Genomic DNA, 112,677 nt, shown 5'->3' with positions numbered 1-112,677 from the left:
GCGTAATGGATTTGCGTCGCCGGTTCTACCGCGCGATTCCGTCTGATTTCGTCTGATTTCGTCTGATTCCGTCTTTCTAGCACCGCTTTACGGCCATCTCTCACGGCCTTCTCATAGCGTGCGCATCGCTCGGACTCCGGGCAGCCCCTCGCTTGACGCCCAACGACGGAAGGCTTACGCTGTTCTTATAGCGAATATTTGTTCGCTATAAGAACATTGTGAACCAGACGATGCCGCCGCACAAGACGTCATCGCCCGGAGACAGCCGCCGGAAAGGCACATGTAAGCGTGTTCATCCGGTTGGAATGCGGATTTGCGAATTGACGGAAATGCCCAGGAGGCACGTGTGATCAACAAGATTTACGACTCGCTCGCCAGCGCGGTCGCGGACGTCCACGACGGCGCGACGATCATGATTGGCGGCTTCGGCAACGCCGGGATGCCCTCGGCACTCATCGACGCCCTGATCGAACAAGGCGCTCGCGACCTGACCATCGTCAACAACAATGCCGGTAACGGCGAGACGGGCCTCGCCGCCCTGCTGGGAGCCGGACGCGTGCGCAAGATCATTTGCTCGTTCCCGCGTCAGACCGACTCGCAGGTGTTCGACGGTCTGTACCGCGCCGGCAAAATCGAGCTGGAACTGGTGCCGCAAGGCAACCTCGCCGAGCGCATTCGCGCCGCTGGTGCGGGCATTGGCGGGTTCTTCACGCCGACCGGCTACGGCACGCTGCTCGCCGAAGGCAAGGAAACGCGCGTGATCGACGGCAAGTCGTATGTGCTGGAATCGCCGATCCACGCCGATTTCGCGCTCATCAAGGCGCTCAAGGGCGACCGTTGGGGCAACCTCGTGTATCGCAAAACCGCCCGCAACTTCGGCCCGATCATGGCCACGGCGGCGAAGTGCGCCATCGTTCAGGTGAGCGAAGTCGTCGAACTCGGCGAACTCGATCCGGAAGCCGTGGTGACGCCCGGCATCTTCGTGCAGCGCGTGGTGGCCGTGCCGCCCGCCGCCTGATCCCCATCTGAACCGGAGCAAGACATGAACCGACTGACCCGCGACCAGATGGCCGCCCGCGTCGCCGAGGATATCCCCGACGGCGCTTATGTGAACCTCGGCATCGGCCTGCCCACGGCGGTGGCCAACCATCTGCCCGCCGAGAAGGAAATCATTCTCCAGAGCGAGAACGGCGTGATCGGCATGGGCCCGGCCCCTGCCAAGGGCGAAGAGGACGAAGACCTCATCAACGCCGGCAAGCAACCCGTCACACTCAAACCGGGCGGTGCGTACTTCCACCACGCCGACTCGTTCGCGATGATGCGTGGCGGCCACCTCGACTTCTGCGTGCTGGGCGCGTTCCAGGTCTCGAAGACCGGCGACCTCGCCAACTGGCACACGGGCGCACCCGATGCGATTCCGGCCGTGGGCGGCGCGATGGACCTCGCGAGCGGCGCGAAGCAGGTGTTCGTAATGATGGAACACCAGACCAAGCAGGGTGAGAGCAAGATCGTCGAGCAGTGCACGTATCCACTCACCGGCGTGGGTTGCGTCACGCGCATCTACACCGACCTCGCGGTGATCGACGTCACGCCTGAAGGATTGCGCGTCGTCGATATGGTCGACGGCCTTTCGTTTGACGAACTACAACGTCTGACCGGTGTGACGCTGCTGGCCTCACCGGCCGTCGCCTGATACGACGCAAGACACCCTCGCCGGGACATCGCCTCGATGCCACCGGCGATTTTTTTGATGCGCGAGATTCCTGCGCGAATCTGCGCACCACCTTTTGGTGAGGTAGACAAATGAGTGAAGTCTTTATCTGCGACGCGATTCGCACGCCCATCGGCCGCTACGGCGGTGCACTGTCGTCGGTACGTGCCGACGATCTCGGTGCGATCCCCCTCAAGGCGCTCATGGCGCGCAACGCGAACGTCGACTGGACGCAAGTCGCCGACGTGATCTACGGCTGCGCCAATCAGGCGGGCGAAGACAACCGCAACGTGGCACGCATGTCGTCGCTGCTCGCGGGCCTGCCGCAGGACGTGCCGGGTGCCACGATCAACCGTCTGTGCGGCTCGGGCATGGACGCCATCGGCACCGCCGCGCGCGCCATCAAGGCGGGCGAAGCGGGTCTGATGATTGCGGGCGGCGTGGAAAGCATGAGCCGTGCGCCGTTCGTGATGGGCAAGGCAGCCAGCGCGTTTTCGCGTCAGGCAGAGATGTACGACACGACCATCGGCTGGCGTTTCGTCAATCCGCTGATGAAGGCGCAGTACGGGGTGGATTCGATGCCCGAGACGGGCGAGAACGTGGCGACCGATTTCGGCATCAGCCGTGAAGATCAGGATCGCTTTGCGGTGCGCTCGCAGGAGAAGGCGGCACGCGCTCAGGCAAACGGCACGCTGGCCGAGGAAATCACGCCGGTGTCCATCGCCCAGAAGAAAGGCGAAGCGATCATTGTGGATCGCGACGAACACCCGCGTGCGACGAGCATGGAAGCGCTCGCCAGACTTAAGGGCGTGGTACGCCCTGATGGCACCGTGACCGCCGGTAACGCTTCTGGCGTCAACGACGGCGCCTGCGCTCTGCTGCTGGCAGACGAGGCGAGTGCGGCGCGCTATGGCCTGACGCCGCGTGCCCGTGTGTTGGGCATGGCGACGGCAGGGGTGGCACCGCGCATCATGGGCATCGGTCCGGCTCCCGCAACGCAAAAACTGCTCGCGCGGCTCGGTATGTCGCTCGATCAGTTCGACGTCATCGAACTCAACGAAGCGTTTGCGAGCCAGGGCCTGGCCGTGTTGCGACAACTCGGCGTGGCCGACGACGATCTGCGCGTCAATCCGAACGGTGGCGCCATTGCACTGGGCCATCCGCTCGGCATGAGCGGCGCACGTCTGGTCACGACGGCGATGTATCAACTCAAGCGTACGGGTGGTCGCTTTGCGCTGTGTACGATGTGCATTGGGGTCGGCCAAGGCATCGCTATCGCCATCGAAGCGGTGTAATACGGCAACACCGCCGATGTTGTCGGGCCGGGAGTGCGTGCGGTGACCGGTAAGTTCCGCCACGTCGCTCCCGATGTCCCGCCCGCACGATCAGTGCGGGGCGGGACGCTTCTGCCCAATGTCTCCTTCAGTCCTTCCTGTCATTCCTTAGCGTTCGCGGCTCAGACAGCCTTCGCTACGTCGCGCATCACGGCGTCGAAGAACTTGCCCTGCGCGTCGGCATCGCTGCGTGCATAGGCACGGTTGATGCCGCTGATGACCGCACGGATCGAGGCCGTCGTCAGATTCGCGTCGATACCCACACCGAACGCGCTGCCCACAATCGTTTCGCCCGCCATTTCCGCGATGGCGATGGCACGCGCGTCTGCGCCTTGCGTCAGTGCGCGCTCTTCGTAGTGCTGCACGCGAACCGGGGTACGCATGGCGTTCATCAACGCGTCGAGCGGACCATTGCCGGCACCTGAGACCGTCGTGCGCTGACCATGCACGTCGATCGTCACGGCGATGTGTTGACGGCCGTCGCGCTCGGAGAGCGTGTGGGCGACGTACGCCACCGGATCCGTCGACGCCACGTATTCCTTCTGGAACAGTTGCCAGATCTGCGAGGCGGTGACTTCCGCACCCGTCTCGTCGGTGTAGCGCTGCACGGCCGAGCTGAAATCGACTTGCAGGCGACGCGGCATCTGCACGCCGTACGTCTGCTCAAGCAAGTAGGCGATGCCGCCCTTGCCCGACTGGCTGTTCACGCGAATGATCGAGTCGTACGTGCGGCCGAGATCGTTCGGATCGATGGGGAGATACGGCACTTCCCAGATCGCGTCCGGCTTCTGGGCAGTGAGGCCCTTCTTGATGGCGTCCTGGTGCGAGCCGGAGAACGCGGTGAACACGAGATCGCCGACATACGGGTGACGCGGGTGCACCGGCAACTGCGTGCATTCTTCCGACGTGCGGGCGATTTCGTTGATGTTCGAGAAGTCGAGGCCCGGATCGACACCCTGCGTGTACAGGTTCAGACCGAGCGTGACGAGGTCGACGTTACCCGTGCGCTCGCCGTTGCCGAAGAGGCAGCCTTCGATGCGATCGGCACCGGCCATCACGGCCAGCTCAGCAGCGGCGACAGCCGTGCCACGGTCGTTGTGCGGGTGAACGGAGAGGATCAGCGAGTCACGACGCGCGAGGTTGCGGTGCATCCACTCGATCTGGTCGGCGTAGTAGTTCGGCGTGCCGATTTCGACGGTCGCCGGCAAGTTGACGATGCACTTGCGCTCAGGCGTCGGCTGCCATACGTCGAAGACGGCGTCGCAAACTTCCTTGGCGAAATCGAGTTCGGTGCCGGTGAACGTCTCCGGGCTGTATTGCAACGTCCATTGCGTTTCCGGGGCGGCATCGGCGCAACGCTTGATCGTCTTGGCCGCCGACACGGCGAGCGCCTTCACGCCCGGCTGATCGAGATTGAAAACGATGCGACGGAATTCGGGAGCCGTGGCGTTGTAGAGGTGAACGATGGCGCGCGGTGCGCCCTTGAGCGAGGCGAAGGTGCGTTCGATGAGGTCGTCGCGGGCTTGCGTGAGCACTTCGATGGTGACGTCGTCGGGAATGTGACCGCCTTCGATCAGTTCGCGCACAAAGTTGAAATCGGTGTCGGAGGCCGACGGGAACGCCACTTCGATTTCCTTGAAGCCGATGGCGACGAGCGTCTTGAACATGCGCATCTTGCGCTGGGCGTCCATCGGCTCGAAGAGTGCCTGATTGCCGTCGCGCAGATCGGTGCTCATCCAGATCGGGGCACGCGTGATGGTGCGGCTCGGCCACTGTCGGTCGGGGATGTTGACCGGGGTGAACGGACGGTACTTCGTAGCGGGGTTCTTCAACATGGCGGGTCTCGATTGTCAGCAAAAGTGTCAACCGGACGACGCACAGACGCAGATAAGCTACGACCTCCGGTTGGATGAACCGGGGCTCAGGTCGGCGTAACTGGGGAAAATCAGCGGTGCTTCAGTGAGGAATTCAGACGATGCACGCGCGCAGCAACGGACCAAGCCCGGTGGAGCGGGCTAGTAGTCGTAGCGAGAGGGAGAATTGCGCGGTGATCATGTCGCACATGAAATCACAGATTTTCGGACGCTGTCAACCATGATGTGTCGCCTCGTGAGTTTCCCATGATGTGGGATGAGCGCCCTCGCGCACCGTCGCCGACCGGGACGCATTGCCGCACGGGCTTGTCCATCGGCGGCGTCTCCGATATCGTGTGGACTCATGGGATAACCAAGGGCCAGTCCCGAAACCCGACGGATCGACATGCTCAGCCGTCGGCGCCAATCCCGGTGTCGCGCGGCACATGTCTCGACATCGGAGACCACCTTGGCCCGCACCCCGCCTGCTTCATCTTCGCCCGCTTCATCCGCGACGTCCCAAACGCTCACCGCAACACGTTCGCCGTCGACGGATAGCGCCGCCGTGAGCGCACGTCCACGCACGGCCAAAGTCTGGCTGCTCGCGCTGACGGTGTTTCTCGTCGGCATCGACGAGAACATCTGCACCGGCATTCTTCCCGCCATCTCGAACGGCCTGAACGTGTCGATGGCCTCCGCCGGGCAGTTGACGACCGTCTTTTCGGCGGTGTTCGCGCTGTGGGCCTTCACGATGGCCGCGTGGCTTTCCCGGCATGCGCGACGACGCGCACTCATCGTCGCGCTTGTCGTCTTCACGCTGAGCAATCTGGTGGCAGCCGTCGCGCCGGGCTATGCCGCGCTGTTTGCTGCGCGCATTGCGATGGGCGCGAGTTGCGCCACCATCGTGCTGCTGTGCTCGCGACTCGCCACCGAAATCACACCGCCCGACTATCACGGACGCGCCGTCGGCATCATCTTCATGGGCATCAGCGCGTCGCTGGTACTCGGCGTGCCATTGGGCATGACGCTCGAACACTGGGCCGGGTGGCGCGCCGTTTTCGCTGCCATCGCGCTGGCGAGCGCCCCGCTCGTCTTCGTGCTGTGGCGCGCGTTGCCGTCGGGCACGCCGCCCGCTGCGCTGACTCTGCGCGCCTACGTTCGCGCACTCGCACAGCCTCGACGTCTCGCAGCACAGGGCGTGACGATTGCGATGCTCGGTGGTCACTTCACCCTCTTCGCTTATCTCGTGCCGTACCTTCAATCGCTGCTCGCGCCCTCACCCGACACGATGAGCCTGCTGTTTCTCGCGTTCGGTGTCGCGGGCGTGGCGGGCGCATGGCTCGGCGGATGGGCCGCAGATCGGGCCGGGCCGGTCGCCTCGCTACTCGGCTGTCCGTCGCTGTTTCTCGTGGCGATGGCGAGCGTGCCGCTGGCGGCGATGGCGTATCAAGGCGACGCCTGGCAAGTCGCCCTCTTTCTCGTCGCAATGATGATTTGGGGCGCGCTGTCGTGGTCGATCTCCCCGGTGGTGCAGAACTATCTGATTCGCACCGCACCGCAGGACGCTGAGGCGAACGTCGGCGTGAACGTCGCGGCCATGCATGTGGGGGTCGCGCTCGGCGCGGGGACTGGCGGCGCACTGGTCGACGCGAACGCCCTCGGGCTCACACCGTGGGTCGGTTGCGGGCTGGTCGCGCTATCCGTCATGTGCGCGTGGATGGCGACGCGCACAACGCGTCTTGCGCTGTGACGAAAACCCTCGCGGCCATCAAAGCGGCACGGCTGACGTGCACTTGATTTCGTCGAGACAGACGCTCGACTTCACGGCGCTCACGCCCGGAATACGCATCAGCGTATCGAGCAGAAACTCGGACAGCGCCTTCAGATCGCGCGCTACGACCTTGAGCACGTAGTCGATGTCGCCCGTCACGGAAAAGCACTCCTGAATCTGCGCGAGTTCCGCGACCAGTCCCTTGAAGTTCGACAGGTCGCGGATATGGCCGCGCTCCATCGTCACGTGGACGAATGCGACCACGCTGAAGCCGAGCCGTTGCGCATCGAGCCGCGTGTCGTAGCCCTTGATCACCCCCATTTCTTCGAGACGGCGGTGACGCCGCAGCGTCTGCGCGGGCGAAAGCTTGATCGCTTCGGCCAGTTCGAGATTCGAAATCCGTCCGTGGCTTTGCAATATCCCCAACAAGCGTACGTCAATCCGATCAATCTCAATGTCATGCATTTTTATTTCTCATCACGATCAATTTTGGAAATATTAATGCATAACCTAGGGTTTCCCTAGCGCATTTACGAAATCCTATTTTGCGCCGGCGCACTTACACTGCCCCTCATGAAATGACGCAAATTTGCGCGAAACACTTGCAATGGCAAGGATTTCGCCGATCGGAACGAGCGGATTGTGATATCCCGACCCATGGGTCAAGAGCGCACAATTTTGTTGCACGATCCGATGTCGTCTGTATTGACCGGAACGTAACCTCCGGCCGGTGCATGCGTCCAATGAATCTGTCATCCCTGCAAAATCACTTCACCCAGCCGAGACGATCATGGCCGACCTGTTTGAAAATCCGATGCAATTGATGGGCTTCGAATTCGTGGAATTCGCTTCGCCTACCCCGAACGTCCTCGAACCCATTTTCGAACAGATGGGCTTCACGCTCGTGGCGCGTCACCGCTCGAAAGACGTGGTGCTGTACCGTCAGGGCGAGGTCAACTTCATCGTGAACCGCGAGCCGAACAGCGAAGCGGCTTACTTCGCCGCCGAGCACGGCCCGAGCGCCTGCGGCATGGCCTTCCGCGTGAAGGATTCGCACAAAGCCTACGCCCGCGCGCTGGAACTCGGCGCACAGCCGGTCGAGATTGAAACCGGTCCGATGGAACTGCGTCTGCCCGCGATCAAGGGCATTGGCGGCGCACCGCTGTATCTGATCGACCGTTTCGAAGAAGGCAAGTCGATCTATGACATCGACTTCGAGTACATCGAAGGCGTCGACCGTCACCCGGTCGGTCACGGCCTGCGCCTGATCGATCACCTGACGCACAACGTCTATCGCGGCCGCATGGCTTACTGGGCCAACTTCTACGAGAAGCTGTTCAACTTCCGCGAGATCCGCTACTTCGACATTTCCGGCGAGTACACCGGCCTGACCTCGAAGGCAATGACCGCCCCCGATGGTAAAATCCGCATTCCCCTGAACGAGGAATCGGCCAAGGGCAGCGGCCAGATCGAGGAATTCCTGATGGCCTTCAACGGTGAAGGCATTCAGCACATTGCCTTCCTCACCGACAACCTGCTTCAGGTCATCGACAACCTGCAAATGGCAGGCGTCGATCTCATGACCGCACCGAACGACTTCTACTACGATGCGCTCGAGACCCGTCTGCCGGGTCATGGTCAGCCGGTGGGCGAACTGAAGGCGCGCGGCATTCTGCTCGACGGTACGACCGAGAACGGCAAGCCGCGTCTGCTGTTGCAGATCTTCTCGAAGACGCTGCTCGGCCCGGTGTTCTTCGAGTTCATCCAGCGCGAAGGCGACGACGGCTTCGGCGAAGGCAACTTCAAGGCGCTGTTCGAATCGCTCGAGCGCGACCAGATCGAGCGCGGCACGCTCAAGGTCTGAGTTCCGGGGAGACACGATCGTCCGCTCGCACGGACGATCCCAAAGGACACGGTGACGGCGTCATAAGCGCCGCACCGTGGCGACTCAACGCTTCCGGTTCGTGCTCACCGCATGAAAACAGAGAAGCGCGTCGCGTGAATACGAAGGTAGGGTAAGGAACAGACATGTCCGCCAACGCAGCAAAAGATGGCTCGCTCCACCGCGGCCTGAAGAATCGTCACATCCAATTGATCGCGCTCGGCGGCGCGATCGGCACCGGCCTCTTTCTCGGCATCGCCCAAACGATCAAAACCGCGGGTCCCTCAGTCTTGCTGGGCTACGCCATTGCGGGCGTCGTCGCGTTTTTCATCATGCGCCAGCTCGGTGAAATGGTCGTGGACGAGCCCGTCGCCGGGTCGTTCAGCTACTTCGCCAACAAGTATTGCGGTCAGTTCGCGGGCTTCGTCTCCGGCTGGAATTACTGGGTGCTTTACGTGCTCGTCTCGATGGCCGAACTCTCCGCCGTCGGCATCTACGTTCAGTACTGGTGGCCGAGCATTCCCACGTGGGTCTCGGCGCTCGTGTGCTTCGGCGTCATCAACGCCATCAACCTCTCCAGCGTGAAGTCGTATGGCGAGATGGAGTTCTGGTTCTCCATCGTCAAAGTCGCGGCCATCGTCGGCATGATCGGCTTCGGCGGTTATCTGCTCGTCTCCGGCAACGCCGGCCCGCAAGCGAGCGTCGCCAACCTGTGGCAACACGGCGGCTTCTTCCCGAACGGCGTATCCGGCCTCGTCATGGCGATGGCGGTCATCATGTTCTCGTTCGGCGGGCTGGAGCTGGTCGGCATTACGGCGGCGGAAGCGGACGACCCGTCGCGCACCATCCCGCGCGCGACCAATCAGGTCATCTACCGCATTCTGATTTTCTACGTCGGCGCACTCGGCGTGCTGCTCTCGCTGTATCCGTGGGAAAAGGTCGTGACCGGCGGCAGCCCGTTCGTGCTGATCTTCCATGAACTGAACAGCAACTTCGTCGCGCACGTGCTCAACGCCGTGGTGCTGACCGCTGCGCTGTCCGTCTACAACAGCTGCGTGTATTGCAACAGCCGCATGCTCTACGGTCTGGCCGGTCAGGGCAACGCGCCACGCGCCCTGCTCAAGGTCAACTCGCGCGGCATTCCGCTGACCGCCCTCGGCGTCTCGGCGGCAGCCACGGCCGTGTGTGTGGTGATCAACTACTTCATGCCGGGCAAGGCGTTCGAACTGCTGATGGGGTTGGTCGTGTCGGCCCTGATCATCAACTGGGCGATGATCAGCGTGATCCACCTGGCCTTCCGTCGTGCCAAGGCACGCGCCGGTGAGACCACGTTCTTCAAAAGCCTCGGCTACCCGCTCACGAACTACCTGTGTCTGGCGTTCCTCGCCGGCATTCTGGTGGTGATGTATCTGATCCCGGATCTGCGCATCTCCGTGTATCTGATCCCGGTGTGGCTGGTCGTGCTGGCCGTCGGCTACCGTCTGCGTCAGAAAAGCGCGGCCGCGCCGGTGCCGGTCAGCGCAACGCGTTAAATAAGTCAACGACGCACGCCGGGCTTTCGACGCCCGGCGTACACCCGGCAGTGCCGCACTAGCGGTATCATCGGAAGTTACCCCATCGTTATTCCATCGCTATTCTAGGAACTGCCATGTTCGAACACATCGATGCCTATCCCGGTGACCCGATCCTCTCGCTCAACGAGAATTTCGCGAAAGATCCGCGTACCAACAAGGTCAACCTGAGCATCGGCATCTATTACGACGACGCAGGCCGTCTGCCGGTCATGAACGCAGTTCGTCAGGCCGAAGCGCTGCTGCTGGCGGAAGTCGGCCCGAAGCCGTATCTGCCGATGGCCGGCTTTGCCAACTATCGCGACGCCGTGCAGGGTCTCGTGTTCGGCGAAGACTCGCCCGCGCGCAAGAACGGCAGCATCGCCACCGTGCAGACGCTCGGCGGTTCCGGTGCCCTGAAGGTCGGCGCAGACTTCATCAAGCGTTACTTCCCCGGCTCGCAAGTCTGGGTGAGCGACCCGACCTGGGATAACCACCGCTTCATCTTCGAGCGCGCCGGTTTCACGGTGAATACGTATCCGTATTACGACGAAGCGACCGGTGGCCTGCAATTCGAAGCGATGGTCGACGCCATCGACAAGCTGCCTGCACGTAGCGTCGTGCTGCTGCACGCCTGCTGCCACAACCCGACCGGCGTCGATCTGAACGACGCCCAATGGGTGCAACTGATCGAAGTGCTCAAGAAGCGCGAACTGCTGCCCTTCGTCGACATGGCGTATCAAGGCTTCGGCTCGGGCATCGAGGCCGATGCTTTCGTGATTCGCGAACTGGCGCGTCAGGGCCTGCCGGCGTTTGTCGCCAACTCGTTCTCGAAGAACTTCTCGCTGTACGGCGAGCGTTGCGGCGGTCTGTCGGTGATCTGCGAATCGTCGGAAGCGGCCGATCGCGTGCTGGGTCAGCTGACGAGCGCCGTGCGCTCGAACTACAGCAACCCGCCGACGCACGGCGCGAAGATCGTCGCCAAGGTGCTGAGCACGCCGGAGCTGCGCAAGTCGTGGGAAGAAGAACTCTCGGCCATGTGCCAGCGCATTACGCGCATGCGCGGCGCGATTCACGACGGTCTGCGCGGCCACGTGCCGGACACCATGCTCTCGCGTTATCTGGAGCAGCGCGGCATGTTCACGTACACGGGTCTGACGGCCGAACAGGTCGACGTGCTGCGTGAAGCCCACGGCGTCTATCTGATCCGCTCGGGCCGCATGTGCGTGGCCGGGCTGAACGAGAGCAACGTTGCCGTAGTGGCCGACAGCATCGCCAAGGTGCTGAACGGCTGAGCTGGCGCTCGCTGAAGTAAAAAAGGGACGGCGATTGCCGTCCCTTTTTCATTGGCGCGACAAAAGTCTTACGACGCCTTCTTCAGGAATTCCAGAAGATCGGCGTTCACCTTATCCGCCTCGACCGTGCACATGCCGTGCGCGCCGCCCGGATAGATCTTCAGCGTCGCGTTCTTGACGATCTGCGCGGTGAGCTTGCCCGAATCGTCGATCGGCACGATCTGGTCGTCGTCGCCATGCAGCACAAGCGTCGGGATATCGATCTTCTTCAGGTCTTCGGTGTAATCCACCTCCGAGAACTCCTTCACGCACAGGTACTGACCGAGGTGCGAACCCCACATACCCTGCGCCCAGAAGGCGTCGATCACGCCCTGCGACGGCTTGGCGTTCGGACGGTTGTAGCCATAGAACGGCACCGCCAGATCCTGGTAGAACTGCGAACGATTTGCGGCGACATTCGCGCGAATTTCGTCGAATACACCGATGGGCAGACCGCCCGGGTTCTTGTCAGACTTGAGCATGACGGGCGGCACAGCACCGATGAGCACCGCCTGCGCAGCGCGCTTCGTGCCATGACGGCCAAGGTAATGCGCGACTTCACCACCGCCAGTCGAATGGCCGACAAACGTGGCGTTGTGCAGGTCGAGATGCTCGACGAGTGCGGCGAGGTCGTCGGCGTAGGTGTCCATGTCGTTACCGGTGCCGGGCTGTTCCGAGCGGCCGTGGCCACGACGGTCGTGCGCGATCACACGATAGCCGTGCTGCACCAGAAACAGCATTTGTGCATCCCAGGCGTCGGCGCTAAGCGGCCAGCCGTGAGAGAACACGACCGGGCGGCCCGTGCCCCAGTCCTTGTAAAAAATCGACGTGCCATCCTTCGTCTTGAACGTGCTCATAGTGTCATCCTTTGAGAGGAAAGTTCGTGCACCAACAGAAGGGCCGGTGCGAGCGAGGGGTTTTAATTTAAGGCGTCGATGAGCGCCGTTGCAAGGTGAGTTTTTTTGATGAGCGCGTGAGGGACATTCACGAAACCTGTCCTATGGCTGTCATGAAGTACGGGCCGTTCGGTGTCCGGCACTACTGCGGTGCACGCCACGACGTCGATGGTGCACGCGCCAGCACGTCCGCACACTTGGCGTTATATTGGGCGTCCCGCGGCGCTGTTGGCCGCTCATCCCGAATGCGTCGATCCCCATGTCCGATCAATCCGCCGAGTTGTCCCAGTTTCCGATCACGCGCAAGTGGCCTGCCGCGCACCCGGAACGCCTGCAACTGTATTCGCTGCCTACGCCCAATGGGGTGAAGGTGTCGATCATGCTCGAAGAAATCGGGCTGCCGTACGAAGTGCATCTGGTGAACTTCCAGACCAACGATCAGCTCACGCCGGAATTCCTCTCGCTCAACCCGAACAACAAGATTCCCGCGATCCTCGATCCGAACGGTCCCGGCGGCAAGCCGCTGCCGCTGTTCGAGTCGGGCGCGATCCTCTGGTACCTCGCCGAGAAGACCGGCAAGCTGCTGCCCGTCGATCCGGCCGCGCGTTATGAGACGCTGCAATGGGTGATGTTCCAGATGGGCGGCATCGGTCCGATGTTCGGCCAATTGGGCTTCTTCAACAAGTTTGCAGGCAAGGACTACGAGGACAAGCGTCCGCGCGACCGTTACGTCGCCGAGTCGAAGCGTCTGCTCGCGGTACTCGATGCGCGTCTGGCGGACCATCAATGGTTGATGGGCGACGAATACACCATCGCCGATATCGCCACGTTCCCGTGGGTTCGTAACCTGGTCGGCTTCTACGAGGCGGGCGATCTCGTCGGCTTCGATCAGTTCAAGAACGTGCAGCGCGCGCTGGGCGCATTCGTGGCGCGTCCTGCGGTGATTCGCGGGCTGGAGATTCCGAAGCGCCCTGCCTGAGCATGAGGTGACGTGCGACCCGTGATGTCATAAAAAAAGACCGGTGCACCTGGACGACGCACCGGTTTGAGATCGCGATGTTGCACGAGGAGGTACTACCCCGCTGGGCGTCGGACCGACGACCCGGCGGGTACAGCCAGGAACTGCAAAAGAACTTCCGGAACAACGTTACTGCGGTGAATCAGCAAGACTGATGCTCACGCATGAAGGGCATCAGGCCGACTTCTTGAAGCGAGCGGCTTCTTCCGAACCGCCCGTAGCATTGCCTGCGCTGTACGAGTGCGCGCCCACACCGGCGAGCTTGCCGTTCTGCACGATCAGGTACTCGTTGCGGATCGGACGGTTCTCGAAGTAGCACTCCAGAATTTCTCGCGTACCGGCGGCGTAACGCGTCTGCGCCGACAGGCTCGTGCCCGAAATGTGCGGGGTCATGCCGTGGTGCGGCATGCGGCGCCACGGGTGATCGGCCGGTGCCGGTTGCGGGAACCAGACGTCGCCGCCGTAGCCCGCGAGCTGGCCGCTTTCGAGCGCTGCCGCAACGGCGTCGCGATCGCACAGCTTGCCGCGTGCCGTGTTGATCAGGTACGCGCCGCGCTTGAAGTGCTTCAGGCTGTCGGCGTTGATCATGTGCTCCGTTTCCGGGTGCAGCGGGCAGTTCAGTGTGACCACGTCGCACACCTTGGCGAGGCTTTCGAGGCTCGTGTGGTGCGTGAGGTTGAGTTCCTTCTCGACCGATTCCGGCAGACGGTGACGATCGAGGTAGTGCAGATGCGTGCCGAACGGCTTCATCAGACGCAGCACGCGCAGGCCGATACGCCCAGCCGCCACCGTGCCCACATGCATGCCTTCCAGATCGTACGAACGCTCGACGCAGTCGGCGATGTTCCAGCCCCCCTTGAGCACCCATTGGTACGACGGCAGGTAGTTTCGCACCAGCGCCAGCGTCGTCATCATCACGTGTTCGGCCACGCTGTTGCTGTTGCAGTACGTCACTTCCGCAACGGTGATGCCGTGTTCCATCGCGGCTTGCAGATCGGTGTGGTCCGAGCCGATACCGGCGGTCACGATCATCTTCAGCTTCTTCGCACGCTTGATGCGCTCGGCCGTCATGTAGGCGGGCCAGAACGGTTGCGAGATCACGATTTCGGCGTCCGCCAGTTCGCGGTCGAGCACGCTGTTGTCGCCGTCTTTGCTCGACGTCACGACGAGTTCGTGGCCGTTCGATTCGAGGTACTTGCGCAGGCCCAGTTCGCCCGACACGCTACCGAGCAATGCGCCCGGCTGGAAGTCGATGGCACGCGGCGTGGGCAGCGTCTGGCCGTCGGGGTAGCACTCGATCTTCGGCAGATCGTCGCGGGCGTAGGTCTTCGGGTAGCCGGTAACGGGGTCGTCGTACAGTACACAAACAATCTTGGCCATGGTGTCTCACTCCTGAATGGTTATCTGCAAGATGTCTGCTTGGCGACGCTGGCGTCGTTGACGTCGTTGGTGTCGCTGCATTGAGGCCAATGATCGGTGTATGCGTTTCGTCTGGAAAATCGTTCCGGTCGATCGGTTGATCGGTGAGACCTATCAAAGCGATGTGCCTGAAGTGCGATGACGTCAGACGTCGCCGGACGGTGCGCGCGCCGACAGGTGCCAGCACGCCGAGGTGAAGCGCACCTCGCCCTGCGCGACGAATGGCGCGTAGGCCTCGACGATGGCGTCTACGATGCGCTCCCGCTTTTCCGGATCGAGACCTGCCAGCGCCAGTCCCACCGGCCCGAGCCGCGACGCGTAATCGCGCAAGTCGGCCTGCGCGAATGAGCAATCGAAGTGCACAGACTCAAGCCGAACGTCCTCCCACCCTGCCGAAGACAAGATGCTCGCGACGCGCTCCCGATCCGCGAAGCCGAACTGCCCTGGCGCGCCAGGCTGTCGGGGCGGCAAGTTTGACAACAGCGGCGCGGCGGCGCGCTCGGCCACGGTCATGAACGGATTTTCCGACGGCCCTCGCCACACAAGCGTGTGGAGCGCCGCCCCCGGGCGGGCCGACGCGCGCAGATTGGCGAACGCGGCAACCGGGTCGTCGAAGAACATGACGCCGAGTCGGGAGACGATGAGATCGAAGTGAGCTTGCGGAAATACGTGCGTCTGCACGTCGGCGCAAAGAAATTCGACCGGTGCGCGAGCGTTCGCCGCGCGCGTGCGTGCCGTCTCGATCATCGGTGCGGAGATGTCGCCCCCCGTGAGTTGCCAGGGATGGCCCAGCGCGGTGGACATGGCGAGCGTGGTGCCACCGGTGCCGCATCCGACGTCAAGCAAGCGCCCCGAAGGCGTGTGTCGCGCGACGTCGCGCGCGCGGTCGATGAGAAACCTCGCGAGCGGCACGAACATCTGGTCGAGTGCGGCACGGTTGTCTACCCATGCACTGCCCGAACGGCCGTTCCATAGTTCGGACTGATCGTGATTGGCGTTTCCGGTCATTGGCATCCCTCATGTCGACACGATGGAGGCGCATGCCAACCGGACGTCAGTCGATCCCCACGATGTCCCGAACGTCACCCGGCATGGCGCATGTCATGCAGTGTGGCAATTCAAGTCGACTTTAGGTCAAGGGATTTTTGCGCAATCACGTGCCGGTGCGCGCGTAAGAAGGCTCAGGCGGTGGCGTTGAACGCGTCGTGGTACGCGACCGTGCCGCTCGGCAGCGGGCCGTCGAAATGCGTCATCTGAAAATACTCGGCGGGCACGCCTGGCAAACACAGCGACGGGTCTGCGCGGAAACCGAACCGACCGTAATAGGACGGCTCACCCAGCACGACGCAACCGGCTGCATCGAGTCGACGAAGCGCGTCGAGCGCCGCGTGCATGAGCTGGCTGCCAATGCCCTCGCCCTGACGCTCAGGAGCGACGGAGATCGGCCCGAGGCCGTACCAACCTCGGGCACCATCGCTGATCGTGACAGGAGAAATCGCCACGTGACCCACAATGACGCCTCGATCCTCTGCGACGAGCGATACGCTCAGTTGTCCGGCGCGACGCAACGCTGCGACGATGAACTGTTCGGTATGGGCGGTGTGCGGGGCATATTGAAAGGCGGCGACGGTCAACGCTTCGATGGCGTCGACGTCGACAGCGGTTTCGTTTCGGAGCTGTAGGGTCATGGCGGCATTGTATGCCGCGCAGGCGGGGTGGGATGGGCCGACGCGAGCCGTGCGGGCAGTGCTAGGCAGGCAGCAACGCATCCAGTCGGGTTTGCAGATCCACAGAACGGAAAGCGGCGATGGCGGCGTCCAGCAGTGGCGGACGAGGTAACCGCTCGCGCAGAATGAGACCGATCTCGCGATGCAGCGCCGGTTGCAGCGGCACGGCGTGCAACTCGTCGCGCATCTCCGCCAGACACAGCACGCTGTGCGGCACGATGCTGAAAAGCCCCGCGCAGCGCACGTGCGCGTACAGCGCCATGAGCGAATCCGTCTCCACACGCGGCGACGCCGACGTGCCCGCGCGCGCCAGCGCTGCATCGATCCCCTGACGGCACTGCATATTGCCGGTGAGCAGACACAACGGCAGCTTCGCCGCCTCGTGCCACGACAGCGACGTGCTGCCCGAGAGCGCTGACTCGTCGCGCGCGATCAGCACGTAGCGCTCGCGGAACAGGGAGATGGTTTCGAATTCGCGCAGACGGGGATCGTCGAGATAACTCAGGCCGACGTCCAGATCGAGTTCGGAGAGTTGACGCAACGCTTGCGTCGCAGAGAGCGTGTAGACCTCATGCCGCATGCCGGGGAACTCGCGCAGACACGCGTCGGTGAGCAGCGGGACAAGCGGCAACGCGGTGGGGATTGCGCCGATACGCAGACATCCGGTGACTTCGCGGCGGCTCGCACTGGCCTCCTGACGCAAGCCCTCGCAGTCCGCCAGCACCTGACGCGCCCACGCTAACACCCGTTCGCCCTCCGGCGTGAAGCCCTCGAAACGGCGTCCGCGTCGCACGATCGGCAGGCCGAACTCTTCCTCGATGCTACGGATCGCGCCGGAGAGTGTCGGTTGCGACACGTTGCACAGCTCCGCCGCGCGACGAAAGTGCTGCGCCTGCGACAGCGCCACGAGATAGCTCAGTTGCCGGATGAACATGGCTTGCGTCCCCTCCTCTTGTCATCGGCACCAGAGGTGATGCCGATGCTGCGGGCGACACCTGCCGTCACCGCTATATTGTTATGAATATAGCGCAAGCCATGACGCGCCAGTCATGAGAAAGTCGCATAACTGTTATGGGAAATTGGCCCGGCGGACACCGAGCCTATGAGGCAGGAGACGGTTGGCTGAGAGAGGGTCGGATGGACTCGTCCTGCGGACTTGCCCATCCAATGTCGACGTTACTGTGCTGGGGTAGACGGCGGCGGGCTTTGTGGTGCGGGCGACGGGGACAGCATGATCCCGCCAGGCGTCGTTGAGGGGCCGGACGGCACCGACGGCGTGACTGGCACCGATGCCCCGCCTGACCCCGTCCCAGACGAACCGCCCGGGCCGTTCCACTCGCCGGGCACGCCCGGGATGGTCGTGCCTTGTGAGGCGCTTGCGGGTTGCGCGGCGGGTTGCGTGTATTGCGGCTGAGCGAGCACGGCCGATGCGACCGGCACCGGCAGCGGGCCGCTGTCGCTCGCCGCATCCGGCGTCGAGACCGACGGCGCAGGGGCCGGTGCGGGCGACGGTGCCTGACGCTTCACCGGCGCTTTGGGTTTGGGCTCCGGCTTACTGGCGAAGAGACCCGTCACCCAGTCCGAGGCGCGCGTCCACCAGTCGCTGTACCAGTGATGATTGTCCGGCGCTTCGAACTTCGCACTGCCGTCGATGACCTTCGCGCGCAACGCACGCGAGAAGACATCCCCGACAATCGGCAATGCACTGTGTGCGCCCTGCCCCCAGTAATCGCTTCGCAACGTGATGCGGCTGTCGTTGAAACCGACCCATGCGCCTGCCACTAGTTGCGGCTGCATCAAAATGAACCAGCCGTCTGCATTGTCCTGCGTCGTACCGGTCTTGCCCGCGACATCGGCCCGAATACCGAAGCGCGTGCGAATCGCATTGCCTGTGCCGCGATTGATGACACCGCGCATGGTGTCGAGCAGCGTGTAATCGTCGTTCTCCGAGAGTGCGCGTTCGGGCCGCGCGGGCGAGAACGTCGCCAGCACTTCGCCTTCGCTGTTCGTGATCTCCGTGACCATCGTCGGCTCGCGATACTCGCCGCCGTCTGCGATCGTGCCGTAGGCCGCCACCATCTCCTTGAGCGAGACGGGGCTTGTGCCCAGTGCCAGCGACGGCACCGCATCGAGCTTGCTCTCGCGCACACCCATTGCGCGTGCGAGCCCGACCACACGCGACGGCCCGACGTCCTGCATCAACTGCGCCGTGACGGTGTTGCGCGATTGTGCCAGCGCGTCGGCGAGCTTCATCGGCTTGTTGGTCGGCGCGGTGTCGTCGCTGGGTCGCCAGATTTCGCCGCCCGCGAGCGGAATCTCCACCACCTGGTCGACGATGGTGTCATCCGGCTTGCGCCCCTTGACGAAGGCCGCCCCGTACACGAACGGCTTGAACGTCGAACCCGGCTGACGCCGCGCCTGCTGCACGTGATCGAACGGATCGGTCGTGAAGTCGCGGCTGCCGACCCACGCACGGATTTCGCCGGTACGCGGATCGATGGCGAGGAACCCGGCTTGAACGCGGGTCTTCGTCGTGCGCAGGTTCTGCATGAACGCCTTGTCGGCGAACAGACGCTTCATCGCCGCTTCAGGCGCTTCGCCCCCGGCCACGGCATTGCGGTATTCCGCCGTCTCGCGCACGAAAGACTGGACGAGTGCCGTGCTGTCGCGCCAACCGCCGCGTGCCGACCAGTTCGCGTCGGCAATGCCCTGCAACTGATTCGCCTGACGCGTGAGCGCTTGCGTGGCCATCGACTGCAAGCGTGCGTCGATGGTGGTGTGCACCACCAGACCGTCCGAGTAAATGTTGTAGTCGTTGCGATCCGCCCAGCCGATCAGCCACTTGCGCAATTGCTGTGCGAAGTGCGGTGCGGGCCCCGGTTCTTCCGTCTGACGTTCGAAGTCGACGCGCAACGGACGCTTTTGCAGCGCCGCGAGCTTCGACGCGTCGAGGTCGCCGAACTTCACCATCTGTGCGAGCACCGTGTTACGGCGTTGCAGTGCCCGCTCGGGATTGATCACCGGGTTGTAATAGCTGTTGCCCTTGAGCATGCCGACGAGCGTGGCGGCTTCGACAACGTCCAACTGGTCGGCCGACTTGTCGAAGTACGTGCGCGCCGCCATTTCGATGCCATACGCGTTGTACAGGAAGGGCACCGTGTTCAGGTACGTCTCGAGAATCTCGGGCTTCGTGTAAAGCGCCTCGATCTTCAGCGCGGTGATTGCTTCCTTGAGTTTGCGCGTGAGCGTCGGAGCGCGGCCGATGTCGTCCGGGTACAGATTGCGGGCGAGCTGCTGTGTGATCGTCGAGCCGCCCTGACGGTCGCCGGAGAACGTGCGCAGCGCAGCGCCCGCCGTGCGCGTCAGATCGATGCCGTGGTGCTCGTAAAAGCGATGGTCTTCCGTGGACACCAGTGCCTTGACGACGTTGGGCGAGATGTCCTTCAACGCCACCCACTCGCGATTCGACGGCCGGAACTCGGCCAGCAGCTTCCCGTCGGCGGACAACACCTGCGCGGGCTGGTCGACCTTTGCTCGGCGGATGTCGCGAATACTTGGCGTGAACGGAATCAGGATCAGCGTGTAAGCGACAAGCAGGCAAGGCAGCGCCGCCACGGCGATCAGCACACCACGACGCGTGGGATGGCGCAGATGATGCCAGGCGCGCGCCGCATAGGGGGACAGCGGTTGCAAGAGGCGAAGACCCCGCCGGCCCGCTTGGGCAACGGCATGCAACAGCGAAGAAAACAGCGACGAAATCGGGCGCTTCACGATGGGGGAATGCGTGGCAAAGTCCGCATCCTACCAAAACCGTGGCGCGCGACAGTTTGTCGCATCACGCGTGCACGCTGTCCCTCGCTTGACGCGCATCAAGTTCCGCGGCGCATCGTGCTTCTACCATCGGTCGTGCTCACTCACGACTTTGGACAACATCATGAAGCACTCCCTCGGCGCCACGGCTCTCGCCGCCGCACTGGCTACCGGTGCCGCCCTCTTCAGCGCATCTGCATTCGCACAAAGCGCAGCGCCGGCCGCCGACAACGCGGCCCCCGCTAAGACCTTCGGTTTCATCAAGGACAGTTCGCAGGGCATCTATGCTGGCGACATCCTCGCGCGCGTACGCGCCATCGGCATCCTGCCGGACTCGCATGCGAGCGGCAGTGTGCTGCCGACGCTCGGCGTCACCGTCAACAACGCCATCGTGCCGGAACTCGACTTCACGTACATGATTCTCGACAACGTGGGTGTCGAACTCATTCTCGGCATGTCGCGCCATCAACTCACATCGAGCCTCGGGCATCTTGGCGGCGTGAACGTGCTGCCGCCGACGCTCCTGCTGCAATACCACTTCAATCACGCGGGCAAGGTGCGTCCTTATGTTGGCGCGGGCATCAACTACACGCGCTTCTGGAACAGCAACCTGAATGCCGGCGGCACGCCCATCTCGATCAAGAACCACAGTGTCGGACCGGCGCTGCAAGCGGGTGTGGACATTCAGATGACGAAAAACCTCTTCTTCAACATCGACATCAAGAAGATCTGGATGAAGACCGATACGTCGCTCGCGGGTGCTGATCTCGGCACGTTGCACATCGATCCGCTGATCGTCGGCGTCGGCGTTGGCATGAAGTTCTGATATCCGGTGTGGGGCGCCACGTGCCGGGGGGCCGTGGCGCTCCTTTTTTGGTTCCATCGGGCGATGCGGCAAATTGTCGCGTCGTCCCTACATGAGAACGCAAAGCATTTACGCCCCTCGACAAGACCCCCTACAATGCCTGCTTTCCCGAGAGCCGCCTTGCCCGCGTCTTTGTCTGCGCGGTGAGCTGATTACGTAATGAGCTTATGACGTAATCACAGGACGCTCTCGCGGGCCGATCCGCTCGATCGCCCGGCGATTCCCATATTTTTCGTCCATTCGATTAGTCGGACCTAATCCGCCTAATCCGCTTAATTCGCTTAATCCGGCCCAGCATGCGCAAGCTTCGTCAGCATCGCGTCGCAATCGGGATCGCCCTGCTGGCGATCCTGTTGGCTGCGCTCATGCCCGCGATTGCGCAATGGCGTGCGGCGATGCAGGCAGACCCGTTCGCGGTCTATTGCACGGTACAGGGCACGCAGGCCTCGCTGGGCACGAACACCACCCCGCGCGCCGATGCCCAACGCGAGCCTACGCACGACGGCCACACCGGCCATGACGACGCGCAGGCACCGCCCGCTGACTTCTCTCATCCCACGCATCCTGCTCAGGCGCAGCCCGCCGGACTGCACAGCGAGCACGGCAACGCCGGCCACTCGCTCGACTCGGCCGATCACTGGGAGAAGTGCGGTTATTGCGCGTTGTGGACGCATCAGCCGCTCGTCACCACCGCCTTCCATCTCCCCCCGCCCGCCGCGCCGGCCGGTATCGTTGCCACCCCCCGGGCTCCGGTACCGCATTTCCCGCGCGCCCGTTTCTCCGACGCCTTAGCGCGCGCACCACCGTCCCTCGCTGTCTGATCCTTCCGACTTCCGGCCATTGCCTGTCAATGCCGGTGGCTCCTGTCGAACCCGTTTTGCGTTGCCCGCCTCCCGGCTTGCCCTGACGTTCGCGCTCGTCTCGCGAACACGTGGCTTGCCGCGCGCGCCTGGCCGGCAACGGACACGTTCGGCACTCACGATCATCAGGCGGCCGTCACACGGTCGCGAGAGAGACATTCATGTCACGTTTCATGACGCAGAAGCCGTTGCAAGCGGCCATCGCGCTCGCCTTCGCCTCGCTGGGCAGCGCAGCACACGCCCTCACCTCGAATCCCACAGCATCGATTGCCTCCGCGGGCACCGCTGCCGTGAATCCTGTGGCCTCCGTGTCCCCCATGCTCCTGGCGGCAGACACGTCCCCGGTCACGCCTGTTACCCAAACGGTCGCACCGACCGCCACGCTGCCGGCGACCAACGTGACCGCCCCGGCAGAGTCGCTCACGTCCCCCAGCGTGGAAGAGCAGAAGGCCAACCTTTTCCAGACAGCAGGCTCCGTCGGCTTCGTTGACGCCGACAGCTACCAGAACACCTACGCGTTCAACCTGCGCGACGTGCTCAAAGACAGCCCCGGTGTCTACGTCCAGAACCGGTACGGACAGGAGTTGCGCGTGTCGATTCGCGGCTCGGGCATCGCACGCGGCTATCACGTGCGTGGCCTCGAAATCCTGCAGGACGGGATTCCGACCAACTCGGCCGACGGCAGCGGCGACTACTACCAGATCGACCCGATGGGTCTGCGCTCTACCGAGGTCTACAAGGGTGGCAACGGCCTCACCTACGGTTCGACCACACTGGGCGGTGCGCTGAACTTCGTCACCCCCACGGCCTACACGGCAGAGGCCCCCAATCAGTTCCGGCTCGAAGGCGGCAGCTTCGGCACCGTCCGCGCGAGCGGACAGATGTCGCGCATCTTCGGGCCACTCGATGCACTCGCGACCGTAACGCTCAACCGGTCCGACGGTTATCGCGATCACGCGAAAGGCAACTACGCGCAGATCAACGCGAACATCGGCTACAAATTCTCGCCGCGCGTCGAAACGCGTTTCTTCTTCGGCGCTTACATCGTCGACCAGAAGCTGCCCGGCACGTTGTCGTTGTTCGACGCGCTCAACAACCCCACCAAGGCGGCGGCTTCCGCTGTCTCCGGCGATCAGGCGCGCAACACCCGCACCGAGCGACTGGGCAACCTGACCACGATTCGCTTTGATGTCGGCCAGCTCGATATCGCGTCGTGGGTCATTCACAAGAGCCTGTATCACCCGATCTTCCAGGTCATCGATCAGGATGGCTGGACGTATGGCGTAGCCCCCCGCTACACGGCGAACCTGACGCTTGCCGGCATGCGTAACGACCTGATCGTGGGCGCACGCTTCTTCGGTGGCAATACGAAGGCCGATCAATACGTCAACGTGAACGGCAATCGCGGCGCACAGACGCTCGACTCCCGTCAAAGCGCTTACAACTACGAGGCGTATTTCGAGAACCGTCTGTTCTTCCTGCCGACGCTCGGCCTCATGGTCGGCGCCAAGGCCTACCGCGACGTTCGTCAGTACATCGACTACGGCGGTATGCCGGGCGACGCCAACTATCGCTCCACCAGCGCCGCCTACTCCGGCGTGAATCCCAAGATCGGACTGCTCTGGGAGCCGCGTAAGGATGTCCAGGCATTCATCGACATCACCCGCAGCGCAGACGTGCCTGACTTCACCGATCTGTCGCAGACGTTCGGGGCGACGTCACGATTCGTGCCGCTGGCGTCGCAACACGCGTGGACGCTAGAAGTCGGCACACGCGGCAAACTCGATCGCGTGGCATGGGACGTCACGGCCTACCGCTCGATCGTGCGCGACCAACTGCTTCAGTACACGACGTCTCCGGACGTTCCGGCATCGACCTTCAATGCGAACAAGACCGTGCTGCAGGGTCTTGAAGTCGGCGCATCCGTCGACCTGTTCAAGAACGTGGCGGCCACCGGCGACCGCGTGACGTTGACGCAAATCTGGAACTACAGCGACTTCCGCTTCCGTGACGATCCGCAATACGGCAACAACCGCATCGCTGGCGTGCCGACCAATGTGCTGCGTACGACACTCGGCTACGCGCTGTCGAATCGGTTCCAGATCTCGGCGTCGCTCGACTGGGTGCCCACTGGCGCGTGGGTCGACTACGCCAACACGATGCGCGTGCCCAGCTACACGCTGATCGGCTTGCAGGCGTCGTATCTGATCCAGCGAGGCGTGACGTTCTACGTCGATGCGCGCAATCTGACCGACAAGCGTTATGTGTCGGACTTCAGCACCGTCACCGACGCGCGCACGGCCAACACCGCCGTGTTCTACCCGGGCGACGGTCGCAGCGTATTTGCCGGAGTTCGCTTCGCGTTCTGATCGAACCTAGTCAAACCTTTCACGCGTTCGGAGAGTCTCCGGGCGCGCGATCCCTTCGCGTCGCACTCGAATGCTCGTATCGAACCCTCACAGCATGCGACGCAGCGTGTCGTCACGACGGAAATAGTGATGCCACAACGCTGCTAGCGCATGCAATCCGATCACCCAGTAAAACGCGCTTCCCAGCGTTTCGTGAATCTCCTTGATGGAGCGACGCAGTTCGTCGTCTTTGCCGATGAACTGCGGCAGCGCGATATCCAGCCCGGGAATCGTCAGCACGTGCCCGCCTGCGTTCAACGTCAGATAGCCCAACACCGGCTGCGCGAAGATGAACAGATACAGCAACAGATGCACGAGCGACGAGCCCGTGCGTACCAGCCATCCCTGACCGGGCAACGGCCCCGGCGATCCCTTGATCAGCCGCCAGAGCAAACGCGGTACGGCGACGACCAGCACGGCGATTCCGGCCCACTCGTGGATCGTCATGCTCAGCGCACGCGGCGCACTGCCTTTCGGCAGATATCCCTTCGTGATCACGGCGGCATACGCAATCACCATCAGCAGCGCCACCAGCCAGTGAAAAAAGATCGCAGGCGGTGCGTAACGCTTGACGGAAGCGAGCGGTGAGTCGAGTGAGTGGAACTTGATCGCCTTGGCCATCTCGGGGGGACTCCTCTGCTGTTTTAAGGGAGCCCCATTATCGCGCCCGCCTCTCGGCCCGAACAGGCTGCAAATCGTCACATTTTGTTACGCGAAAATTCTCCTCCACATTCGGATTCCTCCTTCCCATCGATGGACCGACTCTGCCGACAATATCCCCTCGGCACACAGACTCGCTGCGGTGCCACATCGATGAACCTCCTTGGCCGGCGCACGCCCGGCCGGCCTTTAAAGCCCCGTTCGCGGGGCTTTCTTTTTTCTCCTTTCGTCTCACTTCGTTCAACAAGGCCCGACACACATCGCTGGAGCCATCACCGAGCCGTCTCGCTGCGGAGCAACATTCGCAATGTGCATCGGTGAGATCAGCCTATCGCGACACGGCGATGAAAGGCTTGTGAACTATCCGAGAGAATGGGTGCACGAATGCAGAAGCGGCAATGTCTGCACCGTGTCTAGGACGAATCCGATCCAAAAGATAGGACCACACCTTGAAGTGTTGCGTGAAGCCCTCACGGCACTGGTCACGGCTCGACTTGCAGGCAGATAATGTTCATCAAAATTCAGGAGGACAGATCATGCGAAACATCACTTTCCCCCAAGGCGACACCGTGCCGGTGCTCGGGCAGGGCACATGGATGATGGGTGAGAAGCCCGAGCGCCGTCGCGACGAGATCGCCGCGTTGCGTCTGGGCGTCTCGCTTGGTATGACGCTGGTCGATACCGCCGAGATGTATGGCGAAGGCGCGACGGAGAGTCTCGTCGGCGAAGCGCTCGACGGCATGCGCGACGAGGTTTTTCTCGTGAGCAAGGTGTATCCTCACAACGCTTCGCAACGCGGCGTAGTTGCGGCGTGCGAGCGCAGCCTCAAGCGTCTGCGCACCGACCGCATCGATCTGTACCTCTTGCATTGGCGTGGCGATGTTCCGCTTGAAGACACGATTGCCGGCTTCGAGGCGCTGATCGAAGCGGGCAAGATCCGCCAATGGGGCGTCAGCAATTTCGATGCGGACGACATGGACGAGTTGTTCGACGCACCGGGCGGCACCGCGTGCGCGACGGATCAGGTGCTGCTCAATCTTTCACGACGCGGCCCAGAGTTCGATCTGATGCCTTGGCTTGCGACGAATCGGCTGCCGATGATGGCCTATTCGCCGATCGAACAGGGGCGCTTGCCGACGAATGGCGTCCTTAGCGAGATCGCACGCAAGCGTCATGTCGAGCCACTTCAGATTGCGCTGGCCTGGGTGCTGAGCCGCCCCGGCGTCATCGCCATTCCGAAGGCCGGATCAGAGGCCCATGTGCGTGCGAACCGTGCCGCACACGACATCAAGCTCAGCGACGAGGAACTGAATCTGCTCGATCACCACTTCGAAGCGCCGTCACGCAAACGTCCGCTGGAAATGATCTGAGCCCGAAGCGGGAAATAGATCGAGGAATGCACGGGAATTTTGAGGGCGCTCGGTCGCGCAGGCCCGACGCAGTACACTAGGCGTTTTCGAATTTCCGCAGGACGGCTTCATGAGCGATTCACGTCCCGTCGTCGTGATCGGGGGCGGTTTGGTCGGCGTATGTACCGCCGCGTATCTTCAGCGTGCAGGGCATTCCGTGACACTCGTCGACCGGCAGTCGGCGCGTCAGGCGGCGTCGCTGGGCAATGCCGGTTGTATCAACGGCTCGTCGGTCGTCCCTATCGCCATGCCGGGTGTGCTCTGGCAAGTGCCGGGATGGCTGATGCAACCGGATGGCCCGCTGGTGCTTCGTTGGCGTTATTTGCCGCGTATGGTGCCGTGGTTGATGCGCTTTATCGCGGCGAGTCAGCCCGCACGAGTCGCACAGCAGGCACGCGCGTTGCGCGCCCTGCTCGGCCCGGCCCTCGACGCCTATCAACCCTTGCTTGACGATGCCAACGCCAACGACCTTGTGACCCGTCGCGGGTATCTCATTGCCTATTCCAGTGAGAAGGGCATGACAGGCGACGAGGGCGGCATGGCTTTGCGCCGCGACAACGGCGTGCAGATCGACACGATGGACGCCGGGGCGCTTCGCGAGTTCGAGCCCACGCTCTCGAACGATTTCGTCGGCGCGCGGTATATCAGCGAGACGGGGCACACGTCGGACCCGGGCGCGTTGCTGGCACGTCTGACCGCTCAGGTCGTGGCGCGAGGCGGACGCCTCGTCGATGCCGCTGCAACGGCCATCGAGACCAACGGCGCGCAGGCCGTGGCCGTGCACACGGACAAGGGGCGCGAAGCTGCAAGCGCCGTCGTCGTCGCGGCAGGCGCGTGGTCCGCGCCGTTCGTGCAGCAATTGGGCGACAGCATCGTCTTCGACACCGAGCGCGGCTACCACGTGGAGATTCCGACGCCGCACGAGATGCCGTCGCGGCCCGTGATGTGGGCGGAAGGGAAGTTGTTTGCGACACCGATGAACGGCCGCCTTCGCGGGGCGGGCACGGTCGAGCTGGCAGGACTGCAAGCGCCGCCGAACTGGCGACGTGCCGATCTGCTGCTGGGCCAGCTTCACAAGATGTTCCCCGGCGCGGTGCAGGGGGTGAAGTCGACGCAATCGGTCGATGGCGCGCGCTGGCAGGGTTTTCGCCCGAGCACGCCGGATTCGCTACCCGTGCTGGGGGCGGCGTCGAAAGTGCCGAATGCCTTCTACGCCTTCGGACACGGCCATGTGGGACTGACAGCGGCGGCCTCCACCGGACGCACGATCGCCGGGCTGGTGTGCGGCGAGCGGCCGTCGATCGACCTCTCGCCGTTCTCCATCGGGCGCTTCCGCTAGCGTCTCCGTCGCATCCCGCACCGTCTGCGGCACAACCGCTACGCTGAACTCGCGCTCAACCCTTGCAGACCGATGCGACGATGTCGCACGAACGCAGGCGAAGCGCCGGATCGTAGATATCGGTCACGAGCATCAGTTCGTCGGCTTGCGTGCGTTCGACGAGGTCGGACAGGCCGGATTTGATTCGCTCCGGCCCGCCGACGACGGCCACGCCGAGGAACGCCTCCACCGAGTGCTGCTCCGCCGGATCCCAGCGTTCGTCCATGTCGTTCACCGGCGGCTGCAACTTCAGGCTCTGCCCGCGCATCAGCGCCAGGATCTTTTGCTGCGACGACGTTGCGAGGAATTTCGCCTCCTCGTCCGTCGGTGCGGCGACGACCGGCGCACCAACCATCACGTAAGGCTTATCCAGCACAGCCGACGGGCGGAACATCTCACGATAGATGCGAATCGCATCGAACAGGAAACGCGGCGCGAAGTGCGATGCGAAGGCGTACGGCAGCCCCAGATGTGCCGCGAGTTGTGCCGAGTACAGCGACGACCCCAGCAGCCACACCGGAATGTCGCTGCCCGCGCCCGGCGTCGCGATCAGTCGTTGCCCCGGTTGCGCCGGTGCAAGCAGCGCCCGCAACTCCGCCACTTGTTCCGGGAAATCGTCGCCGTTGCCGAGACGGTCGCGTCGCAATGCGCGCATCGTCGCCTGATCGGCACCCGGTGCACGTCCGAGACCCAGATCGATACGCCCCGGGTACAACGCGGCGAGCGTGCCGAAGTTCTCGGCGACGACCAGCGGCGGGTGATTCGGCAGCATCACGCCGCCTGAGCCGACGCGAATGCGCGACGTCTTGTCGGCAATATGCCCGATCAGCAACGCGGTGGCGGAACTGGCAATGCCATCCATGTTGTGGTGCTCAGCAAGCCAGAAGCGCGTGAAGCCCAGACGCTCGACGTGCTGGGCCAGTTCCGTGGACTGCTTCAGGGCTTCAGCCACCGTGCCGCCGGCGCGCACCGGCACCAGATCCAGCATCGAGATGGCCGTTTTCGACAAACTGCTCATGGGGTTCTCCGTTAGCTTGCGCGCGTCGCAACCCGGTTTGCCGATGCTTGGCTGACTAACCGACGCACTCCAGGTGACGCGCACTATCGTGCCAAAGTATAGTGACGAAGGGTCAAAATCCCCAGTAGGCACCTTTTAGTTGAATAGTCACCATTTAGTTACCATGAGCAAACCCGAACCCTTCGTTTTCGAGGAAACCTGCGTGCCGCGTCGCGTGCTGGAGCTCTTCAGCGTGAAGTGGACGAGCATGGTGCTCTACGCGTTGCAGTGCGGCACGACCCGGACAGGTGAACTCCAGCGCCGTCTGCCGGGCATTTCGAAGAAGATGCTCACGCAGACGCTGCGCGAGCTGGAGCGCGACGGCCTGATTCACCGCGAGGTGTATCCCGTGGTACCGCCCAAGGTCGAATACTCGCTGACGCCGCTCGGCGAGCTTTTCATCGAGCCGATCGAGATGCTGTACCGCTGGGGTAACCAGCATGCAGACGTGCTCGCGCAGCTGAGTCTGCGCCGCGGCAAACCGTCGCAGGACCTGACCGACGCTGGCACCGAGGGCGAGGTTGCCCATTTCACGGTTATCTGAGACAGTGGTTATGTTGCAGCGCAAACTGCGTACCTGCTGCAACCGTACTCTCGTAACGACCCCCGCGGCTGACGCCCACCGGCGCGACGCCGCATCGCCGAGGGATCATGCCACGCTCAGAATCCACCTCGCGGGTGCCGCCGTCGCGCCCCGCTTCCGCCAAGCCCGCCGCACGATCTGGCCGGACCGCTAGCGCCACACGCGCACCGTCCGGCGCACGCACCACCACCCGCGGCCCACTCCCCGTCGATCTCGCCCTGCAAGGCGGCGGTGCACATGGCGCATTCACCTGGGGCGTGCTGGACCGCCTGCTCGAAGCCGTTTCGCACGACACCGACAACGCTCCCTTCCGCATCGAGGGCATTTCCGGCACATCCGCAGGTGCGATGAATGCTGCGGTGCTCGCGACCGGTTACGCACGCGGTGGCCCCGACGCCGCACGCGGTGCACTGGAGCAGTTCTGGCGAGACGTCGCCCATGCAGGGCGCTTCAGCCCGCTGCGTCGCACGCCGCTCGACATCGTGCTCGGGCGCTGGTCGCTCGATAACTCACCGTTCTTCATGTTCTTCGATCTCGCGGCCCGCGTCGTGTCCCCCTACGATCTCGCGCCGCTCGAATTCAACCCGCTGCGCCGCCTGCTGTCCGATCACATCGACTTCGACGGCATTTCCAAAAGCGCCGACGCCAACCCGATCCAGCTCTTCATCACGGCAACCAACGTCCATACCGGACGGGGTCGTGTCTTCCGCAACGCCGAGATCACCCCGGACGTTCTGCTCGCTTCGGCCTGCCTGCCCATGCTGTATCGCGCCGTCGAAATCGATGGCGAGCCCTACTGGGACGGTGGCTACGCAGGCAATCCGTCGATCACGCCGCTGGTGCGCGAGACCGCGTCGTGCGACACCATCCTTGTGCAGGTCAATCCGGTCGAGCGCAATGAAGTGCCGCGTTCGGCGCGCGAAATTCTGAACCGCGTCAACGAAGTCTCGTTCAACGCCACGCTGCTCAAAGAGTTGCGAATGATCGCGGTGCTGCGAAAGGTCGTGGATGCCGGGAGCGACGAAGGCAAGCGCTGGGCGCAGATGCGCATGCACCGGATCGCGAGCGACATGATGACGACGCTCGGCTACTCATCGAAACTCTCGGCAGAGTGGGACTTCCTCGTGATGTTGCGCGACGAGGGCCGCCGCTGCGCCGACGCCTTCCTGCACGAACACGGTGCCGATCTCGGCAAACGCTCCTCGCTCGATCTCGATCCGCTGCAGGAGACCCTCTGAATGGAGCTAGCCGGCATTCTTATCGGCCTGGCGCTGCTCGTCTGGCTGGCCTATCGTGGCTGGAGCGTGCTGCTGCTGGCACCTGCCGCCGCCATGCTCGCTGCGGCGCTCTCGGGCGAACCCATCCTCGCACACTGGACGCAGACGTTCATGCAGAACGCCGCGCGTTTCATCGCGCAGTTTTTCCCGCTGTTCCTGCTCGGCGCCTTGTTCGGCAAGTTGATGGAGGACAGCGGGGCCGTGCGCGCCATTGCCGCGTTTCTCACGGACAAGCTGGGTTCGCGCCGCGCGATGTTCGCGGTGGTGCTCGGCGGCGCGCTCGTCACTTACGGCGGCGTGAGTCTTTTCGTGGCGTTCTTCGTCCTCGCACCGATGGCGCACGCGCTGTTCCGCGAAGCCAACATTCCCGTACGACTGATGCCCGCCGCGATTGCGTTGGGGACGTCCACCTTCACGATGTCCGCGATGCCGGGTACGCCCGCCATCCAGAACGCGATCCCGATGCCCTTCTTCGGCACCACGCCCTTCGCCGCACCCGGGCTGGGACTGATGGCCTCGGCCATCATGCTCGCCGTGGGCCTTTGGTGGCTCTCGTGGCGCGAGGGGCAAGCGCGTCGTGCGGGCCACGGCTATGCGGAAAACGAAGTGTGGGACAAGAAGGCGGACCCGACGGTCGTGCGAGAGCGCGCCAGCGTGGCGCGCGAATTCGATCCGGCGGAAATCGAAGCCGGTCATCGCAACGACGCACTCCCGGGCATCCTGACGGCCGCATTGCCGCTGCTGGTGGTGATCGGCGGCAACTTCGTGATGAACGTGATCGTCTTCCCGCGCCTGAACGCGAGCTTTCTCGCGGAGCCGCGCTGGGGCGGCATCACGCTGCAAAGCGTGGCGGGTGTGTGGGGCGTGTGCATCGCACTCGCAAGCGCGATCCTCGTGCTCGTGATCCTGCAATGGCGACGCCTGCCTGCGCTGCGCAAGACGATGGACGCCGGTGCAAACGCATCAGTGCTGCCGATCATGTGTACGGCGAGTCTGGTGGGCTACGGCGGGGTGATTGCTGCGCTCCCCGGCTTCGAGCTGGTGCGCGACTGGGTGCTGTCCATCGACGGCGGTCCGCTCGTCTCGCTGGCGCTCTCCGCGAACTTGCTCGCCGCGATCACCGGCTCCGCCTCGGGCGGCCTCACGATTGCCCTCGACGCGCTCGGTCCCGCCTACGTCAGCCTCGCGGCACAGCACGGCATCGATCCCGCGCTGATGCACCATGTGGCCGTGATGGCATCCGGCACGCTCGACAGCCTGCCGCACAACGGCGCGGTCGTCACGTTGCTGGCGGTGTGTGGCAGCACACACCGCGAAAGTTACTTCGACATCGTCATGACGAGCATCGTCAGTGCACTCATTGCACTCGTCGCGGTGATCGTCGTCGGCTCGCTCGTCGGGACGTTCTGAACGTTTCGGACGTTCTGATGCCAACGAAAAAGGGCCGAGGTAATCCTCGGCCCTTTCGGTATTGCTTAGCGACGCACGTCCGTCTTAGCGATCCAGCAAACGTCCCAGACGCATCATCGTGACGTTCACCCCGAGGTGACGCATCGACGGCTGCACGATCACACAGTTGTCGTACGGCGTGACGATCACTTCATCGCCATCGCGCGCGATTTCGGTACCGGCCTTCTCGATCACTTCCAGCCCCGTGAACGGTTGCGAGAAGCGGAAGTCCATCGAACGTGCCACGACCGGCTGCGTGATTTCCACAAACTTCTGACGTGCAGGCGTTTGCGTGAGGAACGGGGCGACGTCGGCCTCGGCCACAACGCCTGCGTGCAGCAGGAAGCGGGCAGCGCTGTCGAGGGCCACATCGCGCGCGCTCTTGGCGAAGTGCTGTCCCGTCTCGATGAGCAGCGCGTTCTTCGGGCTGGCCGGGTCGCCGAAGCCACCGTAATCGCGCATGCGCGTGCCGTTGGCGTGGCCCTTGTCGATGATGACGTGCTCGGGCGTGCCGAGTTCGGCGGCCAGCGCAATCGCCTTTTCCAGCGGACCGGTCATCATCAGCGGTGCCGACGCTTCGTGCATCGAGTGGATGTCGAGCAACAGATCCACCGTATCGATGAACGGACGCATCGCACGGGCGCGCGTCAGTTCACGGCTCTGACGTTCGCCGTCGAGCGTCGAAGCCGTCCACACGCGGTTCATGTCTTCATCCAGAAAGCGCGTGGCGTCTGCGTTCTCTGCGCTGAACTGTTCGTACGCACCGATGTTGCCGAAGCCCAGCGACAGACGGCCCGACGACGGACGCAGTCCCGATGCGAGCAGCGCGTCGACGGCGATGGCACCGCTCACTTCGTTGCCGTGCGTGAGCGCGAGAATCATCACGTGCTTGCCGGGTTTGCCGCTATCGAACGTGTGCAGATAGTCGATACCGGTGTTGCCTTCGCGCCAGCGGGCGATATCGGGGAACGAGACTTCGATGGGGTACGCCGGCAGGGCGGCGCGAATCGCTTCGAGCGTGGTCATGGGTAAAGCTCCGCTAGGGTGCCGCAAAAAAAGAGACGACGTCGCCTAGGGGATTGGCGGACGTCGTCGTTGCGGCTCAAATCAGTACATCGGATGTCGGATTACGTTATCGAACGCCATTGAACCTTAAGCCTTGGTCGCACGCGGCGAAGCGTGCGGCTGGCTCGTCAGCCCGGCGATCTTGCCGGCGCGCACACGGCGGGCCAGCGCCGTCACAGCCGTCACGCTGAGCACTGCCGTCGCCATCACGTAGAAGCTCGGTGCGAGCTTGTTCTGCGTGGCGTCGATCAGCCAGGTCACGATCAGCGGGGCGAAGCCGCCAAACAGCGTGACCGAGAAGTTGTACGACAGCGCCAGACCGGTGCCACGGGTGCTCGTCGGGAAGATGTCCGCCAGCAGCGCGGGCAGCGGTGCGAGACTCACGGCGATCAGCAGACCGACCAGCGCCTGCACCAGCAGCAGCGTCTGGAACGTCGGATAACGGTTGAGCAGCACGAACAGCGGATAGGTCGTTACGCCCACGGCGATCAGCGCGTAAAGCATCACGCGAATACGGCCGAAGCGATCCGACAGATGGCCGACGACGGGCGCGGCGATCATGAGCATCACGCCGGTCACAACGGCCCCGATGAACGACGACGTCGCCGGAATGTGCAGTTGCTTGACGGCATACGTCGGCATGTACAGCTTGTGGACGTAGTTGAACGCAGTGGCCGCTGCCACAACGCCTGCGCCGAGCAGCATGTTGGCGCGGTCACGCCCGAAGACTTCGCGCAGCGGCGACTTCTCGCGTTGTTTTTCGCCGAGCTTCTTGAAGTCGGCGGTCTCGTCGATGTTGCGACGAATGTAGAGACCGACCGGGCCGATGAGCAGACCGACGGCGAAGGCGATACGCCAGCCCCATGCGCTCAGTTGGTCGGCGGTGAGCAGCAGGCTCAGCAGCGCCGAGACGCCGGCGGCGAGCACCGTTGCGAGACCCTGCGTGGACATCTGCCAGCTGGCGAAGAAGCCACGACGCTTGGCGTCGGCGTGTTCGACCATGAAGGCCGTCGCAGCACCGAACTCACCGCCGGTCGAGAAGCCTTGCAGCATGCGGGCGACGATGATCATGAGCGGCGAGAAGATGCCGATCTGCGCATACGTTGGCGCAAACGCGATCATGGCGGTGCCGACCATCATGAGGCCGATCGACACCGTGAGCGACGCCTTGCGACCGGCGCGGTCGGCGTAGCTGCCGAGGATGATCGAGCCCAGCGGGCGCGTGACGAACGAAATACCGAACGTGCCCACGGAGAGCAGCAGCGAGGTCGTTGCGTCGTGAGCGGGGAAGAACAACTGGCCGATCACGATGGCGAAGTAGCCATAGATCAGCAGATCGTAGAACTCTAGTGCATTACCGATACTCGCCGCGCAGATCTCGCGCCACGGGTTGTGGGGTTTGGTGTTACCGGTCATTCCTGCTCCTCGGGATCGCTGGCGTTGGAAGTCGATGTTTGGACGCCCCGCAAACGCCCGTTGCATAGCGTGCAACGAGGACGAGCCGGGGCCATCTGCCAGTCTCAGGAAGCGGAGTGTAGGTGGCGGAAAAACCAACTCCGTGCCGATTCGGCACGCAAAGGTGCTGATTGAGGGCGAGGCCCGCCGGTAGAATTGGCGCACGTTTCCTTCCCCATCCCCCCGTATACCCCTGGATACCCCGATGACCCTGACCTCGTCGACCTCATCCATGCAGGCGCACCGCCTCCTGGCCGCCGCCCTGCTCTGCCTGCCGCTGCTCGCCCATGCCGACTGCAAGGATCGTCTGAACGACTGGGCGAAGACGCTGCAACCGGGGCGCACCGTCGATGCCGACTTCGCCGCCTGCAAGGTCTGGCCCGCGAACCCGGCACAGACGCTCGCCGTCCTGCCGATGGCGCAACCGGGCGGCACCGACGACGACAAGGTCTACGACGTGGAAGTCGTCGTCGCCGACAGCCAGAGCGGCAAGATCCTCGCGCACCGCTTCGAGAAGGCTGCGATTACGTCGGACGCCATCATGCTGCGCGGCATTGCCCTCGACACCGCACCTTGGCGTCTGACGCCGCAAACGGTAGCGTTCGGTGTGCGTTTGAGCTTCGAAGGGTCGTCGCGCGTGAATCCGTTCTCACAGACCTCGCTCAGCCTTTACGTCATCGACGGCACGACGCTGCGCAAGGTCGTCGATAACCTCGCCACGCAAAAGAGCGGCGGCGAATGGGACGGCAACTGTGCCGGTAGCTTCGACGACACATCGCGTGCCGTGTCCGTCGGCCCCGAAGGCAAAAACGGCTACGCGAAACTCGTCGTCAGCGAGAAAACCACGACCACGACCAACAAGCCGACGCGCAACGATTGCGCCAGCAAGGAACGCACGGCCAAGGGCGCCAACGTCACGCTCGAATACGACGGGTCGCGCTACGTCGTGCCGAAGGCGCTCACCGGCGCATGAAGTAACGCTCTCTGCATGTCACCTTTCACGTTTCCTTTCCTCTTACGAGTCCATCATGACGCCTGACCGTACTCTGCTCGAAGCGTTTGCACCGACTGGCGTGCTGCGTGCCTGCATCAACCTCGGCAACCCGATTCTCGCGGGCGTCGATGCGCAATCCCGCCCCGTCGGTATCTCGGTCGATCTCGCGGGTGCGCTGGCGAAGCGACTCGGCGTCGAGCTGGAACTGGTGGTGGTCGACGCTGCCGGAAAATCGGTGGAGACAGTCACGAACGAGCAGGCCGACGTGGGCTTCTTCGCTATCGATCCTCGCCGGGCAGCGACAATCGGCTTCACGTCGCCGTATGTCCTCATCGAAGGCTATTACCTCGTGCGCAACGCGTCCCCCGTCAAGACCAATGCCGACGTCGATCATGCAGGCACCCGCGTGGTCGTCGGTCAGGGTAGCGCCTACGATCTGTTCCTGACGCGCGAACTCAAGCACGCCGAAATCGTACGTGCGCCGACGTCGCCGACGGTGATCAAGACGTTCATCGACACCGGCTGTGAAGTGGCCGCCGGCGTCAAACAGCAATTGGAACAGGACGTGGCGAACCTCACCGGCTATCGCCTGCTGGACGAACGCTTCATGGTCATTCGTCAGGCGATGGGCGTGCCGATCACGCGCGGCGAAGCGGCGCTGGCTTACCTCAAGACGTTTGTAGAAAACGTGAAGCGCGAGGGCTTCGTGGCCGACGCCATGCAGCGGCACGGCATCACGGGCGTGAGCGTCGCACCGGCGGAGTGAGCGTCGACACTTCCGTACGACGTCGGGCGCGCACGCGGCACAGGATCTTGCGTTAGGCGCGCGCGTTCCCGACGTATTTCCCCGGCGTCACGCCGAACACCGAGCGAAACATCGCGATGAAATTGCTGGGGCTAGCGTAACCCAACGCATCGGCAATCGCAGACACCGACTCACCGTCCGACAGCATCTCGACGGCGCTCATGAGCCTCGCCTGCTGACGCCACGCCGACAATGTCATGCCGACCGACGCCGCGAACAGGCGTCGTGCCGTGCGCGTCGACAGTCCAGCCATCGACGACAACGTCTCAAGCGAATGCTCGCGCCCCGGCTCGCTGAGCACCAGCGCCGTCATCTTGAGCAGGCGCTTGTCACTGGGCATCGGCAAATGCAGCGGCTCATGCCGTGCCGCACGAATTTCGTCGATCAGCACCGCCATGACGCGTGCCTCCTCCGGCGACGCGGCAAAGTCCGTGCGCCATCCGGCCACGCGATGAATCAGCGCTTCGAACAATGGCCCGACCGAAAGCACTTGCGGACGGTCAGGCAACGTCTCGCAATACACCGGCGCAAGCAGGATGTTCGCGCCGGTCTTCACCCCCTTCAACTCGCCCCAGTGCATCAGATCCGGCGGAATCCACACGGCACGCTGCGGCGGCAACAGCCACGCGCCGAAGTCGGTGCGGATATGAAAGTGCCCCGCGCCGATGTAGATCAATTGGCCCTGTGCATGCCGGTGCCATTGATTCAGGCGGCGAATGCTTTCGGGACGTGTGCCGTCAACACCGAAACCTGACAGCGTTTCGTGTCCCTGAGCGACTTTCCTGAGATTGCGCGGCATAAAGGTGAAATCCGGGGTTGGCCGATTTTCAGCATATTTTGACCTTATGCGGATAACGGAGCAATCGCAGCCACCGATAGAGTGCGTCGTGAACGCTATGTCGGCGTCGTGCTCAGGAGAAAGAAATGTCGCAGAAACCCGTCATCGTGATCGCCGGGGCCGGACCGGCCGGACTTGTCGCCGCCAATATGCTGTGTCGCGATGGCTTCGACGTGACGGTCTTCGAGGGTGATACGAGCGCCACCTCGCGCGATCAGGGCGGCATGCTCGACCTCCATGTGCCGGACGGTCAGCTTGCCCTCAGGAAAGCCGGATTACTCGACGTCTACATGGCGACGGCCCGTCATGACGATCAGGAGCTTCGCGACATCGACTGGGCGACGGGCGAAACCCTACTCGAAGACATTCCCGCCCCCGGCACCGGCGACAGTCCCGAGATCGACCGCCTCGTGCTGCGCGAGCTTCTGCTCGAACCGTTACCCACCGGCACCGTGGTGTGGGGAACGCGCGTCGTTGGCATTGGCACAACCCCGGCCGGCCGCCGCGTCGTGCATTTGCAAGACGGACGCACCCACGAATGCGATCTTGTCATCGGTGCCGACGGTGCCGGGTCTGCCGTCAGAGCCGCGCTCACCGAGGTTCGCCCGGTGTACACAGGCGTGACGTTCGTCGAACTCTGGTTTTCCGATGTCGAGCGTCAGCACCCCGGCGTCGCGGCACTGGTCGGCCATGGAACACTCATGTCGGTGGGCAACGGCCCCGGCTCAGGCACCGCGCTCTTTGCACAGCGCAATGGCAACGACGTCATAAGGTCCTATGCGGCGTTCAGAACGCATGCCGACGATACCGACCGTCCGGAGAAAGCGCTCGCTGACATCACACGGCAGGATTTGCTCGCACGTTTTCCCGGCTGGTCGCCCCGTCTGTTGACGTTGATCGAGGACGCCGAGCGCATCGTCGCCATACGCCCGATCGTCGGCTTACCGACGGGTACGCGATGGCCCGCAACGCCGGGTCTCACGCTCATCGGCGACGCCGCGCACGTGATGCCGCCGATGGGTGTCGGCGTCAATCTCGCCATGCTCGATGCCGCGGAACTCGCCGAGGCCATCGCGGGCGCGTCCGACTGGCAGGCCGCCGTGCACGCGCAGGAAGCCGTCATGCTCGACCGGTCCGGCCCCATCGGCGAACAATGCGCGCACGCATTCTCCGAGTGGTTCGGTCGAAGCGAGCGTCACGCGCGCCCGTCCGTTCCCCCCCACACGATTCACGAGCAACGTCGTTAGGCGCAGCGCGCCGTCGCCGCCAGCCCTTCTGCCCCAAGCGCGCGCTGCACGGCAGGGCGCGCCAGCACGCGGCGATACCAGCGCTGCAAATGGGTCAGGTCGTCAAAGTGGATGTTCGCCTTGTAGACCGACTGAAGCCACGACGCCTGCCCCCATTGGGTGAGCGTGAACAGGTAGGCATCGGCGACGGTAAAGTCGTCGCCCATCAGATACGCCCGCTCCGCCAGTTGCTCGTCGATCCATTTGAAGCGAGCTTCCAGCTTCGGCTTCGCCGATTCCGTGCCGTACTTCCCCGCGAGCACCGCATAGAGCAGCGGAATGAACCCCTTGTGAATTTCGGTGCTGAGGAAGTTCAGCCACTCCTGAAGACGGTAGCGATCTAACGATCCATTCGCGGGCGCGAGCGCCAGCTCAGGCTTGCGGTCCGCCAGGTACTGCACGATGGCAGGCCCTTCGCGCAGTCGCGTGCCGTCTGCCAATTCCAGCAGCGGAACGTAGCCGAAGGGACTGAGCGAGTGGAAGTCCCGGCCATCTTCTGTCGTATGCGTTTTGTAATCGACCCTCACCAGCGCAAAATCGGCCTCCAGTTCGTTAAGCACGATATGAGGCGACAGCGAGCAAGCGCCCGGCACGTAATAAAGCTTCATGAGGAATCCTTGAATGATGTTGTGGGGGGTCATTCTAGGGATTCGGTATAAAAAATAAAGAAGGCACTAAAATGTCATATAAGTACAAAAAATATACCGACTTTTAAAAATGTGAGTGCCCGATGAAAGAGAATCTGTCCGGCTGTTCGGTGGAAGAATCGATGCGTGTCCTCGGCGGGAGATGGCGACTGCTGCTCGTGTCGTATCTGCTCGACGGTCCCAAACGATTCAACGATCTGCGGCGTGACGTGCCCGGCATTTCGCAACGCATGCTCACGCTCGACCTTCGCGCGCTCGAAGAGGCGGGTCTGATCACGCGCACCGTGCACCCGACCTCGCCTGTCAAAGTCGAATATGCGTTGTCGGCCGACGGCGAACGGTTGCGTCCCGTGGTCGACGTGATGAAGGAGTTCGGGCTTTGGCTGAAGGCTCGCGACGAGCAGGTTTGACGCTGCGAAGTGTCGGGATATACCCGGAGCCATTCCGGCGACGAATGCATCAAGGTCTTGTCCGGCGGGCCTGAGCCCCTGCGCTAATCGCAATGCAGCATGAACCGGGTGCAAATTGGGGTAGCGCGATGCAAATGACTGACTACACTTCCTAAGTGCATACGGCACGCTGAGAAACCGCTCAAGACGGTTCGTAATACAAAGTTTGCGAAGTAAAGAAGCACGCCGTACGAAGGTAAAAATGGGGCCAGTGAATTAGCGTTTCCATTCCTTCACGGGAGGCATGTCCATGACGTGCCTGAATAAATGGATGATCGGCACTTGTCTTGCCATGCTCAGCGGCGTGGCGATGTCGCAAGGTGTCGGCACGGGTTCATCCGAACAGATGATGATGGCCAACCTCGGTCCGTCACCACTACCCGTACGTGTCCCGCCTCCGCCTGCCCCCATCTCCGTCGCAGTGGTTCCGGCCGTCCCCGTCACGCTCTATCCGTTCGGTCGAGAAGGCCCTGAGTCGCCCGAGCGCGTCGACCGGATGACACAGGCAGACACCAACGCCTTTCTCTACACGAGGATCGAAGCGATCAACAGCGCAGCACCGTCCGCCGAACACCGGACTGCCGACTGGATCGAGACGCCCTCGGCCGCCGATGCGGCCGACGCCGCGAAAGCGACGCGAAATTATCTGAGCATCGGGCCGAACCGCTCGCCGCAATTGTCCCTTGTTCAGTGGAACAATACCGACGACAAGCTGGGTTCCGATCCCAAGCGCGGGCTTTCGCTGAAGACCGAAGACTGGACGGTTTCCGCAAGCGCCAAGATCCCGATTCTCCGTCAGAAGGATCTCGGCGCGACCGTGTACGTCAAGCGCCGCTTCTGAATCACCGACAGCTTCTTCACGGCCGATGTATCGATACGTCGATGCATCGCCCGTGACGTTTTGCGTCCCTCGATTCGACTACACGAGGTCAAGCGGTCGACTTCACCGCCGTCACATCGATTTCCACCAACCACTCAGGACGCGCCAGCGCCTGCACCACGATGCCCGTCGAGACGGGGAACACGCCCTTGAGCCAGCGGCCCATGACGTTGTACACAGCCTCGCGATAACGCGGATCGACGATATAGACCGTCACCTTGCAGATATCCGCGAGTTGACTGCCGCATTCGTCCAGCAGCATCTTCACGTTGGCCATGGCGCGTTCGGTCTGTGCCGTCACGTCGCCAATGCCTACCGACTCACGCGTGTCGAGGTCCTGACCGATCTGCCCGCGCAGATAGATCGTGTTCCCTGCGATCACCGCCTGGCACAGATCGTTGTCGAGCTTCTGTTCCGGATAGGTCTCGCGGGTGTTGAACTTGCGAATGCGGGTGTGCGTCATGTTGTCTCGTCTTTCTATATGGGTCGGCGGCGCAGTCAGTGCGCCAGAATCTTGGAGAGGAAGCGCTTCGCGGCGGGACTCGCCGCTTCATTGAAGAACACGTCGGTCGGGCTGTCTTCGATGATCGCGCCGTCCTCCATGAACACCACGCGATGCGCCACACGTCGCGCAAAGCCCATCTCATGGGTGACGACCATCATCGTCATGCCCTCGCGGGCGAGTTCGACCATCACGTCGAGCACTTCGTTGACCATTTCCGGATCGAGCGCCGACGTGGGTTCGTCGAACAGCATCGCCATCGGGTCCATCGACAACGCTCGCGCGATCGCCACGCGTTGCTGCTGACCGCCGGACAGTTGCCCCGGATACTTGTGCGCGTGCGCCGACAGTCCCACACGATCAAGCAACGCCCGCGCTTTGGTGCGCGCAGAATCGGCGTCACGCCCGAGCACGATCTGCTGTGCAAGCGTGAGATTGCGTGTCAGATCCAGATGCGGGAACAGCTCGAAATGCTGGAAGACCATGCCGACCTTGCTACGCAGCTTCGGCAGATTGGTCGACTTCGCGGTGAGCGACGTGCCTGCCACCACAACGTCGCCCTTCTGGAACGGCTCCAGCGCGTTGACAGTCTTGATCAGCGTCGACTTGCCCGAGCCGGACGGCCCGCACACCACCACGATCTCGCCCTTGCCGACATGCGTCGAGCATTGCTTGAGCACGTGGTGCGCGCCGTACCACTTGTCGACGTCGCGAATCTCGATGATGGGTTGTGCGGTGCTCATTTGTCGTAGTGTCCTGCGCGAATCGACGCGCCGATCAGGTTGAGGATCAGACGGCCGGCCGTCACACACGAAATCAGGTTTGCGTCGTCCTTCTCCGGCTGAATTTCAACGATGTCCATGCCGACCACGCGCCCCTTGCGCACCAGACCGTGAATCAGCTTGCGCGCCTGCACGAAGGTCACGCCACCCGGTGCCGGGCCAGCCACGGCGGGCATGGTCGACGGATCGAGCCCGTCGGCATCGATGGTGAGGTAGTAGTTGCTGCCGTCGGGAATGCGATCGAGCACGGCGTCCATGCCGATGTCGTGCAGCTCATACGCCGTCACCAGTTCCGCACCGTACTCGCGGGCCGCCGCGAGGTCCGCCGGACGGCCGCTGCCCTGCGCACGCAAACCGATCTGGATGATGCGATCCACGTGCGCCATTTCCGACGCGCGACGAATCGGGCTCGATAGACCTTCACGCACACCGTTCACTTCGTCGCGCCAGTCCAGGTGCGCGTCGATGTGCACGAGCGTGATCGGTCCCTTCTGATCGAGACCGCGCAGCACGGGTGTGGTGATGCCATGGTCGCCGCCCAGCACGATGGGCATCGCACCGCCCGCTGCGATGCGACGCACCGCCGCTTCGGCGCGGGCATAGTGCTCGCCCGGCTTAGACAGGTCGGGCACGATGTCGCCGCAATCGACGAACCGGATGTCCTTGCGCCCTTGCAGCAGCGGGCCGTCGATATCGAAGTCGTAATGCTCGGGACGGCGCACCACGCGGTCCGTCGCCTGACGAATCGCGGACGGTGCGTTCGTCTGATCGTTGCTGAAGTCGGACGCAGCGTAAGGCGCACCGTATGGCATGCCGAGCACGGCGATGTCCGCCTTCAGGTTGTCGATGTCGAGATCAAGCTCCGAGTACAGCAGGGTCGGATGGCCTGTGCGCGGGGCAACGGTGTAAGTCGTCATGAGAGTTGTCCTTTTCCTTTGGCGGGGAGTGTCGAGAAAGCGACGGCGTCGGGTGTGCGGGTACGTCGCCCGACCACGGTTTCCAGACGCCGCCCCACACCGGCCAGCAAGACGCTGCTGAGCCAGTAGATCAATGCCGTCGTGCCGAGCACTTCGACGTAAGCGAACGTGTTTGCGGTGAGCAGATTGCTCTGATAGGTCATCTCCGGCAGGCTCATCACCGAGAAGATGGCCGAGTCCTTGAACATCATGATTACGAGGCTCGTCGTCGGCGGAATCAGAAAGCCGAACAACTGCGGCGCGATGATGTGACGCTGCGTCTGCCAGTAAGTCATGCCCAGCGAGAGCGCTGCGTGCGTCTGGCCGAGCGCCACGCTGCGCAGGGCTGCACGCAGGATTTCGCAGAAGTAGCCACCGGTGTAGAACGCCGTGCACCCGACTGCGACCGTCATGGCCGACGCGCTCACACCAAGCTTCGGCAAGCCGAAGAACGACAGATAGACGAGGATCAGATACGGGATGTTGCGCACCAGCTCGACGTAACCGAGCGCTATCGGGCGCAGCAACGTGCGCGACTGCGCGGCGTAGGCGGCAGCGATGCCGATCACGATGCCGATGGGGATACCGGCAAGGCTCACGAGCGCAGTGACGCGCAGGCCTTCGAGCAGGACAGGAATCGCTTCGCGGACGATGGAGAAATCAATGGCCATGGGGCAACATCCTCGATACGCGGCGCTCGCACACACGCGACGCGGCCGAAATGCAGAACAGCAACACGAAGTACACGGCCGCTGTGATCGCGAAGACCTGCAACGGCAGATCCGTCTGCAAAGTGGCGTTGCGTGCGACCGTCGCGAGTTCCGGCACGGCGATGATCGACATCAGCGACGACGCCTTGAGCAGAATCGTGAACTCGCTGGTCAGCGGCGGAATGGAGCGGTAGATGACCTGCGGCAGCAGCACATGCCGCCACACCTGCGTCGCTCGCATGCCCATCGCATAACCGGCGGCGCGTTGTCCGTACGAGATCGTGCCGAGTGCGCCGCGCAGAATTTCGACGATGTAAGCGCTCGTGTTGCAGGCGAGTGCCGCCACGCCCGCAGTGACGGGTGAGATCGACAGATCGAACATCGCCGGCACCATGTAGTACGCGATCAGCATGTGGATCAGCGCCGGTGTGCCGCGAATCAGACTCACCCACAGCACCACCAGCGAGCGCAACGGTGCGAACGGCGAGATGCGCATGAGCAGCAGCACGATCCCGAGCGCCAGCCCGATCACGAAGGCTCCGGCCGATGCGGCCAGGGTGATCGCCGTCCCTGAGACCACGCCCTCGAGAAACGGTTGAATCACACCGGCCATACCCCCCATGCTGCCGAGACCGTCGACCATGGCGGCGGAGGTCAAATCGCCCCCTGCGGCAGGTAGTTCTCGCGCGGCGTATCCATCGGGCCGCCGAACCACTTCTTCTGCAACGCAGCGAGCTTGCCGTTGGCGCGGAATTCGTCGAGCGAGTCGTTGATGAACTTGCGAATCTCGAGATCGTTCGGATTCGCCACCCAGGCCAGCAGCTTCGGCTGACCGATGGTGCCGGCGATGCGGAACGCGTTCGGCTGCTTGCGCATCTGCACAGCGGCGATGTTGGATGGCATTAGCGCGACGTCGATGGTCTTGTTGGCGAGCGCGTTGGAGACGTCCGGATACGCCTGAAACAAACGCGTGCCCGCATAGCCCTTGCCTGTCTTCTCTTTGAGTTCCTTCTCGAACTCGTCCGCCACCGGTTGCGACGACGAGCCCATCTGCGTGCCGATGGTCTTGCCTCCGATATCCATGCCGCTCTTGATGGCGGTCTCGTCGACACGCACCATCAACACCGAGCGCACGACGCCGACCGGCTGGCTGAACGCGAAGCGCTTGGCGCGCTCGGGCGTGATGCCGACGCTCGTCGCCACAAAGTCGAACTTGTGCGACATCAGGCCCGGCAACAAGCCCTGGAACGGCAGATTCATCTGTTCGAGCTTGACGCCGAGCTTCGCGGCCATCAGTTCGAGGACATCGTGCCCATACCCGACTACTTGTCCGTTTTCGACATATTCGAACGGCTCGTAAGCCGCTTCGGTGCCGACCGTCAGCTTGCCACGCTTCTTGATGTCGGCAAGCGTGCCGCCTTCGGCAAAGGCCAGCGTCGGCACGACTGGGAGCGCCAATGCGGCGCTCGATGCAAGCGTCGCCTTTACAAAGGATCGTCTGGACCAGGTCTTCATAGCTTGCCTCGCGTCATGTGGGTTAGGGCTTGATGGGGCGCGTCCGGTGATGTCGGTGCTAGCGGTGTAATTGCGTCTGTGGCCGGAGGAAGTTCGCGCCTCTGCAATTCAATGTATGCGGGCAAAAAGATCATGAAAAATGATTTTTTTATTGGTATGGTTTCGAAAAACGAAACCTTTTGAAACTCACCGCCCGCTGCGGCTTGTGCAGGTTTTCAGGGGTAAACCCAAGCGCAACAGATGGGAGCAGACAGTGGCGAATCGGGACTTCAGTGAGCGCGATCTGCGCTCGTTGCGCATCTTCTGCGCGGTGGCACAGGCCAGTGGCTTTGCTGCGGCGGAGAAGCAGTTGAACATGTCGAAGGCGTCGATCAGCCGACATATCCGCGAGGTCGAGGAGACGCTGGGTACGCGGCTGTGCGAGCGTGGGCCGTCAGGTTTCGTTTTGACGCACGCGGGCAAGGTCGCCCTGGAGCTGGCGCGCGACGCGTTGAAGTCGCTGGAGCGCATCCGTCCGGAGATCGATGCCGTGCGAGGGGTGCTCTCGGGCACGCTCTCCATCGGCATGGTCGAACACATTCTGTCGGACGTCGGCTGCCACATTCCGGAGGCGCTGGACGCACTCAAGACGCAGGCCCCCGACGTGAAAGTCGAGTTGACGGTGATGACCTTCAACGAGTTGGATCTGGCATTACGCGAGCGTCGCGTGCAGATCGCGATTCGGGGGATGTACCGGCGCGAAGCGGGGTTTCATTACCAGCCGCTGTTTATCGAACGTCACCAGTTGTATGTGGCACGACACCGGATGAAGGACGCGTCGACATTGCCACTGGTGTATCGAACACAACCGTTCGTGCATGAAGCGCTGAACTCACTGGGTTTGACGCGCGGGCCGACGGCGTCCGGCTTGGAAGCCGTGGCGATGCTGGTGCTCTCGGGACACTACGTGGGGCTGCTGCCGCAGTATTACGCGGCGTCGTTTGCGAAGCGACATGCACTGGCGCGCGTGCCCTCGGGGCCGGAGTACGAGAATGCGATCAGCGCGATCACGGAAGCGTCGCGGCCGCGCACGCGCGCACTGGATCTGTTCCTCGATTTGCTCGCTCAGTTTCATCCGGTAGAGTGAGGCGCACGCTCGCGACGTTCGCCATTGTCATTGCGGTTGATCGAACAGTGCATAGGACGTCACAGCGGCCGTCTGCGTAATCTGAGCGATGAGTTTCGAGACGGCTAGCGATGGCTCGAAGCTGCGGAAGACCGCCGAGATTTCCGAGTGAATCGGCGGCCCCGCCAGCGGCTTGAAGACGACGCCGGGTATCGCCGTCGCACCGACGAGGACGTCCGGCACGATAGCCACGCCCTCGCCCAGCGCTACGGCTGTCAGCACAGCGATCAGCGAGCCGGGCGCGGAGCCGATCACTGGCGTGAAGCCCCCGCGACGCGCCACCTCGAACGTTCCCAACGTCTGTTCCGGATTGATGAAACGCTCGCCGTCGAGCGACTCGGGATCGATCGCACCCGACTGCTTCACCAGCGGATTGCCCGCCGGGAGCGCCACGCAGAAGCTGTCCCGAAACAGCACGTGCGCACGATGCCGGTTGTGAAGATTGACCGGCATCCGAACCAGTGCGATATCGATGCGATTGTCCACGAGCATCGCGGGTGACTCGTGTTGCGAGACCTCGCGCGCCGTGACGATCACCCCCGGCCACGCCTGACGGAACGCCGCCAGTTGCGATTGCAAAACGCCCGAGTACACCGCCGAGCCGACGTAACTGATCTCGACTCGCCCCGTCTCGCCACGCCCGGCACGCTGCCCTGCCAGCACGGCGCGTTCGGCTTGCGCAAGTACCTGCTTCGCTTCGAGCAGGAACATCTCCCCGGCGGGTGTCAGACGCACATCGCGACGACTGCGTGCGAAGAGCTGCACGCCCAGCATGCGTTCGATGTCCTGAATCTGCACGGTGAGCGTCGGGGCAGCGATATCCAGCGCTTGCGCGGCACGTCCGAAGTGCAGCGTCTGCGCCAGCGTCACGAAGTAGCGAAAGTGCCGAAGTTCCACGAAATCCTCTCGGTTTGTTATGCGTGCTCGGCCATGCTACCGCGCGGCAAAGCGGGCGTCATCGTCGATTTCATTAGGTTTTACCTAATAACTTCGCCGACGCTCGGCAATGACTCGGCGGCCCCCTGCATGGTCGAATACTCCCACCCAAATCGCTGTCGTCCGACGTGAGATTTCGACGTAATTTCCGGCAGCGATCCTTCACTCAGTACGGGAGTTTTTGACGATGACTAACCGCGTTTCCGATGCCCTGCGCCGTGCCCCGCGACACGTCGCCCAGATTTGCGCCATGACGATCGCCCTTTGCGCTGGCGCGGCCCCACTGCTGTCGCATGCCGCCGAGTTGCCCACACGCCCTGTCCTCACGCTGGACGCTGCGCAAAACGTCATTCGCGCCGCACAGACGAAAGCCGCCTCGGAAGGCTGGCCGTGCGTCATCTCGGTGGTCGACGCCGCCGGTCTGCCCATCGCACTGGTACGCATGGACAACGCCGCCGTCCCCGCGGGCGTAGACCTCGCACCGGGCAAAGCACGCACTGCCGCGCTGTTCCGCCGCCCGAGCGGTGTACTGGAAGACGCGGTGAACGGCGCACGCCGTGCCGTCGGCACTGCGCAAGGCTACGTCCTCATGCGTGGGGGCCTGCCGCTCGTCGTGAACGGCACGGTCGTCGGTGCCATCGGCGTGTCGGCCGATACCCCGCAACATGACGAAGAAATCGCCAAGGCCGGGCTCGACGGTCTGATCCAAGCGGACACCCAGCATGGCAACGCAAAGCTCCAATAACGCCTCAACCGCGAGCGCCGCCCCGTCGTCGACGGGCAGCCTCGCGCTGTTGCTCACCGCATCCACCGGCTGCGCGATGACGGTGCTCGACACCAACGTCGTCGGCGTCGTTTTGCCGACCATCTCGGCGCAACTGCATGCGAGCTTCGCACAAGTGCAGTGGGTGATCGGCGCATACGTGCTGTGCTTCGCGGCGCTGCTGCTGCCCGCGGGGTCCATCGCCGACCGGTTCGGGCGTCGTCGCGTGTTTCTCTGCGGGATCACCGGCTTCGCGGCGGCATCGCTCGCGTGCGGTCTGTCGCCCACGGCGCAATGGCTCTACATCGCGCGTGCGGCGCAGGGCGTTGGCGCAGCGTTTCTGCTGGCCCCGGCGCTCGCCATCATCGGCCACGGCTTCCACGAAAAAGAAGCGCGCGCTCGGGCATGGGGACTTTGGGGCATGGTGATGGGCCTGACGATGGTGCTCTCGCCGCTCATCGGCGGTGTGATCGGCGACACGCTCGGCTGGCGCTGGGCATTTCACGTCAACGTGCCGATCTGCGCCGCGCTCGCGCTGGCCGTGGTACGCATCGTTCCCGAGTCGAAAGCGGAGGGCCAGCGCGGTGTCGACATCTCCGGCATCGCGCTGTTCGCGAGCGCCATGTTTTGTGTGACGTGGGCGCTGATCGCAGCACCTGCCGCTGGCTGGACCAGCCCGGGCATTCTGACGCGCTTCGCCGCCGGTGCCGTGCTCTTCGCGATCTTCGCAGGCGTGGAGCGTTCGCGTGCGCAACCGATGCTCGATCTGTCGCTGTTCCGCTCATGGCCATTCGCCGGGGCCACGCTCGCCATGTTCTCGTACGCCGCCTGCGCGCAAGTGATGGCCTCGCTGCTACCGCAGTTTCTTCAGAACGCGCGCGGTGAATCGGTGCTCGGCGCGGGCATCGCCATGCTGCCGTTCGCCATCGCGATGTTGCTGCTTCCGCAGATCGGAAAGCGGTTGTCGGCGCATCTGCCGTCGCACCGGATTCTTGTCATCGGCCTCGCCTTGACCGGGTTGGGCAATGCCGCCATGGCGTATGTGTCGACGCAAAGCCTCGCGCATTCGGCACTGTCGCTGACCGTCGCGATGTTCGTGCTCGGCAGCGGCGGCGGGTTACTCAACGGCGAGACGCAGAAAGCCATCATGGGGACGATTGCGCGGGATCGCGCGGGGATGGCGTCGGGCATCAGCACGACGTTCCGCTTCTCCGGCATTCTGCTCGGCTACACGGCGCTCGGTGCTGTGCTGAGTGCCGGGGTGCATCGCAGCGTCGCCGCGCATGTGCCTGCACTGGTCGGCAGCGCGCAGAGCGATCTCGCCACACGCCTCGACTTCGCGGATGCGATCTCCGCCGGTGACTTCGCCCAGGCATTGCATCTCTATCCCGACTCGGTCGGCCACGCGTTGCTCGACGCGGGTCGCAGCGCGTATGCCAGCGGCTTCAGCGGTGCATTCCTCGCCGCCGGGGTATTCGCTGCACTGTGCGCGTTGGCAGTGCATCTGAGCATGGGTCGCGTGGCAGCTGAAGAAGCCGGCGTTGCACCGGCGTCGCGCGCGTCGTAGGTCGTTGTAGGTCGTCGCGTATTACGCCGTTGCGACACCCAGCGTCTCGCCGACCGTCACCGCGAGAAAGTCGGCCAGCGCACGACGCGACGCCGACGCCGGACCGCCGCCGTCCACCAGCGCAATCTCCGACGGTGGCGGTGGCGGCAACGTGTCACACACGGCGTGGTCGGGCAACAGCACCGTCTCCGGCAGCACCGACACCCCAAGCCCCGACGACACCGCCGCCTGAATGCCCGTGAGGCTGTGGCTGCCGAACGCCATACGCCACGGACGTTGGGCGGCGTCGAGGCTGCGAATCGCGCGCTGACGGTAAATACAGCCCTGTGGGAACAGCGCCAACGGCACCGGCGCGTGCGCCAGGCTGTCGGTCTCTCGCGCCGCTTCCGTCTCTGCCGAGCGCACCGCCATCGCCCACACCAGCGTCTCGGGCCACGCCATCAGACAGTCGCCCTGCCCCGGTTCGCGTTTGACGAGCGCCAGCTCCAGGTCGCCCGCGCTCAACCGCTCCCGCAAGTCGGTACTCATGCCGGCCACAATCTCCAGACGGATATCACCGTGCGCCTGCACGAAGCGCGAGAGCATGTCCGCCATGCGACGCGCGTCGATGTCCTCGGGCAATCCCACGCGCACGGTTGAGACACGGCTGTCGTTCTCCATCGCGTCGACCGCTTCCATCGACAACGCGAGCAGCTTGCGTGCGTACTGCGCGAGGAGCTCGCCGTGAAGCGTCGGCGTGACGTTCACCCCGGAGCGGTCGCGCATGAGCAATTGCCGCCCAAGCTCGTCTTCCAGACGCCGGATCTGCTGGCTCACAGTCGACTGCGTGCGATGCACCCGCTCCGCCGCACGCGTGAAGCTGCCTTCGTCGACGACCGCAACGAGTGTCTTGAGTAAGCCGAGATCCAGCATGGCAGCACCATATTTACGAATTCGATAAGTTACGTATTTTAATTTAATTTCAGAATATGGAGTGAAGCGACTACGCTGACGTCATCCCGCCATCGTCAAGGAGATTCGTCATGCCCCAACCATCCCAACCGTCCGCCTCGCTGAGCCATAGCCCACGCCCGCAATGGCTTACCTTCGATTGCTACGGCACGCTCATTCAATGGGACGAAGGGCTGCGCGATGCGGTCACGCGCATTCTGCAAAGCAAGCCTGGCCACAACATCGGCACGTCCGATCTGATCGCCACGTTCGACCATCACGAGCACGCGTTGGAGCAGACGCCGCCGCACCGCGCGTTTCGCGAGGTCGCGGGCGAGGGCCTTCGTCTCGCGTTGCAGGATCTCGGATTGCAGGCGTCGCCGCAGGACATCGGCGTACTGACGGACAACATCTCGGCCATGCCGCCGTTCCCCGAAGTCGTGCCGACGCTGGCCGCCCTCAAGGCGCGCGGCTATCGGCTGTGCATCGTCTCCAATACGGACGATGACATCATCGCGGGCAATGTCGCGCAACTCGGTGGCCACATCGATCGTGTGATCACCGCGCAGCAAGCCGGGGCGTACAAGCCGAACCGCCGTCTGTTCGATTACGCGCACGAACAACTCGGCGTGACGAAGGACGACGTCGTCCACATCTGCGCCAGCCCGCATCTGGACCACGCGGCAGCGCGCGATATCGGCTTCCGGTGCGTGTGGGTGGATCGCGGCACTGGGCGTCGGCCGCTGCCCGATTACACGCCGGACGCGACCATCGCCGCGCTCGACGCCGTGGTACCGTTGTTCGACGGATTCGGCTGGTAATTCGTCGCCCCCCCGATCACGAGGAGACCGACATGGCGCACACCCTCTCGCTGAACGCTGACGACGCGTCGCTGCGCGTCGACGACGTGGATCTCGATACCCCTGCCGTGCGTACCGCGCGCGAAGAACTCGCGGCCTGCTTCCGGCTGGCTGCGATGCACGGCTTCGAGGAAGGCATCTGCAATCACTTCTCGGCGATGCTGCCGGGCAGCGACCGATGGTTTCTGGTGAACCCGTTCGGGCTGGCTTTCGAGGAGATCACCGCGTCGAGCCTGCTCGTCTGCGATATCGACGGTCATGTCGTGGCGGGCGACGGCGTGCCCGAAGCCACCGCGTTCTACATCCACGCTCGGCTGCACAAAGCAAACCCGCGCGTGCGGGCGGCCTTTCACACTCACATGCCCTGGGCGACAGCGTTGGCGATGAGCGAAGGCGAGCCGCTCGTCTGGGCGGGACAAACGGCGCTCAAGTTCTATGGGCGGACGGTGCTCGACACCGACTACAACGGTCTCGCGCTCGGCAACGAGGAAGGCGACCGCATTGCGGCCGCGATGGGCGACGCCGACATCGTCTTCATGAAGCATCACGGTGTGATGGTCGCGGGGCCGAACATCGCCGAAGCGTGGGACGACCTCTACTACCTCGAACGCGCCTGCGAAGTGCAGTGCAAGGCGATGAGCACCGGGCGCGAACTTCGGCCGGTGTCCGAGGCCATCGCGCGACGCACTGCCGCCGAGATGCGCGCCGGCGACCCGCACAGCGCCCGCGCCCACCTGGACAGCGCCATGCGACGTCTGCGGGCCGCCGGGGTGCCGTTCGACCAGTAAGACCGGCAAGACGTCATTGCGCCAACGACGCCACCCTTACAGACCGACGATTTCCTGCCGGAACGTCTCGCACACCTCGCGCACGGCCTGCGGGTCGTGCGGCACGGGCAGCGCCGCCATAGCGCGGAAGAACGCATCGTGACGCGCCGGCGTCGACACCAGCAGCATGCGCGCCAACATGCCTTGCTCATTGACGAAGCCATGCACGTCGCCCTTCGCCACGTTCACAATATCGCCCGCAACGACGTCGCGCGTCGTATCGCCCACGGTGAAACGCAACCGCCCGTGCGTCATCACGAACGTCTTCTCCTCGTCGAGCGAACGGTGCATCGGCGCGCCGCCTTGCGAGTTCACAGTCATGTCCATGAGCGTGAGATCCCGCTCGTCGTGATCGTGCACACCGGCGATCAGCCTTACATCCATGTTGGCAAACGACACGACATCGGCGGACGGGTTGAATTCGGACTTCATGAGACGTGAAACTCCTTCGTGCGATTGAGATCAGGGGGAATGTCGTCATTCTGGCGATGTCCGACTTGCGCGAAAAGACGTCTAAAATTGGCAGGACTTGCCAATGGAATGGACAATGGATCTCAATGGAACGCTGGCATTCGTGACCGTCGTCGAACGCGGTTCGTTCTCGGCCGCCGCGCGCACGCTGGAAATTCCGCGCTCGACGGTCAGTGCGCGTGTCGCCGCGCTCGAAGCGCATCTGGGTGTGTTGCTGCTTCGACGCACCACGCGGCGCATTGCGCTCACGGACGATGGCCGCGATTACTTCGACCGTGCCGCGCCAGCCATCAGAACGCTTCGCGACGCCGAACAATTCGATGAAGCCGATGCCGCCGGACGCCGTCCCCTGAGCGGTTCGATACGCCTCGGTGTGCCGTTCGACTTCCCGTTCGATGTGCTCAGTCAGGCCATCGCGACGTTCCGCGCCGCGCATCCACGCGTTCGCTTCGACGTGCTGGTGGACGACAGCGTGAGCGATTTCGTGGACGACAATCTCGACATGGCGATTCGCGGCGGTCAACCGGGGGGCGATCACGTCGTTGCGCGTCGCATCGCCACGTTCGGCTTCGCGCGCGTTTCGAGCCCCGTCTTCGGTGGGAGACGAGGCAAGCGAGTGCCGCAGGACATTCCCGCGCTCGTCTTCAAACCACGCGAAGCACCCGCGACGTCCTCCCGTTCGGCCGCACTCATCTCGACGCAAGCGGACTACGCGGTCTCCACCAACAGCTTCGGCCTGCTCAAGCAGTTAGCGCTGCACGGCGCCGGGGCAGCGGTACTTCCCGAACACATCTGCGACGCCGAAGTCGCGAACGGCAAGCTCATCGATCTGCCGTTCAGCGATGACGATACGCGCGTGGGCCTCTATTTGGTCTATGCTTCACGACGGGCCCTGACGCCCAAGGTCAAGGCGTTCTCCGATCACCTTCTCGAAGTGATCGAAACGTCAGCGGAACCGGCCCAAACCGCGGCGTCTCAACCCATGAGAAAGCCCACCAGAAAAGGCTGAGCGGCCCATCGGGGCGACGCCGACCTCGTGAGGCCCCCACGAATGCACGCCACGCGCTAAGCAAAGCAAAAAGCATCAGTTGGGCTGCGACCGACACGCTTCTAGAATGGACAGGTCGTCCATTTTCTGTCGGGAGCTGTCGTGTCCAGTCGTAATGTCCCGGGGGGACGTTTGTCCGCCTTCGTCCACTCCGCCTCCTTCGCTTCGTTCCCTCATCAACGCATCGGAGGTCAGGCATGAGCCAGATTCCCGCACCGGTTCTCGATCACGTCGTCATCAACGTCAAGGGCGAGCTTGAAGCGTCCGTCGACACCTACCGCCGTCTGGGTTTCGCACTGACCGAGCGCGGTCATCACTCGCTCGGCACCAGCAACCACCTGGCAATCTTCGGTGAAAACTATCTTGAGCTGCTCGGCTTCGAGGCGGGCAAATCGACCGCACGCCCCGATGTGACGCAAGCCCCGCTCGGGCTGACCGGCCTCGTCTTCAAGACACAGGACTCGCACGGCCTCTTCAAAGCATTGCAGGAACGCGGCATCGGCGTCGAGACACCGGCCGAGTTCTTCCGTCCGGTGCGACTGCCCGACGGCACGACACAAGACGCGCGCTTTCGCACCGTGCGACTTGCCAGCGAACTCGTTCGCAACGGCCGCACGTTCTTCTGCCATCACTTCACGCCGGAGCATGTCTGGCGCGACGAATGGCGCGATCATCCGAATGGCGTGACGGACATCGTCGGTTACGTCGTTTCAACGCCGAATCCTGCGGTCACCGCTGCCCTTTACGACCGTGTCTTCGGCCCGGGCATCCTGAGTGCAACCGGTGACAAGGGATACACCTTCACCGCCGGCCGCGCCCGCGTCCACTTCGTCACCCCCGCTGAAGCTGCGCAACGCTTCGGCAACGTCGAGACGACGGAAGACGGCAGCGAGCGCAGCGTCGCACTGATCCTTCGCACTCGCTCCCTCGCCCAGACCCAGGCCACACTGCGCGAGAACCAGGTGCCCTGGACGACGCTCGACGACGGGTCCGTGCTCGTGGCCGCCGCCGACGGCTTCCATGTCGCGCTCCAGTTCGTCGAAGGGGACGCCGCATGAGCACGCAGCCCACCTGGTGGCAAGCGTTCGGCGTCGACTACGCAGACGCCCGCCAGCGCTTTCGTACCGCCGCCGACCACGCAGGCGCAAGCCTGACCTCATATGTCCACCCCGATGCGAAAGCGCCGGACGGCAGCGAACTGAGCGTCGATGTCGCCCGGCTCGGCCCGGCGCACGCGCCGCATCAACTGCTCGCCATCAGCGGGACTCACGGACTGGAAGGTGGCGCGGGATCGGCCGTGCAAACGGCGTGGCTGACACATGCGGCGCAGACGTTGCCGCCCGACGTCGCCGTGACCTTCGTGCACGCCATCAATCCCTACGGCTTCGCACACGCCACGCGCACGACCGAACACAACGTCGATCTGAATCGCAACTTCATCGATCACGACAAGCCACATCCGGTCAATGCGCATTACGCGTCGCTACATGACCATCTGATTCCGGCGGAGTGGACGTCCGAGGGGCTGGCGCAAAGTGCGCGCGCCATCGACGCCTTTCGCACGGAACATGGCCCCGACGCGCTTTTCAACACGCTCGCCAGCGGTCAGTACACGCACGCCGATGGCCTGATCTACGGGGGGCGCTCGCGCGAATGGTCGAACGTCACGTTGCAGACCATCGTCGAGCGCGAGCTGTCGCAAGCGCAACGCATCGGCCTGATCGACTGGCATACGGGCATCGGCGAATACGGTGAACCGTTCTTCTTGTGCTTCAACGCGGAAGGTGGCGACGAGCAACGCGAGGCTGCGCGCTGGTGGAGCGCCGAGCGTGTGCTGAATCAACGCCCGCACGGCCTGCAACGCCCCGACTATCAGGGGCTCGTGTTCCGTGGCGTCGAGCAATTCGCGAAGGGACGTCCGGTGATCGGCGCTGTCGTCGAATTCGGCACACGCGGCTCAAATGCAAGCGTGGCCAACCGCCTCGATCAGTGGCTGCGCTCACGCGCACAGGCCCATCCGGACGCGGCGCGTGACCGTCTGCTGCGCGCCGACGTTCTGGACGCCTTCGTTCCGGTCTCGTCCGTGTGGCGCAACAGCGTGCTCACGCATGGGCTGCAGATCACCGCGCAGGCGCTGCAAGGCCTCGCGACGTCCGGTTAAGCCAACGGGCGCTGAGCGTATGAACGCGTAAGCCCCCGAAGCCACTCACCTCTTTCCATTTATCAACAAGGATCGGCGCAGCCCGAGGGGTTCGCTCATCCTGAAATCGACCCAAGACCAGGTATGAAAGCCATCGTATTGCGTGAGCACGGCGACAACAGTGCACTCAAACTCGAAACCGACTTCCCGGACCCCATCGCAGGTGAAGGCGAAGTCGTGCTGCGCGTGCGCGCGTCGTCGCTGAACTACCACGACGTGTTCACGCGTCGCGGCATGCCCGGGATCAAGCTGCCGTTTCCCGTCATCATCGGCCTGGATGTTGCAGGCGAGATCGCGAGCGTCGGCCCCGGTGTGCAGGGCTGGTCCGTCGGCGACCGCGTGCTGGTCGATCCGATCAATCGGGTGACGGGCGGCCTCGTCGGCGAGACAACGCATGGCGGGTTGGCCGAACTGTGCCGCGTTCCCGAGCATCAACTCGTGCGTCTGCCCGACGGGGTGTCGTTCGACGATGCCGCCGCCCTGCCGGTCGCCTATGGCACGGCGCTGCGCATGATGCAGCGCATCGGTCAGGTGAAAGCCGGTGAGCGTGTGCTGATTCTCGGCGCAAGCGGCGGCGTGGGGGTGTGCGCCGTGCAACTGGCAAAGCTCGCGGGGGCCGAAGTCATCGCTTGCGCCGGGTCGCGCGAGAAAGGCGAACGCCTGCGTGAGCTGGGTGCGGACGACATCATCTATTACACCGAGGAAGACTTTGTCGAAGTTGTGCGTGCGCGCTACGGTAAAGCAGCACGTCGTCGCGGTGCCGCCAACAACGGCGGCGTCGATGTCGTCGTGAACTTCACCGGCGGCGACACGTGGACGCGCTCGCTGCGCACCCTGCGTCAGGGTGGGCGCGTACTGACGTGCGGCGCGACGGCGGGCTTCGATCCGAAGGAAGACCTGCGCTTCATCTGGACCTTCGAGTTGCAGATTCGTGGCTCGAACGGCTGGGATCGCGAAGACCTCCACGAACTGCTCGAACTGGTCGCCAGCGGCAAGCTGCGCGTGCTGGTCGACAAGAAGTGGCCGCTGGAAGATGGCGCGAAGGCGCTCGCGTCGCTCGAAAACCGCCAGATCGTCGGCAAGGTCCTGGTGGGCGCATGAGCACGACGACCCGCACCCTGTCCGTCGAACAGGTCCAGCAAGCCTTCGACAACTCGACGTTCATCGCCTGGCTCGGAATGCGCGTCACGTCGCTCGACCACGATGCGCAGACCATCGAAGTCGACATCCCGTTTCAGAACGCGTTCGAGCGTGGCGCGGGCACGCGTCAGTGGCACGGTGGCCCGCTGGCTGCCGTAATCGACACGGTCGGTGACTTCGCCGTCGGCATGCTCGTCGGCCGCGGCCTGCCGACGGTCAACTTCCGCGTCGACTACCTGCGCCCGGCCATCGACACCGATCTGCGCGCCATCGCGCGGGTGCGACGACTCGGCAAAAGCATCGGCGTGGCCGACGTCGATCTGGTCAACGCACAAGGGGCGCTCGTCGCCATCGGGCGGGCGAGTTATGCCACGTTGCCGCCCGCGTAAGCGGTCGGCATCGCATCGGTCACAAGTCATCACTGCCTAACAGATTGACGACGTCGGCGAGATCGCGCCGGCGTCGCGTTTTTCGGAGTTCATCATGCGCAAGTTCCGGGGCTCGTCCCATTCCCGTTCGCGTCGTCAGTTTCTGTATCGCAGTGCCGGCAGCGCTCTGGCCGCCACCTCTGCCGCGCTTGCGGGGACGACCGGCTGGCTCGTTTCACCGACACGTGCTTTCGCGGCCGATGCATCCAGTGCCGCCAACGCGGCACCGCGTCGCGGCGGCACCCTCGTCGCCAGCTGGGGTGGACTGGAACCGCAGGCGCTGTTCGTGCCGGGCGGCGGTGGCTCCAGCCCGTTCATGACGTCGACCAAGATCCTCGAGCGTCTGCTCAAGATCGACGAGAAGCTCGCGTTTCAGCCCGTGCTCGCGACCGACGTCAAGGCCTCGGCCGACTTCAGGACATACACCGTCGCCCTGCGCAAGAACGTGCTCTGGCACGACGGCAAGCCGTTCACCGCAGACGATGTCGTCTACAACGTGCAGGAGCACTGGAAGCCCATCTCTGCGGGTGTCGCGCTCAAGGCACTCAAACGCGTGAGCGCGACCGATGCGCACACCGTCAAACTCGAATTCTCCACGCCGGTGCCGGAGTTCTTCTTCAAGTCGATCCTGGCCGGCCAGTATCAGGTGGTCGTGCCGAAGCATCTTTACGCAGGCAAGGACATCATCACCAACCCGCTCAACAATGCGCCCGTGGGCACCGGCCCGTGGAAGTACGGCCAGTGGGTGCGCGGCAGCTACGTCTCGTACGCGCGCAACGAGCAGTACTGGAACGCTGCGCAACCGTACCCCGACAAGCTCATCGTTCGCTGGTGGGGCGATCCCGCGTCGCGCTCGGCCGCATTGGAGACGGGTGAGCTTGGCGTCGCCTTCTCGAACCCGGTGCCGGCACGCGATATCGACCGCCTCGTCAAGACGGGCAAGATCGCCGTCGACACGCGCGGCTACGAAAACGCCGCGTGGACGGTGACCGTCGAGTTCAACCAGCGACGCGATCACGTCAAGCGCCGGGAAGTGCGTCAGGCGATCCTGCATGCCATCGATCGCAAGTTCATCATCGACACGATCTACTTCGGGCGCGGCAAGCCTGCCGTCTCCCCGATCTTCCGCACCAATGCACTGTTCTTCACGGACGACGTCCCGAAGTACCCGTTCGATCCTGCCAAGGCCAATGCGTTGCTCGATGCCGCCGGCCTGCCGCGCAAGAACGGCACGCGCTTCTCGATCAATCTCGTTGCTGCGGCGTGGTTCGAGGAGAACGCGAAGCTCGGGCAGTACCTCAAGCAGGCGTTGCAGGATGTGGGGATTGCCGTGAAGCTCGACTCGCTCGACCGCGCCACGTCGCTCAAGCGCATTTACAGCGATTACGACTACGACATCGCCATCTCGAATTTCACTGCACCGCTGGAGCTCGTCCCCGTGGTCACGCAGTTCTTCACGACGGACGGCATCGTCAAGGGCGCGGCCTTCCGCAACGCGACAGGCTATTCGAACCCGGCAATGGACGCGCTCGTCGACCGCCTGACCGTGGAGACCGACAACGCGAAGCGTCAGAAGCTCGCGCACGACTTCGCCCGGCTGGCCGCGACCGAGGTACCGCTCGTGCCGCTCGTCGAGATGGAATCGTTCACGCTCTCGCGCACCAACGTGCGCAATGCGACGACCAGCGCCAACGTGCAGGGCGACGCGCTGGCCGACGTCTGGCTCGCCTCGTGATCGGGTAAGGAGACGGCTGCCATGGTGACGCGTCTATTGTTACGCCGGGTCCTTCAGGCCATTCCGCTGCTGCTTGGCGTAATCGTCATGAACTTCTGTCTGATTCAATCGGTGCCCGGTACGTTGCTCGACGTGATGACTGCCGAACAGCAAGTCACCGACCCCGCGCTCATCGAACGTCTGCGGGTGACGTATGGCATGGACAAGCCGCTGTGGCAGCAGTTGCTTCACTACATCAACTCGGTGGTGCACCTCGATCTCGGCTATTCCTACCGGCACAACATGCCCGTGTTCGACGTCATCATGGCGCACCTTCCCGCCACGCTCGTGCTGATGCTGGCGAGCCTGCTGATTGCGGTGATCGTGGGCGTGGCTGCTGGCGTGATCGCCGCCGTGAACGTGAACACGTGGCGCGACACGCTCGTCTCGGTCGCGGCCGTCGTGTGCTTCGCTGCGCCCAGTTTCTGGCTCGGGATCATGCTCATCATCCTGTTCTCCGTGAAGCTGGGATGGTTCCCCGTGGGCGGCATGACCACCATCGGGATGGACTACGGCACCGGTCTTGCCAGCGCCTGGCATGGCTCGCTGGACGTGCTTCACCACCTCACGCTGCCCGCGCTCACGCTCGGCCTGTTCTACGCCGCGACGTATGCACGCGTGATGCGGGCGTCGATGCTTGAGGTCGCGCGTCAGGATCACGTGCGCACCGCGCAGGCGAAAGGGCTCACGCGCAGCGCAGTGATTACCCGTCACATGGTGCGCAACGCCATGCTGCCGGTCGTCACGCTGCTCGGCCTGCAAATCGGCACCGTCCTCGGCGGGAGCATCGTTGTGGAAGCGGTCTTCAGTTGGCCGGGCATCGGCGGCGTGCTGTTCGACAGTGTGATGAGCCGCAACTATCCCGTCGTACTGGGACTGCTCGTACTCAGCTCCGCGCTGGTCATCGTCGCGAATATTGCCGTCGATCTCATCTACACGCGCCTCGATCCTCGTATCCGCACACACGCCTCGTGAGCTTTCGTCTCGCTTTACCGCAATGAACTGGTCTGCAACATGACGTCTTCCGCCGAATCCGCTCTTCCGACTCCTGACGCGCTCGATGCAAGCGCGCCCTCCTCCCTTGCCCGCCCGGCACGCCGGGGATCGCGCACGTGGCAGCAATTCGCCCGTCATGGCGGGGCCGTCGCCGGTGCGGCGCTGCTCACGCTGATCGTAATCGTCGCCGTATGCGCGGGCTGGTGGTATCCCGGAGACCCGCTGCGCATCGTCGCCACGCCCGAGATCTGGCCGTTGGAGCAATGGCAATACCCGCTCGGCACCGACGCGCTGGGACGTGACATCGCCGCCATGCTCGCGCACGGCGCACGCGCAACGCTGGCCATCGGTCTGGTCGCAAGCGTTGCCGCGACGGTCATCGGCGTATCGATCGGTGCCGTTGCCGCGTGGTGGGGCGGATGGATCGATGAAGTCCTGATGCGTTTCACCGAGCTGTTCCAGATCGTGCCGAACGTCGTGTTCGTACTGACGGTCGTCGCGATCCTCGGGCCGCGCATCGAGAACACGGTGATCGCCGTGGCGCTCGTGTCGTGGCCGGCGATTGCCCGGCTCACGCGCGCCGAATGTCTCTCGTTCAAGTCCCGGGAATTCGTACAGGCATGTCGAACGGTGGGCCTGTCGTCGTGGCGCATCGCGCTGCGCGAGGTGCTGCCGAACGCCCTGCCACCGGTGCTCGTGATGGGCACGCTGGTTGTCGCGGGGGCCATCCTCTACGAGTCGGTCGTGTCCTTCCTCGGGCTCGGCGATCCGAACATCGCTAGTTGGGGACGCCAGATCGGTGAAGGCCGCACGCTGATCCGCTCGTCCTGGTACCTGTGCGCCGAGCCAGGCATCGCCATCATGCTCGCCGTGCTCGCGCTCAACCTCGTGGGTGACGGTCTGAACGACGCGCTCAATCCGACGCTTCGCAAGCGCTGATCGCTGAAGTCATCCATCGAACACTCAAGCCCCCTTTTTGTTTCGCTAAACATCATGACGCACCGTTGGCATAACCTCGGCGACCTCGCCGACCGATCTCTCAGTCTCGACACGACGGCCATCGTCGACTTGCGCGACGGCAACCTTCCGCGTACCTACACGCACGCCGACATCGATCGTCTCGCGAGCGGTGTGGCGACGGCGCTGCGCGCGCGCGGCCTGCCGAGCGGTGCGCATGTCGCGATCGCATCGCTCAACCGTGCCGAGTATCTGATCGCCTACTTCGGGATCATGCGCGGGGGCTACGTCGCGGTGCCCATCAACATCAAGCAGTCGCGCGAGATCCTCGATTACGTGATCGACGATGCGGGCATCGCGCTGGCGTTCGTCGACGGCGCACGTCGCGACACCCTGAGTGCACGCGTGCCGGTCATCGACTTCGATGACAAGGGCGCCGATGGCTTCGCCGCACAGATTCGGCCTACGGACTTCGATGTCGTGCGTCCTGCTCACGACGACGTCGCGCAAATGCTCTACACCTCGGGCTCGACGGGCAAACCGAAGGGCGTGCCGCTCACGCACGCTGGTCAACTATGGGCGCTTGGCGCGACGTACGTCCAGCCAGTCCATCCGTCGACCGAGCGCTTCCTGCTCGCGCAGCCGCTGTTCCATATGAACGGGCTCTTCATGGCCAAACGCGCGTTCTCCGTGAACGGCACACTGGTGATCCTGCCGTCGTTCGATGTGTCGACCTATGTCGACGCGCTGGAGCGTTATCGCATCACCGTGCTGGCCGCCGTTCCAACGATGTTCGCGCGCCTTGTGAAAGATCCGCAGACGCTCGCCGGTCGCGACGTCTCGTCGCTCGCCCGCCTCATGCTCGGCTCCGCGCCGATGAGCACCGCCTTGCTCGCCCGCATTCAGGCCGCGTTTCCCACCACGCACATTCACCATGGTTACGGCACGACGGAAGCGGGGCCGAGCATCTTTGGCCCGCATCCGGACGGCATTCCCCTGCCGCCGCTTGCGCTCGGCTATCCGCTCTTCCCCGATACGGTGAAGCTCGTCGACGGTCCCGACGCCAACGAGGGCGTGCTGTGCATGCACAACCCGGCGGTCATGCGCGGGTATCACCGTCTGCCGGAGAAATCGGCGCAAGTGTTGCGTGACGGCTGGTACTACAGCGGCGACGTCATGCGACGCGATGCCAACGGCTTCTTCTACTTCGTCGGACGCGCCGACGACATGTTCGTCTGCGCGGGCGAGAACATCTATCCGGTGGAAGTCGAGAAAGTGCTCGAAGCGCACCCGGAAGTCCGTCAGGCGAGCGTCGTGCCGCTCCCCGACGAGGAGCGCGCCGCCGTGCCGGTCGCCTTCGTGGTGCGTCAGCCCGGCAGCGCCCTGAGCGTCGAAGCGCTCAGGCAGCACGCGCTAGCGAACGGCCCCGCTTATCAGCATCCGCGTCGTGTGGCGTTCGTCACCGAACTGCCGTGGGCGGGGACCAACAAGGTCGACCGTCATTCGCTGCTTCAGCAGGCGCGAGCCCTCGAAGCGACGCAAGGATGGAGCGATCAACGTCAGACTCCAGCCTCTCTTACCGGAACCCTCGCATCATGACCCAACTGTCCGACCTTCAGGACCCGATTCGTCTCGACGGCAAAGTCGCGCTCGTCACGGGGGCGAGCCGTGGCATCGGCCGCGCTATCGCCACCGCGCTGGCCGCACGCGGCGCGACGGTGGCGGTGCACTACAACGCTGCCTCTGCCGATGCCGACGCCCTCGTCTTCCAACTGCTGGCGAGCGGTGCCCGGGCGTTTGCGGTGCAAGCCGACCTGTCGTCTCCGGACGGCGCACGCGCACTGATCGAACGCTTCGTCGGCGCGCTCGCCGCGCATGATCTGCCGCCGCAGTTGGACATTCTCGTGAACAACGCCGGCGTGGGGCTCCGGGCGCGCATCGACGCCGTGACGCCGGAAGACTTCGACCGGGTGTTGCAAGTCAACCTCAAGTCGCCGTTCTTCCTGATTCAGCATGCGCTGAAGCATCTGAGGGACGGCGCACGCATCGTCAATGTCTCATCCATCGGCACACGTGCGGCGTATCCGGAAATGAGCGTCTATGCACCGGCCAAGGCCGGGCTCGAAGCGCTGACGCTGTCGCTGGCCGCCGATCTCGGGGCGCGAGGCATCACCGTCAACACCGTGTTGCCGGGCGCGACGGCGACCGACCTGAACCAGCGCGCGAGCGATCCCGTTGCCAGTCAGGACATCGCCCGCACAGTCGCCCTGGGGCGTGTGGGACAGCCCCGCGACATCGCGGACATCGTGGCGTTCCTCGCCAGCGACGCCGCCCGATGGATCACGGGGCAAGCCATCGATGCCAGCGGCGGTCAGCGTCTTTGACCGGCCACACCCCTCCTGCCCTGATGCCCTGACGCCCACTCCCTGGACCCACCCAATGACGACCCTGCTCGACGTCGAACATCTCACGCTCGATCTGCCGCCCAATGCCGATCGCGCGCATGCGCTTCATGACGTCTCGTTCTCGCTCGCGCGTGGCGAGATCCTGTGTATGGTCGGGGAAAGCGGCTCCGGCAAATCGATGACCGCCAGCACACTGCTCGGTCTGTTGCCGCCCGGCGTGCAGGTGAGTGCGGGACGCATTGCATGGGAAGGCGCAGGCAACCTGCTGACGCTGCCCGACGCCGAGCGCCGCCGCTGGCGCGGTTCGCGCATCGGCATGATCTTTCAGGAGCCGATGACCGCGCTCAATCCGCTGCGCACCATCGGCGATCAGATCGGCGAGGTGTACCGCACGCACACGCGCCTCACCGGCAGCGCGATTCGTGCCCGCACGCTGGAATGGCTCGACGCTGTACAGATTCCGTCGCCGAACGAAACGGCAAAGCGCTATCCGCACGAGTTGTCGGGCGGGCAGCGACAGCGCGCCATGATCGCGATGGCGCTCGCGCTGGAGCCCGAATTGCTGATCGCCGACGAACCGACAACGGCGCTCGACGTGACGACACAGGCGCAGATCCTCACGCTCATTCGCGACTTACAGCGGCGCAAAGGGACCGGTGTACTGTTCATCACGCACGACTTCGGCGTGGTGGCGGAAATCGCGGATCGCGTGGCTGTGATGCGTCATGGGGAGATCGTTGAACAGGGCGCAGCGCAGACGATCCTGACGCGGCCGTCGCACGAGTACACGCGCGCGCTGATCGCGGCGGTACCGTCATTACCCTCGGCAGCATCGGCAACATCGGCAACACCGAACACGTCGCGCGCGAGTGCGACGTTGCCGGTGTCCATCGATGCCACGCCGCCCGTGTTACGCATTGAGCAAGTTCAGAAGACGTACGCGAAACGTAGCTGGATCAACAAGAAGACGCACGCTCACACGGCGGCGTTGCGCGACGTCAGCCTGGATGTCGGCAGCGGCAAGACGCTAGGGATCGTCGGAGAAAGCGGCTCCGGCAAATCGACGCTCGCGCGCGCGATCCTTCGGCTGATGACGCCCGATGCCGGACGCATTCTCTATCGCGGCATCGACCTCGCCACCGGGACACTCGATGCACAGGCACGTCGCGACGCGCTCGACATTCAGATGGTATTTCAGGACCCGTTTAGCTCGTTGAACCCGCGTCGTCGCGTCGGAGACATCGTCACACAAGGACCGATTGCCCGAGGCGAATCACCGCGTGAGGCGCACGCGCATGCGCTCGAACTGTTCGAACTCGTCGGCCTGAGTGCCGACGCGCTCGACCGCTTTCCTCATGAGTTCTCCGGCGGACAACGTCAGCGCATCGGGCTCGCGCGGGCGCTCGCGATGCGTCCGAAGATTCTGGTCGCGGACGAGCCGGTATCGGCGCTCGACGTCTCCGTGCAGGCGCAGGTACTGCGGTTGCTCTCGCGATTGAAGGCCGAACTGGGTCTGTCGATGATTTTCATTACGCACGATCTGCGCATTGCCGCACAACTTTGCGACACGCTCGCCGTCATGAAATCGGGCAGCGTGGTCGAGTACGGCGATACGGCGGCGATCTTCCGTTCGCCCTCACACCCGTACACGCGTGCGCTGCTCGACGCAATTCCCGGGATTTCCGGGCGCAGTCGCGACCGCCTCAATGACGCACAGGCTGACGCACAAGCCCTCTCTGCCGCCTGACGAGCGGCCCCGCGGGCTCCGAGCTACTTGCGCAGATCGGCAATGGACAGATAGGGCAACCAGGTGCCCGACGCCGACAGGCTCGCGAACACGTGCGCCTTGGTCTGCTGGAGAAAGGTGTCGATGTGCTGCCGCGCGAGCGCTTCCGCGCGCGGCGCGTTGCCCGTCACGAGTGCGGCAATGATGCTCTCGTGATCGTGTTCGATACGTGGCCGGATGCCCTGCACTCCGAAGCCAAGCGAAACAAGACGTGCCATGTCGTCCATGAGACCGGCCAGCGTGCGGTAAAGACGTGCGTTACCGCTCGCAGCAGCAATCGTCAGATGAAATTTTCGGTTCGTGTGCAGGAACCATTCGATCTGATGGTCGATGGATTCATGTGCAAAAGGCACTTCGCACGCTTCGTTGAGGCGTTGCAGCAGTTCGGTGTCGACGTTGCCGCACGCCAGACGCGCGGCCATCGGTTCGAGTTGCCCGCGCAAGTTGAAAATTTCCTCGACGTCCGCCAGCGTGACGGGCGAGATCCGATACCCCTGTCGCGGGATGGCGCGCGCGAATCCCTCATGGACCAGCCGCACCAGCGCCACTCGGCAACTCGTACGCGCGATGTCGTAGCGACGCATCAGCTCCGCCTCGGTAATGATGGCGCCCGGCATGATGACGCACGTCAGCACATCGTGCCGGATACGTTCGTAGGCGTCGTCGCCGCGCGCAAGCGCAACGGTATCCTCGGTATCACGGGAGGCGGAAACCATGGTGTTCAGTACCCTCTTGCGGCGTCATAGACGAACGGCAACGGTGCGCCGCGAAGATGTGCGCCGAGCACGTCGGCCACCTGACGCGCCCTCGCTGCATAAGACACCGTCGATGCGATGTGCGGCGTGACGAGGACCTTCGGGTGGCCGCGCAGTGCGTCGTCCGGCGGCAACGGCTCGATGTCGAAGACGTCGACAACCGCCGAGCGCAGACGACCGCTGTCGAGCGCATCGAGCAGCGCCTGCCGGTCGAGATGCACCCCGCGTCCGACCTGAATCAGACTGGCCCCGGCCGGAAGTTGCGCAAACAGCTTGCGCCCGAGAATGCCCCGCGTGGCGTGGGTGTCGGGCAGCAAATTCACGAGAATGTCGGTCTCAGTGAGCAACGCGTCGAGCTGCGCTTCGCCCGCAAAGACGTTCACGTCCGACAGCAATCGCGGCGTCCTTGCCCAGCCGTTCACCTGAAAACCGTTCGCACGCAGACGCATTGCGACCGCACTTCCCAATTCGCCGAGTCCAAGCACACTCACACGCGTGTCGCGTGCGAGACGTCCGGTCAGATCGTTGGCCCAGCGTCCGTCGCGCTGCGCCGTGACGAGCGCCGGCATGTCCCGCACGATCGCCAGCGCGGCGAATGTCACGAAGTCGCTCATGCGCTCGCGCGTTTCCTCCGTCACCATGCGCACGATGGGTACGTCGGTCGGCAGGGCCGGATCGGCCAGAATGTGATCCACACCCGCGGCTGCACTCAGGATCAGCCGCAGTCGAGGGTAGTGGGCAAGGCGTCCGTGATCGGGCTGATAGACGAGCGCGTACTTGACGTTGCGTGCATCGACGAACGGATCGTCCCAGCCGTACACACGCAGGCCCGGCATCAACCGCGCGAAGTGGTGTTGCCATTCGGTCAGCGCGGCAGCGCCGCCCGACTTGATCAATAACGTGTCGCCTTGCATGACTTCGGGAAGGGTGCCCCGCGTCGGGAGATCGGACGCCGGGGCTTCAGGAGAGAGCGGCAGCTCATCCTACCGGGCGCGTCGCGCGCGACTAAGCATTTGTTATCGAATAGCTTATGACGGCCTGAGTGAAAAATATTTCTCGGATTTTCGAGGGTATCGTCCCGTCTGCCGAAACGCCCGACGCGCTGCGCAAACGTCCGCCCGGCGGGCATCATCACCATGCTGCGACGCAACAATTCGTTGAATTGTTTCTATATTCACAATAATGAATCCGTCATCCGGGCATTGTCTGTTCCCGCCGTCACCCGCTATAGTTGGCCCGCCCCCGCGACGCGAGAGGCTCGTTCCTTCGTATATGAAGTGTCATCGAGGCGAACGAGCGGATCTGCGTCATGTTGTAAACGTAGTTATCAATGCGATGCCCCCATCGTCAGTAGAAATGAGAGACACAGCTACCTCCAACGCCGGAATCGACAACAAGCCGCCTACCCCCGAAGAAGTCCGCAAGCGCGTGTTCGCGATTGTCGCGGCCTCGTCCGGGAATCTGGTCGAGTGGTTCGACTTTTACATCTATGCCTTCTGCGCGATCTACTTCGCGCCTGCGTTCTTCCCCAGTTCGGACCCGACCGCCCAGTTGCTCAACACAGCAGGCGTGTTCGCGGCCGGCTTCCTGATGCGCCCCATCGGCGGCTGGATCTTCGGCCGTATTGCCGACCGTAATGGCCGGAAGAACTCCATGGTCATCTCCGTGATGATGATGTGCCTGGGCTCGCTGCTGATCGCCGCGCTGCCGACGTACGCCAGCATCGGTAACTGGGCACCGGCGCTGCTGCTGTTCGCGCGTTTGCTGCAAGGCCTGTCGGTCGGTGGCGAATACGGCACGACGGCAACGTACATGAGTGAAGTGGCGCTCAAGGGCCGTCGCGGCTTCTTCTCGTCGTTCCAGTACGTGACGCTCATCGGCGGTCAGTTGCTCGCGGTGCTCGTGGTCGTGATTCTTCAGCAGTTGCTCAGCGAAGCCGAACTCAAGGCGTGGGGCTGGCGTATTCCGTTCGTGGTCGGTGCGATCACGGCGGTGGTGGCGCTGATGCTGCGTCGTACGCTGCACGAGACGTCGACGAGCGCGAGCCGTAACAACCGCGATGCGGGTTCGATCGCAGGGCTCTTCCGTCATCACAAGGCAGCGTTCTTCACCGTGCTGGGTTACACGGCCGGCGGTTCGCTGATCTTCTACACGTTCACCACCTACATGCAGAAGTATCTGGTGAACACGGCGGGTATGCCGATCAAGACGGCGAGCTACATCATGACCGCCTGCCTGTTCGTCTACATGTGCATGCAGCCGATCTTCGGCATGCTCTCGGACAAGATTGGCCGCCGTAACAACATGCTGCTGTTCGGTGCACTCGGCGCGATTGCCACGGTGCCGATCCTGACGGCGCTCAAGACGGTGCAAAGCCCCATCGCTGCGGGTGTGCTGATCTGCCTGGCGCTCGCCATCGTGAGCTTCTATACGTCGATCAGCGGCATCGTGAAGGCCGAGATGTTCCCGATCGAAGTGCGCGCGCTGGGTGTGGGTCTGGCCTACGCCGTCGCGAACGCGATCTTCGGCGGCTCGGCAGAGTATGTGGCGCTGGGTCTGAAGAAGGCCGGCATGGAGCCGACGTTCTACTGGTACGTCACCGGCATGATGGTGCTGGCATTCGTGGTGAGCTTGCGCCTGCCGCGTCAGGCGAAGTATCTGCATCACGAGCATTGATCGCGTGCTGATACCGCAGTAATACGAAGGAGGCGCAATATTGCGCCTCCTTTGCTTTCAGGCCAGCGCTTTGCGGAAGACCCGCAACGTCTTGAATTCTCCGACTTCCGTGAAGTCCGTGAATTCCGCCTTTTCGGCCCATGCCTGAATCACCAATCTGGCACGGCTGTACGCCGAAGATCCCTTATAGAAAAGCACGTGACCGCCGGGTGCGGTGTGGCGTGCGAAAAGATCGAGAACTTCTTCGTCCGTCTTTGCACCGTAGAGGCTATTCGCTTCGGTACGGAATTCGCACAGATGGAAGAGCGTGACGACATCGAAGACGGGCAGCAACTTCGTGTTGCTCGTGTAGATGTCGCCAAAGTACGCGAGATAGTTTTTGCTGATCTCGGGGCGACGCGTCACCAGATCGACATACGACTTGTACTCCTTGGGCGACGCAGTAATCCCGAACACCGTGTTGTCCAGCGACGGCCGGGCGCACTACTCGCCGACCACGTGATGACCTCCCGTGCCGAAGTGATAGATGCGCTTGCCGGTGAGCTTCATGGCCTCCAGCCAGTCCACGAAATGCACGTCGCAAGGGCACTCCTGCGTGCGCAAACCCCAGTACTGCTTCCAGACATTCATCATGCGTTTCGGCTCTCAGAAGGATCTCAAAAGGATGTCCGGCAAATGTTAGCCACGCACCGCGCCGTCGAGTGACGACAAGTGTTGAGATTTGTGCCGGTTTGTCCTGATGAAACAAATCACATCGATGAGCGCGAATCATCCCGCTTAAAATCGCTTGACCCTCACGTTGCGTGAGGCTTCAGCCTTGTCACACGCCAGAAGATCACGGGAGTTTCCATGCGGCTCAAAGTCGGTGAATTAGCCAAACGTAGCGGCCTGACGGTGCGCGCGCTTCACCACTACGACACGCTCGGCCTGCTCTCGCCTTCGGCACGCTCCGATGCCGGTTATCGACTCTATGACCTGAGCGACATCGCCCGTCTGCACGAGATTCAGGCGCTGCGTCGTTTCGGTATGTCGCTCGCCGACATCGGCCAATGGCTGGCAAGCCGGGATGCATCGAATAGCAGCAACGACACGCAAAGCGCCTACGATGGTCTGGAGGCGCTTATCGCACGGCAGATCGACATGCTCACGCATCAGATCGACGACGCGAGCCGCCTGCGCGAACGCCTTGTCCGACTGCAATCGCAGTTGGCATCGGGCGAAGCCCCGGAACTTGCCGAATGGTTGTCGACGCTGGAGCTGATGAACATGTACGACAAATACTTCTCGCAAGACGAACTCGCCCGCTTCCCGCTGTACCAGAACAAACAGGCGCACGGATCCGACTGGCCGGCCATCGTGGCCGAGGTGAGGGATCTGATAGCACGGGGGGAGCCCTCGACGGGAGAAACGGCGCAGGCAGTCGCTCGTCGCTGGATGGCCATGATCAAGCGCGATACGAACGCAGACGCGCGTCTGCTCGCCAAGCTCAATCTGATGCATCTGAGCGAGCCGTCGATGCAATCGCAGACGGGGATTACGGGCGATGTGATGCAGTACATCAAGGAAGCTTTCGGGCAGACCAAGCTGCGAATCTACCGAAAGTATCTCGACGACGCCGAATACCGCGTCCTCGCGGACAATTACCTCAACCACACCGACGAGTGGCCGGTCCTCATCGGCGCATTGCGTGACCAGCTGGAAGCCGGTGCACCGCCCGAAGCGCCTGAAGTGCAGACGCTCATCCGCCAATGGCTGACGTACTTCCGTTCATACGCGGGCGATAACCCCGCCACGCACATGAAGATCCGTGAGGCACATCGTCTCGAACCCGAACTGATGGAAGGGTCCTTCATCGACATGCCCCTGCTGGAGTATGTGAAGCAGGGTGTTGCGGTGGCGATGGGCGCGAGGTAAGCCTGACGCTCAGGCGTCTTCGCCCGCAGCAAGGCGAGCGCTCTGCCAGATAGCGTCGAGCACGTGGTGCGGCTGGTGGCGACGCCGGTAGAGCGCGATGTCGAAGCCGATCTGCCAGTCTTTCCCGCCAACGATGGCGAGCGTGCCACGCGCGACGTCGTCGGCCACCAGACGCTGCGGCAACCAGGCGATGCCTGCACCGCGTCGCGCCATGGCGAGAATCGCTTCGTACGAATCGGCCTGATAAACCGGCTTGAGCGTTGGACGGTTCGGCATCTCCGCGAGATGTCGGGCAAGCACCGCGCGCAGCGTCAGCGTGCGCGTGAATGCCAGCCATGGGATGGGCGACGGCCCGGCTGCGAGCCGATACTTCGCCCGCCCCTTCGCATCGAGCGCACTGACCGGCACCAGCACCTCACGCGCCACACTCAGCCAGTCGAAACGGTCCTGATCGATGAGCAGCCGCGTGTGTGCGCTGGAATAGACGATCAGCAGATCGACCTCACCGGCCGCGAGCCGGAGGATGGCCTCTTCTGCCCCGCCAGTGGACAGCGTTGCCGTGAAGAAGCCGATGCGCGAGACGGTTTCGTCGTACCAATCCGGGAAGAACGTCGCGGCCAGCGTGCGGCCGGTGGCGATCTTCAGGTTGTTTTCGAGCGTGGGGGCAGCGTCCTGCAACTGTGTGCGGGCGCTGTGAAGAATGTCGAGCGCGTTGGTGGCGGCGTCGAGAAACACGGTGCCGGCGGCGGTGAGTTCGAGCGGTTTGCTCCGCTCGACGAGACGCGTGCCCACCCATTCTTCGAGCGCGCGGATGCGTCGGCCGAATGCCGGATGCGTGACGAATCGGTTCTCCGCCGCCCGCGTGAAGCTGCGCGTGCGTGCCAGTTCGACGAAGTCTTCAAGCCATCGCAGTTGCATGCCGCCTCCTCACTCCCTCTTTAGTCGCGCTTCGCCACGCCTAGTCACGCCTGGTCACGCTTAGCCACACCCAGCCGCTTGCTTGCGGTCGACGGATAACGGTCGGCCGCTGCGCTCTCGTCCATACGGCCCGCTCAGGCCTTCGACAGCGACTTGAGCGCGTGCTTGATACCGTCCGACACGCTCGTGCCGTCGGGCACGGATTTGACTGCCGCGAGCGCTTCCTTGTCGGAGTAGCCCAGCGCGAGCAGTGCGTTGACGACGTCGCTCTTGTGGTCGTGCGGGGCGGCTGCACCAGCGACGGTACCGAGTTGCGCGCCGAGCTTGCCCTTGAGTTCGAGCAGCAGACGCTCGGCCGTCTTCTTGCCGATGCCCGGGATCTTCGTCAGACGTCCGGATTCCTGCAACGTGACCGCCTGCGCAATGTCGGCCACGCTCATGCCCGAGAGGATCGCGAGTGCGGTGCGTGCACCGACGCCCGAAATCTTGAGCAGTTCGCGGAAGGTGTTGCGCTCGTCAGGAGAGCCGAAACCGAAGAGCAGTTGCGCGTCTTCGCGCACGATGAACTGCGTGAGCAACGTCACGCGCTCACCGACGTTCGGCAGGTTGAAGAAAGTGCTCATCGGCACCGAGATTTCATAACCCACACCCTGGCAATCGACCAGGATGTGCGGCGGATTCTTTTCCAGCAGCGTGCCGGAGATGCGGCCAATCATTGACGCCCCGAGAGAGTGACTTCGACAGGCGGCAAGTTTAGCAAACCGTTCGGGTGGCTTTGGGGTTTGGAGTGCAGGTTTTCATCGATGCCGCGCGGGGCATGGGGAAGTTCGGATAAGTGCGCGGCGAAGCCCACCGTAAGCCTTTGATCGCAATGAGGTTTCGTTTCGACGGCTTCTTCTCGAGTGTCAGCGGGGTGCGGGAATCCTTGTAAGACTCGTGGTCCTGCTCTCACATTTGGAATCGCTGTGTTTCATCTTCAATCCCGCACGCCCCACCTGCTGCCCAATCCGGCAGTCTTCGCCGGACCCGATACCGCTCACTCGACGGAACAAAAAATGGCAAAACGGCTTGTCCTTTTTAACTACCCAGGCGACGTGAACAACACCACGTCGATTTACGAACTCGGATGGCTGATGGCGGAGAAGCATCGCGTCCTGCTGGTTGACGCAGATCCGACGTGCAATTTGACGAGTCTGATACTGCGTGACGGATTTGACGAGTACTACGCTAGCGAGAACACAGGTCGCCAAAACTTGAAGGATGCAACAAGTGCCGCATTCAAGCTGGACACGTTGCCCATAAAGCTCATCGAATGCCCATCCGTGCAACAGGCGCCGAACCTTCATCTGCTTCCAGGTCATCCCAATCTGGCCGAGTGGGACTTCTACCTCATGCTCGCACAAGATGCGGATGAGAAATATGGCTCGCTTAAAAGCACGCCCGGCGCTTTCAATAATCTAATCGCGTCGTGCGAGAGCAAGTACAACATCGACTTCACGCTAATCAACCTCGGCCCCGGGATCGGTGGGATCAATCAAAATCTCTTCATTCACAGCGATGTCTTCGTCGTGCCGACAATGCCATCACCGGGCTCCGTCAAAGCGCTCGAGCCACTCAAATATGTGACGGCGCGTTGGGTCCGATGGAAAAACGAATCGATCGAAACACTGGAAGACGCGGTTTACCCTTTGCGTCCCGGGACACCAAAGTTTGGCGGCATGCTGATTCAGCGATTCAGTTATAGGAACGGCCGGACGATGAGCCCCCATCGTCAGAATGCGGCGGATATTAAGTCAGCGATCTCGAATGACGTCTTCCCGCACCTGCTGAATCAGGACATGTGCTTCCTGCCGGATCAATACCCTGCCGCTATCCGAGACGATGGTTACTGCCTGCAGGAAATGGACGACTTCAGTGCACTTCGCAACAAGGCAATCGAGGTTGGCATCCCGGCCTTCGCACTTTCAGATGCTCACGCGGGAGAGATCGGGCCTTTATCGATGGAAGAAGTGCGACAGCGCGATCACCTTCGTGCGCAACTTGATCGTATAAACGCTGGACTCACTTCGCTTTTCAAACATGTTTGATTCACTACGTGCCTTCCGTTCCAACATGGACGACGTCGACGCGATGACCGTCATTCATGACTATTTGGCGGAGAACAAGCTTCGGGCGAGGAGTCTGGACGACGTGCTACGGTCGAAGGTTGTGTCGTCGGTTAGCGCGTTTGATCGACTTCTACACGACGTCATTCATACCGGCATGGTCGACATTTATGCAGGCCAACGCGCATCGACCCCAAAGTATCTTGGCGAGACGATTCCGATTGGCATCGTCGTCCGACTAAAGGTCGCTGGCGATTCGCCTAACGACAACGTCTTTTCCAGAACGATACAAAACAAGCTACGTGCCTTGTCCTTTCAGAGTCCCGATAAAGTTGCCGACGGGCTCAGCTACATCTGGGCTGAGAACCGGAAATGGCAGAAGATTGCTGCCGTGATGGGCGAAGACGAAACCTACGTCCGCGCGACATTGGAAACAATTGTGCGTAGACGAAACTCCATCGCCCACGAAGCCGATATGGACGCGGAATACAAGTTCAAACGATCCATCGATCTCCAGTTGACCACTGACTTTGCCCGCTTCATCAGAAAGCTAGGCGAAACAATCCATGGGTTAGTTCACTAATCGCATGCTGCCGCCTCGCCCGCGAGGCGGCCTCATCGTTAGCCATTCCCCTCAACCCCTTCCACCAAATCCCCCGTCGAGCGCTTTGCTGCCGAGCGCAGGCATTCAAGCGCTTCGACGACCGCCGCGCGGTTCGCACCATCATCCCGCCAGTACATCGAGACACCACCGAACCCGGCGAGACGTAAAGGCACAATGCGCAGCGCCCCGAGAGCCTGCAAGCGGCTCGCCGTGCGGTGCGACGCCAGACCGATCATGTCGCTGTTGTTGAGCAGTGTGAGATTGAGAATCGTCGAGTTCGATTCGACGGTGTCGTTCGGAAGCGAATACCCCGCTTCGGCCAGCGCCGACTCCAGCGCGTTGCGGATCGGTGTGCCGCGCGGCCAGACGACCCAGCGGTAACGCTGAATATCGGCCCAATCCACCGCCGGCAACGAGAACACCGGATGCCGCGTTCTTGCGACGAAGTGCAGCGGCTCCAGATACAGCGCCTCCGTGCGCACGTTCCGGTCTTGCAACTCAGGGGCCGAGCGTCCAACAACGATATCGATCTCGCTGTGGGCCAGCTGATTCATCAACCGGTCCATCGTGTTTTCGACGACGCGCGCCTGCACCCGGGGCATGCGTTGCAGCAGCAGCAATACCGCGAGCGGCACCGTATCCGCCGACGACGCCCCCGACGTCCCGATCGCCACCAACCCGCTCCCGCCTTCGCGCATGGCGTCGAGATCGTCTCGCGCCGTGTCGAGCTGCGCTTCGATGCGTCTCGCATGCTGAATCAGCGCCTCGCCGTACGACGTCGGCCGCAGTCCGCGCGCCTGACGCTCAAACAGCGGCAAGCCGATGTCGTCCTCCAGATCCTTGAGCCACTTCGACAACCCGGGCTGTGTCGTGTTGAGCAGCGCGGCGGACTGGCTCATGTTGCCCGTCTCCGCGAGGGTCAGCAGCATCTGCAAGTTGCGCAGACGCAGTCGTTGAGTCCAATCCATGCGCTGTCTCCCGGCACCTCGACGGTGCCGCCCAAATCACTCGACCCATACATTTTTTCGTATGGATCCGATGATTTTTTCATTTCAAAGAATATGTCTCGCCGAGTATAACGCTATCCATAGACCCGAAAACCACCACGTACGCCGTCGGCAATACCCGCCAGACGAGCTAACCGGGCCCCCTTCCAACATGGAGACAAGCATGTCCGACCGCGCCCCCAGCGCCGAACGCGCTGCCTATTACGAACACATCGGTCACAACCACATGGCCCCGCTGTGGGAATCGCTGCACAGTCTGGTGCCGCCCCAGCCGCGCCCGCGCGTTGTACCCGCCATCTGGAAATACAACGAAGTGCGCCCGCTCGTGATGGAAGCGGGCCGCGTCATCAGCGCCGAAGAAGCCGTGCGTCGTGTGCTGATTCTGCAGAACCCCGGCACGCCGGGCTCGTCGAGCATCACCGGTTCGCTCTATGCCGGTCTGCAACTGATCCTGCCGGGCGAAATCGCGCCGAGCCATCGTCACACGCAATCGGCGCTGCGCTTCATCGTGGAAGGCAGCGGCGCATGGACGGCCGTCAACGGCGAGCGCACCACGATGCATCCGGGCGACTTCATCATCACGCCGTCGTGGACGTGGCACGACCACGGCAATCCGGCCGATGGCGAGCCGGTCGTGTGGCTCGACGGCCTCGACATCCCGCTCGTGCAGTACTTCGACGCCGGTTTCGCCGAGAACTACCCCGAATCGCAGCAACCCGTGCAGCGCCCCGAGGGCGACAGCTTCGCGCGCTACGGTTTCAACATGCTGCCGGTGCACCATAAGGTGAGCGACCCGACGTCGCCGATCTTCAGCTACCCGTACGCCCGCTCGCGCGAAGCGCTCGACACGCTGTACCGCAACGGTGAACTCGATCCGTGGGACGGCATCAAGCTGCGCTACGTCAATCCGGCGACCGGTGGCTGGCCCATGCCGACGATGGCAACGTTCATGCAATACCTGCCGGCCGGCTTCCAGGGCAAGACCTATCGCAGCACCGATGCAACGGTCTTCTCGGTCGTCGAAGGCCGCGGCACGGTACGCATCGGCGACGACGTGTTCCAGTTCGAGCCGCGCGATCACTTCGTGGTGCCATCGTGGGCACCGGTGCAACTCGCCGCGCTCGACGACGCCGTGCTGTTCAGCTACTCCGACCGCCCGGTGCTCACCGCGCTGAATTTGCTGCGCGAGTCGCGCACCTGAGCGAGATCCGACGATTTGACGACCTCACGCGTGCGCCACGCCTGCGTGGCACGCGCGAGGTCATCGCCCTTCCCCTTAATTCGCTGAGTCAATCACCATGTCCTACGTCTTCACCCCGCCCGCCGTCGTCGGCATTCCCGTTGTCGGCAGCAACGACCAGTTCGCCGTGCGTCGCGTGTACTGCGTCGGCCGCAACTACGCCGCCCATGCCCGTGAAATGGGCTTCGATCCGGACCGCGAACCGCCGTTCTTCTTCTGCAAGCCGGCCGACGCCGTGCTGCCGGTCGCGTACGGCGACACGCTGGAACTGAAGTACCCGGCGCAGACGAGCAACTACCACTACGAAGCCGAACTGGTCGCCGTGATCGGCAAGGCCGGCTCCGACATTCCGCTCGATCAGGCACTGGAACACGTCTGGGGTTACGCCGTCGGTCTGGACATGACGCGTCGCGATCTGCAAATGAAGATGCGCGAGATGGGCCGCCCGTGGGAAATCGGCAAGGCCTTCGATGCATCGGCACCGATCGGCCCGATCCATCCGGTCTCTAGCGTCGGTCACGTCGAAAAGGCCGCGATCTCGCTGACCGTGGACGGCGTGCAAAAGCAAAAGAGCGACGTCACGCATCTGATCTGGTCGGTCGCCGAGACGGTCTCGTACCTGTCGCAATTCTTCCGTCTGGAACCGGGCGACCTGATCTACACGGGCACCCCGGAAGGCGTCGGCCCGGTCAAGGCAGGCGAGACGATGGTCACGGCCGTCGAAGGTCTCGGCGAGATCACGGTGCGCGTGGTCTGAGGCAACGGTCATGCAGCTCTACAGCTTTTTCAACAGTTCGACGTCGTACCGCGTGCGTATCGCGCTCGCGCTCAAGGGACTCGCGTTCGACACCATTCCGGTGAACATCCGTGTCGGCGAGCATCGCGCACAACCCTATGTCGACGAAGTGAACGCCTCGGCCACCGTGCCCGCGCTGGTCGATGGCGACGTATCGCTCGGCCAGTCGCTCGCGATCATCGACTATCTCGACGCGAAGTATCCGCAGTCGCGTCTGGTGCCGCAGGACATCGAAGCGCGCGCCCGCGTGCTCGAACTGTCAATGCTCATCAGTTGTGACATCCACCCGGTGAACAACCTACGCATTCTGAAGTATCTGCAAGGGCCGCTCGCTTTGTCGGCCGAGCAGAAAGATGCGTGGTATCGCCACTGGGTCGCAGAAGGCATGGCCGGAGTGGAGCGTCTGCTGGTGAAGTACGGACACGGCGCGTGGTGCTTCGGCGACACGCCCACGCTGGCCGACGTCTGCCTGATCCCGCAGATCGCCAACGCCCAGCGCATGGGTTGCGATCTGTCGGCGTATCCACGGGCTATGGCGGTGTTCGCGCAGGCGGAAACGCACCCGGCGTTTCTTGCAGCGGCACCCAACCGTCAACCGGATTACTCGGTGTGACGCACGCGCAGCCGGGGTGCTGACACGCCCCCGGCCGCACGTGCCGGAAGTGAATGAAAAAGCAGGAGGGCAGGCACTGCCCGAGGAGACAAGCATGACGCAACCCCATCAACCCAAAGCGCTGGTCGTCGGCGGCGGCATCGGCGGACTCGCCGCTGCACTCGCACTCGCCAATCAGGGCGTGCAGATCGAACTGCTGGAACAGGCCGAGACCATCGGCGAAATCGGTGCAGGCATCCAGTTGGCGGCCAACGCCTTCGCTGCACTCGATGCCCTTGGCGTCGGCGAGGCCGCGCGCGGACGCTCGGTCTTCACCGATCACATCACGCTGCGCGACGCCATCGATCGCAGCATCATCGCGGAAGTCGACGTCGGCACGCCGTATCGCGAGCGCTTCGGCAATCCGTACGCCGTGATCCATCGCGCAGACATTCATCTGTCGATCCTCGAAGCCGTACAACGCAATCCGCGAATCCAGTTCCGCACGGCAACGCGCGTTGTGTCGCTGGAGCAGGATGCGAACGGCGTCACCGTCATCGATCAGCACGGCGAGCGTCACACGGCCGACGCCGTGATCGGATGCGACGGCGTGAAGTCCGCCGTGCGTGCCGCACTGATCGGCGACGAGCCGCGCGTGACGGGCCATGTGGTCTACCGCGCAGTGGTCGACGTCGAGAACATGCCGCAGGACTTGCAGGTCAACGCGCCGGTCGTATGGGCCGGCCCGAACTGTCACCTCGTGCACTACCCGCTGCGTGGCGGCAAGCAATACAACCTCGTCGTGACCTTCCATAGCCGTGAACAGGAAGTATGGGGCGTGCGCGACGGCAGTAAAGAAGAAGTGCTGTCGTACTTCGAAGGCATCGACGCGCTGCCGCACCAGATGCTCGACCGTCCGACGTCGTGGCGTCGCTGGGCCACCGCCGACCGTGACCCGGTCGCGCAGTGGAGCTTCGGCCGCGCGACCATCCTCGGCGACGCGGCGCACCCGATGACGCAGTACATCGCGCAAGGCGCGTGTCAGGCCCTCGAAGACGCCGTCACCCTCGGTGCCGCCTATACGGCTGCGAACGGCGACTTCACCGAAGCCTTCCGTCGCTACGAACACGCCCGCATTCCGCGCACCGCACGCGTGCTGTACGGCGCGCGCGACATGGGTCGCGTCTATCACGCCAAGGGCGTGGATCGCTGGGTGCGCAACTCGCTGTGGAAGGGCCGCACGCAGACGCAGTTCTACGACGCGCTGCAATGGCTGCACGGCTGGCGTGCCGAGAACTGCCTGTCGCAAACCCCGTGGCTGGCCGACGCATGATCGGCTGAGCGCAATACCCCACGCGGAACAAAAAAATTCCACCGCGTGGACCCGTCGCGCGACGCTTGCCTGTTGCCGCGCGACTTCTGGCACCCTAGAGGAGACACCCCATGCCAGCGAATCCCATCAACGTGACGGCGTTCATCGACCGGCATCGCATCTCGCCGTTTCAGATGATGATCGTCGTTCTGTGCTTCCTGATCGTCGCCATCGACGGTTTCGATACCGCCGCCATCGGTTTCATCGCCCCCGCGATTCGTGCCGAATGGTCGCTCACGCCCGCGCATCTCGCCCCGTTGTTCGGTGCGGGACTTGCCGGTCTCATGGCCGGTGCGTTCCTGTTCGGCCCGCTCGCCGACAAGCTCGGACGCAAGACCATCCTGATCTTCTCGGTCCTCTTCTTCGGTGTCGCGAGTCTCGCCTCGGCCTGGTCGATGGATCTGTGGCACCTCATCGCGCTGCGCTTTCTGACGGGCCTCGGCCTCGGCGGTGCCATGCCGAACGCGATCACGCTGACGTCGGAGTACTGCCCCGACTCGCGCCGTTCGTTCCTCGTGACGACCATGTTCTGCGGCTTCACCCTCGGCTCGGCCCTCGGTGGCCTCGCCTCGGCAGGCCTGATCGAAGCTTTCGGCTGGCGTTCGGTGCTGATCGTCGGCGGCATCATGCCCATCGTGCTCGGCGTGATCCTGATCCGTGCACTGCCCGAGTCGGTGCGCTATCTGGTGATGGCGGGCAAGTCGCCGGAGCGCGTGGCCGCGTCGCTGCAACGCATTGCGCCGCATGAGGATCTGCGCGGTGCAACGTTCAATGTGGCGATGAAGCCGTCGACCACGTCGCCGGTGCGCCATCTCTTCACGCCCGAGTTGCTGCGTGGCACGTTGCTCTTCTGGGTGACGTTCTTCATGAGCCTGCTGGTGATCTATCTGCTCTCGAGCTGGCTGCCGACGTTGCTTCGCACCAATGGCCTTACGCTGCGTAACGCGGCCATCGTCACCGCGATGTTCCAGGTGGGTGGCACGCTCGGGGCCATCGTGCTCGGCTGGTTGATGGACCGTTTCAATCCGCATTACGTGCTCGCGGCCGCCTACGTACTGGCTGGCGTATGCGTGGCCGCCGTCGGCCCGCTGGCCAGTTCGCCGGTGCTCGCGTCGGTGGCCGTGTTCTGGGCCGGGTTCTGCGTCTCGGGCGGACAGGTCGGCGCGAACGCGCTCTCCGCCGAGTTCTATCCGACGGATTGCCGTGCGACCGGTGTGAGCTGGGCGAACGGTGTCGGGCGTTTGGGGTCGGTGGTCGGCTCGGTCGGCGGCGCATCGATGCTCGCCATGGGCTGGTCGATGCCCGCGCTGTTCGCCGCCATCGGCGTGCCTGCGGTGCTGGCTGGCTTCACGATGCTGACGCTCGGGCGCATTCGCCATCGTCAGGCCGTGCTGGCCGTGGAAGCCGCTGCATAACACTGCAAACGCTGCATAAGCTTGTGCGGATCCAGCGCGCAATCCGTCGCGGATAGGGATAGAGTGTCGACTGACGGCGAATCGAGGTGCCTGCACACCCGTCGCCGTCGGTCCAAATTCCTCTGACGGAGATTGAAGGTGTCGCTGCCCCCCTTGCTGGTCATCATCCCGATGCATCCCGAGCAGTTGTCCGAACTGCAAACCCGTTTCGAAGTGATTTACCGCCCGAGCCACCATCCGACGCCGGAAGGCTGGGGACCTGACGGGGAGCGCGTGCGTTTCGTGCTCACCAACGGTTCACGCGGCATGAGCGCCGCCGAGCTGACACACCTGCCCAACGTCGAGCTGGTCAGCGCACTGGGGGCCGGTTACGAGAATCTGGACATTGCGGCGATGCGCGCGCGCGACATCGTGGTGGTGCATGGCGCAGGTGCCAACGCACCGACCGTGGCGGATCAGGGCTTCGCCCTGTTGCTCGCCGCGATTCGCCGTATTCCGGAATATGACGCGGCGTGCCGCAAGGGCATCTGGCGCGACGCGCTGCCGATGCAGCCGGGTGTGGCCGGTAAGAAACTCGGAATCGTTGGTCTGGGCGCGGTCGGCCGTCAGTTCGCCAAACGCGGCGAAGGTTTCGACATGCAGATCGGCTACCGAAACCGCAACCGTCGCGACGATCTCCCGTCGCACTATCAATACTTCGACAGCGTGACGGCACTGGCCGAATGGGCCGACATTCTGGTGGTGACGGCACCGGGCGGCGCAGAGTCCCATCACATGATCAACGCCGACGTGTTGCGCGCGCTCGGCAAAGACGGCTTTCTCGTCAACCTGGGACGTGGCAGCGTCGTCGATACCGCAGCGCTTGCCGACGCACTTCGCAACGGCGTGATAGCTGGCGCAGGGCTGGACGTCTACGAAGGCGAGCCGTCGCCGCCCGCAGCACTCATCGACTTGCAGAACATCGTGCTGAGCCCGCACGTGGCAGGCCGCTCGCCGGAAGCGGAAGCCGCCACGCTCTCGATGTTCATGGAGAACACCCGCCGCTATCAGGCGGGCGAACCGGTGATGACGCCGCTGTGAGCCGCTGACCCAAGCGCCATGATTCAGTGATTATCGAGCCCGTCGATGCTTCGCACGGGAGACGGCGAGAGCGTCTCGCCGTCATTGACGGGCTCGAACTCGATGCTGCTCTTGGCGCTGCCCGTCGCGAAAACGGTATCGCAAGTCGGGCACTTCACTTCGGCATCCGAATGGAGATAGTCGTGGAGCGCCTGTACGGTCGGCTCACTGGCCGCCACGGCGAATCGGGACTTGCAGGTCGGGCAAACGACGAAACCGGTATGGATCGACAGCATTGTCAGCCTCCTGAACGGTCATCATGGAACGCAGTCGATTCTACAGCCAGTCGGTACGTCGGGGTCTCACGCGGGTTGCGTCGTCGCGAGCGTCTCGGTCATCGCGTTCGTTGGCCGCCACACCAATCGTCGGCTCGGCATGCGGTTCACGTTCACCCGCTTGCACATCTTGCGCATGATGCGCATGCTGCACCGGGTCGAAGTCGCGCCATTCGCCGCCTTCCCACACACCATTCGCCTGTTCGATCTCTGCGACGCCTGCATCGCGCAGCACGGCAATCGCCGTATCCGCCGTGGATTCGCTGACGTGCGTGGCCAGCATCACCCCGGCATCGCGCATACCTGCTTGCTTTGACGACACGCGCTCACGACTTTGCATGCGGCGCAAAGCGCCGAGAAATGCGCCCAGATAGGCCCCGGCCATCATGCCGACGACAGGCACGAGCCAGAAGCGCCAGATCGCGACGTAGAGCAACGCCCCCAGCGCAAGCCCGAACGCGCCACCGGCGATGATGCCCTGTGCCGCCCCCCGGCTCGCCGGGCGCGCCGCAGCATCGGCGTCGACATCGCCGCCCATCGGAAACTTCGCGTGCTGGCCAGTGGGATTCAGAAAGAACACCGACACGTCTGACGGCCGAAACGACCGGTCGTACAACCGGCTCGCCACCAGATTCGCCTGATCGAACGTCGTGAATCGCCCTGCCACGATCATCGCCATCGCCTATCTCCCTTTGCTGATGTCATGCATCGATTCCAATGGGATAAGCGTCAGGCCGCTTCGTTTCATCAAGGAATCCTTATGGCATGGCCGTCGGCATTGAGAAAATCAATGCATGGGAACCCGGCCTGCCCTGCAAGAATCGCAACATTACCCCCTCATTGGGAGCATCTATGGCTCGCGCAATCTGGAAGGGTGCCATCAGCTTCGGACTGGTCAACGTGCCCGTCACGCTGTTTCCTGCGTCGACGACACACAAGCTCGATCTCGACTGGCTCGACAAGCGCACCATGTCCCCGGTCGGCTACAAGCGCGTGAACAAGGAGAACGGCAAAGAGGTGCCGCGCGACCAGATCGTGCACGGCTACGAGTACGAGAAGGGCAACTATGTCGTGCTCAGCGACGACGAAATCCGCTCGGCCAACCCGACCGCGACGCAGACCGTCGACATTCTGGCGTTCGTCGACGCGACAGACGTCTCCTTCATGTATCTCGACACGCCGTACTACCTCGTGCCCGAGCGCGGCGGCGCGAAGGCCTACGCGCTGCTGCACGCGGCGCTCATCAGGGCGGGCAAACTCGGCATTGCACGCGTGGTGATGCACACACGCGCGCATCTCGCGGTGCTCGCACCGGCCGGCGACGCGCTCGTGCTCGACACCCTTCGATGGCAGGACGAGATGCGCGATCCGGCCGAGGTCGGGCTGACAAAGGAGAAGTTGCAGAAGCTCGCCGCGCCCGGCGAGCGCGAACTGGATATGGCGATCCGGCTGATCGACGAGATGTCCGGCCCCTGGCGTCCCGGCGACTATCACGACACGTTTCAGGATGACCTCAAGGCGCTCATCGACCGCAAGATCGCGTCCGGCCAGACACGCGAAGTCGCGCAAATCGAAGCGAGCGCACCGAAGCTGGCGAGCAATGCAAACGTCACCGATCTGATGGCGCTGCTCAAGCAGAGCCTCGGGACGAAGGGTAAGCGCGACGCCGTCACCGTCGAAGCGCAGGACGTCGAGGAGAAACCTGCGAAGGCGCGCAAGTCGACAAACGCGTCCGATGGCAAGACAGGTAAGAAGACGGCGACGAAGAAGGCTGCGACCAAGCGCACCGAGTCGGCCAAGTCCACCAAATCCAAGTGAGCGCGACGATGCCCAGACGCGCCTCAGGTCAGACGACCAAGACAACGAAAGCGAGAGCAACGAGCAGTCGAAAATCCGCCGACCCGCTCGCGGCGTATGACGCGAAACGCAACTTCTCCGCGACGCCCGAGCCACGCGGTAAGCGTGCGGCCCGCAAGCATGCGCTGCGATATGTCATCCAACGACATGACGCCAGCCATCTTCACTACGACTTCCGTCTCGAACTCGACGGCACGCTGCGTTCGTGGGCGCTGCCGAAGCAACCGAGTCCGGACGTCAGCCGTCCGCGACTGGCCGTTCAGGTCGAAGATCATCCGCTCGCTTACGCCGACTTCGAAGGCGACATTCCTGCGGGCAACTACGGTGCGGGACACGTCGACATCTGGGATAGCGGAGTCTGGATACCCGACGGCAACGCATCGCGCGATTATGCGCACGGCAAGTTGTCGTTCACATTGCAAGGTCAGCGACTCAGCGGTCACTGGACGCTGGTGCGCACCGAAAAACCCGCGCGTCAGCCGCAATGGTTACTGATTCACCGGCATGACGATGGACATGCGTCACCGCACGCCGAGCCACCGACAGCGAAGCCTGCAACGTCACGTAAATCTTCGGTGAAACCGCCCGATGAGATGCGTCCGATGCTGGCGACGCTCGTCGATCAGGCGCCGTCATCGGAAGGATGGCACGCCGAGTTGAAGCTCGATGGCTATCGCGTCCTCATCCGCATCGCAGGCAGCGACATTCGCGTCTTCACACGCTCGGGGCAAGATTGGACGCACCGCTTCCAGCCCGCAGTCGCCGCCTTGCGCGAGCGCGGCCTCCCGAATGCGTGGCTCGACGGCGAGGCCGTCGTCACGAACGCGCATGGATTGCCGGACTTTCAGGCGTTACAACGAGCGTTCGACGAGGACACCCAGAGCGCCATCGTCATTTACGTCTTCGATCTGCCGTGGTGTAACGGACAGGATCTGCGCGATGCGCCCTTGCACGAACGTCAGACGAGGCTCGCGAGCGTGTTTGAAGGCAACGAGACGGATGCCGTTCGGGTCCTCCAACCTGTCGCAGGCGATCTCGGTTCGCTCTGGCACGGCGCATGCGAAGCGGGCCTCGAAGGCATCATGGTCAAGCGCGACGACTCGACCTACGTCGACGGTCGCAGCGACGCGTGGCGCAAGCTCAAGTGTTCGCAGCGTCAGGAGTTCGTCGTGGTGGGGTTCACGGAGCCGTCCGGTTCGCGACAGGGCTTCGGTGCGTTGCTGCTCGGTTATTACGACGACGATGGCGAGACGCTGCGCTATGCGGGTAAGGTCGGCACCGGCTTCGACACCGAGGCGCTGCTGCGCATGCGCAAGCAACTCGACGCTGTCGAGACGCCTCGCCCTGCCCTGTCTCCTGCGCCGCGTCCGGGGGGACGAGCGCTTGTGCACTGGGTGCGTCCGATGCTGATCGCAGAAGTTCGCTTCGCCGAGTGGACGCGTGACGGTCACGTGCGTCAGGCCGCGTTTCACGCAATGCGCACCGACAAACCGGCGAAGGAGATTCGCCGCGAAATTCGACGTGAAACGCACCGCAACGGTGCCGTCAACTCATCGAAGGAGATGCCGTCCATGCCGAAAGCTGCGAGTACCGCCCGGTCGAAGTCATCCGCCCTTTCCGTGAAAATCACACACGGCGAACGCGTGATGGATACGCATTCGGGCGTGACGAAAGTCGAGCTTGCCGAGTATTACGACGCCGTCAGCCAATGGATGCTCCCGCACCTCGCCGACCGGCCGGTCGCTGTCTTGCGCGCACCGGAAGGGATTGGCGGCGAGATGTTCTTCCAGAAGCATGCCGCGAAGACGATCACCGGCGTACGCATGCTCGACACGTCGCTCGACCCCGACCACGAACCGCTTATGCAGATCGACGATTCACGCGCGCTCGTCGGAGCCGTGCAGATGGGTTCGGTGGAGTTCCACACGTGGAATGCGCGTAGCGATCTGATTGAGCGCCCCGATCGGGTGATCTTCGATCTGGACCCCGGCAAGGGGGTGACATTCGCGCAGATTGTAGAAGGCGCGCAACTCATTCGCGGGTTGCTGGACGAACTCGGGCTGAAGGCTTTCGTGAAAACGAGCGGTGGCAGGGGGCTGCATGTGGTGACGCCACTGGCGAGGCGTCACGAATGGGACTTCGCGAAGGGGTTTGCAGAAGCCGTCGCAAAGCATATGGCGCACGTTTTTCCCGACCGATTTACGGCAACGATGGGACCGAAGCATCGCGTTGGGAAGTGCTTCATCGACTATCTGCGCAACTACCGGGGGGCGACAACCGTGTGCGCTTATTCGGCTCGGGCGCGAGAAGGCATGGCGGTATCGATGCCAATCCACTGGGAGGAATTGTCCGATTTGCCGGGTGCCGACGCCTGGACCGTGCGCAATGCCCTCGACCGCCTCACAGCATTGAAACAAGACCCGTGGGCCGAGTACGAGGAGGCATCGCAGCAGCGAGTGACGAAGAAGATGCTGGATCGGTTGGGAGATTGAAGTTACCGTCTCGGCGCGCCCACATCCCCATCCTGTAACCACCGGCGCTTATCTCGCAACGGCGCTTCGCCGAAGACGCGGGCGTACTCGCGGCTGAACTGCGACGCGCTTTCGTAACCCACCGCCTGCGCAGCCGACGACACGGCAACGTCTGCCACGAAGATCAAACGACGTGCTTCCTGCAAGCGCAATTGCTTCTGATACTGCAACGGACTCATCGCCGTCACCAGCTTGAAGTGGTGGTGCAGCGACGAAACGCTCATATGCACCTCCTGCGCCAGCGACTCCACACGCAACGGCTCTGCATAATGGTCGCGCAACCACCGCACCGCATTCGCGATCCGGTTCATCTGGCTGTCCTGCATCACCATCTGACGCAACAACACCCCCTGCCCGTTCATCAGCAACCGGTAAATGATCTCGCGCTTGATCATCGGCGCAAGAATCGGAATGTCGCGCGGAGCGTCGAGTAGTCGCAGCAGACGCAGCACCGCGTCCAGCAACGCGGCATCGAGCCGATTGACGTACAACCCACGCCCGCACGGCGACGGGGCCGGTGGCGGCAGATGCTCGTCACCAATCAACGATGTGACGTCATCCGCCACCAAGTTCAGACGCATGCCCAGATAAGGCGATAGCTCACTCGCCCCGGACACCTGCGCCACCACCGGCAAGTGCACGGACGACACCATGTAATGCATCGGGTCGTACGCGTAGTGCGCTTCGCCGATCTGCAAACGCTTCTCTCCCTGCGCGATCACCGCAAACGCGGGTTGCTGCAACGCAGGCTTCGGGCCACCCGGATGCAGGATGCGATGCACCATCAGACCGTCGACGGCCGTGGGCGCTGTGCCTTCCAATCCGTGCGTCGCACGTTCGAGCAGATACACCAGTTCCGCGCGGGCGGCGCGCGACGGATCGTCGGCGTGACCGTCTTGTGGCGACGTGTCGTGAAGCAACGCCGGTGGCGATGTTTTGACGAGATGCATGGCAAGTCCTCGATTCTGGCCGGCCGTCTTCAACCTCCCAGGCCGCAATGAACCGAAGCATACGCCTGTCATAAAAAATTGCCCGATCCTCCGCCACCACATCCACACGATCAGGCATGAATTCCGGAGAATTCGGCAAGATTCACCTCGTGCGACCGATCATTCGATGACAAACCACGACAGTTACGTGTCACGTTACCGCCATGTTCGGCAACGCTTTCCCGCCGAATGGCCGCCCGCACAACGCCCGCCATCGCATCCGATTGCAGAATCAGGCAGGAAATGTGCAGGAACAGGTACTGCTTGCCTGATGCCCCGCGACGCATAATGCATCCCATCCCGTGCACACCGTCCCCCTCATCGACGGTCCCCTGCGACGGGCAGCTACTCAACGGAGCGATGCAATGCGACAACGGAAACTCGGCAACACCGGCCTCTTCGTCTCGGAACTGTGCCTCGGCACGATGACCTTCGGCGGACAAGGCGACATGTGGAGCAAGATCGGCCAATTGCAGCAGAACGATGTCGACGCGCTCGTCGGCCGTGCGCTCGACGCAGGCATCAACTTCATCGACACCGCCGACGTCTATTCGGAAGGCCAGTCGGAGACGCTCACCGGACAAGCCCTGCGCAATCTAAACGTGCCGCGCGACAGCGTGGTCGTCGCCACGAAGGTCTTTGGCGTCACCGGCGCACAGGGCAGCAACTCGCGCGGCCTGTCGCGCTATCACATCATGGACGGCGTAAAGGCAAGCCTCAAGCGCCTGCAACTCGATCACATCGATCTGTATCAGGTGCACGGCTTCGACCCGGTCACGCCCATCGAAGAGACGCTCAGCGCGCTCGACACGCTGGTGCGTCAGGGCCACGTGCGCTACATCGGCGTTTCGAACTGGGCCGCGTGGCAGATCGCCAAGGCGCAGGGCATCTCGGCACGGCTGAACCTCGCAAGCTTTGCGTCGCTTCAGGCGTACTACACGGTCGCTGGGCGCGATCTCGAACGCGAAATCGTTCCGATGCTGCGCAGCGAAAACGTCGGTCTGATGGTGTGGAGTCCGCTCGCAGGCGGCCTGCTCTCAGGCAAATACACGCGTGACGGCAAGACGGAAGATGGTTCGCGCCGTCAGAGCTTCGACTTCCCGCCGGTGAATGTCGACCGGGCTTACGACGTGATCGATGTGATGCGCGGTATCGCCACCGAGAAGGGCGTGTCGGTCGCGCAGATCGCGCTCGCCTGGTTGCTCGCGCAGCCGGTCGTCTCGACGGTGATCATCGGCGCCAAGCGCGCCGACCAGCTCGACGACAACATCGCCGCCACGCGTGTCACGCTGAGCGAGCGCGAACTGTCGGCGATCAACGCCGCGAGCGCACTGCCCAGCGAGTATCCGGGCTGGATGCTCTCGCGTCAGGGTGATCCGCGTCGCGCGCAACTCGCCGAAGCGGGTCTGCTGTAAGCCATCGGCATCGAACGTCTTCGGCGTTCGGCATGAGAAACAGCGAACGGCGCACTGCAAACACGGTGCGCCGTTTTTTTTCGTCATGCGATCAGAATGTGTGTCGCATGCCGACGTTCACGCCCAACTGACTCGTCCCCGCAGTGGGTGATCCGCCCGCCCCGCCGGAACTGACCGAGTAAGCCGCATGCTCGCTGTTGCCCAGCCAGGCGACTTGCGTGTACACGGCGGTGCGCTTCGACAGGAAGTAGGTACCGCGCAACGTGGCCATCGTCGCCCGCGCATTCTGACGGGCGTTCAACATGCGGAAGACTTCGCCGTCGACGGCGAATGCCGGTGAGAACTGATACAGCGCGCCGATGTAGAACATGTCGGAATTCACGTCTGCCACGGCGGCCGACGCGGTCTGCACGCGACGTCCCAGCCACCCCGCGCCCGCCTTCCAGTTGCCGCCCTTCACATAGCCGTTCAACTGCCAGCGGGTGTCCTTGTCCGACGAACTGGTCAGCGGCACCGCGGCCGCGCCGTTGAAGAAGCTCGCCGCAGCGCCTGCGCCGCCGCGTTGTTCGTCCCACGCACCGGCTACGCCGAACCACGCCGTGTCGTACTTCAGCATCGCGGAGATCTGACGGCAGGCCGTCATCTGGCCCGGCGTCTGGCCGGCACAGGTGCCTTGTCCGGGAGAGTTACCGGTGCCGCCGCTGTCGCGTCCGAACGAATAGGTCGCGCCGACGGTAAGCCCGCTGAACACGCCCTTGTAGGCGACCGTGTTGTCGCTGCGCGCATTGGGGATGTAGTTATCCAGCGAGCCGCTGCCGTACAAGTCCGGGCCGAGAATGTCGGCGTCGTTCATCACCCAGAACGTCATCGAATACTGACGACCGAACGACAGCGTGCCGTACTGATTCGACAACCCGACCCACGCCTGACGCCCGAACAACCGTCCGCCCTGATTCAGATCGCCCGCGCGCACGTTGAAGCCGTTCTCCAGCATGAACAGCGCGTGCAGACCGCCGCCAAGGTCTTCGTCACCACGCAGGCCCCAGCGCGACGGCAGCGAACCGGTATTGGCCGGCATGCGCACGAGCGAACTGTTGTTGGGTCCGGCGTGTGAGATGTATTCGACGCCGGTGTCGAGAATGCCGTAGAGCGTCACGCTCTGGGCCGAAGCGGAAGTGGTGGCCAATGCGAGGCCGGCAGCCAGCGCGAGCGCGGGCAGTCCCTTGTGGATCACGGTGATGTCTCCATGGATACGTGTGGTGGCCTGACCTGTGCCGGTCAGTTGCAGCGCCGCCGCATCGCCGTCGGGGGACGCGCGGTAGCGGCGGGTACTTCGCAGACGCACGCCGGGGTTCGGCGTGCATCTGTATCGGGATCAATCGACGATCAGGCGACGGTGCCCGGTGCCGGTTGCGTCGCCGCTGGCGCGAGCGAGCCGCCGCGTCCCACGCGACGACGCATCACCAGCATGAGCGCCGCCGCAAGAAACGCCGGAATCGCGACGATCTGGAACGCCTGCGCCGTGCTCGACGCCGACGCGATCAGCACGCCGCCCAGACTCGACCCGAGGATCGAGCCGAGACGGCCGACACCAAGCGCCCACGCCACCCCCGTCGCACGGGAGGCCGTCGGATAGTAAGCCGCCGTCAGCGCGTTCGCGCCGGTCTGCGATCCCGCAATGCCGAAGCCTGCGAGGAACACGACGAGCATGAGCCAGCCCGACTGGTGCGTCACAGCGCCCAGCACGCACAGCGCGATACCGGCCATCACGTACGACGCCGCCAGCACGCGATACGGACTCGTGCGGTCCATCGCAAAGCCGATCATCACCGCGCCGACCGTGCCACCGAGCGGCAGCATCGCACCGATACGCGCGGCTTCCGCGAGCGTGTAGCCGGAATCCTTCACGATCAGCGGCAGCCAGCTCGTGAGCAGGTAGAACGCGCACAGCGTGCAAAAGTACGTCGCCCAGAGCAGCAGCGTGCCCACGATGTAACGACGCGTGAACAGGCCGCCGACCGCCGAGTTGGTCTGCCCGGCAGGCGTCACCTCCGGATCGATGCGCGTGACTGCCGGATCGATGTGACGAGCGATTTCCAGCAACTGGTCGGCACGGTCGCCGCGCGCCGCGAGGTAACGCATCGACTCCGGCAACCAGCGCATGAGTACCGGCACGAAGGCAATCGGGACCACGCCGCCCGCGATCAGCACGCCGCGCCAGCCGATGTGCGGCAGCGTCTGCGCCACGATTTCACCACCGATGGCGAAGCCCAGCGTGAAGCCGCAGAAGGTAGCCGTCACGAGCAGCGAGCGCATGCGCTCGGCGCAATACTCGGAACTGAGCGTAATGGCGTTGGGCATCGCACCGCCCAAACCGATGCCGGTGACGAAGCGCAGCACAGCCAGCTCCGTCGGGCTATGTACGAAAGCCGAGGCGATGCTGCCCAGAGAGAAGAGAATGACGGAGAGGATCAGCACACGCTTGCGGCCAATGCGGTCGGCGAGCGGCCCGAACACGAAGCAGCCGAGCATCAGGCCACCGAGTCCGGCACCGAACACCGTGCCGAGGCTGGTCGTCGCCATCGCCCACTCGCTGCGGATGGCCGGCGCAAGATAGCCGATGGCGGCCGTGTCGAAGCCGTCCAGTGTGACGATCAGAAAGCACAGGGCAATCACGCGCCATTGAAATGGCGTGATGCCTCTGCGGTTCATCAAAGCGGATATTTCCATGTCTGTCTCCTGTGCGGTAACTACCGCATGAGCGGCGGCCCGTGGCGTCTGTCGACGACGCTCTGTGCAAGGGCTCGCAGCCGGTTGGGGGCGATTACATCAAGAACTTTGGTTTGAGGAAGGATGTGAGGACAGGCGCGCAGCCTCGCCGGGCAACTCCGGGTCGCCCGCCGACAGGTACTCCCACATGCGCTCGATGATCCGGCCCGAGCGTGTGGCGCGCGCGCGGCATTCTTCGTCGCTCAGCACGGCAGCGGGCAACGACGCTTCGAGGGCGAGCACGTCGAGATCGACGCGGGCGGCGTCTTCGAGGTACCACGTGAGCGCGACCATCGCTTCGAGCGTGTCCGCCGCGACGACGGCCCCGTTACCGCGCATGACGACAGCAGCATTCGTACCCATCGTGGCGATCACGGCCGCGGCTTGTTCGTCGGAGCGAATCAGTTGCGGGTCGTCCCACAGCGGCACGCCGGGGGCGAAGTACGTGCCCGGCCCGTGCAGCGCTCGCGGCGTGCGGCGCAGTGTGGAGAGCGACATGGTCTTGGGCGGCATGGTGCGTGCGACCGCACCGATGTCGGGGCGCGAGCGATAGATCTTCTGATGCAGACGGACTTCGCCAAGCACGCCGTCGGGCAGCGGACCGTCGATCGGCACCACAGTGCCCGTCTCGCCGACGCCGATGAGTCCCATCGGACGGGCGGCGCAGACGACGAAGCGATCCGCATCGAGACGCGCACTGCAATGTCCGTACGCATGCGCCAGTCCGGCGCGCGCCAGTGTGCGGGCGGCTACGCGCACGGCGCGGTCGATGTCGGTGATGTCGACATGCCGTGCGGCGTCGAACGTATCGTGTGTCATGGGGATACCGGCCGAAATTTCAGGGCAAAAGGTCAGGACGAAAACTCGGGAATCTCAGGCTTCGCGCCCCACATGCAGAACCCCGTCGGATCGAACGGGAACTGACGCGGCACGTAAGTCGCTTCATCCTCCGGCGCGATCTTGCGCACGCCTGTGGAGTACTCGTAGACCATGCCGTCCGGCCCCGCGAAGTACAGAAACATCGCGTGCGACGTCGGGTGACGCCCCGGACCGAAGCGAATCGGCACGCCCTGTTCGCGAAGGAAGTACCAGGAGCGCATCAGGTCGTCGATGCCGTTCACCTGAAAGTTCACGTGCTGAATGCCCGCACGCTTCGCCGGAAACAGCGCGATCTTGTGGTGAACGTCGTCGATGCGCAGCAGCGGCGCGTCACCGATACGGTCCGACACGCGGGCGTTGCACACACTGGTCCAGAAGGCTTCGTCGCGACGTGCATCCGTCGTGCACAGGCCCACGTGACTGAAAGAATCGATGCCCGCATCGCGCTCGCCGTGATAGCCGCGCCCGGTCTGCGCCGCGCGCAGCACCAGTTCGATCTGGTTGCCGGTGGGATCGCGGAACGTGAGGAAATCGGCCACGCGGCGCAGGTCGGCCTCGTCGCGCGTGCCGCGTCGAAACTCGATATGCATGGCTTCGAGCTGTGCTGCGGCCGCATCGAAATGCGCATCGCTGGCGACGTCGAACGCCACCGTGTGATCGGCAGGGTCGCCCTCGAAATAGCACACCGAATGATCGCGGCTGTCGCTGCGAAGGAATACGAAACCGGCTTCCCGACGCACTTCCTGCAACCCGAGAATGGTGCGCGCATAGCGCGTCGCACCTTCGAGGTCGCGCGTCCCCAGCCGCACGTAACGAATGTCGTGCAGATTGATCACCGCTTGTCTCCTGCGGATATTGTTCGTGTCCCGGACGTGCGTCCGGTGACTTCAATGTCGTGGAGATACGATAAGGACCGGCGTCGCATGACGCCAACAAATTGCGTAAATGCGCGGTATTTACGTCGTGAATTGAGGGTGCAGCATGCGAGCACGCAGGTGCCGCACATGCATGTGCAGCAAGCGTGTGCCGTCAGATTGGAGGGCGATCAGTCTTCGCCGTGGAACAGGCGGAAGATCGTGCTGCGCAGCCACCGGTGGCCGGCGTCGGTATGAAAGCGCTCGTGCCAGAGTTGCGAGATGTCGAACTCGGGGCCGTCGAACGGCAGCGCGTAAGTGCGCAGATCGGCGGCGGCCTTGAGCGCGCGGCCAAGACGCGTCGGCACGCACACCACCAGATCGCTCGCGGCGATCAGCGCCGAGAGGCCCATCGAGTGCGCCATGCGAAGCGCCACGTGACGCTGATGCCCCGACTGCGCAAACCAATGCTCGACGGCCGTCTCAAACACGTCGTGATGCCCCGCCGTCGGTCGGTACACGGCGTGCGCCGCGTGAAGGAACGTCTCGGCCGTGAGTTCGCCGCGAATCGTCGGATGTCCCTCGCGCACGAGGGCGACGTAATGTTCGCGGAACAGGCGTTGCTGATGGAAGCCGGACGAGAAGCGTGTGAACAGGCCGAGCGTGAGATCGATGTCGCCCATCGCCATCGCGTTCTGCGCTTCGCGCGGCGTCGTGTCGACCGTGACGATGCGAACGCCGGGTGCTTCGACGGCGAGCGTGGCCATGAGCTTCGGCATGAAGATCAACTGGCCGATGTCGCTCAGGTAGAGACGGAACGTGCGCTGCGCTTTCGCCGGAACGAAGTCCTGCGGCGCTTCGACGGCACCGCGAATCAGGCCAAGTCCCTCAGTGACCGGCGGCGCCAGCGATGCGGCGAGATCGGTCGGCAGCATGCCTTGCGGTGTCTTGACGAACAACGGGTCGCCGAAGGCGAGCCGCAGACGCTTGAGCGCATTGCTCACCGCCGATTGCGTGAGGTTCAGTTCCTCGGCCGTGACCGTCGTGCTGCGCGTACGCAACAGCGACTCGAACACGAGCAACAGATTCAGATCGAGCGAGCGTAAGTTCATCTCTGCCAGGCAGTCCTGCAAGAAGCGTCCCGCATTTTAGGCAACCCGCAGCTGCACGCGCAGTGCGGGAAACCCCTGCGCTGCGCACCGCTGCGTTCATGGTATTTACGTGCGCGCCAGCGCGTGCAGACGCGCGATCACTTCCAGCACTTCCGGACGCTTCTCGCGCTTGGCCGTCACCACGTGGTACTGCAACGGGCACGCGACTTCGGCGTCCGACAGTCGCACGAGACGGCTGCGTGCCATCCACTCGCTCGCCAGCGGCGCACGGGCAAGCGCAATGCCCAGCCCCGCTTCGGCGGCCGCGAGCACCACCGTGTAATCCTCAAAGCGACGGTCGCGCGCACGCGGTCGCAACGTGACCCCGTGCGCACCGCACCAAGCGCGCCAGCCCGTGAGATCGGAGTCGTGCAGCAAGGGCATCGCCAGCATCTCCGACACACTTGCGCCCTTCAGACGCTGCGCCATCTCGGGCGAAGCCACCGGGTACAGCGCCTCGCCCATCAACGGTTCCGAATCGACGCTCGCCCACCCACCACGTCCGTAGCGCAAGGCGATGTCCACTTCGCCCGCGCCTACGTCGGCGTTGCGATGCTCGGTCGTCACCTGTATGTCGATGAACGGCTTGCCCGCTTCGAGCGATTGCAGACGCTCAAGCAACCACAGTTTGGCGAATGACGGCACAACACTCAGTCGCACCGCCGGGGCCTTGCGCGCCTGATGCCACTGATCGGCGGCCGCGTCGATCACATCGAAGGCATGTTCGATGCGACCGAGAAAGCGCTGACCGTCGCACGTCAGACTCACCCCTCGCCCGTGACGCTCGAACAACGCGCAGCCGAGCCAGTTTTCGACCGCGCCGACCCGGCGGCTGATCGCGCCGTGCGTCAGGCCGCTCGCCTCGGCGGCCGCCGTGAACGAGCCATGGCGGGCAACGAGGCAGACGGTTTCCAGATTCGCCAGCGGCGGACGGGCGCGAGGTTCGGCGTTCATGGTTCGGGGGATATCGGTTGGCGTGCGAGCAAATATTGGGGACAGATCGGTGCGCGAGGGCGCGCTGGCAAGCTGTGAATCTGGCTCACAGCTTGCCAGCGATTTGTGCAGTAGCTTATCACCACGCACGTACGGCAACATAGGCATCTGCGGGCAATTTCGCCCCTCGCACATTCCCTTCTGGAGCCCACCGTGTCAGCCGCTGCCCCCGCCTCCTTCACGCTCTACGTCGACGCACAGTTCACCAGCCCTTACGCGCTGTCGGTTTTCGTCACGCTGCGTGAGAAAGGTATTCCGTTCGAACTGCGCACCGTCGATCTCGATCAGGGCGCGCATCACGAAAGCGGCTTTGCCGACCTGTCGATCACGCGTCGCGTGCCGACGCTCGTGCATGGCGATTTCACGTTGTCCGAATCGTCCGCCATCGACGAGTATCTGGAAACGATCTCCCCCGACGTGCCGGTGTATCCGGCCGACATCCGGGAACGTGCGCGCGCCCGGCAGGTGCAGGCATGGCTGCGCAGCGATCTCGGCGCACTGCGTGAGGATCGTTCGACTCAGGTGATTTTCTACGGCCCGTCCGAGGCACCGCTGACGGATGCAGGCTATGCGGCGGCGAGCAAGCTGATCGCCATCGCCGAGGACCTGCTGCCCGACGGGCGCATGTCGCTGTTCGACAAGTGGTGCATTGCCGACGTCGACCTCGCGGTCATGCTGAACCGTCTGGTCTATAACGACGACGTCGTGCCGCCCGCACTGGCCGAATACGCGCGCCGTCAGTTCCTACGCCCGGCGGTACAGGAGTGGATTGCAATGACGCGGCCGCCGCGCGAATGCGATCTGGTGGACGGCAAGGCGGCCTGACAGGGATGTTGGATTGATGCGCCTGACGGCGACGACGACCGCTTCGCCGTCAGGCGGCCACCATCGCCAGTTGCTGGCGGTGGATGCGGATATGCAGGAGCACCAGCAGACGGTGCGGGCAGTCGTCGCGCAACGCGACGCTGCGGCTCTCACGCTGGCTGCTGCCACCATCGACCATGACATGCCGACTGGCGAGTGCTGCCCGAAACGCGGCCGACGCCAGCGAGCGCGTCGCCAGCAACAGCAGCAATAAAGACGCCGCCATCGCAATCCGGAAGTCGGCCGAGGTAAAGACGCGCTCGGGCACATCGAAGACGAGCATCGCGATGACGACGCAGACGTCGATGCACACAGCGCCCAGCGAGGCCACGATCAGATACGCGCGCAACATGCGAATCGTTGTCGACTTCATCTGTCTCCTCTCCCATTCTTGATCTACGGGCGGAACGTCCACGATTGCCGCTCCCGGTTTCAAGAGGGGGCGTGCATCGCCTGTGGGGACGTTCCCGACATCATGCGCCTTCGATATTAAATGTCGAGTGTCAGCCGGCCTGTGACCTGAAATGTTTTTTTACACACTGTTACCCTGCGACGCAGCGGTTTCGTGGCAGACGTGCGCCCACGCAACTTTCGGCAAATCACGCACTTTTCTTGCAAAAATCGTCCAAATTCCGATTTTTCGCGGCGTGATACCCCCTGAAAGCCCGTAGTGACGGGAGAAGCGGTGAATTCAGTCGACAGGCAGGCCCCGAAAGGAGGAAAATACCCACCTTGCCGTTTACGTTAACGGCACTGACGACTCAAGCCACCTCTGCCGAGACATTTGAAGAAACATGAGCGCCGATAACCAATTGCGTTTTGTCGTGGAGCCGCACGCCAACCCCACCCCCGCCGACCAGATCACCGCCGCACTGGCGAACCCGGTATTCGGCCGCGTATTCACGGATCACATGGTCACGATCCGCTGGACCGAGGGCCGCGGCTGGCATGACGCGAAGGTGGAAGCCCGCCGTCCGTTCCAGATCGATCCGGCGTGCGCCGTGCTGCACTACGCGCAGGAAATCTTCGAAGGCATGAAGGCCTACCGTGGCGAAGACGGCAAGATCTCGCTGTTCCGCCCGCAAGCCAACGCCAAGCGTTTCCGCGAGTCGGCGCAACGCATGTCGATGGCCGATCTGCCGGAAGCCGTCTTCCTCGAAGCCGTGGAAAAGCTGGTCGACATCGACCGCGCATGGATCCCGGGCTCGGAAGGCAGCAGCCTCTACATCCGTCCGTTCATGTTCGCCTCGGAAAGCTTCCTGGGCGTGCGCGCCGCACATGAGTACATCTTCTGCGTGATCGCCTGCCCGGTCGGCCCGTACTTCAAGCCCGGCAAGTCGGCCGTGACGGTGTGGGTCTCGGATCAGTACACGCGCGCAGCCCCCGGCGGTACCGGTGCTGCGAAGTGCGGCGGCAACTACGCCGCCAGCCTGATTGCGCAAACGGAAGCGAGCGCCAAGGGCTGCGATCAGGTCGTGTTCCTCGACGCCGCGCAACACCGCTGGATCGAAGAACTCGGCGGCATGAACGTCTTCTTCGTGATGGACGACGGCTCGCTCCAGACGCCGCCGCTCTCGGGCACGATCCTGCCGGGCATCACCCGCGCATCGATCATCGAACTGGCACGCCGCGAAGGCATGACGGTCAACGAGACGCCGTACGAATTCGCACAGTGGCAGGCCGACGCGGCCAGCGGCCGTGTGAAGGAAACGTTCGCGTGCGGCACGGCTGCGGTCGTGACGGCCATCGGTCAGGTGCGTCACGCCAACGGCGAATTCAACATCGCCGACGGCGGCGAAGGCCCGGTCACCAAGCGTATCCGCGATCAGCTCACGGGCATTCAACGTGGCAAGGTCGCCGATCCGTTCAAGTGGGTCCACCACGTCGCCTGATCGTGCGTTAATACCGTATCTACATAACAAGCTGTGAAGCTGCGCGTCGCACGAGACAGCGACGCGGGAAATCTTCGGCGGCGCGTTCCGGCATCAGGAGAGCCGGGCGCGCCGTCTTGTCGTTCCTGACTTACTGATCATGAAACACGATACGGGCGCTGTATCCGGCGCCATTGCGGCAACCGACACAATCGGCGTACCGCACTCCGTGGTCGAAGACATCTATGCGATGGTCATCGGCATGGCATTTGTGGTGGTCGGTCTGGTGCTGCTCAAGGCTGCCGGGTTGGTTACCGGCGGCGTAGCTGGCATCGCACTGCTCGCCTCTTACGTCTTTCCGCTACCGGTGGGCACCATCTTTACGCTGGTGAACATTCCGTTCTTCCTGTTCGCGTACTTCACGATGGGCGCGCGCTTTGCGCTCAAATCTACGGTCGCGAGCTTCGGCATTACCTTCGCCCTCGCGGCCATGCCGCAGACGCTCGACATCGCCTTCGTCAATCCGCTGTTCGCCGCGTTCGTCGGCGGCACGCTGTGCGGCATGGGCATTCTGGCGTTGGCACGTCACGGCGCAGGCGTCGGTGGCACCGGCATCGTCACGCTATGGCTGCAACGCAAGCGCGGCATCAATGCCGGAATCACGCAGGTGTGCATCGACACGACGATTCTGATCGCGTCGCTCGCCACGATTCCGGCAGGACGCGTCGCCTGGTCCGCTATCTCGGCCATCGCCATGAGCGCAATGGTCGTCGCGTGGCACAAGCCGGGACGCTACACGGGACGCTAAGCGCTGCCGTCGTCCGGGATCAGGCCGGCCGATAGTCCGGACGGTACGTCGGCCGATACGCTTTCGCCTGATCGAGCAGCCACTCGCGGAACACGCTGAGTGGCTGCCCGTGTGTCAGTTCCGTCGGGTAGACGAGGTAGTAGGCCGACTCGGCCACGCTCTTCACGTCAAACGGAATCGTGAGGCCGAGCGTCGCCAACTGTCCCTCGACGAAGAACTTCGGCACGAGCGCAATCCCCAACCCCGCCGCCGCGCCCGCAATGAGCATGGTGTGCAGCTCGTAGCGCACGCCTTGCAACGCCCGGTGATCGTCGACGCGCTGCTCGGCAAACCACTGCGCCCACGCGCTCGGACGCGTCGTCGAGTGCAACAACGGATACGTCAGCAAGTCCGCCGCCGTACGCACCGGTCCTTTCAGGATCGACGGTTTGCACACCGGCACCACTTCTTCACCGAACAGATAATCCGACGACGTGCCCGGCCACGTCGGCTGGCCGAAGTGAATCGCTGCCTCGAAGTGCGTCTCGTCGAACGTAAAGAGGTCGGTGTGCACGCCCATGTTCACGCGAACGTCCGGGTGGCGGTCGTCGAAGTCTTTCATTCTTGGAATCAACCACTCTGACGCGAACGTCGGCAGCACCGCCAGTTCCAGCGAGCCGCCGCCGCTGCCGTGGGCCATGATCGACAGGGTGTCGCGATCCAGTTGTTCGAGCGTCCGACGCACCTGAGTGCCATAGAGCCGTCCCGCGCGGGTGAGCACCACGCGCTGCTTGGCGCGTACGAACAGCCGCACGCCCAACTGCGTTTCCAGCGTGGCGATCTGGCGCGACACCGCGCTCTCGGTCAGAAACAGCTCGCGAGCCGCATGGGTAAAGCTTTCGTGCCGGGCTGCCGCCTCGAACGCCAGCAGCGCCGCAGTCCCGGGGGTCTTGAATTTGCGCATGTTGATTCCAAAAACGCATCAAGTGGCAATTTTATCTCGCTTTACGCGAGACGCATCCGTTCCAATAATGCAGTCACTGCAAGAAGGCATGACGGTGCGCCGCATGCCTTGCCCTGACACCGCCTGACACCTTTACCCTGTGATGTCGCACAAGACGGCATCCCCCTGCGAGACAACCTGATGCGCAACGCCAACGTGCAGTCCTTGCTGGTTTCCCTGATCGGGGAAGCGCGTACCGACGCGCTTTTCGCCACGCTCAATTCGCCGTCGATCCTGTCCGACTTCGAGCCGGGGCGCGTTACCCGCGCCGAACTGGCGCAAGCCATGAACATGGCGCTGTTCGAAGGGCTGCTCGCACGCTCGCAAAACGGCCGCACTTACACCGAAGAAGCCATTGCCGCTGGCGGTGGCGTCTACTTCGATCACGGCGCGCTGCGCACCGTGCGCTGGGACCAGAACGGCGCCCTGCCGCCAGGTGAAGCGGCGTTCACGCGCATCCTGCGTCCGCTCGGCTTCAAGTTGAACGGTCGCTATCCGCTCGACCGTCTCGGCATGACGGGCCGCGCCTATGCGCACGAAGACGCCCCTGAAGAGATCTCGCAATTCTTCGTGAGCGAACTGCATCCCGAGCGTTTCTCGGAGACGTTCCAGCAGGCCGTGTCGCGCGTCGTCGGCACCTCGAAAGACCCGCTCACGCCGGCTGCCGTCGGACAACTGTGGGAACTGGAGCGCGACGGTACGCTGCCGCTGGAGAGCGCACAGGCGCTGCTGCCGGTCATCGTGGGTGCGTTTGCCCGTCAACACGACGTGCCGAGCGAAGCCGACTACGAACTGTTGCTGGCAGAATCGGCCGAAATGGCGTGGATCTCCACCGAAGGCAATGCGTTCAACCACGCCACCGACCGCGTGGAAGATGTGTTCGCGCTGTCGGACGCCGAGAAAGCCAAGGGCCGCCCGATGAAGCCCGAAGTCGAGCGCTCGCGCTCGGGTCGTGTGTTCCAGACCGCCTATCGCGCCGACACCGTGCGTCGCGAGTTCCGTGGCAAGAACGGTGAGACCGTGACGCGCGACGTGCCGGGTTCGTTCTACGAATTCATCTCGCGTCACCGAGAGTACGACACCGCCAATCGCTGCTGGAAAATCGATCTTCGCTTCGATGCCGGTAACGCGCAGGGCATTTTCAAGATGACGGCCAACGCCAAGTAATCAACGAATCAACGCTGAATTCCATAAGGGTATTAACGTGAACGCGACCTCCATCCTCAACGAACTGGGTATTGCCAAACTGGCCGAAGCGGGCGACATCGCCGTGCATTCGCCGATCAACGGCGAACTGATCGGCCGTGTGGCCAGCGCGTCGGTCGTCGACGCACAAGCCGCCCTCGCCCGCGCCCACAAGGCGTTCACCGCATGGCGCAATGTGCCGGCCCCGCGTCGCGGCGAGCTGGTGCGTCTGCTCGGCGAAAAGCTGCGCGAGCGCAAGCAGGCACTGGGCGCGCTCGTCACGCTCGAAGCAGGCAAGATCCTGCAAGAAGGTCTGGGCGAAGTGCAGGAAATGATCGACATCTGCGACTTCGCGGTCGGCCTGTCGCGTCAACTGTACGGTCTGACGATCGCCTCGGAGCGCCCCGGCCACCGCATGGCTGAGACGTGGCATCCGATGGGCGTTTGCACCGTCATCTCCGCCTTCAACTTCCCGGTCGCCGTGTGGTCGTGGAACGCTGCACTGGCACTGGTGTGCGGCAATGCCGTCGTGTGGAAGCCGTCGGAAAAGACGCCGCTGACCGCGCTGGCCGTGAACAAGCTGATGGAAGAAGTGATCGCCGAATTCGGCGACGCACCGGAAGGCCTGACCGCGCTGATCATCGGCGGTCGCGACGTGGGTGAGGCGCTCGTCGCCGATCCGCGCTCGGCCATCGTGAGCGCCACGGGCAGCACCGAAATGGGTCGCAAGGTCGGTGTGGAAGTCGCACGTCGCTTCGGCCGTTCGATCCTCGAACTCGGCGGCAACAACGCCGGTATCGTGACGCAGAGCGCCAACCCAGAACTGGCCCTGCGCGGCATTCTGTTCTCGGCGGTCGGCACCGCCGGTCAGCGTTGCACCACGCTGCGTCGCCTGTTCGTGCATGAGAGCGTGTACGACAAGACCGTCGACCGTCTGAAGACGCTGTACGGCAAGGTCGCCATCGGCAACCCGCTTGAGCGCGGCACCCTGATGGGCCCGCTGATCGACGAAGGCGCATTCAAGCGCATGCAAGGCGCGCTCGATCAGGCCCGTGCACAAGGCGGCAAGGTGACGGGTGGCGAGCGTCATACGGTGGCGGGCAACGAAGGCGGCTTCTACGTGACGCCGGCCATCGTCGAAATGCCGTCGCAAACGGAAGTCGTGCTGACGGAAACGTTCGCGCCGATTCTCTACGTCCTCAAGTACAGCGACTTCAACGAAGCCATCGACGCCAACAACGCGTCGTCGCACGGTCTGTCGTCGTGCGTGTTCACGAACGACCTGCGTGAAGCCGAGCGTTTCACGTCGTCGGCCGGTAGCGACTGCGGCATCGCCAACGTCAACATCGGACCGAGCGGCGCAGAAATCGGCGGCGCATTCGGTGGCGAGAAGGAAACCGGCGGTGGCCGCGAGTCGGGTTCGGATGCATGGAAGGGTTATATGCGCCGCGCCACGAACACGGTGAACTATTCGTCCGCCCTGCCGCTCGCGCAAGGCATCGACTTCTCGATTGAGTGAAGTCGCGGTAGCGAACCGACATGTACGACTTTACGACTCCGTTCGCGAATCCGGCTGGCTCGCCGATTCGCGAGTTGTTCAAATACCTGTCCGAGCCGGGCATGATCTCGTTCGCCGGCGGTTATCCGGCGAGCGATCTGTTCGACGTCGACGGTCTGGCCGCGGCTCAGGCGCGTGCGTTCGCTCAGCCGACGCGCTGCCTGCAATACGGCCCGACCGACGGCCTCGCGGAACTCAAGGCGCAGATCATCGCGCTGATGGCACAACGCGGTGCACCGTGTGCGTCCGAGGAATTGCTGGTGACGACCGGCTCGCAGCAAGGGCTCGACCTGTTGCTGCGTGTGATGGTCGCACCGGGCGATGTCGTCGTGACGGAACAGCCCGCCTATCCGGCGACGTTGCAGGCACTGCGTCTGCAACAGGCGAAGATCGTCACGGTGCCGGTCGATGCCGACGGTCTCGACGTCGCACAACTGAGCACGCTGCTGCGCGACGGCAAGATCGCCGTGCCGAAGCTGCTCTATACCGTGCCGACGTTTGCCAACCCGACCGGGGCCACGCTCTCGCGCGAACGCCGTATTGCACTGCTGAAGCTGGCGGTGGAATACCGCTTCGTGATCGTCGAAGACGATCCCTACGGCGATCTGCGCTTCTCCGGTGAGGCTGTGCCGACGATGCTCGGTCTGACGGCCGAAGTGCCGGGATCGCGCGACTGGGTGGTGCACTTCTCCAGCCTGTCGAAGGTCGTCGCGCCCGGCTTGCGAGTGGGCTGGACGGTCGCACCGCCGGAGATTGCGCGACGTTGCGTCGTCGCCAAACAGACGGTGGATCTGTGCAGCGTGCCGTGGACGCAGGCCGTCGCCGCCGAGTACCTCGCGGAAGGGTCGCTCACGCGACATCTGCCGAAGATCACCGAGGCCTACCGTCTCAAGTGCGAAGCGATGTGCAACGCGCTGCGCGACAAGCTCGGCGACGCGATTCAGTTCCACGCACCGCAGGGCGGCATGTTCGTGTGGGCGCGACTGGCGGCGGTGAAGACGAGCGCGCTGTTGCCGAACGCGATTGCCGAGAAGGTGCTGTTCGTGCCGGGCACGGCGTTCTTCGCCGACAACGTGGACGAAGCTTCACTGCGTCTGTCGTTCGCAGCCCCGGCCGTGACGGCGATTGAAGAAGGTGTGGCACGTCTCGCACGTGCGATGGGCGCGACGGGCAAGTAAGTCACGCCATCATGACAAGGGCCTCGCTGGCCGTCTCGAACGAGACGGTTGGCGAGGCCCTTGGCGTTTGTGCTTCCCTGCTCTGTCGCTTACAGCTTCACGCAGACGTTACGCAGCTCCGTGTAGAACTCCAGCGAGTGCACGCCGCCTTCGCGGCCGATGCCCGACTGCTTAGCACCGCCGAACGCGGTGCGCAGGTCACGCAGGAACCACGCATTGATCCAGCACACGCCTACTTCCAGCGCCGCGCCCATGCGGTGTGCGCGGCTGACGTCCGACGTCCACACCGTCGCGGCCAGTCCGTAAGGCGTGGCGTTCGCCATCGCAATCACTTCCTCTTCGGTATCGAACGGTGCAATGTGGCAGCACGGCCCGAAGATCTCTTCGCGGATAACCGATGCCGTCTCCGGCAGTCCCGTCCAGATGGTCGGCTGAACCCACGCGCCGTCCTTCATCGACGCAGGCATGTCCGGGACACCGCCACCGGTCACGACCGTCGCGCCTTCTTCGCGCGCCTTCGCGTAGTACGACAGCACCTTCTCGCGATGCACCTGCGACACGAGCGGGCCGAAGGTCGTGCCTTCCGCGTACGGGTCGCCGATCTTCAGCGATTCGGCACGTTCCTTGAGCGCCGCCACGAAGCGCTCGAAGATCGGACGCTGCACGTACACGCGCTCCGTACCGAGACATACCTGACCGCTGTTATCGAACGCCGAGCGTGTAATGCCCGCGACGGCCTTATCGAAATCCGCATCGGCAAACACGATGCCCGGGTTCTTGCCGCCGAGTTCGAATGACACCGGACGCACGCCGTTCGCCGCAGCCTTCATGATGGCTTCACCGGTACGCGTCTCGCCCGTAAAGGTGATGCCGTTCACGCCAGGATGCTCCGTCAGGAATGCGCCCGCCGATTCCGGCCCGAAACCGTGCACCACGTTGTAGACCCCCGGCGGCACGCCGACTTCGTTCATGACCTCGCCGAGCAGCGTGGCGGTCGCGGGCGTTTCTTCCGACGGTTTCACCACGACGGTGTTACCGAACGCCAGCGCAGGGCCGACCTTCCACGTCATGAGCAGCAGCGGCAGATTCCACGGGCAGACGACGGCAATCACACCGCGCGGCGTGCGCACGCCGTAGTTGAGCGCGTTACCGCCATCGGGCGTCGTCATCGCGAACGACTCGGTCGGCACGTTCTTGATCATGTCGGCGAACACCTTGAAGTTCGCCGCACCGCGCGGGATGTCGAGATGGCTCGCGAGTCCGTGCGGCTTGCCGGTGTCCGCGATCTCGGCGGCCAGGAAGTCGTCGAAGCGGCGGTTGATGCCGTCGGCCACCGCGTGCAGCAGCTCCACGCGCTGCGCGACGGTCATCTTGCCCCACGGGCCCTGAAGCGCGGCGCGGGCGGCGCGCACGGCGGCATCGACTTCGCTGCGCCCGGCTTCGTGAACGAGGCCGATCACGCTGTTGTCCACCGGATTACGGTTCTCGAAGGTGCGCGGGCTGGACACCCACTCACCGTTGATGAAGTTCTGGAAATCCTTCATGTCTCACGCTCTCTGTCTGGTTGGATGCTGGATGCGGATTGGCGTCACCCCCCGATAACGGTCAAGGGGCTGACGCCGGCATGGAGCACACGATAAATCCGTCACCCGATCCCCGTCAACATTTTCTCGAGAATTTTTATTTATCTCGATTATTTTTCGATTTTGCGACAATCTGAGGGAAGCCGCTTATACTCTCGGCACTCGTCCCCACAGGTCCTGACCGCCTGACATATGCATAGCCCGACCGCCCCCTCGTCCCAGCCTGCCCCGGCTGCCGACGCCACGCTGGCGCAAAGCGCCTACATGCGTCTGCGCAGCGACATCGTCGAGGGCCATCTCGCGCCGGGCGAAAAGCTGCGCGTCGAGCATCTGAAGGATCGGTACGAAGTGGGGGCAGGAACGCTGCGCGAGGCGCTGGCGCTGCTGGTGGCGGACGCACTCGTCGTCCAGCACGGCCATCGCGGTTTTCGGGTGACGCCGATCTCGCTGGCCGATTTCATCGACATCACCGAGACACGCGTGCAGTTGGAGACCGAGGCGCTACGCCAGTCGGTCGCGTTGGGCGACGATGCGTGGGAAGCCGATCTGACGAGCGCCTTCCATCTGCTCTCGCTCGCGGAGGAGCGGCTTGGGAAGGATGGCGAGCAGGACGTCGGGCAATTTGCCCAGTGGGAAGCGCGCAACCGCGCGTTCCATGAGGTGTTGATTCGTGCGTGCCCGTCGCGCTGGCTGCACCACTTTCTGGCGATTCTCTATCGCCAGTCGGAGCGCTATCGACGACTGTCGATCACGCACCGTCCGGTGCCGCGCGACGTCCATGAAGAACATCAGGCGATCTTCGACGCGTGCCTCGCGCGCGACGCCGACCGCGCCGCAACGTTGCTCGCCGCACACATCCGCAAGACGCTGGAAGCCGTTCGCGAACTGCCCGACGCCGTGATCAACGCCGGGACGGTGCCACTCGCGGCGGTCCGCTGAGCGGGCAAGCGCAGACGCTCAGCGCGACAAGCTGTCACGCACGATCTGCGCGAAGTAACGTGCGCCGAGCGGCAGAATCGCGTCGTTGAAGTCGTAGCACGCGTTGTGCAGCGGGATCGCGCCAGGTTCGTCGCCACTGCCGTTGCCGATGAACGCGAAGTTGCCCGGCACATGCTGCAAGAACACGCCGAAGTCTTCGGACGCCATCACCGGCGCGATCTCCGCGTCGACCATTTGCCCGCCGGCCACCGCTCGCGCCGCACGCACGGCCAGTGCCGTGTTGTCGGCCCAGTTCATCGTCGGTGCAAACTCGTGCGTGTATTCGAACTCGCAGTGCGCGCCGTGCATTGCGCACGCGCCCATGCAGATGTCGCGCATGCGTGCCTCGAGCAGTTGTTGCACGTCCGGCGTGTAGCTGCGCGTGTCGCCCCGGATCTCGACGTTCGTCGGAATCGCGTTACGAATGCCGTCCGTGATGAACTCCGTGCACGACACCACCGCTGACACGCCCGGGTCGACGCTGCGCGACACCACCGTCTGCAACGCCACGACGATCTGTGCGCCGATCACCAGCGGATCGACGCCCATGTGCGGTCGCGCCGCGTGCGTGCCCTTGCCACGAATCCGGATGACGAAGTTGTCCTCGCTCGCCATGATGCCGCCCACGCGCGTGGCGATGCGTCCCGTCGGAATGCCCGGCATGTTGTGAATGCCGTAGATCGCATCGATGGGAAAGCGCTCAAGCAGCCCGTCGGCAATCATCGCCTTCGCGCCACGGCCGTGTTCCTCGGCGGGCTGGAAGATGAAGCGCACCGTGCCGTTGAAGTCGCGCGACTCGGCGAGCAGCTTCGCCGCTCCCAGCACCATCGACATATGACCGTCGTGACCGCACGCGTGCATCTTGCCGGGGACTTGCGACGCGTAGTCGCGACCCGCTGCCTTCTCGTCGATCATCAACGCGTCCATGTCGGCCCGAATACCGATCGCGCCCGTGCCGTCGCCGACACGCAGGTTCGCCACAATGCCCGTGCCGCCGATGTTGCGATGTACGTCCAGCCCGAGGCTCTCGAGAATCGTCGCCACCGTCTGCGAAGTGCTGACTTCCTCGAAGCCCGTTTCCGGCTGACGATGGAACGCGTGCCGCCATCCGGTCAGCGCGCGGGCGAAATACGTCTCTTGTGCGGTGTCGTGACTCATACGTGGCTCCGGCGATTCGCCTGATCAATAGGCTAGATACGTGACGAGGTTAGCGTGCGAGCCACGCCTGCTGGCGCGCCTCGACCGACGTGGCCGACTCACCGACCAGTTCGGCGTAGACGGAAGGCGCCGTCGCGCCCTCGGTGCTGATGAGCAATACGCGCGAGTCGGACGTGAGGCCGAGCGCCGACGCCATCGTCGGCGTTGCCGCCGCTAGCATCAGCCCCGCCAGCCCGGCTACACCGGACTCCCCAGCAACGAACGGCACATCGCTGTCGGTGCCGCGTGCGAGCCGCTGCATCGCCTGCACTGCTTGTGCGTCCGTGACGGTCATGAATGCGTCGACCGACGGTTGCAGGAAACGCCACGCGAGCGGCGACGTCTCACCACACGCCAGCCCGGCCATCACCGAATCGACCGCCCCCGAAGCCGAGGCCGCTTTCCCCGCGATAGCGCTCTGATACAGACAGTCGGCCTGCTCCGGCTCGACGACCACGAACGTCGGGCGCCACACGCCCCAGCGCTCCCACAGATAGCTCACGATGCCCGCCGCCAGGCCGCCCACGCCGCCTTGCAAGAAGACGTGCGTAACGTTCGCCGCAGGGCTGGCCGAATCCTTGTGCGATGCATCGCCATCCAGCGCTTCCGAGACTTCCGCCGCCACCGTGGCGTAGCCTTGCATGACGTCGCGCGGGATGACTTCGTATCCATCGTAGGACGTATCCGAAACCACATGCCAGCCGTGACGCGCTGCCAGCGCCGCCGCTTCTTCCACGGAGTCGTCGTAGTTGCCTGCGATGCGTACGATCTCCGCGCCATACGCCGCAATCGCCTGCTCCCGCTCGTCGCTGACATGCGCATGCAGCACGATCACGCAGCGGCAGCCGATGCTTTGCGCCGCAGCCGCCAGCGCACGGCCGTGATTGCCGTCCGTCGCGCTGATCGCGGTGAAGTCGGTCAGCGCGTCGCGATGCTCGCCGTTGAGCAGCGATTTCGCAGCAAAACCCTTCCCTTCGAACTGACGCAGCAACAGGCGCACCAGGGCAATCGGCGCGCCCAGCGCTTTGAAGCTGCCGAGCGCTGAGCGTAGCGCTTCGTCTTTCACCAACACGCTGCGCACACCGAGCGACGCCGCCAGATCCGGCAGCGAACGCAGCGGCGTAGCGCCCGGTGTGAGTCCGTCCCAATGCGCAAGCCACTCGCGGCTTTCCTGCGCGCGAGCGATGCTCATGATGTCCTGAAGGTCGGCCGGGTACGGCGCGCGTGCAGCTTGCGGGTTGACGTAAAGCATGGGGGGCATGGGGGGCTCCGGTATTGCGGGATATCGCTAGGGTCTGTTCACATTAATACGGGCTCGTGTTGCCCGGCCAAAGGGGCGAGCGCAAGGAATGAGCCGAAGCGAATATCGGTAATATTCGCGAGGATCATGACGCCGCGATCGCCCCTTTGGGTGGACAACCCGAAGGGAACGTGCCCTACCGGCCGTCTGGCGGCGTTGCCCGCAGCTTGCTTGGGGCGACCAAGCGGCGCTGCGAGCGCCTTGCCAGCCAGCCGGTAGAACACGTTCACGAGCCCGTATTAATGTGAACAGACCCTAGATGTTCATGAACGCAGCCGCTGACTTACAGCGGCACGCCCAGTCGTTGCGCGACGACGTCGAGCAGCACCTCGGCACCGCGCACCAGTTGGTCGTCGTCGGTGTGTTCGCGCGGGTTGTGGCTGATGCCGCCACGGCTCGGCACGAAGATCATCGCCGCCGGGGCAATGCGCGCGATCATTTGCGCATCGTGTCCCGCGCCCGACGTCATGCGCTTGTACGACAGACCCCGGCGCTTGACGCAGGCTTCGATCACGTCGGCCAGTTCGGCGTTGAAGACCACCGGCGTGAAGCGCGCCAGACGCTCCGTCGAAATACGCACGCCTTCGGCCTCCGCGATCTTCGTCAGAAAATCGGCCAGACGCGCTTCGCTCTGCGCAAGACGCTGTTCGCTCGGATCGCGCATGTCGACGGTGAACACCGCGCGGCGCGCAATCACGTTGATGACGCTCGGCTCGAACTTCATCGTGCCAACCGTCGCGAGCGTCGTGCCCGATTCGACGGCAATCCGTCGCAGCTCGGTCACCGTCGCCGAGGCCACGTAACCGGCATCGTGACGCAGACGTGTCGGCGTCGTGCCCGCGTGGTTGGCGTTGCCCTGCACGGTGATCTGCTGCCACGAGATGCCCTGCAAGTTCTCGACGACACCGATCTCCAGCCCTTCGGCTTCGAGAATCGGCCCCTGCTCGATGTGCAGTTCAAGGTATTCGTGAGGAACGAGCGTGCCGGGTTCCATCTCACCGGCGTAGCCGATGCGCACGAGTTCGTCGCCCAGACGCGCGCCATCGGTACCGATGGCGTCGAGCGCTTCGTCCACCGGCAGCCCGCCCGCGTGCACGAGCGATCCCATCATGTCGGGGTGGAAGCGCGCGCCTTCCTCATTGGTGAACGCCGCCACCGTGATCGGACGCGACGGCACGATGCCTGCGTCGCGAAACGCGCGCACGACCGCCAGACCGCCGAGCACGCCGTAGCACCCATCGAGCGCACCGGCGTTGACGACCGTATCGATGTGCGAGCCCATCATCAGCGGGCGGGGCATTTGACCCGAAGCGTCCTTCGTCGCCGAGGGCAGCGTGCCGAAGATGTTGCCGATGCGGTCGATCTGCACGTCGAGATCGAGCGCGCGCATCCACGCGACGACCTGATCGCGGCCAGCCTTCTCGTCGTCGGTCAGCGCAACGCGCGTGCGGCCACCTGCGACGGGATCGGTGCCGATCTCGCCAAGTTCGCGAAGTTGTTGGAGCAGGACGGGGCCGTTCAGGCGAAGCGCGGGGGTTTTCGTGTCGGACATGAGGCGGTCGGTTGTTCTTCTAGGGGTCGAAAGCGCGCTGCGGCATGGACTTCGGGAGGTCGCCGCTAGCGGAGTATCATCGGACAGCCTGAATAATATTCCGGAGTACGCGTACGATTTACGCGTTTTTGGCGTCTCTATCGAATTTTTATTGCGCAAATGAGCCTCGACAGTTACGACATCGCCCTCCTTGCGGCGATTCAGCAGGATGCGACAACGCCTCAGCACGCGCTGGGGGCGCAGGTCAATCTGTCGTCTGCGGCAGTGAACCGGCGGCTGAAGAAACTCGCGGAGGAAGGCGTGACGCGCAAAACCGTCTCGCTGGTCGACCCGGAGCAGGTCGGCTATCCGCTCACGATCATCACGGAAGTCGAAGTCGAGAACGAACGTCTCGACCTGCTCGACGCCATGAAGCGCAGCTTTCTCGCCTGTCCGCAGGTGCAGCAGTGCTATTACGTCGCGGGGGAATGCGACTTCGTGGTGATCATGGTCGTGCAGAACATGGCGCAGTACACGACGCTCACGCGCTCGCTGTTCTTCGAGAGCAACAACGTCAAACGCTTCAAGACGCTCGTCTCGATGAGCAACGTGAAGGTCGGGCTGGAGGTACCGCTGGACGCCGTCGCAGGGTGAACCTGACGACGGCGTGGAGACGAGGACGTTGCAGCTCAGAACTTGTGCCGCACGCCAGCAGTGACATACATCTGCGAATTCACGCCCGCGTCGACGTAGACGGTCGCAATGGCCGCCTGTGCCGGACCGATGCCGTTGTAGCCCGTAGCGTGCGCGTAAGTCACCACACAGAAGAGGTCCGTGCGCTTGCTAAGGCTGTAATCCACCGCCGCACTGACCTGATGGTAGTGCGCCGACGAATCCCCCGATGAATTCAGGTAGTCGTAGCCCGTCTGCGCAGCGAGCGCGGGCGAGATTTGCCACACCGCGTAGACACCATAGCTGTCGTAGCGCTGCGTCGTTCGGAAAGTCGAAGCGGCATCCGCGTTGTAATACGACTGGCTGTAGTAGCCGCCGAGCGTGACGTTGCCGAGCGTGTAACGTCCCCCTGCCCGATAAATGTCGATGGACTTCGCGCTGGCGTATGCGCGGTTCACGGCACTCACGAAGAAGAAGTCGGTCGTGCTCGACGGACGTGTCGTCGCGCGGGCATTGCCGTTATCGATATGCAGATACCCTGCCGCCACACGCGCCGGGCCGAACGTGTAGGACCCTGCGGCACTGTACGTCTGACCGGAGGCCTGCGCACCCGCCACGCCGCCGAGCGCATACATGCCTTCGATCTGCACGCCGCGCCACACCGGACTCGTCCACTTCACGGAATTGCTTACACGCGCCGTGTTCTGCGAGTTGTCGACGTCGCCCGGCGCAGTCCAGTAGCCCGCCACGAAGAAGTTGCCCTGTGTCGGCAGCACCTGATCGATCAGCGGGTCGTACTGCCGCCCGATCAGCACCGAGCCCCACTCGCGGCTCGTCAATCCCACGTACGCCTGACGCCCGAACTCCCGCGAGCCTTGCAGCAGCTTGCCGTTGGTCGAATCGAAGCCGTTCTCCAGCTTGAACACGGATTGCAGCCCGCCGCCGAGATCCTCGGTGCCGGTAACGCCCCAGCGCGTGCCGAGACCGTTGCCCGTCACCATCGATATCTGGCTTTGCTTGCCGCCTGCGTGATTCACATATTGCAGGCTGGTGTCGATGATGCCGTACAGCGTCACCGAACTCTGCGCCAGCGCGACGGACGGCATCGCGCAGACGGCACCCAGCAGCAGACCTGCCGCGACGGGCATCTTCATCATGTTATTTCGCATAACTAATTAACTTGTCAACAGTTGACGAATTCTCATTCGTCAGTGTTATAGGATCAGGAAGGGTTCAGAGACGATCAGGACGTTGGACGTGTCGTTGTAATCTCGTCGCGCAGCAGCTCGACGTAGGCGCGCATGGTGGCGATGCGGTGTTCTCCGATGCGCCGCGCGGTGTCTGTCGTCAAACCGT

106 protein-coding genes (1 of these 106 running past the window's edge) are annotated in these 112,677 nt (G+C 63.5%); 58 read left to right on the top strand and 48 right to left on the bottom strand.

Annotated features, from left to right (window positions below):
- Positions 1-346: 346 nt before the first annotated feature.
- From PAQ31011_RS09405 to pcaF, 3 genes are all read left to right on the top strand, one after another.
- Positions 347-1,018 carry a 3-oxoacid CoA-transferase subunit A gene (locus PAQ31011_RS09405; RefSeq protein ID WP_150575543.1) on the top strand — a complete coding sequence of 224 codons (672 nt, stop codon included), beginning with the start codon at positions 347-349 and terminating at the stop codon, positions 1,016-1,018.
- A gap of 24 nt (positions 1,019-1,042) precedes the next feature.
- Positions 1,043-1,693 (top strand): 3-oxoacid CoA-transferase subunit B, encoded by a 651-nt coding sequence (locus PAQ31011_RS09400; RefSeq protein ID WP_150575542.1) that lies wholly within the window; start codon positions 1,043-1,045, stop codon positions 1,691-1,693.
- 110 nt (positions 1,694-1,803) lie between these two features.
- Entirely contained in the window at positions 1,804-3,006 is a 1,203-nt protein-coding gene (pcaF, locus tag PAQ31011_RS09395; protein WP_150575541.1) for a 3-oxoadipyl-CoA thiolase, read from the top strand.
- 161 nt (positions 3,007-3,167) lie between these two features.
- Here pcaF and leuA read toward each other — a convergent pair whose 3' ends face one another.
- A complete protein-coding gene (gene leuA, locus PAQ31011_RS09390; protein ID WP_150575540.1) occupies positions 3,168-4,880 on the bottom strand; it encodes a 2-isopropylmalate synthase in 1,713 nt (570 codons plus the stop codon).
- A gap of 583 nt (positions 4,881-5,463) precedes the next feature.
- Between leuA and PAQ31011_RS09385 the strand changes: the two genes are divergently transcribed.
- Positions 5,464-6,648: an MFS transporter gene (locus PAQ31011_RS09385; protein ID WP_246179454.1), complete on the top strand. Its 1,185-nt coding sequence runs from the start codon at positions 5,464-5,466 to the stop codon at positions 6,646-6,648.
- Between the two features lie 18 nt (positions 6,649-6,666).
- Here the strand turns inward: PAQ31011_RS09385 and PAQ31011_RS09380 are convergent, their stop codons facing one another.
- A complete protein-coding gene (locus tag PAQ31011_RS09380) occupies positions 6,667-7,134 on the bottom strand; it encodes an Lrp/AsnC family transcriptional regulator (RefSeq protein WP_039395891.1) in 468 nt (155 codons plus the stop codon).
- A 325-nt stretch (positions 7,135-7,459) separates the two neighbouring features.
- On the opposite strand from PAQ31011_RS09380, the gene hppD reads away from it, so the two are divergent.
- The 3 genes from hppD (at position 7,460) to PAQ31011_RS09365 (ending at position 11,396) form a co-directional block, all read left to right on the top strand.
- Positions 7,460-8,533, top strand: a complete 1,074-nt coding sequence (hppD, locus tag PAQ31011_RS09375) for a 4-hydroxyphenylpyruvate dioxygenase (protein ID WP_039395888.1) — start codon at positions 7,460-7,462, stop codon at positions 8,531-8,533.
- Between the two features lie 164 nt (positions 8,534-8,697).
- Positions 8,698-10,083: an amino acid permease gene (locus PAQ31011_RS09370; RefSeq protein ID WP_150575538.1), complete on the top strand. Its 1,386-nt coding sequence runs from the start codon at positions 8,698-8,700 to the stop codon at positions 10,081-10,083.
- Between the two features lie 116 nt (positions 10,084-10,199).
- Complete coding sequence (locus PAQ31011_RS09365) at positions 10,200-11,396, top strand: amino acid aminotransferase (RefSeq protein WP_150575537.1); 1,197 nt, start codon at positions 10,200-10,202, stop codon at positions 11,394-11,396.
- Positions 11,397-11,464: 68 nt separating this feature from the next.
- Here PAQ31011_RS09365 and PAQ31011_RS09360 read toward each other — a convergent pair whose 3' ends face one another.
- Complete coding sequence (locus PAQ31011_RS09360; protein WP_150575536.1) at positions 11,465-12,292, bottom strand: alpha/beta fold hydrolase; 828 nt, start codon at positions 12,290-12,292, stop codon at positions 11,465-11,467.
- Positions 12,293-12,590: 298 nt separating this feature from the next.
- Between PAQ31011_RS09360 and PAQ31011_RS09355 the strand changes: the two genes are divergently transcribed.
- Entirely contained in the window at positions 12,591-13,310 is a 720-nt protein-coding gene (locus PAQ31011_RS09355; protein ID WP_150575535.1) for a glutathione S-transferase N-terminal domain-containing protein, read from the top strand.
- Positions 13,311-13,523: 213 nt separating this feature from the next.
- Here the strand turns inward: PAQ31011_RS09355 and PAQ31011_RS09350 are convergent, their stop codons facing one another.
- From PAQ31011_RS09350 to PAQ31011_RS09330, 5 genes are all read right to left on the bottom strand, one after another.
- Positions 13,524-14,729, bottom strand: a complete 1,206-nt coding sequence (locus PAQ31011_RS09350; RefSeq protein ID WP_150575534.1) for an NAD-dependent formate dehydrogenase — start codon at positions 14,727-14,729, stop codon at positions 13,524-13,526.
- A gap of 183 nt (positions 14,730-14,912) precedes the next feature.
- Complete coding sequence (locus PAQ31011_RS09345; protein ID WP_150575533.1) at positions 14,913-15,782, bottom strand: class I SAM-dependent methyltransferase; 870 nt, start codon at positions 15,780-15,782, stop codon at positions 14,913-14,915.
- A gap of 167 nt (positions 15,783-15,949) precedes the next feature.
- Positions 15,950-16,456, bottom strand: coding sequence for a GNAT family N-acetyltransferase (locus PAQ31011_RS09340; protein WP_150575532.1), 507 nt, complete (start codon positions 16,454-16,456; stop codon positions 15,950-15,952).
- A gap of 61 nt (positions 16,457-16,517) precedes the next feature.
- Positions 16,518-17,429, bottom strand: a complete 912-nt coding sequence (locus tag PAQ31011_RS09335; RefSeq protein WP_150575531.1) for a LysR family transcriptional regulator — start codon at positions 17,427-17,429, stop codon at positions 16,518-16,520.
- A gap of 242 nt (positions 17,430-17,671) precedes the next feature.
- Positions 17,672-20,254 carry a penicillin-binding protein 1A gene (locus PAQ31011_RS09330; protein WP_425495099.1) on the bottom strand — a complete coding sequence of 861 codons (2,583 nt, stop codon included), beginning with the start codon at positions 20,252-20,254 and terminating at the stop codon, positions 17,672-17,674.
- Between the two features lie 175 nt (positions 20,255-20,429).
- Here PAQ31011_RS09330 and PAQ31011_RS09325 point away from each other — a divergent pair, with 175 nt between their 5' ends.
- The 3 genes from PAQ31011_RS09325 to PAQ31011_RS09315 all read left to right on the top strand — a co-directional run bounded on the left by PAQ31011_RS09325 (position 20,430) and on the right by PAQ31011_RS09315 (position 24,399).
- Positions 20,430-21,131: an OmpW/AlkL family protein gene (locus tag PAQ31011_RS09325; RefSeq protein ID WP_150575530.1), complete on the top strand. Its 702-nt coding sequence runs from the start codon at positions 20,430-20,432 to the stop codon at positions 21,129-21,131.
- A gap of 335 nt (positions 21,132-21,466) precedes the next feature.
- A complete protein-coding gene (locus tag PAQ31011_RS09320; protein ID WP_150575529.1) occupies positions 21,467-21,991 on the top strand; it encodes a DUF2946 domain-containing protein in 525 nt (174 codons plus the stop codon).
- Positions 21,992-22,347: 356 nt separating this feature from the next.
- Positions 22,348-24,399 carry a TonB-dependent receptor family protein gene (locus PAQ31011_RS09315; RefSeq protein WP_217424856.1) on the top strand — a complete coding sequence of 684 codons (2,052 nt, stop codon included), beginning with the start codon at positions 22,348-22,350 and terminating at the stop codon, positions 24,397-24,399.
- An 87-nt stretch (positions 24,400-24,486) separates the two neighbouring features.
- Here PAQ31011_RS09315 and PAQ31011_RS09310 read toward each other — a convergent pair whose 3' ends face one another.
- On the bottom strand, positions 24,487-25,059 hold the full coding sequence (locus tag PAQ31011_RS09310) for a cytochrome b (protein WP_150575528.1): 573 nt from the start codon (positions 25,057-25,059) through the stop codon (positions 24,487-24,489).
- Positions 25,060-25,634: 575 nt separating this feature from the next.
- Between PAQ31011_RS09310 and PAQ31011_RS09305 the strand changes: the two genes are divergently transcribed.
- Complete coding sequence (locus PAQ31011_RS09305) at positions 25,635-26,468, top strand: aldo/keto reductase (RefSeq protein WP_150575527.1); 834 nt, start codon at positions 25,635-25,637, stop codon at positions 26,466-26,468.
- Between the two features lie 109 nt (positions 26,469-26,577).
- Positions 26,578-27,846, top strand: a complete 1,269-nt coding sequence (locus tag PAQ31011_RS09300) for an NAD(P)/FAD-dependent oxidoreductase (RefSeq protein WP_150575526.1) — start codon at positions 26,578-26,580, stop codon at positions 27,844-27,846.
- A 55-nt stretch (positions 27,847-27,901) separates the two neighbouring features.
- On the opposite strand, the gene PAQ31011_RS09295 is transcribed toward PAQ31011_RS09300, so the two are convergent.
- Positions 27,902-28,903 carry an LLM class flavin-dependent oxidoreductase gene (locus PAQ31011_RS09295; protein WP_150575525.1) on the bottom strand — a complete coding sequence of 334 codons (1,002 nt, stop codon included), beginning with the start codon at positions 28,901-28,903 and terminating at the stop codon, positions 27,902-27,904.
- Positions 28,904-29,066: 163 nt separating this feature from the next.
- On the opposite strand from PAQ31011_RS09295, the gene PAQ31011_RS09290 reads away from it, so the two are divergent.
- The 3 genes from PAQ31011_RS09290 (at position 29,067) to PAQ31011_RS26335 (ending at position 32,212) form a co-directional block, all read left to right on the top strand.
- On the top strand, positions 29,067-29,486 hold the full coding sequence (locus tag PAQ31011_RS09290) for a winged helix-turn-helix transcriptional regulator (protein ID WP_150575524.1): 420 nt from the start codon (positions 29,067-29,069) through the stop codon (positions 29,484-29,486).
- A gap of 257 nt (positions 29,487-29,743) precedes the next feature.
- Positions 29,744-30,763, top strand: a complete 1,020-nt coding sequence (locus PAQ31011_RS26340) for a patatin-like phospholipase family protein (RefSeq protein WP_246179494.1) — start codon at positions 29,744-29,746, stop codon at positions 30,761-30,763.
- Complete coding sequence (locus PAQ31011_RS26335; RefSeq protein ID WP_174990031.1) at positions 30,764-32,212, top strand: GntP family permease; 1,449 nt, start codon at positions 30,764-30,766, stop codon at positions 32,210-32,212. It abuts the gene before it with no gap.
- 84 nt (positions 32,213-32,296) lie between these two features.
- Here the strand turns inward: PAQ31011_RS26335 and PAQ31011_RS09280 are convergent, their stop codons facing one another.
- Positions 32,297-33,277 (bottom strand): M14 family metallopeptidase, encoded by a 981-nt coding sequence (locus PAQ31011_RS09280; protein ID WP_150575523.1) that lies wholly within the window; start codon positions 33,275-33,277, stop codon positions 32,297-32,299.
- Between the two features lie 126 nt (positions 33,278-33,403).
- Complete coding sequence (locus tag PAQ31011_RS09275) at positions 33,404-34,732, bottom strand: MFS transporter (protein ID WP_150575522.1); 1,329 nt, start codon at positions 34,730-34,732, stop codon at positions 33,404-33,406.
- A 244-nt stretch (positions 34,733-34,976) separates the two neighbouring features.
- On the opposite strand from PAQ31011_RS09275, the gene PAQ31011_RS09270 reads away from it, so the two are divergent.
- Both PAQ31011_RS09270 and PAQ31011_RS09265 read left to right on the top strand, forming a co-directional pair.
- Positions 34,977-35,744, top strand: a complete 768-nt coding sequence (locus tag PAQ31011_RS09270; protein WP_150575521.1) for a PA3715 family protein — start codon at positions 34,977-34,979, stop codon at positions 35,742-35,744.
- A 55-nt stretch (positions 35,745-35,799) separates the two neighbouring features.
- Positions 35,800-36,531, top strand: coding sequence for an ABC transporter substrate-binding protein (locus tag PAQ31011_RS09265; protein ID WP_150575520.1), 732 nt, complete (start codon positions 35,800-35,802; stop codon positions 36,529-36,531).
- Positions 36,532-36,583: 52 nt separating this feature from the next.
- Here PAQ31011_RS09265 and PAQ31011_RS09260 read toward each other — a convergent pair whose 3' ends face one another.
- Positions 36,584-37,369: a helix-turn-helix domain-containing protein gene (locus PAQ31011_RS09260; protein WP_150575519.1), complete on the bottom strand. Its 786-nt coding sequence runs from the start codon at positions 37,367-37,369 to the stop codon at positions 36,584-36,586.
- Between the two features lie 125 nt (positions 37,370-37,494).
- On the opposite strand from PAQ31011_RS09260, the gene PAQ31011_RS09255 reads away from it, so the two are divergent.
- The gene (locus PAQ31011_RS09255; RefSeq protein ID WP_150575518.1) at positions 37,495-38,655 is read left to right on the top strand and encodes an FAD-dependent oxidoreductase; all 1,161 of its coding nucleotides are present in this window, start codon (positions 37,495-37,497) and stop codon (positions 38,653-38,655) included.
- On the opposite strand, the gene gstA is transcribed toward PAQ31011_RS09255, so the two are convergent.
- Positions 38,652-39,302, bottom strand: coding sequence for a glutathione transferase GstA (gstA, locus tag PAQ31011_RS09250; RefSeq protein ID WP_150575517.1), 651 nt, complete (start codon positions 39,300-39,302; stop codon positions 38,652-38,654). The two genes, PAQ31011_RS09255 and gstA, sit on opposite strands and share 4 nt — an antisense overlap.
- A gap of 122 nt (positions 39,303-39,424) precedes the next feature.
- Here gstA and PAQ31011_RS09245 point away from each other — a divergent pair, with 122 nt between their 5' ends.
- Both PAQ31011_RS09245 and PAQ31011_RS09240 read left to right on the top strand, forming a co-directional pair.
- Positions 39,425-39,751 carry a winged helix-turn-helix transcriptional regulator gene (locus tag PAQ31011_RS09245; RefSeq protein WP_150575516.1) on the top strand — a complete coding sequence of 109 codons (327 nt, stop codon included), beginning with the start codon at positions 39,425-39,427 and terminating at the stop codon, positions 39,749-39,751.
- 289 nt (positions 39,752-40,040) lie between these two features.
- Complete coding sequence (locus PAQ31011_RS09240; RefSeq protein WP_150575515.1) at positions 40,041-40,631, top strand: hypothetical protein; 591 nt, start codon at positions 40,041-40,043, stop codon at positions 40,629-40,631.
- Between the two features lie 88 nt (positions 40,632-40,719).
- Here PAQ31011_RS09240 and PAQ31011_RS09235 read toward each other — a convergent pair whose 3' ends face one another.
- The 6 genes from PAQ31011_RS09235 to PAQ31011_RS09210 are packed head-to-tail and all read right to left on the bottom strand — an operon-like array spanning position 40,720 to position 45,135.
- Positions 40,720-41,133 (bottom strand): RidA family protein, encoded by a 414-nt coding sequence (locus tag PAQ31011_RS09235; RefSeq protein WP_150575514.1) that lies wholly within the window; start codon positions 41,131-41,133, stop codon positions 40,720-40,722.
- Positions 41,134-41,168: 35 nt separating this feature from the next.
- Complete coding sequence (locus tag PAQ31011_RS09230; protein ID WP_150575826.1) at positions 41,169-41,897, bottom strand: amino acid ABC transporter ATP-binding protein; 729 nt, start codon at positions 41,895-41,897, stop codon at positions 41,169-41,171.
- A 14-nt stretch (positions 41,898-41,911) separates the two neighbouring features.
- The gene (locus PAQ31011_RS09225) at positions 41,912-42,871 is read right to left on the bottom strand and encodes an agmatinase (RefSeq protein WP_150575513.1); all 960 of its coding nucleotides are present in this window, start codon (positions 42,869-42,871) and stop codon (positions 41,912-41,914) included.
- Positions 42,868-43,581, bottom strand: a complete 714-nt coding sequence (locus PAQ31011_RS09220; RefSeq protein ID WP_150575512.1) for an amino acid ABC transporter permease — start codon at positions 43,579-43,581, stop codon at positions 42,868-42,870. The genes PAQ31011_RS09225 and PAQ31011_RS09220 overlap by 4 nt, the downstream gene beginning before the upstream one ends.
- Positions 43,571-44,263 carry an amino acid ABC transporter permease gene (locus PAQ31011_RS09215; protein WP_150575825.1) on the bottom strand — a complete coding sequence of 231 codons (693 nt, stop codon included), beginning with the start codon at positions 44,261-44,263 and terminating at the stop codon, positions 43,571-43,573. Before PAQ31011_RS09215 ends, PAQ31011_RS09220 begins: the two co-directional genes overlap by 11 nt.
- Positions 44,264-44,274: 11 nt before the next feature.
- Positions 44,275-45,135 (bottom strand): transporter substrate-binding domain-containing protein, encoded by an 861-nt coding sequence (locus PAQ31011_RS09210; protein ID WP_150575511.1) that lies wholly within the window; start codon positions 45,133-45,135, stop codon positions 44,275-44,277.
- A gap of 253 nt (positions 45,136-45,388) precedes the next feature.
- Here PAQ31011_RS09210 and PAQ31011_RS09205 point away from each other — a divergent pair, with 253 nt between their 5' ends.
- The gene (locus PAQ31011_RS09205; RefSeq protein WP_150575510.1) at positions 45,389-46,261 is read left to right on the top strand and encodes a LysR family transcriptional regulator; all 873 of its coding nucleotides are present in this window, start codon (positions 45,389-45,391) and stop codon (positions 46,259-46,261) included.
- A 27-nt stretch (positions 46,262-46,288) separates the two neighbouring features.
- On the opposite strand, the gene PAQ31011_RS09200 is transcribed toward PAQ31011_RS09205, so the two are convergent.
- A complete protein-coding gene (locus tag PAQ31011_RS09200; RefSeq protein WP_150575509.1) occupies positions 46,289-47,197 on the bottom strand; it encodes a LysR family transcriptional regulator in 909 nt (302 codons plus the stop codon).
- A gap of 226 nt (positions 47,198-47,423) precedes the next feature.
- On the opposite strand from PAQ31011_RS09200, the gene PAQ31011_RS09195 reads away from it, so the two are divergent.
- Both PAQ31011_RS09195 and PAQ31011_RS09190 read left to right on the top strand, forming a co-directional pair.
- Positions 47,424-47,981 carry a GlcG/HbpS family heme-binding protein gene (locus tag PAQ31011_RS09195; protein WP_246179452.1) on the top strand — a complete coding sequence of 186 codons (558 nt, stop codon included), beginning with the start codon at positions 47,424-47,426 and terminating at the stop codon, positions 47,979-47,981.
- Positions 47,959-49,566, top strand: coding sequence for an MFS transporter (locus PAQ31011_RS09190; RefSeq protein WP_150575508.1), 1,608 nt, complete (start codon positions 47,959-47,961; stop codon positions 49,564-49,566). The genes PAQ31011_RS09195 and PAQ31011_RS09190 overlap by 23 nt, the downstream gene beginning before the upstream one ends.
- 21 nt (positions 49,567-49,587) lie before the next feature.
- Here PAQ31011_RS09190 and PAQ31011_RS09185 read toward each other — a convergent pair whose 3' ends face one another.
- Positions 49,588-50,478 carry a LysR family transcriptional regulator gene (locus PAQ31011_RS09185; RefSeq protein ID WP_150575507.1) on the bottom strand — a complete coding sequence of 297 codons (891 nt, stop codon included), beginning with the start codon at positions 50,476-50,478 and terminating at the stop codon, positions 49,588-49,590.
- A gap of 110 nt (positions 50,479-50,588) precedes the next feature.
- Between PAQ31011_RS09185 and PAQ31011_RS09180 the strand changes: the two genes are divergently transcribed.
- Positions 50,589-51,317 (top strand): haloacid dehalogenase type II, encoded by a 729-nt coding sequence (locus PAQ31011_RS09180; protein WP_150575506.1) that lies wholly within the window; start codon positions 50,589-50,591, stop codon positions 51,315-51,317.
- A 32-nt stretch (positions 51,318-51,349) separates the two neighbouring features.
- Positions 51,350-52,144 (top strand): aldolase, encoded by a 795-nt coding sequence (locus PAQ31011_RS09175; RefSeq protein WP_150575505.1) that lies wholly within the window; start codon positions 51,350-51,352, stop codon positions 52,142-52,144.
- A gap of 36 nt (positions 52,145-52,180) precedes the next feature.
- On the opposite strand, the gene PAQ31011_RS09170 is transcribed toward PAQ31011_RS09175, so the two are convergent.
- Complete coding sequence (locus tag PAQ31011_RS09170) at positions 52,181-52,615, bottom strand: cupin domain-containing protein (RefSeq protein WP_150575504.1); 435 nt, start codon at positions 52,613-52,615, stop codon at positions 52,181-52,183.
- A 115-nt stretch (positions 52,616-52,730) separates the two neighbouring features.
- Here PAQ31011_RS09170 and PAQ31011_RS09165 point away from each other — a divergent pair, with 115 nt between their 5' ends.
- The 11 genes from PAQ31011_RS09165 to PAQ31011_RS09115 all read left to right on the top strand — a co-directional run bounded on the left by PAQ31011_RS09165 (position 52,731) and on the right by PAQ31011_RS09115 (position 65,349).
- Positions 52,731-53,663, top strand: a complete 933-nt coding sequence (locus tag PAQ31011_RS09165) for a LysR family transcriptional regulator (RefSeq protein ID WP_174990029.1) — start codon at positions 52,731-52,733, stop codon at positions 53,661-53,663.
- 236 nt (positions 53,664-53,899) lie between these two features.
- The gene (locus tag PAQ31011_RS09160; protein WP_150575502.1) at positions 53,900-54,760 is read left to right on the top strand and encodes a VOC family protein; all 861 of its coding nucleotides are present in this window, start codon (positions 53,900-53,902) and stop codon (positions 54,758-54,760) included.
- Positions 54,757-55,863: a M14 family metallopeptidase gene (locus PAQ31011_RS09155; RefSeq protein WP_150575501.1), complete on the top strand. Its 1,107-nt coding sequence runs from the start codon at positions 54,757-54,759 to the stop codon at positions 55,861-55,863. The genes PAQ31011_RS09160 and PAQ31011_RS09155 overlap by 4 nt, the downstream gene beginning before the upstream one ends.
- Before the next feature lie 123 nt (positions 55,864-55,986).
- Positions 55,987-57,003, top strand: a complete 1,017-nt coding sequence (locus PAQ31011_RS09150; RefSeq protein WP_150575500.1) for a quinone oxidoreductase family protein — start codon at positions 55,987-55,989, stop codon at positions 57,001-57,003.
- Positions 57,000-57,431, top strand: a complete 432-nt coding sequence (locus PAQ31011_RS09145; protein WP_150575499.1) for a PaaI family thioesterase — start codon at positions 57,000-57,002, stop codon at positions 57,429-57,431. The genes PAQ31011_RS09150 and PAQ31011_RS09145 overlap by 4 nt, the downstream gene beginning before the upstream one ends.
- Positions 57,432-57,525: 94 nt before the next feature.
- Positions 57,526-59,205, top strand: a complete 1,680-nt coding sequence (locus PAQ31011_RS09140; protein ID WP_150575498.1) for an ABC transporter substrate-binding protein — start codon at positions 57,526-57,528, stop codon at positions 59,203-59,205.
- A 21-nt stretch (positions 59,206-59,226) separates the two neighbouring features.
- Positions 59,227-60,219, top strand: a complete 993-nt coding sequence (locus PAQ31011_RS09135; protein ID WP_150575497.1) for an ABC transporter permease — start codon at positions 59,227-59,229, stop codon at positions 60,217-60,219.
- 39 nt (positions 60,220-60,258) lie between these two features.
- Entirely contained in the window at positions 60,259-61,179 is a 921-nt protein-coding gene (locus PAQ31011_RS09130; protein WP_150575496.1) for an ABC transporter permease, read from the top strand.
- 54 nt (positions 61,180-61,233) lie between these two features.
- Entirely contained in the window at positions 61,234-62,796 is a 1,563-nt protein-coding gene (locus tag PAQ31011_RS09125) for a class I adenylate-forming enzyme family protein (protein ID WP_150575495.1), read from the top strand.
- 5 nt (positions 62,797-62,801) lie between these two features.
- A complete protein-coding gene (locus PAQ31011_RS09120) occupies positions 62,802-63,581 on the top strand; it encodes an SDR family oxidoreductase (protein WP_425495098.1) in 780 nt (259 codons plus the stop codon).
- A gap of 55 nt (positions 63,582-63,636) precedes the next feature.
- Positions 63,637-65,349 (top strand): ABC transporter ATP-binding protein, encoded by a 1,713-nt coding sequence (locus PAQ31011_RS09115; protein ID WP_150575493.1) that lies wholly within the window; start codon positions 63,637-63,639, stop codon positions 65,347-65,349.
- A gap of 23 nt (positions 65,350-65,372) precedes the next feature.
- Here the strand turns inward: PAQ31011_RS09115 and PAQ31011_RS09110 are convergent, their stop codons facing one another.
- The gene (locus tag PAQ31011_RS09110; protein WP_150575492.1) at positions 65,373-66,104 is read right to left on the bottom strand and encodes a GntR family transcriptional regulator; all 732 of its coding nucleotides are present in this window, start codon (positions 66,102-66,104) and stop codon (positions 65,373-65,375) included.
- Between the two features lie 5 nt (positions 66,105-66,109).
- Positions 66,110-67,057 (bottom strand): 2-hydroxyacid dehydrogenase, encoded by a 948-nt coding sequence (locus tag PAQ31011_RS09105; protein ID WP_150575491.1) that lies wholly within the window; start codon positions 67,055-67,057, stop codon positions 66,110-66,112.
- A gap of 442 nt (positions 67,058-67,499) precedes the next feature.
- Here PAQ31011_RS09105 and PAQ31011_RS09100 point away from each other — a divergent pair, with 442 nt between their 5' ends.
- Positions 67,500-68,819 (top strand): MFS family transporter, encoded by a 1,320-nt coding sequence (locus PAQ31011_RS09100; protein ID WP_039395759.1) that lies wholly within the window; start codon positions 67,500-67,502, stop codon positions 68,817-68,819.
- 57 nt (positions 68,820-68,876) lie between these two features.
- Here PAQ31011_RS09100 and PAQ31011_RS09095 read toward each other — a convergent pair whose 3' ends face one another.
- Together PAQ31011_RS09095 and PAQ31011_RS26725 are read right to left on the bottom strand one after the other, a co-directional pair.
- Positions 68,877-69,275, bottom strand: a complete 399-nt coding sequence (locus PAQ31011_RS09095; RefSeq protein ID WP_246179451.1) for a hypothetical protein — start codon at positions 69,273-69,275, stop codon at positions 68,877-68,879.
- A 27-nt stretch (positions 69,276-69,302) separates the two neighbouring features.
- A complete protein-coding gene (locus PAQ31011_RS26725) occupies positions 69,303-69,452 on the bottom strand; it encodes a hypothetical protein (protein WP_246179450.1) in 150 nt (49 codons plus the stop codon).
- A 216-nt stretch (positions 69,453-69,668) separates the two neighbouring features.
- Here PAQ31011_RS26725 and PAQ31011_RS09090 point away from each other — a divergent pair, with 216 nt between their 5' ends.
- Entirely contained in the window at positions 69,669-70,733 is a 1,065-nt protein-coding gene (locus PAQ31011_RS09090) for a MerR family transcriptional regulator (protein ID WP_150575490.1), read from the top strand.
- 9 nt (positions 70,734-70,742) lie between these two features.
- Here PAQ31011_RS09090 and PAQ31011_RS09085 read toward each other — a convergent pair whose 3' ends face one another.
- Together PAQ31011_RS09085 and ruvA are read right to left on the bottom strand one after the other, a co-directional pair.
- Entirely contained in the window at positions 70,743-71,651 is a 909-nt protein-coding gene (locus PAQ31011_RS09085) for a LysR family transcriptional regulator (protein ID WP_150575489.1), read from the bottom strand.
- A gap of 134 nt (positions 71,652-71,785) precedes the next feature.
- Positions 71,786-72,367: a Holliday junction branch migration protein RuvA gene (gene ruvA / locus PAQ31011_RS09080; RefSeq protein ID WP_150575488.1), complete on the bottom strand. Its 582-nt coding sequence runs from the start codon at positions 72,365-72,367 to the stop codon at positions 71,786-71,788.
- Positions 72,368-72,616: 249 nt separating this feature from the next.
- Between ruvA and PAQ31011_RS09075 the strand changes: the two genes are divergently transcribed.
- Positions 72,617-73,738 (top strand): ParA family protein, encoded by a 1,122-nt coding sequence (locus PAQ31011_RS09075; RefSeq protein ID WP_150575487.1) that lies wholly within the window; start codon positions 72,617-72,619, stop codon positions 73,736-73,738.
- A gap of 25 nt (positions 73,739-73,763) precedes the next feature.
- Positions 73,764-74,339: a HEPN domain-containing protein gene (locus PAQ31011_RS09070; protein WP_150575486.1), complete on the top strand. Its 576-nt coding sequence runs from the start codon at positions 73,764-73,766 to the stop codon at positions 74,337-74,339.
- A gap of 38 nt (positions 74,340-74,377) precedes the next feature.
- On the opposite strand, the gene PAQ31011_RS09065 is transcribed toward PAQ31011_RS09070, so the two are convergent.
- Entirely contained in the window at positions 74,378-75,328 is a 951-nt protein-coding gene (locus PAQ31011_RS09065) for a LysR family transcriptional regulator (protein ID WP_150575485.1), read from the bottom strand.
- Between the two features lie 202 nt (positions 75,329-75,530).
- On the opposite strand from PAQ31011_RS09065, the gene gtdA reads away from it, so the two are divergent.
- From gtdA to PAQ31011_RS09035, 6 genes are all read left to right on the top strand, one after another.
- On the top strand, positions 75,531-76,568 hold the full coding sequence (gene gtdA, locus PAQ31011_RS09060) for a gentisate 1,2-dioxygenase (protein WP_150575484.1): 1,038 nt from the start codon (positions 75,531-75,533) through the stop codon (positions 76,566-76,568).
- Positions 76,569-76,665: 97 nt separating this feature from the next.
- The gene (locus PAQ31011_RS09055) at positions 76,666-77,364 is read left to right on the top strand and encodes a fumarylacetoacetate hydrolase family protein (protein ID WP_046290737.1); all 699 of its coding nucleotides are present in this window, start codon (positions 76,666-76,668) and stop codon (positions 77,362-77,364) included.
- 10 nt (positions 77,365-77,374) lie between these two features.
- On the top strand, positions 77,375-78,016 hold the full coding sequence (gene maiA / locus PAQ31011_RS09050; protein WP_150575483.1) for a maleylacetoacetate isomerase: 642 nt from the start codon (positions 77,375-77,377) through the stop codon (positions 78,014-78,016).
- 94 nt (positions 78,017-78,110) lie between these two features.
- Positions 78,111-79,328, top strand: a complete 1,218-nt coding sequence (locus tag PAQ31011_RS09045) for a 3-hydroxybenzoate 6-monooxygenase (protein WP_150575482.1) — start codon at positions 78,111-78,113, stop codon at positions 79,326-79,328.
- Positions 79,329-79,438: 110 nt separating this feature from the next.
- Positions 79,439-80,782: an MFS transporter gene (locus PAQ31011_RS09040; RefSeq protein WP_150575481.1), complete on the top strand. Its 1,344-nt coding sequence runs from the start codon at positions 79,439-79,441 to the stop codon at positions 80,780-80,782.
- Between the two features lie 138 nt (positions 80,783-80,920).
- Positions 80,921-81,862, top strand: a complete 942-nt coding sequence (locus tag PAQ31011_RS09035) for a 2-hydroxyacid dehydrogenase (protein ID WP_150575480.1) — start codon at positions 80,921-80,923, stop codon at positions 81,860-81,862.
- Positions 81,863-81,885: 23 nt separating this feature from the next.
- On the opposite strand, the gene PAQ31011_RS09030 is transcribed toward PAQ31011_RS09035, so the two are convergent.
- Positions 81,886-82,137 carry a hypothetical protein gene (locus PAQ31011_RS09030; RefSeq protein WP_150575479.1) on the bottom strand — a complete coding sequence of 84 codons (252 nt, stop codon included), beginning with the start codon at positions 82,135-82,137 and terminating at the stop codon, positions 81,886-81,888.
- A gap of 40 nt (positions 82,138-82,177) precedes the next feature.
- Positions 82,178-82,855: a hypothetical protein gene (locus PAQ31011_RS09025; RefSeq protein ID WP_246179449.1), complete on the bottom strand. Its 678-nt coding sequence runs from the start codon at positions 82,853-82,855 to the stop codon at positions 82,178-82,180.
- A gap of 173 nt (positions 82,856-83,028) precedes the next feature.
- Between PAQ31011_RS09025 and ku the strand changes: the two genes are divergently transcribed.
- Both ku and ligD read left to right on the top strand, forming a co-directional pair.
- On the top strand, positions 83,029-83,994 hold the full coding sequence (gene ku / locus PAQ31011_RS09020; RefSeq protein WP_150575478.1) for a non-homologous end joining protein Ku: 966 nt from the start codon (positions 83,029-83,031) through the stop codon (positions 83,992-83,994).
- A gap of 8 nt (positions 83,995-84,002) precedes the next feature.
- Positions 84,003-86,525, top strand: coding sequence for a DNA ligase D (gene ligD, locus PAQ31011_RS09015; protein ID WP_150575477.1), 2,523 nt, complete (start codon positions 84,003-84,005; stop codon positions 86,523-86,525).
- A gap of 2 nt (positions 86,526-86,527) precedes the next feature.
- On the opposite strand, the gene PAQ31011_RS09010 is transcribed toward ligD, so the two are convergent.
- Positions 86,528-87,514 (bottom strand): AraC family transcriptional regulator, encoded by a 987-nt coding sequence (locus PAQ31011_RS09010; RefSeq protein WP_150575476.1) that lies wholly within the window; start codon positions 87,512-87,514, stop codon positions 86,528-86,530.
- A gap of 404 nt (positions 87,515-87,918) precedes the next feature.
- Here PAQ31011_RS09010 and PAQ31011_RS09005 point away from each other — a divergent pair, with 404 nt between their 5' ends.
- Complete coding sequence (locus PAQ31011_RS09005) at positions 87,919-88,968, top strand: aldo/keto reductase (protein ID WP_150575475.1); 1,050 nt, start codon at positions 87,919-87,921, stop codon at positions 88,966-88,968.
- 91 nt (positions 88,969-89,059) lie between these two features.
- Here PAQ31011_RS09005 and PAQ31011_RS09000 read toward each other — a convergent pair whose 3' ends face one another.
- From PAQ31011_RS09000 to PAQ31011_RS08975, 6 genes are all read right to left on the bottom strand, one after another.
- Positions 89,060-90,199, bottom strand: a complete 1,140-nt coding sequence (locus PAQ31011_RS09000) for a porin (RefSeq protein WP_484549342.1) — start codon at positions 90,197-90,199, stop codon at positions 89,060-89,062.
- 155 nt (positions 90,200-90,354) lie between these two features.
- Positions 90,355-91,698, bottom strand: a complete 1,344-nt coding sequence (locus PAQ31011_RS08995; RefSeq protein WP_150575474.1) for an MFS transporter — start codon at positions 91,696-91,698, stop codon at positions 90,355-90,357.
- Between the two features lie 99 nt (positions 91,699-91,797).
- Positions 91,798-92,556, bottom strand: coding sequence for a class II aldolase/adducin family protein (locus PAQ31011_RS08990; protein ID WP_150575473.1), 759 nt, complete (start codon positions 92,554-92,556; stop codon positions 91,798-91,800).
- A 32-nt stretch (positions 92,557-92,588) separates the two neighbouring features.
- Positions 92,589-93,452, bottom strand: coding sequence for a VOC family protein (locus PAQ31011_RS08985; RefSeq protein WP_150575472.1), 864 nt, complete (start codon positions 93,450-93,452; stop codon positions 92,589-92,591).
- 209 nt (positions 93,453-93,661) lie between these two features.
- On the bottom strand, positions 93,662-94,582 hold the full coding sequence (locus tag PAQ31011_RS08980) for a LysR family transcriptional regulator (protein WP_150575471.1): 921 nt from the start codon (positions 94,580-94,582) through the stop codon (positions 93,662-93,664).
- Positions 94,583-94,687: 105 nt separating this feature from the next.
- Entirely contained in the window at positions 94,688-95,575 is an 888-nt protein-coding gene (locus PAQ31011_RS08975; RefSeq protein WP_150575470.1) for a LysR substrate-binding domain-containing protein, read from the bottom strand.
- Positions 95,576-95,767: 192 nt separating this feature from the next.
- Here PAQ31011_RS08975 and yfcF point away from each other — a divergent pair, with 192 nt between their 5' ends.
- Positions 95,768-96,439: a glutathione transferase gene (yfcF, locus tag PAQ31011_RS08970; RefSeq protein ID WP_150575469.1), complete on the top strand. Its 672-nt coding sequence runs from the start codon at positions 95,768-95,770 to the stop codon at positions 96,437-96,439.
- 49 nt (positions 96,440-96,488) lie between these two features.
- On the opposite strand, the gene PAQ31011_RS08965 is transcribed toward yfcF, so the two are convergent.
- Positions 96,489-96,851, bottom strand: coding sequence for a hypothetical protein (locus tag PAQ31011_RS08965; RefSeq protein WP_150575468.1), 363 nt, complete (start codon positions 96,849-96,851; stop codon positions 96,489-96,491).
- 421 nt (positions 96,852-97,272) lie between these two features.
- Between PAQ31011_RS08965 and PAQ31011_RS08960 the strand changes: the two genes are divergently transcribed.
- Positions 97,273-98,370, top strand: coding sequence for a branched-chain amino acid aminotransferase (locus tag PAQ31011_RS08960; RefSeq protein ID WP_150575467.1), 1,098 nt, complete (start codon positions 97,273-97,275; stop codon positions 98,368-98,370).
- 139 nt (positions 98,371-98,509) lie between these two features.
- Positions 98,510-99,157 (top strand): YitT family protein, encoded by a 648-nt coding sequence (locus PAQ31011_RS08955; protein WP_150575466.1) that lies wholly within the window; start codon positions 98,510-98,512, stop codon positions 99,155-99,157.
- 19 nt (positions 99,158-99,176) lie between these two features.
- On the opposite strand, the gene PAQ31011_RS08950 is transcribed toward PAQ31011_RS08955, so the two are convergent.
- The gene (locus PAQ31011_RS08950) at positions 99,177-100,100 is read right to left on the bottom strand and encodes a LysR family transcriptional regulator (RefSeq protein ID WP_150575465.1); all 924 of its coding nucleotides are present in this window, start codon (positions 100,098-100,100) and stop codon (positions 99,177-99,179) included.
- A gap of 180 nt (positions 100,101-100,280) precedes the next feature.
- Here PAQ31011_RS08950 and PAQ31011_RS08945 point away from each other — a divergent pair, with 180 nt between their 5' ends.
- From PAQ31011_RS08945 to PAQ31011_RS08935, 3 genes are read left to right on the top strand one after another with little or no spacing between them, the layout of a single operon-like run.
- Positions 100,281-101,306, top strand: coding sequence for a DUF1338 domain-containing protein (locus PAQ31011_RS08945; RefSeq protein ID WP_150575464.1), 1,026 nt, complete (start codon positions 100,281-100,283; stop codon positions 101,304-101,306).
- Between the two features lie 37 nt (positions 101,307-101,343).
- Entirely contained in the window at positions 101,344-102,843 is a 1,500-nt protein-coding gene (amaB, locus tag PAQ31011_RS08940; protein ID WP_150575463.1) for an L-piperidine-6-carboxylate dehydrogenase, read from the top strand.
- 20 nt (positions 102,844-102,863) lie between these two features.
- Positions 102,864-104,060 (top strand): aminotransferase-like domain-containing protein, encoded by a 1,197-nt coding sequence (locus PAQ31011_RS08935; protein ID WP_150575462.1) that lies wholly within the window; start codon positions 102,864-102,866, stop codon positions 104,058-104,060.
- A gap of 89 nt (positions 104,061-104,149) precedes the next feature.
- Here PAQ31011_RS08935 and PAQ31011_RS08930 read toward each other — a convergent pair whose 3' ends face one another.
- A complete protein-coding gene (locus PAQ31011_RS08930) occupies positions 104,150-105,604 on the bottom strand; it encodes a 2-hydroxymuconic semialdehyde dehydrogenase (RefSeq protein ID WP_150575461.1) in 1,455 nt (484 codons plus the stop codon).
- 231 nt (positions 105,605-105,835) lie between these two features.
- Here PAQ31011_RS08930 and PAQ31011_RS08925 point away from each other — a divergent pair, with 231 nt between their 5' ends.
- The gene (locus PAQ31011_RS08925; RefSeq protein WP_150575460.1) at positions 105,836-106,582 is read left to right on the top strand and encodes a GntR family transcriptional regulator; all 747 of its coding nucleotides are present in this window, start codon (positions 105,836-105,838) and stop codon (positions 106,580-106,582) included.
- 18 nt (positions 106,583-106,600) lie between these two features.
- Here the strand turns inward: PAQ31011_RS08925 and PAQ31011_RS08920 are convergent, their stop codons facing one another.
- The 4 genes from PAQ31011_RS08920 to PAQ31011_RS08905 are packed head-to-tail and all read right to left on the bottom strand — an operon-like array spanning position 106,601 to position 110,670.
- A complete protein-coding gene (locus PAQ31011_RS08920) occupies positions 106,601-107,779 on the bottom strand; it encodes a M20 aminoacylase family protein (RefSeq protein WP_150575459.1) in 1,179 nt (392 codons plus the stop codon).
- A gap of 49 nt (positions 107,780-107,828) precedes the next feature.
- Positions 107,829-109,070, bottom strand: coding sequence for a diaminopropionate ammonia-lyase (locus tag PAQ31011_RS08915; RefSeq protein ID WP_150575822.1), 1,242 nt, complete (start codon positions 109,068-109,070; stop codon positions 107,829-107,831).
- Positions 109,071-109,117: 47 nt separating this feature from the next.
- On the bottom strand, positions 109,118-109,348 hold the full coding sequence (locus tag PAQ31011_RS08910) for a hypothetical protein (protein WP_150575458.1): 231 nt from the start codon (positions 109,346-109,348) through the stop codon (positions 109,118-109,120).
- A gap of 53 nt (positions 109,349-109,401) precedes the next feature.
- Positions 109,402-110,670: a Zn-dependent hydrolase gene (locus PAQ31011_RS08905; RefSeq protein WP_150575457.1), complete on the bottom strand. Its 1,269-nt coding sequence runs from the start codon at positions 110,668-110,670 to the stop codon at positions 109,402-109,404.
- Positions 110,671-110,829: 159 nt separating this feature from the next.
- Here PAQ31011_RS08905 and PAQ31011_RS08900 point away from each other — a divergent pair, with 159 nt between their 5' ends.
- Positions 110,830-111,303: an Lrp/AsnC family transcriptional regulator gene (locus PAQ31011_RS08900; protein ID WP_150575456.1), complete on the top strand. Its 474-nt coding sequence runs from the start codon at positions 110,830-110,832 to the stop codon at positions 111,301-111,303.
- Positions 111,304-111,338: 35 nt separating this feature from the next.
- On the opposite strand, the gene PAQ31011_RS08895 is transcribed toward PAQ31011_RS08900, so the two are convergent.
- On the bottom strand, positions 111,339-112,478 hold the full coding sequence (locus tag PAQ31011_RS08895; protein WP_150575455.1) for a porin: 1,140 nt from the start codon (positions 112,476-112,478) through the stop codon (positions 111,339-111,341).
- Positions 112,479-112,564: 86 nt separating this feature from the next.
- On the bottom strand, positions 112,565-112,677 hold the end of the coding sequence (locus tag PAQ31011_RS08890) for an HD domain-containing protein (protein WP_150575454.1). The gene runs 589 nt beyond the window's last position; only the last 113 of its 702 coding nucleotides appear in the window; its start codon lies off the right edge, out of view; its stop codon occupies positions 112,565-112,567.

Source organism: Pandoraea aquatica (assembly GCF_902459565.1).
GTDB lineage: Bacteria > Pseudomonadota > Gammaproteobacteria > Burkholderiales > Burkholderiaceae > Pandoraea > Pandoraea aquatica.
This window is presented reverse-complemented; position numbering and strand designations above follow the sequence as displayed.

What these genes read in the sequence shown, in the direction of transcription:
- PAQ31011_RS09400 (WP_150575542.1), top strand. Translation starts at nt 1,043, where the DNA reads ATGAACCGACTGACCCGCGACCAGATGGCCGCCCGCGTCGCCGAGGAT.
- pcaF (WP_150575541.1), top strand. Translation starts at nt 1,804, where the DNA reads ATGAGTGAAGTCTTTATCTGCGACGCGATTCGCACGCCCATCGGCCGC.
- leuA (WP_150575540.1), bottom strand. Translation starts at nt 4,880, where the DNA reads ATGTTGAAGAACCCCGCTACGAAGTACCGTCCGTTCACCCCGGTCAAC.
- PAQ31011_RS09380 (WP_039395891.1), bottom strand. Translation starts at nt 7,134, where the DNA reads ATGCATGACATTGAGATTGATCGGATTGACGTACGCTTGTTGGGGATA.
- hppD (WP_039395888.1), top strand. Translation starts at nt 7,460, where the DNA reads ATGGCCGACCTGTTTGAAAATCCGATGCAATTGATGGGCTTCGAATTC.
- PAQ31011_RS09370 (WP_150575538.1), top strand. Translation starts at nt 8,698, where the DNA reads ATGTCCGCCAACGCAGCAAAAGATGGCTCGCTCCACCGCGGCCTGAAG.
- PAQ31011_RS09365 (WP_150575537.1), top strand. Translation starts at nt 10,200, where the DNA reads ATGTTCGAACACATCGATGCCTATCCCGGTGACCCGATCCTCTCGCTC.
- PAQ31011_RS09360 (WP_150575536.1), bottom strand. Translation starts at nt 12,292, where the DNA reads ATGAGCACGTTCAAGACGAAGGATGGCACGTCGATTTTTTACAAGGAC.
- PAQ31011_RS09355 (WP_150575535.1), top strand. Translation starts at nt 12,591, where the DNA reads ATGTCCGATCAATCCGCCGAGTTGTCCCAGTTTCCGATCACGCGCAAG.
- PAQ31011_RS09350 (WP_150575534.1), bottom strand. Translation starts at nt 14,729, where the DNA reads ATGGCCAAGATTGTTTGTGTACTGTACGACGACCCCGTTACCGGCTAC.
- PAQ31011_RS09345 (WP_150575533.1), bottom strand. Translation starts at nt 15,782, where the DNA reads ATGCCAATGACCGGAAACGCCAATCACGATCAGTCCGAACTATGGAAC.
- PAQ31011_RS09340 (WP_150575532.1), bottom strand. Translation starts at nt 16,456, where the DNA reads ATGACCCTACAGCTCCGAAACGAAACCGCTGTCGACGTCGACGCCATC.
- PAQ31011_RS09335 (WP_150575531.1), bottom strand. Translation starts at nt 17,429, where the DNA reads ATGTTCATCCGGCAACTGAGCTATCTCGTGGCGCTGTCGCAGGCGCAG.
- PAQ31011_RS09325 (WP_150575530.1), top strand. Translation starts at nt 20,430, where the DNA reads ATGAAGCACTCCCTCGGCGCCACGGCTCTCGCCGCCGCACTGGCTACC.
- PAQ31011_RS09320 (WP_150575529.1), top strand. Translation starts at nt 21,467, where the DNA reads ATGCGCAAGCTTCGTCAGCATCGCGTCGCAATCGGGATCGCCCTGCTG.
- PAQ31011_RS09315 (WP_217424856.1), top strand. Translation starts at nt 22,348, where the DNA reads ATGCTCCTGGCGGCAGACACGTCCCCGGTCACGCCTGTTACCCAAACG.
- PAQ31011_RS09310 (WP_150575528.1), bottom strand. Translation starts at nt 25,059, where the DNA reads ATGGCCAAGGCGATCAAGTTCCACTCACTCGACTCACCGCTCGCTTCC.
- PAQ31011_RS09305 (WP_150575527.1), top strand. Translation starts at nt 25,635, where the DNA reads ATGCGAAACATCACTTTCCCCCAAGGCGACACCGTGCCGGTGCTCGGG.
- PAQ31011_RS09300 (WP_150575526.1), top strand. Translation starts at nt 26,578, where the DNA reads ATGAGCGATTCACGTCCCGTCGTCGTGATCGGGGGCGGTTTGGTCGGC.
- PAQ31011_RS09295 (WP_150575525.1), bottom strand. Translation starts at nt 28,903, where the DNA reads ATGAGCAGTTTGTCGAAAACGGCCATCTCGATGCTGGATCTGGTGCCG.
- PAQ31011_RS09290 (WP_150575524.1), top strand. Translation starts at nt 29,067, where the DNA reads ATGAGCAAACCCGAACCCTTCGTTTTCGAGGAAACCTGCGTGCCGCGT.
- PAQ31011_RS26335 (WP_174990031.1), top strand. Translation starts at nt 30,764, where the DNA reads ATGGAGCTAGCCGGCATTCTTATCGGCCTGGCGCTGCTCGTCTGGCTG.
- PAQ31011_RS09280 (WP_150575523.1), bottom strand. Translation starts at nt 33,277, where the DNA reads ATGACCACGCTCGAAGCGATTCGCGCCGCCCTGCCGGCGTACCCCATC.
- PAQ31011_RS09275 (WP_150575522.1), bottom strand. Translation starts at nt 34,732, where the DNA reads ATGACCGGTAACACCAAACCCCACAACCCGTGGCGCGAGATCTGCGCG.
- PAQ31011_RS09270 (WP_150575521.1), top strand. Translation starts at nt 34,977, where the DNA reads ATGACCCTGACCTCGTCGACCTCATCCATGCAGGCGCACCGCCTCCTG.
- PAQ31011_RS09265 (WP_150575520.1), top strand. Translation starts at nt 35,800, where the DNA reads ATGACGCCTGACCGTACTCTGCTCGAAGCGTTTGCACCGACTGGCGTG.
- PAQ31011_RS09260 (WP_150575519.1), bottom strand. Translation starts at nt 37,369, where the DNA reads ATGCCGCGCAATCTCAGGAAAGTCGCTCAGGGACACGAAACGCTGTCA.
- PAQ31011_RS09255 (WP_150575518.1), top strand. Translation starts at nt 37,495, where the DNA reads ATGTCGCAGAAACCCGTCATCGTGATCGCCGGGGCCGGACCGGCCGGA.
- gstA (WP_150575517.1), bottom strand. Translation starts at nt 39,302, where the DNA reads ATGAAGCTTTATTACGTGCCGGGCGCTTGCTCGCTGTCGCCTCATATC.
- PAQ31011_RS09245 (WP_150575516.1), top strand. Translation starts at nt 39,425, where the DNA reads ATGAAAGAGAATCTGTCCGGCTGTTCGGTGGAAGAATCGATGCGTGTC.
- PAQ31011_RS09240 (WP_150575515.1), top strand. Translation starts at nt 40,041, where the DNA reads ATGACGTGCCTGAATAAATGGATGATCGGCACTTGTCTTGCCATGCTC.
- PAQ31011_RS09235 (WP_150575514.1), bottom strand. Translation starts at nt 41,133, where the DNA reads ATGACGCACACCCGCATTCGCAAGTTCAACACCCGCGAGACCTATCCG.
- PAQ31011_RS09225 (WP_150575513.1), bottom strand. Translation starts at nt 42,871, where the DNA reads ATGACGACTTACACCGTTGCCCCGCGCACAGGCCATCCGACCCTGCTG.
- PAQ31011_RS09220 (WP_150575512.1), bottom strand. Translation starts at nt 43,581, where the DNA reads ATGGCCATTGATTTCTCCATCGTCCGCGAAGCGATTCCTGTCCTGCTC.
- PAQ31011_RS09215 (WP_150575825.1), bottom strand. Translation starts at nt 44,263, where the DNA reads ATGGTCGACGGTCTCGGCAGCATGGGGGGTATGGCCGGTGTGATTCAA.
- PAQ31011_RS09210 (WP_150575511.1), bottom strand. Translation starts at nt 45,135, where the DNA reads ATGAAGACCTGGTCCAGACGATCCTTTGTAAAGGCGACGCTTGCATCG.
- PAQ31011_RS09195 (WP_246179452.1), top strand. Translation starts at nt 47,424, where the DNA reads ATGACTAACCGCGTTTCCGATGCCCTGCGCCGTGCCCCGCGACACGTC.
- PAQ31011_RS09190 (WP_150575508.1), top strand. Translation starts at nt 47,959, where the DNA reads ATGGCAACGCAAAGCTCCAATAACGCCTCAACCGCGAGCGCCGCCCCG.
- PAQ31011_RS09185 (WP_150575507.1), bottom strand. Translation starts at nt 50,478, where the DNA reads ATGCTGGATCTCGGCTTACTCAAGACACTCGTTGCGGTCGTCGACGAA.
- PAQ31011_RS09180 (WP_150575506.1), top strand. Translation starts at nt 50,589, where the DNA reads ATGCCCCAACCATCCCAACCGTCCGCCTCGCTGAGCCATAGCCCACGC.
- PAQ31011_RS09175 (WP_150575505.1), top strand. Translation starts at nt 51,350, where the DNA reads ATGGCGCACACCCTCTCGCTGAACGCTGACGACGCGTCGCTGCGCGTC.
- PAQ31011_RS09170 (WP_150575504.1), bottom strand. Translation starts at nt 52,615, where the DNA reads ATGAAGTCCGAATTCAACCCGTCCGCCGATGTCGTGTCGTTTGCCAAC.
- PAQ31011_RS09165 (WP_174990029.1), top strand. Translation starts at nt 52,731, where the DNA reads ATGGATCTCAATGGAACGCTGGCATTCGTGACCGTCGTCGAACGCGGT.
- PAQ31011_RS09160 (WP_150575502.1), top strand. Translation starts at nt 53,900, where the DNA reads ATGAGCCAGATTCCCGCACCGGTTCTCGATCACGTCGTCATCAACGTC.
- PAQ31011_RS09155 (WP_150575501.1), top strand. Translation starts at nt 54,757, where the DNA reads ATGAGCACGCAGCCCACCTGGTGGCAAGCGTTCGGCGTCGACTACGCA.
- PAQ31011_RS09150 (WP_150575500.1), top strand. Translation starts at nt 55,987, where the DNA reads ATGAAAGCCATCGTATTGCGTGAGCACGGCGACAACAGTGCACTCAAA.
- PAQ31011_RS09145 (WP_150575499.1), top strand. Translation starts at nt 57,000, where the DNA reads ATGAGCACGACGACCCGCACCCTGTCCGTCGAACAGGTCCAGCAAGCC.
- PAQ31011_RS09140 (WP_150575498.1), top strand. Translation starts at nt 57,526, where the DNA reads ATGCGCAAGTTCCGGGGCTCGTCCCATTCCCGTTCGCGTCGTCAGTTT.
- PAQ31011_RS09135 (WP_150575497.1), top strand. Translation starts at nt 59,227, where the DNA reads ATGGTGACGCGTCTATTGTTACGCCGGGTCCTTCAGGCCATTCCGCTG.
- PAQ31011_RS09130 (WP_150575496.1), top strand. Translation starts at nt 60,259, where the DNA reads ATGACGTCTTCCGCCGAATCCGCTCTTCCGACTCCTGACGCGCTCGAT.
- PAQ31011_RS09125 (WP_150575495.1), top strand. Translation starts at nt 61,234, where the DNA reads ATGACGCACCGTTGGCATAACCTCGGCGACCTCGCCGACCGATCTCTC.
- PAQ31011_RS09115 (WP_150575493.1), top strand. Translation starts at nt 63,637, where the DNA reads ATGACGACCCTGCTCGACGTCGAACATCTCACGCTCGATCTGCCGCCC.
- PAQ31011_RS09110 (WP_150575492.1), bottom strand. Translation starts at nt 66,104, where the DNA reads ATGGTTTCCGCCTCCCGTGATACCGAGGATACCGTTGCGCTTGCGCGC.
- PAQ31011_RS09105 (WP_150575491.1), bottom strand. Translation starts at nt 67,057, where the DNA reads ATGCAAGGCGACACGTTATTGATCAAGTCGGGCGGCGCTGCCGCGCTG.
- PAQ31011_RS09100 (WP_039395759.1), top strand. Translation starts at nt 67,500, where the DNA reads ATGAGAGACACAGCTACCTCCAACGCCGGAATCGACAACAAGCCGCCT.
- PAQ31011_RS26725 (WP_246179450.1), bottom strand. Translation starts at nt 69,452, where the DNA reads ATGATGAATGTCTGGAAGCAGTACTGGGGTTTGCGCACGCAGGAGTGC.
- PAQ31011_RS09090 (WP_150575490.1), top strand. Translation starts at nt 69,669, where the DNA reads ATGCGGCTCAAAGTCGGTGAATTAGCCAAACGTAGCGGCCTGACGGTG.
- PAQ31011_RS09085 (WP_150575489.1), bottom strand. Translation starts at nt 71,651, where the DNA reads ATGCAACTGCGATGGCTTGAAGACTTCGTCGAACTGGCACGCACGCGC.
- ruvA (WP_150575488.1), bottom strand. Translation starts at nt 72,367, where the DNA reads ATGATTGGCCGCATCTCCGGCACGCTGCTGGAAAAGAATCCGCCGCAC.
- PAQ31011_RS09070 (WP_150575486.1), top strand. Translation starts at nt 73,764, where the DNA reads ATGGACGACGTCGACGCGATGACCGTCATTCATGACTATTTGGCGGAG.
- PAQ31011_RS09065 (WP_150575485.1), bottom strand. Translation starts at nt 75,328, where the DNA reads ATGGATTGGACTCAACGACTGCGTCTGCGCAACTTGCAGATGCTGCTG.
- gtdA (WP_150575484.1), top strand. Translation starts at nt 75,531, where the DNA reads ATGTCCGACCGCGCCCCCAGCGCCGAACGCGCTGCCTATTACGAACAC.
- PAQ31011_RS09055 (WP_046290737.1), top strand. Translation starts at nt 76,666, where the DNA reads ATGTCCTACGTCTTCACCCCGCCCGCCGTCGTCGGCATTCCCGTTGTC.
- maiA (WP_150575483.1), top strand. Translation starts at nt 77,375, where the DNA reads ATGCAGCTCTACAGCTTTTTCAACAGTTCGACGTCGTACCGCGTGCGT.
- PAQ31011_RS09045 (WP_150575482.1), top strand. Translation starts at nt 78,111, where the DNA reads ATGACGCAACCCCATCAACCCAAAGCGCTGGTCGTCGGCGGCGGCATC.
- PAQ31011_RS09040 (WP_150575481.1), top strand. Translation starts at nt 79,439, where the DNA reads ATGCCAGCGAATCCCATCAACGTGACGGCGTTCATCGACCGGCATCGC.
- PAQ31011_RS09030 (WP_150575479.1), bottom strand. Translation starts at nt 82,137, where the DNA reads ATGCTGTCGATCCATACCGGTTTCGTCGTTTGCCCGACCTGCAAGTCC.
- PAQ31011_RS09025 (WP_246179449.1), bottom strand. Translation starts at nt 82,855, where the DNA reads ATGGCGATGATCGTGGCAGGGCGATTCACGACGTTCGATCAGGCGAAT.
- ku (WP_150575478.1), top strand. Translation starts at nt 83,029, where the DNA reads ATGGCTCGCGCAATCTGGAAGGGTGCCATCAGCTTCGGACTGGTCAAC.
- ligD (WP_150575477.1), top strand. Translation starts at nt 84,003, where the DNA reads ATGCCCAGACGCGCCTCAGGTCAGACGACCAAGACAACGAAAGCGAGA.
- PAQ31011_RS09010 (WP_150575476.1), bottom strand. Translation starts at nt 87,514, where the DNA reads ATGCATCTCGTCAAAACATCGCCACCGGCGTTGCTTCACGACACGTCG.
- PAQ31011_RS09005 (WP_150575475.1), top strand. Translation starts at nt 87,919, where the DNA reads ATGCGACAACGGAAACTCGGCAACACCGGCCTCTTCGTCTCGGAACTG.
- PAQ31011_RS08995 (WP_150575474.1), bottom strand. Translation starts at nt 91,698, where the DNA reads ATGGAAATATCCGCTTTGATGAACCGCAGAGGCATCACGCCATTTCAA.
- PAQ31011_RS08990 (WP_150575473.1), bottom strand. Translation starts at nt 92,556, where the DNA reads ATGACACACGATACGTTCGACGCCGCACGGCATGTCGACATCACCGAC.
- PAQ31011_RS08980 (WP_150575471.1), bottom strand. Translation starts at nt 94,582, where the DNA reads ATGAACTTACGCTCGCTCGATCTGAATCTGTTGCTCGTGTTCGAGTCG.
- PAQ31011_RS08975 (WP_150575470.1), bottom strand. Translation starts at nt 95,575, where the DNA reads ATGAACGCCGAACCTCGCGCCCGTCCGCCGCTGGCGAATCTGGAAACC.
- PAQ31011_RS08965 (WP_150575468.1), bottom strand. Translation starts at nt 96,851, where the DNA reads ATGAAGTCGACAACGATTCGCATGTTGCGCGCGTATCTGATCGTGGCC.
- PAQ31011_RS08960 (WP_150575467.1), top strand. Translation starts at nt 97,273, where the DNA reads ATGAGCGCCGATAACCAATTGCGTTTTGTCGTGGAGCCGCACGCCAAC.
- PAQ31011_RS08955 (WP_150575466.1), top strand. Translation starts at nt 98,510, where the DNA reads ATGAAACACGATACGGGCGCTGTATCCGGCGCCATTGCGGCAACCGAC.
- PAQ31011_RS08950 (WP_150575465.1), bottom strand. Translation starts at nt 100,100, where the DNA reads ATGCGCAAATTCAAGACCCCCGGGACTGCGGCGCTGCTGGCGTTCGAG.
- PAQ31011_RS08945 (WP_150575464.1), top strand. Translation starts at nt 100,281, where the DNA reads ATGCGCAACGCCAACGTGCAGTCCTTGCTGGTTTCCCTGATCGGGGAA.
- PAQ31011_RS08935 (WP_150575462.1), top strand. Translation starts at nt 102,864, where the DNA reads ATGTACGACTTTACGACTCCGTTCGCGAATCCGGCTGGCTCGCCGATT.
- PAQ31011_RS08930 (WP_150575461.1), bottom strand. Translation starts at nt 105,604, where the DNA reads ATGAAGGATTTCCAGAACTTCATCAACGGTGAGTGGGTGTCCAGCCCG.
- PAQ31011_RS08925 (WP_150575460.1), top strand. Translation starts at nt 105,836, where the DNA reads ATGCATAGCCCGACCGCCCCCTCGTCCCAGCCTGCCCCGGCTGCCGAC.
- PAQ31011_RS08920 (WP_150575459.1), bottom strand. Translation starts at nt 107,779, where the DNA reads ATGAGTCACGACACCGCACAAGAGACGTATTTCGCCCGCGCGCTGACC.
- PAQ31011_RS08915 (WP_150575822.1), bottom strand. Translation starts at nt 109,070, where the DNA reads ATGCTTTACGTCAACCCGCAAGCTGCACGCGCGCCGTACCCGGCCGAC.
- PAQ31011_RS08905 (WP_150575457.1), bottom strand. Translation starts at nt 110,670, where the DNA reads ATGTCCGACACGAAAACCCCCGCGCTTCGCCTGAACGGCCCCGTCCTG.
- PAQ31011_RS08900 (WP_150575456.1), top strand. Translation starts at nt 110,830, where the DNA reads ATGAGCCTCGACAGTTACGACATCGCCCTCCTTGCGGCGATTCAGCAG.
- PAQ31011_RS08895 (WP_150575455.1), bottom strand. Translation starts at nt 112,478, where the DNA reads ATGATGAAGATGCCCGTCGCGGCAGGTCTGCTGCTGGGTGCCGTCTGC.